Genomic DNA, 86469 nt, shown 5'->3' with positions numbered 1-86469 from the left:
GCCACAACCAATACCGCGTGAAAAAACCCCACGACACACCCAGCATCCGCCACGACAAACCAGCCACGATCCGGCTACGCACCTTCACCCAGGCCACAACAAGATCAACTTAAGCTACGCGGCATTGGGGCTCGGGGTGTCAAACGGTGGGGCTGTTCGACACCCCGAGCCCGGCCCGGCCGAGCGAAGCTTGCGCGACGGGATACCGCAACAGCCACCCGCACACCCCGCCGCGTAAAGGTCAAGATCAAGGACGCCAACCACGCGACAATCGGACTGAGAAAACACCAGAAGACAACGAACGTAAACAAACAGTGTTGACGCAGGTCAGACCGCCTGCCCCGACCGCAGTACGAGGTCGGGCCGCATCCATGATTGATTCGAGATGTACTACAACGTCTGACCCAGACCAGCGGTACGACTCGCTGAGCTGTTTCAGGGCGCAACGCACGAGACGGCGGTCATGGTCGGTTCACAGCCGACGTGGCCGCCGTTTCGCGTACGCCCAGCGCCCCGTCGGCGAGTGACCACGTCCGGTCGAGCCCGTCGGGCCACTCATATGCGTACTCATCGCCGTCTGCGCCACGAAACAGCGCCGCTGGACGCCGGGCCGGACGACGAGGATCGGTGTCGGCGGAAAAGACAACATGTCGCTACCGTTCAGCGCCACCAGGTGCAACCCCGCCATGGTCGGATGTGACTCATGAACGAGCCCGTTCCGCGCCGGCCGAGCACACGACGCGGTTGTCTGGCTTTCTGGGTGTTCGTCGCCCTGCTGGCCGTGGGGATCGTGGCGGTGGTCAAGCTGTGGCCCGAGTCGCTCAAGGAACGACAGGACGCGGCTGTTGACCTCTGCAAGACCGAGGTCGAGGCGGTAGAACCGACACCGTGGCGGAAGCAGTGGCAGGAGTCGTCGTTCCAGGTCGACGGCGACAAGGTGATTGCGGTGTCGGGCAAGTTCGCCACGAAGGACGCCGGTTTCCGCCAGTTCAGCTGCGAAGTGGAGGATGGCAAGGTCACCGGCTCACAGATCGAGCCGGGCAGATAGGGCGATTCACTCTCAGCTGAGCCGAGGCTCCGGATCAACCTCTCGGCCGCCCTGGGTTCGACCACCGAGGCCTGGGCGTGAGCCGTCTGGCAACGCGCCGGTCAGTGCAACCGACCCACCAGCAACGGTCTACGACAGCTCAGCCGAGGTCGCTACTGTCGGGCGGTGATCAAGGCACTGCTCATCACCGGGACGGTGGGCGCCGGCAAGACCTCAGCCGCTGAGGCCGTCGGGGATCTGCTGACCGCGCGCGAAATTCCGAACGCCGTGATCGACGTCGACTGGCTGCGACGATGCTGGCCGTCACCGCCCGGCGATCCATTCCACGGTGCCCTCACGCTGCGCAACCTGCGCGCGGTCACTCGGAACTTCGTCGAGGCGGGCGCCGAGCGGATCGTCCTGGCCGGCGTGATCGAGAGCAGGGCCGAGAGGCACGCGTACGAGGACGCGCTGGGCCGGCCGCTGTCGGTCTGCCGCCTGCGGGTGGCCCTGCCCGCTGTCCACGACCGCCTGCGCCGCCGCCACGCCGGCGAACCCGCGGCGCTGGCCTGGCACCTCGGCCGGTCCGGCGAGCTGGAGCGGATCCTGGCCGCGGCCGCCGTCGAGGACACCGTCGTCGACGTGACGACCGAGACAGTTCCGCAGGTGGCGGCGCTGGTAGTCCGTGGTTGGATGGGGCCGTGACGATTGCGGTTACCGACGTGCCGGAGAAGGATCGCTTCGAGGCTCGCGACGACGACGGGACACTGGCCGGCGTGATCACCTATCAGGTGACCGGCAATGTCATCGCCTACACGCACACCAAGGTCGAGCCCGACCACGAGGGCCACGGCGTGGGCGATCTGCTGGCCCGCACGGCCATGGACGACGCGCAGGCCAAGGGGCGGGTGGTCGTGCCGATCTGCCCGTTCCTCAGCTCGTGGCTCGAGAAGCACAAGGAGTACGACAAGATCGTGGCCCGCTCCCACCGGCGCGTGAAGTGACCGCGTCACCTCAGGAGAACGGGGTGACCGGCCGGTCCTGAGGCACGCCGTCGAGCACGATGTCGACCCGCTCGTCGTAGAAGCAGACCAGGTCGCGGATCTTGGGGATCTCGGGGATCGGGTCGGGATAGCTCCACGCCGCGTCGGCCAGCCCCGGATGCGACCAATAACGGGCCACCCCCTTGTACGGGCATCGCGTCACCGTCTCGCTCGCGGTCAGCCGGTCGCTGCGCACGTCGGCGAACGGCAGGTAGTAGCGTGTCGGCAGGTGGGTCTCGAACAGCAGCACCGGGCGGATGCTGTCGGCCACCTCCTCGCCGTCGATGAGCACCTGGACGCGGCGCGAGCTGTGCAGGGTGTCGACCCGGTGACGCGGCGAGCGGGCATGGACGAAGATCTGCTCGTCCTCCTCGTACCAGTCGAGCGTCTCCCAGGAGAACGTGACGTGCCCCTGCAGCCGCTCGAACCGGTCGTCGGCCCAGGCCGCGTCCTCGGCCCGGCGGCCGCCGGCGACCACCGACCAGCGGCCCCCGGTGGCGTCGGCGAGGACTCCGGGGCGGACATCCTCGTACGGGAAGAAGTAGGTCGGGAAGCCGTGCTCGCTGATCTCGTCGAGAAGCACGGCGCGCTCGCTGTCGGCGACGACGGCCGGGCCCAGCCGCACCCGGATGCGGCGCGGTGTCGGCTCGACGGTGGTCTCGGGAGGCCGGAACTCATACATGACTCCGGGATACACCCGCGGGCCGCTCGGCCCAAGATGGCGTACGACTACGGCCGCAGCGGCGGAAGGAGTGCTGCTATCGCCGCCTGCCCGGCCGCGTCGGGGTGGTCGCCGTCCGGGGCCAGCAGCCCGGTCGGGTCGTGCGCGCCGTCGTCACCGTGGAAGGCCGCCTCGGTCGGCACGAAAGTCGCGCCCGTCCGGGTGGCGGCGGCCTGGAGAGCACGGTTGACGAGGCCGGGCGCCCGGGCCGCGTCGCGCACGCCGTCGGATCCGTATCGCGCGGCGCCGACCTGCCCGTCCTGGACGACGTTCCAGTAGCCGAGCACGACCACCGGGACCTTGTGCAGTTGCTCGATCCGCGTCACCGTGGCGGCCACGTCGTCCCCGACCCCGTCGGCCACCCCGGCGTATCGGCCGGGCTCGCCGAAGACGGCGGCCACGTCGTTGGCGCCGATCATGATGACCACTTCGGCCGCCGCGGACAGTTCGGCGCGCTCGCCGGGCACAGCGTCGCGGACGTCGGCGGCGGTGGCGCCGGACTCGGCCAGGTCGACGTCGGTGGCGTGCTGAGCCCGGGCGTAGAGGGCCGGGAACGGGGCGCACCCGCAGGCCGCGCCGGCCGCCACCGAATCGCCGAGAGTGACCACTGTGGGCTGCGCCGACGGGGGTGTGGCGGCACAGCCGCTCAGCAGTAGCGCCACGAGCAGGGCGGCCGGGCGTTTCATGGGAGAGGCCGGGCGAGATGGGCCGACAGCCAGTCGAAGGCCGGTGCCTCCATCTGCCGCCACACCGCGCTGCTGTGGCCGCCGTGCGCCACCAGCGCCGTGGTCAGCGCGAGGGGACGGTGGACGGCGGCGGCCAGCCGGCGCGAATCCCGGGCCGACTCGATGTCGTCGCCGGCCCAGCCCAGCCAGAGCGCGATTGCCGGCTGCGGCAGATGACGCAGGCGCCAGCCGGGGTTGTTCGTCGTGTTCTGGGAGCCGTCGCCGACGTCGATGCCGGGCTCGGCATAGCCGGACAGGCTCGCGGCGGCCGCGTACTGACGGGGGTGGCGCAGTGCGAGGTTGATCGCGCAGAACGCACCGGCCGAATACCCGGTCAGACCCCAGCCGGCCCGGTCGGTGCGCACGCGATAGTGGGTGCGGGCGAAGGCCGGCACGTCGGCCGTGAGGAAGGTTTCGGCCTGTGGGCCGTCGTGCAGGTTGGTGCACTCGGTGTCGAGCAGGCGTTCCGGCGTCTGATAGGGCAGGAGCACGATCGCCGGCGCCATCCGGCCGGCCGCGATCTCACGGTCCAGGGTGGACTGGACGTTCAGCTTGCGCAGCCAGGTCAGGGGTGTGCCCGGATAACCGTGCAGCGCTTCGATCACCGGGAAGCGGCCGGTGCCGGTGCGGTAGGCGGCCGGCAGATAGACGTACATCGGCAGGGTGAGCCGGCTCGCCGGGCCGGCGACCGTGACGGTGAGCAGGCGGCTGCCCGTCGGGCCGGCGGCCGCGGTCACGGCGACGGCACCGGTGGGATAGGCCTCGGTCAGCCGGTTGACCTGAACCGCCACGGCAGCGACGACGCTGAGGAGCGACAGGACGACCAGCGCGGAGCGGCCGAGGGCGCGCGCTCTGCTCCAGCCGAGAGCGAGCACCGCCGCGGTCACCAGCACGGCGGCGAGCGACAGGACGGTGCTCATGACGCCACCACTCTCGACGGCAGGCGGAGCGGCGCCGCGAGAGCCGGCGGCAGGGCCGTGACCGGCTGGTCGAGCACGGCGAGCCCGGCCGGCGCCGCGGCCACGAAGGCGGCCGCGAGCGGCTCGTCACCCACGACGTCCCAGCCCGCAGTGGTGGTGACGCGCAGGTCATGGCCGAGGGCGGCGGGCAGGTCTCGCAATGCGGAAGCGGTGGTGGTCGCGGTGGGCGCGATGGTCACGGTCACCGCGTCCGGCGTACGGCGGGAACCGGCACCGCGGTCGCCGGGGCCGGCATCGCGGTCGCCGGGGCCGGCATCGCGGTCGCCGGGGCCGGTGAGGTCGAGCACCACCGGAAAGGCGTCGCCGGGCCGTTCGCGGTAGTCGTGCGGCAGCCACACCGTGGGCGGCCCGGCGAGATGCCACGCCGCGAGGGCCGGCGGCCGCCAGATCAGCGGCCCGGCGTGCACCCGGTCGTCGAGCCGGCCCGCGGGCCGGCGCTCGGCGATCGCGATCGTGCCGGTGTCGCCCCGCAGTGCCTGCCACGACGGATAGAACTGCTCGTGCCGATTGACGCCGAGCGCCGCGGTGAGCACGGTGAGGACCTCGACCAGCAGCACCGCGACCGTGCGGACGGCCGGGCGCAACCGGCCGCCGCGCCGCCACACCCAGCCGGTGGCCACGCCGGCGGCGCCGGTCGCGGTCGCCATCAGCAGGATCAGCGGTATGCCGGTGAGGGCCATGGCGTCATCGTCTATGCGGCGGCTGTGAGCTCTCTGGGGAATCAGCTGTGTACTAGCTCCATGCCGCCTGACCTGCGGTGCGGCCAATGTGTCGCTCGTCGCGTGTCATTCCCGTCTCACCCGACGAGCCGGTCGACGAAGGCGGTGAGGGCCTGGTCGGGGGTCACGCCGGCGTCGATCGACGTGGTCAGCATGTCGAGGAGCAGGCCGTCCATCGCGTAGTGGAGCAGGGCGATCTCTAGGGCACCGCCGGGCAGGCCGGTGGTCCGGTGGAAGGCGACGTCGTCGCGGTAGCCGGTGCGCAGCGTCGCGCCGAGGATCTCCGCCAGACCGGGGCGGCGGGCCGCCTCCAGCCGCAACTCGATGAGCGCCCGGGTCAGCTCGGGGTGGGCCGTGGTGCGCTCGAGGATGTAACGCAGATAGTCGACGAACAACTCGCGGCTCGGCGGACGGCCGGACAGTCGCTCGACGACGGCCGGGTCGGGCGCGAAGCGTTCGATGATCCGCTCGCCGAGCGCGCCGAGCAGGGCGTCGCGGGAGCGGAAGTAGTTGGACGCCGTGCCGATCGGCAGGCCGGCCTCGGTGTCGACCGCGCGGTGGGTGAGCCCGCGGGCGCCCGACTCGGCCAGGACGCGCAGGCCGGCGTCGGCCAGCAGGCGGCGGCGCTCCAGGTTTTTGACCACATCGGAAAGGCTAGCACCAACCACTACAGCTGTTGTAGTTTGGGCGCCATGCGAAAGCTCATCTACTACGTGGCCACCACCGTCGACGGGTTCATCGCCGCGCCGGACGGCGACTTCGCGTTCTTCGGCCCGTTCCAGGAGGAACTGAACGCGTACATCACCGCGCGCTATCCCGAGACGCTGCCGACGGCGCTGCGCGAGCAGTTCGGCATCACCGCGCCCAACCAGGTCTTCGACACCGTCGTGATGGGTCGCGGCACCTACGAGCCGGCGCTGAAGGCCGGGATCACCAGTCCTTACGGGCACCTGAAGCAGTTCGTCTTCTCCCGTACGGTCGACCCGGCCACCGACCCGGCGGTGACGATCGTGACCGAGGAGCCCATCGGCTACCTGCGCGAGCTCAAGCAGCAGGCGGGCCAGGACATCTGGCTCTGTGGCGGCGGGGCGTTCGCGGGCGCCGTGCGTTCCGAGATCGACGAGTACGTCATCAAGCTCAACCCGGTTGTGGCCGGCGACGGCATCCCGCTGACCGCCGGCCCGTTCGACCCCCGGCGCCTGACCCTGATCGACACCACGCCGGTCGGCTCAACCGGCGTGGTCGTGCTGCGCTATCAGGCTGCTTGAGGGGCGTGGCGCTCACCCTTGACGAAGACCAGGCCGTCGAGGGCGGCGACGTGGGCCGGATCGAGTGGGGCGTAGCCGTACCAGGGTGACACTCGCGGAACGGGTTTCGCGTCGCCGATGAGGGTGGCCACCTGGTCCGGATCCATCACGAGGTGGTCCTCCGGAAGGGCGTACAGGAGGCCTTCGAGAGTGTCCGGTGGGGGCACGTCGACGCCGTGCTGAGGGATGGTGCCGAGGGCTGTGGCCAGGAAGGCGTACTGGTCGTGGAGCCGGGCGCTGACCACGGCGCCGGCGCTCCACCACTGCAGGTCGTGGTCGCCCAGCCGCATGCTGCTCCGGTCGCGCTGCAGGTGTCCATTGTGGGCGTTGACCAGAGTCGGGCCGCGGTCGGCCAGGGCCAGCAGGTTGGCGGCCATCATCGCGTCGCGGACGCCGAGGAGCCAGGACAGGCGGCCGGGGGACGTGTCGGCCATCCAGTAGTGGTAGCGCAGCAGGCCGGTGGCGGTCCGGCCGTACAGCCGGGCCTGCTCCCGGTCGTCGCGCGGATCCTGCATCTCGAGCAGGGCCACCAGGTCGTCGGCCAGCAGCCGGAGCTCCCGGGCCTCGGGGGTGCGCCCGATCGACTGCGACGGGTCCATCGCGGCGGCCGGGTTGGTCCAGCGGTCATCGGAGCCGAGGAGACGGTCGAGTGTCTCCGCGGTGCAGGGCAACAGGTCGCCGGGGACTCGGGCGCTCAGGTCGGCGTGCAGGGCCATGAGGGCCTGGCGGGGACTGGCGGCGCTGGTGATCTCGAGCGGGCCGTCGAAACCGGCGAAGCGCACTTGCTCGGACGGAGGCCGGCCGTCGTTGTGGGCGCGCATCCACCGTACGAGATCGCGGTTGCCGGTGAAAGCGCCCCACTCATGGCTGAAGCCGCGCGTCATCACCTCGTCAAGAGTGCCGGCGCCGCCCGTGACGTAGTCGTCCACGATGAGGCCCATCAGGCAGTCGCTCTCGATCGCGATCGTCCGGTAGCCCCCGTGCTCGGCGAGGTGGCGGAACAGCTGGTTGCGCACCTGGAGCAGAGAGTCCTCGCCGTGGGTGGGCTCACCGAGAGCCAGCAGCCGCGGCCGCACCGGGAACAGCCGCATCACGTCTTCGACAGCAGTATTCATGCCTCTGAACTGTATCGTTGAACCAACGGTTGAGACTTTTTGGCGATGATGGCGTTCAGTGAGCGAAAAGCTTCAAAGCATGAGACCGGTCGACCTGGCGCGCAGGCACGGTCTGTCGACGCAGGCGGTCAGAAACTACGAGGCGGGCGGGATCCTTCCGCCCGCGGAACGCACCGAGTACGGCTACCGCACCTACACGCCACGGCACGCGCTGGCCCTGCACACGTTCCTGGCCCTCACGCCCGGGCACGGCCACCGGACGGCGGCGCAGATCATGCAGGCGGTCAACCGGGACGCGACCGACGAGGCGCTCCGGCTGATCGACGAGAGCCACGCCCAGCTCCTCGACGACCGCCGCACCCTGCGGGCCGTGGAGGCCGCGCTGCGAGGTTTGAGCCCGCTCCCACCGGAGCGCGGTGACACGTTCGTCGGCCCGCTGGCCCGGCGCCTCGGCCTCGGCCCGGCCACGCTGCGCAAATGGGAACGGGCCGGCCTGGTCCACCCGCGCCGCGACCCGCAGACGGGCTATCGCGTCTACGCCCCGGCCGACGTGCGCGACGCCCAGCTGGTGCACCAGCTCCGTCGAGGCGGCTACCGCCTGAACCAGATCGCCCCGCTGCTCACCCAGGTCCGCACGGCCGGCGGAGTCGCCCCCGTCGAGTCGATGCTCCACGACTGGCACACCCGCCTGTCGTCCCGAGCCCGAGCCATGCTCGCCGGCGCCGCCGCCCTGGACGCGTACACCTAGCCCGTCATCCCCGGCCGGAAGGCGAAGCCCGCCCACCGGCTGCTGTCGGTCAGACCACTGCGATATATCACGGGCGGCGGGCCGTCCATCGCCGCACTTTGCCGGCGGTCCACCTGCGGAGCGTCCCAGTTCGAGTACGCCGAGCTCGAACGCTGGGCAGCCGGCTCATCGCGCTAGCCTCGAATGCGCAGGGTGGCCGGAGAAGAGGTCGGCCGTCTATCCCCTGGCCTCCAGCAGGGAGCACGACATGCCTGTCTCGATCGGTGAGCGTCTCCGTCAGCTACGGAGTGAACGCGGCCTGACGCAGGAAGAACTAGCCGGCCGCGCCTCGGTGAGCGTGGATCTCGTGAAGAAGCTCGAACAGGGCCGGCGTGAATCCGCTCGGCTCAGCTCACTCGCCGCCCTGGCCGACTCCCTCGACGTACCGCTGTCCGAGCTCACCGGCAAAAGGCCACGCTTGGACGGCGGCGGCGACCGCCTCGTTCTCGGCCTGCGCGACGCCCTCCTCACCCCCGACCTCCTGCCCGGGATGGAGGCCGCGCCCGACCAGGAGCCGGCCCCGGCACCGCGGCTGCGGACGTTGCTGCGCGAAGGCTGGCGGGACTATTGGTCCGGCCGGTTCGGAGAACTGGCGCGGCGCACGCCGGGCCTGGTTGCCGAGGCACGGCAGACACAGCGAGCCGGTGTGGACGGCGGCGACATCGTCCTCTCTCAGGCCTACCAGCTCTCGGCCTGCCTGCTGGTGCACCTGGGTCAAGACGATCTGGCCTTGATCGGCGCCGAGCGGGCGGTGACCGCGGCGACGGCCGGCGTCGACGAGCTCCAATGGGGAGCGGCCCACGGCACCTATTCGTGGGTGCTGATGAATCAGGCCCGCAACGAGGACGCTGAGCGGGTCGCCCAACGGGTAGCCGAACGGATCGAGCCACGGCTGAGCGCTGCGACGCCGCAGCAGCTGACTGTGTGGGGCGGCATGGTGCTGTGGGCGATGGCCGCAGCGGCGGCGGCCGGGCGGACTGACGCCACCGACGATTACCTGACCTTGGCCCGCGCCGGCGCCGCCCGAATGGACGGCGACCGTCTCGACTACGCCCTGAACTTCGGGCCTACTCAGGTGGCTATGCAGGACACGTACGCCCAGGTGATGCTGGACCGTCCGGACCGGGCACTGAGCGCTGCGCAGAGAGTGCAGCCCGAGCGGCTGAGACCGATCTCCTACGGCCGGCACCTGCTCGACGTGGCGCAGGCACAGGCAGCCATGCGCCGGGATGGCGACGCGGTCGACACGCTCGTGCGGGCCAAGACCATGGCGCCGGTGTGGTTCCGTCACCAGATCGCGGCGAGGAGCCTGATCGCCGAGGTGGTCGAGCGACGTACCCGGCTGACCGGGCCGATGCGGGATCTGGTCCGGTCACTGGACGAGCACTGACCAGGTAGGACACGGCGTCCCCCTTCACCACCGCCTGACCGGCCAACGGGGTCACCACGTCCCTGTCGACCCGGTAGCGATCGCCGCGGTGCAACGAATCCTCGACCAGGCGAAGAGCGCTTCTTCAGAGCGCCGGCAGGCATCGTGAGCGTCGACGAGGACCGCCCGTTCGTGTCGGGATCACGTCATGTACGGGCGGGCCCTTCCGTCCGGCGTGGACACGGGTGGACGATGATGCCCCGATCCCGCTTGGGGGGCACCCGTGGCTGATTCGTACACGAGCTATCGCACAGCGATGAACGACGCCTGGCGTGGATGGTGGGTCAACTGGCCGCTGTCGCGCCACATCCGTGTCGGTGACGTGTTCGGCACCTCCGACGACACGCTGAGCACGGCCGGCGATCTGGCCGACCGCGGGGTCACGTTCGAGCTGGCCACCGCCGTGCCGCAGGCCGATTTCACGTACGACGCCCAGGGCACCGCCAAGGTCGAGTTCAAGCTCGCGGGCGCCGCCGGGCCGCCCGTCTTCAAGGCCCTGGCCGACGTCGACGCCGGGGCACTGGTCAGCTTCTCCCGCTCCACGTCGGCCCTGGTGCTCTACACCGGGCTCACCCAGCAGGGCATGCGCGACACCCGATCGGTGGCCACCGGTCTCGTCCGTCGCTACTGGAGTGACGACTGGGCCGACGACCTGATCGTGGTCCACGACGTGATCACCGCGACCGGCGCCACCGTCCTCGCCTCGGCCACGACCGACGCCTCGGCCGAGTTGCGGGCGGCGGCCAAGGTGGGCGCCGGCCCGATCACGCTGGCCGACCTGAGCGGCACCGCGGCGCTCGCCCGATCCGACGGGCTGGGGCTGCAGTGGGTGGGCACGCAGGCCACGCCGTTCTTCCGGGTCTTCCGGCTGCACCGCACATGGCTGAGCAACATCAAGGTGAAATATCCGAAACAGGACGTCAAGGGTGCGGCGCCCGAGCCGATTCCGCCGCTGCTGCTCGAGGAGGCGGCCGACGCCCCGGATCAGGTGCTCGAAGAGGTGCCGCCGGGTGAGCAGCCCACCGCCGCGCGGGACGAGGAGGAGGCCGCCCGCTGATGCCGGAGGACATGCCCCTCGACGTGCGGCTGCGCATCGCCGACGACCACCTGGTGACGCTCGTCGTCGCGGGTGCCGGCGAGGCCCGGGCTCCGCTGGGTGACGCCCTGGCGGCGATGGCCGATGACCCGTCGTGGCGGGCGGTGCTCGACCGGCAGGTGCCCAAAGACGTGCGGGAGTCGACCGGCACGGCACTTTTCGAGGGCGCCGTCCGCGGTCCCGTCGCGACCCTGTGGGCCGGTGTCGAGCAGGCCGCCGCGGCCAATCGCCCGGTCCGAGTCCGGCTCGAGATCGAGCCGGCCCCACTGCGGGCGCTGCCCTGGGAGCTGATGCGCAACGGCCGGTGGACGTTCCTGCGACCGCGGTTCACGGCGTGGCGGTCCGACCCGCGGTCGCTGCCCGGCGAGCCCATCGACGGGCCGTTGCGGGTGCTGATCGTCGTCTGCAACCCGGCCGACCGGCAGACCCTGGGCGACGACGAGGTGTCCCGGGTGACCCGGGCGGTCTCCGTCCGGCTGGCCTGCACCCACGTCGAGACGCTGGACGGGCCGGACCGCGACCTGCTGGTCAAGACCATCGGGAGCCTGCGCCCGCACGTCCTGCACTTCATCGGCCACGGCATGCCGCGCATCGCCGGCCACGCCCCGTTCCTCGCCTTCAACTGGGCGACCGACGCGCCGGCCGCGGGCGCGACGCCGTGGGAGCTGGCCAGCGACGAGATCGAGATGCTGCTGCTGCCGTGGACTCCCCGCCTCGTCGTGGTCAACGCGTGCCGCACCGCCACCGATCCCCTCGACCAGGTCGGCGGTCTCGGCGAGGCGTTCCTCTCGGCCGGGGTCGGTGCCGTCGTGTCGATGCAGGCCGATGTCGAGTCACCGGCGGCGGTCCGGTTCTCCTCGGCCCTCTACGGCGGGATCGTCCGGGGGCAGCCGCTCGACCAGGTGATGGTGGAGGCCCGGAGCGAGGTCGCGATGCCGGGCGGCGAGACCGGTGAGTGGGCCACTCCCGTGCTGACCTGCCGCACCGACCCGGCCGAGGTGCTCCGCTTCGAGTTCCAGCGCCCGATGGCGTCGATCGAGGCCCAGTACGCGCATCATCAGTACCTCTGCGGCTTCCTCGATCACGCCGACGTGCGCCGCGACGCCTGGTGGGCCCTCGACCCGCCCTGGGGTGACGCCCGCTCCCTGGTCGTCGTCGGCGGCCGGTCCGAGAACGAGAGCGCCCAGACCGGCAAGACCTGGTTCACCAAGTGGTGCCTGCTGACCTACTACCTGCGCGGCCGCCGGGTCACCTATGTCGACCTCAAGGCCCAGTTGCGCCCGCACCGCTCGGGGCAGACCAAGGACTGGCTGGACACCCTGCGCGCGATCCGGGAGGCCGTCGTCGCCGACAGCCAGCCCGAACCGCTGCCGCCGGCCACCTTCGCCGACTTCAACACCACCCTCAACCGCCTGGTCAACAACGCTCCGGAGGACGAGGGCCCGGACGACCTGTGGCGGCGGTTCGACGACGACCGGCCGCACGCCGAGGACTACCGCGACCAGATCCTGGACGCCTTCCGCACCGCGCTCGGCGAGGCCTGCGCCGACCGGACCCACATCATCGCCCTGGACAACGCGGACAGCATCCTGCCCGAGGCGTTCGACGACGCCATCTATCCCGGCCTGATCCGCCCGATCGCTGCCTCGCCCGGCTCGGCGACCCGGCTCATGGTGGTCGCCTCCTCGGAATGGCTGACCGGGCATCTGCCGCGCGGGGACGACGACAAGGCCCGGTGGTCACCCGTCGTGCAGATCGGCGACTTCGACCGCCGGCAGGCGATGCGCCTGTTCCGCGACTACTGCGGCCGGATCGGGCAGGACTTCGCCGACCTCAACGGCTACTTCGAGATGGGGCTCCGCAAGGACCCGAACGTCTGGGTCACCCGGTTCCAGACGGTGATGATGTCGCTCGGCATCGACGCGGGACAGCGCCGATGACCGACTTCGCCGAGATCCGCCGCCTGCTGGAGGCCGGTCGCTCCCTGGAGGAGATCGCGCGTCTGCGACTGCCCGAGCCCTGGCGGCGCGCCATGCGGGTCTGCGCGGCCGCCGGTGTCTTCGGCCCCGAGCTGTACGAGCAGGTGCTCTCCCGGCACAGCGGCCCCGGCGCGCCCGCACTGGGCGACCTGATCGCCCGCGGCCTGGTGCAGTCGGCCGGCGCGGGCCCGGAGCAGTGGCGGGTGCCCGGCGCCGAGGCCACCGAGTGGATGCTGGACTGGCAGGAGGGCTGGCAGGAGCCGGGGGCCCCGCCGGCCCTGGTCACCCTCGAACGCGACCTGGTCACCTGGCACAGCGAGGCCGGCGATCCCTACGAGCACCTGCGGCACCTGCTGGTGGCCGACTCCGGCGCGGCGCTCGCCCTCTTCGAGGAATTGTTCCGAGCCGCCGACCGGGTCCGTGACTTCGCCGGCGGCCAGGACCTGCTCAACGTGCTGGACGATCCGCATCGGGTCACCTACGCCGGTCCGGCCGTCTCCGCCCGCCGCCTCGACGCCGCCGGATACCTGCGGGCCCGCCTGTTCTGGGCGGTGAGCTACAGCCGCTCCGCCCAGTTCCTGGTGCCCGACGGCCTGCGCGAGCGGGCCGACCGGCTGCTCTCGGCCGAGGGCCCGCGGGTGTGGCAGGTGTTCGCGCCCACCGGCACCGGCAAGACGGTGCAGCTGCAGTGGCTGGTGGCCCGCCGATGCGTACCGGCCGAGTTCGACGTGCCGTGCGCGCGCGTCGACTTCGACCTGATCGACGCGGGCACCGCCGCCCGCCACCCGTGGCTGCTCCTGCTCGAGATCGCCGACCAGTTGGAACGCCGGTGGGCCCGCCGGGTGTTCGAGCGGCTGGACCGGTTCTCGTCGTACCGGAACCTGTTGCAGCAACCCACCTCGGAGCTGGCCCGGACCGCGGCCGAGAGCGTGGAGTCGCAGGGCGTCGACCGGCTCGAGCGGGCCGTGACCGAGGTGTTCGTCCGGCGCTTCAACGCGGCCGCCGGGGACGGCCCGGTGCTGCTGGTGGTCGACACTCTCGAAGAGGTGCTGCTGGGCCACGGCGCCGACGCCCTGCTGCGGAAACTGGCCGAGCTGGTGACCGCGTGCCGCGGGCTGCGGCTCGTCCTGGCCGGCCGGTACGACCTGCGGGAGCGGGCGGGGCCGGCCCTGGCCACCTTCGAGTCGGTCGAGTCGGTCGAGCTGGGCGACTTCACCGCGGAGCAGACCCTGCGCTATCTGCGCGAGATCCGGCGGGTGCCCGACCCCGAGCGGTACGCCGGACCGGTGCAGCGCCGCACCGGCGGGCACCCGTTCATGGTCGCGATGTTCGCCGACATCCTCGAGGAGGAGCCGCGGACCGAGCCGGACGAGTTGCTGCGCTTCCACGACCCGGCCCTGCGCCTGCTCATCGACCGGGTCATCCGGCGGATCCGGGACGGGGACGTGCGGTGGCTCGTGCGGTACGGCGTGGTGCCCCGCCGGTTGCACTACAACGACGTCATCGAGGTGATGTGGCCCTACCTGGTCAGCGGCCGGGAGGGGCCCAGCGACCAGGACGACCCCCGCACCGACGAGCATCACCGGATCGGCGAGGACGACATCTTCCCGTTCGGCACACCGCGCGACAAGGAGCGCCTCAACGAGGCCTGGGACCATCTGCTCACCTACGCGGCGCACCGGTCGTGGGTGTCCGAGCCGGCCCGCGACGGCCGCACGGTCGTGTTCCATCAGAAGGTGCGGGTGCCGATGCGCGAGCTCATCGCGCCGCGGAAGGTGGCCCGGCAGCTGCACCTGGCGTTCCGGGATCGCTTCGACGAGCTGGCCGCGGCGCACCCGGAGGCGCCGGCCCCCTATCTGCGGGAGTCCTTCTACCACCGGGTCCAGCTGGGCGATCCGAACGCGACCGAGTTCTGGCGACGGCATCTCCTGCGGCTGCGGGAGAACGGCGATCTGGACAGCCTGGCCGACCTGGCCGGCGAGGTGCTCGGCGACGACTACCGCGACGAGGACGGTGTGCCGCGCAAGCCTGGAAACGGCCCTCAGCCCGTCCGCTGGGTGACCGTCCTGCAGGCGCTGGTCTGGCTGGCCTACGTGGCGGTGGAGCGGGCCCGGGCCGGCGGCCAGCGGACCTCCGATCCACACTGGAGTGAGGCCGAGGCGCTGCTGGCCCGGGCGCGGGCCGTCCGCGATGCCGGCCAGGTGCCCGGGCCGCGCGGGGGCCTGGAGGTCGCGATGGTGGCGGCGGTGCAGTGCGCGTACGGCGATCCGGCGGGCGCGGCCGAGCTGGTCCGCCGGGCGCTGCCCACCGCCTCAGCCGACTCCCACATCGACCTGCTGCGGGTCTACGGCGACGTGCTCGCCAACCACCGGCCGGGTGACGACTGGGTCCGGGCGGTGCGCGCCTATCAGGACGCGCTCGACCTGGTGGTGCCGAGCCACCGGCCCGATCAGGCCGAGCCGCTGGCCCTGTCGCTGTCCCGGCTCGCCGAGACGACCGGTGACCTCACGACGGCCCTGCGGTGGGCGCGGCACACCCGCAGTGAGACCGCCAAGCTTCGCGAGGCGGAGCTGCTGATCACGATGTTCCGCCCCAGCGCCGCGCTCGACGTGCTGGCCGGCCTGCGGTCCTCCGACGCCGCCGGGACCGTACGCCGGGCCCTGGTCGAAGCCCGGGCTTGCTCGCTGCTCGGCCGGAGCCGGCGAGCCTTGTCCGTCCTCGACACCGCGGCCGAGGTCGCGGCCGGGCTCGAGACCTCCGTCGGCCTGGGCCATCTGGCCCAGCTGCACCAGGCGCGCGGGGTGATCCTCGGAGAGCTTCTCGAGCTCGACGAGGCCGAGAAGCACCTGCTGCGCGCGGCCAGCCTGTGGTCCGAGGTCGGGTTCACCGAGGGGCATCCCGAGTGTGCGTACATCTACTTCCGCTTCCTCGTGCGCGACGTCGGTGACCTCCAGGCCGCGGCCCGGCTGCGCCGGCCCCCGATGGCCGCCGGCGACCGTGTCGCCGCACTGTGGGACGACCTGACGGTCGAGCTCGACCTGGCCGAAACGCCGCCCGCGGTGAGCCTGGACGGCCCACCGCACCAGGTCGCCGCCTCGATCGCGGCCCGGCTCGCCTGGTCCTGGCACGACGCCCGGCACCTCGTCCCCGCTCTGGCCGGCGCGCTGGAGCGGATCGAACCGCCCCGGGCCCGGCTCGGCGTCCTGTCCGAACTGGCTCGCGCGCGGCACGTCTGGCCACCCGATCAGGACGTGACCCGCCTCGACCCCCTGCTGTCCGGGATCGACGAGCGCCTCCAGCCCGACGACGACGCCCTGGCCGATCAGCTTCGAGCCGAGTGGCAGCGGCTGTCCGGACGCCTCGGACCGGCACGGCGCCTCGGGGTCCCGGCGTGGCGCCGGCTGACCAGGGTCGACGATCCCCTCGCGCACTGGCGTGGGTTGCAGGCGATGGACCGGCTCGGGACGATCGGCCAGGTGCCGGTGCCGCTTCCCGGCGGCGACCAGGTGCTGCTGCGAGCGGCGAGCCTGATGCTGCTGGCCACGGAGCGGGATCCGGCCGAGCGCCCCAGCCTGCTCGAGGAGGCCCACCGGCTGTGCGGCGGGATCACCCGGCCGTCCCGGTGGGTCGCCGAGGTCAACCGGTCGGCCGGCCAGCTGACCGGCAACCCCTCGCTGGTGGCGGTGGCCGACGATCTGAGCCTGCGGCTGGGGCTGACCCGGGCCCCCGGGTCGTACGCCGAGATCAGCCTGGCCGAGGGCAGCCCGGCCCTCGGGCTGCACCGGCCCGGCGGCGTACCAGAAAATCTCATCGACCTGCAGTATCAGCTGGTTCAGGACTGGGCCGGCCTGGCCCGCGCGCTGGGCCGGGTGATCGCGGACGGGTGGGCCGGCCCGGGTCCCGTCCGGCTGGAGAGCGACGACCCAGGCCTGCACGCCCTGCCGTGGGAACTGGCCCTGCTGCCGCCGGACCAGCACCACGACCGGCAACCGCACTGGCGTGCGGACGCGTTCCGCGGCATGCCGGGGCCCGAGCACCGGCTCGATCTGAAGTGGCTGCAACGCGGTCTGGTCGCGCACGGCGCCGACATCGAGATCGACGGGGTGATGGGGCCGCACACCGCGGCCGCGCTGGCCGCCATCGGGGCCGGCGCCCGCGTGGACGACCAGCACCTCCACCTCCTCAGCGCCGCCCTGGACCGGCGGACCGCGCCGCGCCCCAAGCCCGTCGTCGTCATCCTGCGACCGGACGGCGCCTCCCGGCACGAGATCAGCTCGCACGACGACTTCGGCTACGACGTGATGGACCACTACGCCCGGTGCGGCCTGCGCTGCCGCGTGGTGCAGGACCTGCGCCAGCTCACGCCGGGCTCCGAGCTGACTCTGCTGCACGTGAGCGCCCGGCTCGACTACCGCGATATCCGGCCGTTCTTCGACTTCTCGGCCACCGCCGACAACGAGCGCCGCTGGGCGGCCAAGGAGCGAGGATCCGATCTGGACCCGCACGACCTGGTGCGGTGGCTGCGCGACTTCCGGCCGGGCACCGAGCCGGTCGTGGTGCTGGATCCGCCGTACCCGGGCTCGCCCTATGACGTGCCGTGGCAACTGACCCTGCGGAACCTTTTCGCGGCCACGGTCTTCGCCGAGGGGGTGGCGCCGGTGGTGATCGCGACCGGGGCGATGCGGGCCGGCGGCGAGTACGTCCAGGCGATCGCCCGCGGCCTCGCCGAGGGGCAGCCGCTGAGCGAGGTGGCGCGCAGCCTCCGCCGCCCGCCGGAGGAGTGGGGTCCGGAGACCGCAAGCCCGGACTGGGGACGGGACGCCGACTCGCTGGCCGGCCGGGCCACCGCGATCTTCGCCGCCCCCTCCGCGGTCCGCAACACCTGGTTCCCGGTCCCATGACCGACGCCCGGCGGGCGGCCGAGATCCAGCACGCCACCGGTAGCCTGCGCGCCGAGTGGGCGTACTGGCGGTCGCAGACGAGCACCAAGGCTTTGGAGAAGCACACCACGCAGATCAGGGCGGTCGCGGGCCTGCTCGACGCGGGCCTCGACGGTGTCGCCGGGCTGTCCGACCCGTACGAACGGGTGCTCGACCTGTTCCACGTCGGTGACTTCTTCCGCGCCAAGATCCTGCTGCGTCTGGTCGAACCGGTGCGGCCGTTCCTCGACGCCGCCGACGAGCTGGCCTGGGCCCTCTACCGCCCGGCTGTGCAGGCCGCGGGCCGGCGCGGTGAGCAGCTCAAGGAACCGCCACTGGTCTTCCTGGACCGCGGGATCGTCCCGTTCGCGGCGGCCCGCGGCAGCAGCTATCGCACCCTGCTGCCGCGCGACATCCGCACCGGTTCGGGGGCGAAAGCGGCGGCGGCGCTGCCGTTCCCGGTGATCGGTGTGCCCTGGTATCTCGCCGGGCACCTGCCCGGCGTGCTGCTGGTGGCGCACGAGGTCGGCCATCACCTCGAGGACGACTGCGAGCTCACCGGTGAGCTGGAGCAGCGGCTCGCCGGCGCCGGCCTCGACGCGGCGCGGGTGCCGGTCTGGGCGCCGTGGCTGGGCGAGGTGTTCGCCGACGTGGCCGGGAGCCTGGCCTGCGGATCGGCGTACGCCCGGGTGCTGGCCGACGCGCTGGCCACCACGCCGGCCGACGGCGCGGGCGGGGAGAGGTATCCGCCGCCGTCGACCCGGGTCGCAGTGTGCCGGGCGGCCGTGCGCGCGGCCGGGCTTCCGGACGACGACCTACCGGCCGGGTTCCCGGACGACCTGCCCGCCAGCGACCCGGCCGGGCTTCCGGGCGACGACGTGCGCGCCGGCGAGGAGGCCGCGGCGGTGGCGACCGCGCTGGTCACCGGCGGATACCGCGGGTTGGGCGGCAAGACGCTGACCGGGCTGCTGACCCACGCCGACACCGCGCGGGTGGCGACCGGCGCCGACCGGCTGACGGCCGGGATGAGCAGCGACCTGCACGACGCCCGGCCGATCCTGGCCGCGGCCGCGCTGTCGTTCCTGCGGGATCCCCGGTCCTTCGACACCCGCCAGGTGCAGTCGCGGGCGGTGGCCGAGGTGCTGGCCATGCGACCCCAGGGGCCCCGCGGGCTCGACCTGGCCGATCAGGGGGCCCGGGCGGCCCGGGACGCCGCGGCCGGGGGCGCCCTGCTTCAGCTCTTCGGGTGACGGGCGAGGCGGGGACAGTACCGTCGGGGTGGTGCAGACGTTTCTTCCCTACCCGGACTTCCTGGCCTCGGCCAAGGTGCTCGACCAGAAGCGGCTCGGCAAGCAGCGGGTCGAGACGGTGCAGGTGCTGCGGGGGCTGATCACGCCGGGCTACGGGTGGCGGCACCACCCGGCGGTGAAGATGTGGCGCGGTTACGAGGAGGGGCTGATCCGCTACGGCCTCGACGTCGCGGCTGTGTGGACCGCGACCGGCCGGGCCGACACGACCGTGGCGACGTTGCTGGCCGACTGGGGGCGGGGGCCGGAGATCCGTACGCAGGAAGTGCTCGCCCAAGCCGGCGAGCTGCCGCCCTGGCTGGGCGACGAGGACGTGCACCGCAGTCACCAGTCGGCCCTGCTGCGCAAGGATCCCGAGCTCTACCGACCGCTGTTCGGGCCGGAGGTGCCGGACGATCTCCCGTACGTGTGGCCGGTCTCGGACCGGCCGGGTCGCGGCCTCTGAGCGACAATCGCCTGGTGCGGCAGCAGCTCGATCGGGTGGAACTGGCCGACGGCACTGTGGTGGCGTACGCCGTCGCCGGTGCCGGGCGGCCGCTCGTCTACGTCATGGGCTGGCTCACCCACCTGGAGCTGGGGTGGGAGCTGCCGGCCGAGCGGGCGCTCTACGAGGCACTGGCCCAGGGCATCCGGCTCGTGCGCTACGACCGCGCGGGCTGCGGGTTGTCACCGGCCACCGATCGCCCGGCGTCGCTGGCCTTCGAGCTCGAGCAACTCGAAGCGGTGGCGGCGACCGTGGGCGAGCCGTTCGACCTGATGGGCACGTCGATGGGGGCGCCGGTGGCGGTGGCCTGGGCCGCGACCCATCCCGAGACGGTACGGCGGCTGGTGCTCTGCGGCGGCTGGGTGCGCGGCCGCGAGCTGTCGCCACCGGCCGTCCGCGAGAGTGTCCTCGGGCTGATCGAGTCGCACTGGGGCCTGGGCTCCGACGTGCTGACCGACATCTTCGCGCCCGACGCCGGCCGCTCGACGCGGGCCGTGCTCGCCCGTTACCAGCGGGCCTGCTCCAGTGCCGCGACCGCGCGGGCGTTGCTGGCGCTGAGCTACGAGCTCGACGTCGGCGACCGCCTCGGCGACGTGCGGGCGCCGACGCTGGTGGTGCACCGCACCGGCGACCGCGCGGCACCGGTGGCGCAGGCCCGGGCCCTGGCCGACGGCATCGGCGAGGCGAGTCTGGCGCTGCTGCCCGGTCGCTCCCATCTCCCGTACGCGGGTGATCGGGACGAGCTGGTGCGGGTGATCCGTCGCTTCCTCGGCCTGCCGGTCCCGCGCCGACGCGCCGACGCGCTGACGCCCCGGCAGCGCGAGGTGGCCGCCCTGGTGAGCCAGGGGTGCACAAATCGCGAGATCGCGGCCCGTCTGAACATCGACGAGCGCTCGGCCGAGGGCCACGTCGAACGGATCCGGCTGCGTCTCGGGTTCCGATCCCGGGCCCAGATCGCCGCCTGGTTCAGCGCCCAAGTGGGGTAGTTCCACGCCTGACCGGCCCGCCGCACCGGCGAACACTGAGGTCATGTCATCCGCGACCGCCTTCGAGGTGCACCGGGGCCGTGGCCCCTTCAACGCCGCCTTCTTCAGCCTGCTGGGCCCATACATCGAGTGGAACGTGCGCCACCACAAGCGACGCGTGTTCGCCGGACTCCCCGGGACGGTCGTCGAGCTCGGCTCGGGCGTGGGGGCGAACCTCCGTTACCTGCAGCCCGGGTCGACGCTCGTCGCCATCGAACCCAACCACCCCATGCACCACCGCCTGCGCACCGCCGCCGAACGCCGCGGCGTCGACCTGGATCTGCGCGACAGCATCGCCGAGCACACCGGGCTCCCCGACCGGAGCGCCGACACGGTGATCTCGTCGCTGGTGCTCTGCACGGTGACCGACCCGGTCGCGGTCCTGGCCGAGGTCCGCCGCATCCTGCGCCCCGGCGGCACGTTCCGCTTCGTCGAACACGTCGCCGCCCCACCCGGCACCGTCACCCGCTCACTCCAGCGAGCCCTGCGCCGCCCCTGGGCCTGGACCTTCGAGGGCTGCTCGTGCGAACGCGACCTGTCCACATTGCTGCACACCGCCGGCTTCGCCCGCGTCGACCTCGAGCCCTACCGCCTGCACAGCCCATTCATCACGTTCAACACCCAGATAGCCGGCGTAGCCCATCGCTGACCGGTGGAGCCGCTGCGTAGGTCTCCACGCGCGGCATGGGCGATGTTGTCGAAACCGGTGACAGTCCTTCGTATAGGGGGTGACAGGGGAAGCGATTGGTCCGAGGAGGACGTGTGCGTTCGATCAGTTCGACGATGTTTGTCAGTCTCGACGGGGTCGTGCAGGGGCTGGGGCGGCCGGACGAGGACACGCGCGGTGGGTTCACGCACGGGGGCTGGGGGCCGCGGTACAACGACGAGGTCATGGGGCGGGTGCTCGGTGAGGGCATGGCGCAGGCCGGTGACCTGCTCTTCGGGCGACGGACCTGGCAGGACTTCGCGAAGGTGTGGGGGCGCGCCACCGACGGCAACCCGTTCTCCGAGCTTATGAACGGGGCCACCAAGTACGTCGCCTCGCGGACCCTGGACGACGCCGGCGACTGGGAGAACTCGATCCTGCTGCGGGGCGACGCCGTCGAGACGGTGACCGCACTACGGGCTCAACCCGGCGGCGACCTGGCCGTCAACGGCAGCCCGTCCCTGGTCCGCAGCCTGCACGCGGCCGGCCTGATCGACCACTACACGCTGCTCATCCACCCGCTCACCCTCGGCTCGGGGCTGCGGCTGTTCGAGGGGCCGGCCCCGATGGTCGAGCTGGAGCTGACCGATAGCGTCGCCACCACCACGGGTGTCATCATCGCCTCCTACACTCGCCGGAGGTGACGCTGATGCCGCTGCGGTTCTCGAACCGCGGGTCCGACTCGCCCTGGGTCGACACCGTGTGGACCTGTACGAGCGAGCGGGTCACCGAGATGACCTCGGTCGCGGGCGTCAACTGGGGCCTGGTCTTCTGGCGGCTCGACGGCCGGGCGTACGCCGCGGTGACCGGCCCCGGAACGGGCAGCGGGGTGGCTCCGGTGCCCGAGGGTGCCGGCTTCGTCGGCATCGAGTTCGCCGTGGGCACCTCGCTGCGCGTCCTGCCTCCGCCGGCCCTGGTCAACGGTGGGCTGGAGCTTCCGGCGACCACCCACCGGTCGTTCGAGCTGGACGGCACGAGCTGGGAGACGCCCGGCCCGGACGATGCCGAGGCCCTGGTCGCCCGTCTGGTCCGGTCCGGCGCCGTGCTCCGGGATCCACTGGTGACCGAGGTGCACCGCGGCGGCCGGCCCGAGGTCAGCGCCCGCACCGTCGAACGCCGGTTCCGGGCGGCGACCGGGCTGGCCCGGGGCACCGTCCGCCAGATCGAACGCGCCCGCACGGCTGCGACCCTGCTGGCCGCCGGCACCGAGGTCACCGACGTGGTCACCAAGCTCGACTACTTCGACGAACCGCATCTGGCCCGGGCGCTGCGCCGGTTCGTCGGGCGCACCGCCCGCCAGTTGCGCGCGGGCACCGGCGGGGCGATCGCCCTCGACCTGGCTCAGCGGACGTCGTAGATCAGCTTGAGCACGCCGTTCCCGTACGCCTCGGAGTCGCGCAGCGTCAGTCTCCGCTTGTCGTTGTCAGCCCGGCTGAACAGGCTCTTCCCGGCGCCGAGGAGCACCGGGAAGACCAGCAGGTGATAGCGGTCGATCAGGTTGGCCTCGGACAGCCGGCGGGCGAGTTCCGCACTCCCGTGGACAAAAATGGCGCCACCCTCGGTCTTCTTGAGCGCGGCGATGTCGTCGGTGCCGCGCAGGATCGTCGTCTCTCCCCAGCCGTCGACGAGGGCGTCCTCGGACAGGGTCGAGGAGACCACGTATTTCGGGAGGTCGCGATAGGCGGCATGGTCGTCCGACTCCCGCCAGACCGGGGCGAAGGCCTCGTAGCTGGTACGGCCGAACATCAGGGCGGAGGTCTCCGCCAGCTCCTCCTCCTTGATCGCATACACCTCCGGCCGGAACTCGATGTCCTGGAAGACCCAGCCGCCGCTGCGGTGGCCTTCGACAGCCCCACCGGGTGAATCGACAACGCCGTCGAGCGACGAGAATCCGGTATAGACAAGCTCACGCATGCCCCGAGGCTAGACGGCAGCAGGGGAGCCGTCTTGGACGAAAACGACAGCGGGTCGCCTCCACGCGGGTGCGACGGGCAGAATCGGATGAGTGGAAATCGCCGTGCTCGGGCCGTTGGAGCTGCGCGGCCGGGACGGTGAGGTCGTTCCGGTCGCCGGTGCGCGCCTGCGCACCCTGCTCATCCTGCTCGCGCTCGAACCGGGGCGGGTCGTTTCGTCCGACCGGCTGATCGACGGAGTCTGGGGTGATGAGCCCCCGGCCGCCGCCGGCAACGCGCTGCAGGCCCTGGTCTCCCGGCTGCGCCGGGCGGGGCTGGTCATCGAGGCCGCCTCGTACGGATATCGCCTGGTCATCGAGGCCGACCAGGTCGACGCCCACGTCTTCACCCGGCTCGCCGCGAGCGCTCCGGCCGAGGCGCTCGGCCACTGGCGGGGCGATCTCGACTTCCCCGACGTCGCCCGGGCCGAGGCCGCGCGGCTGCACGAGCTCCGGCTCGACGCCCTCAAGCGCAGCCTGGCCGGCTCGGCGGCCGTTCCCGCCCTCGAGGGCCTGGTCACCCAGCATCCGTTGGACGAGCAACTGGCCGCCCTGCTGATGCGGGCCCTGCAGGCCAACGGCAATCCGGGCCGCGCACTGGAGGTCTTCGAGCAGACCCGGCGCCGGCTGGCCGACCAGCTGGGCGCCGACCCGTCGGCCGAGCTGCGGGCCCTGCACCTCGAGTTGCTGCAGACCCGGCGCAGCGGCAACCTGCCGACCGAGCTGAGCAGTTTTGTCGGCCGCGACCAGGACGTCAGCATCGTCCGTCAGCTCCTGGCGAGCCACCGCCTGGTCACCCTGATCGGGCCGGGTGGCAGCGGCAAGACCCGTCTCTCGATCGAGGTCGGCACCGGTCGGCCCGAGGACGTCTGGCGGGTCGAGCTGGCCCCGGTCACCGACCCGGCCGAGGTGCCGCAGGCGATCCTGACCGCGCTCCACCTGCGGGGCCAGGCGGTGCTCGACCGTCCGAAGAGGAGCGAGCTGACCCGGCTGCGCGAGGTGCTGGCGGGCCGCACGATGCTGCTCATCCTCGACAACTGCGAGCATCTGATCACCGCGGCCGCCCAGGTGACCGACGATCTGCTGCGGGCCGCGCCGGGGCTGCGGGTGCTGACCACCAGCCGTGAGCCGCTGGGCATCCCGGGTGAGCAGCTCCATCCGGTCGAGCCGCTGGCTCTCCCGCCGGTGGGTGCGGGCGCGTCGACCGCTTCCGGTTTCCCTTCCGTACGTCTTCTGCTCGATCGCGCCGCGGGCTTCGCGCTGACCGCGGAGAACACCGAGGCCGTCGTCCGGGTCTGCCGCGCGCTCGACGGCATGCCGCTGGCCATCGAGCTGGCCGCCGCCCGTCTGCGCACCCTGCCGGTGGCCGTGCTGGCCGACCGTCTGGCCGACCGGTTCCGCCTGCTCACCGGGGGCAGCCGGACGGCTCTCCCCCGCCACCAGACCCTGCGCGCCGTGGTCGACTGGAGCTGGGAGCTGCTCGGCGAGCCCGAGCGCCGGCTGTGGCGGCGGTTCGCGCTGTTCAAGGGCGGCGCCGAGGTCACCGCGGCCGAGCAGGTCTGCGGCACCGATCTCGACGTGCTGGCCGCCCTGGTCGACAAGTCCCTGCTCAGGCTCGGCGGCGACGGCCGTTACCGGATGCTGGAGACCATCCGCGAGTACGGGCTGGAGCGCCTGGCCGAGGCCGGTGAGTCCGACACCCAGCGACTCGCGCTGGCCCGCTGGCTGCTCGAGCTGACCGGCCGGGCCGATCCGCAGCTGCGCGGCCGCGATCAGCTGGTGTGGCTGCGACGCCTCGGCGCGGAACACGACAATCTGCACGCCTCGGTGCGGGCCGCGATCGAGGCGGGCGACCGGGCGACCGGGGCCGCCTTCGTGGCCCGGCTGGGCTGGTACTGGTGGCTGAGCGGCCACCGGTCGGAGGGCGCCGTCCTGGCCGCCGAGGTGTCGTCGATGACCGGCGAGGTCGACCCGGAGGATCGGGCTCTGACCCACACGTACGCGGCGATCAACGGGCTGGAGGGCGGGCTGCCGATCGACCGGGTGCAGAACGAGTTCCTCCTGGCCCAGCAGCACAGCGCCGGCCTCGAGCCCCGGCATCCGGCGCTGCGGCTGATCCCGCCGCTGGCCGCGATGTTCGAGGATCCGAGCGGGCCGGAGGCCGGGTTCCGCCTGGTCGAGCCGCTGTTCGACGATCCCGAGCCGTGGCTGCGGGCGGTCGCCAAGATGTTCGTGTCGCAGCTGCGGCTCAACTTCGGGCAGAGCGCCGAGGTGGCCGAGGCCGAGATGCGCGACGCCCTGGCCGGCTTCCGCGGGATCGGCGAGCGGTGGGGCATCGGTTTCGCGCTCAGCCTGCTCGGCGATCTGGCCGCGGCCCGGGGCGATTTCGCGACCGCGGTGGGCTGGCAGCGGGAGGCCATCGCCCTGGTCCGTGAGGTGGGCATCCGCGAGGACCTGCCGCAGATGGAGGTGAAGCTGGCCCACCAGCTGTGGATGGGCGGTGATGTGGCCGAGGCGCGCACGGTGCTCAAGCAGGCCCGGGAGGCGGCCGAGGAGGTCGCGCTGCCCGAGGTGCTGGCCTCGGTGGCGTACGGCCACGCCACGTTCGCCCGGATCGAGGGCGACCTGGAGGAGGCCCGCCGCAGCATGGACACGGCCATGGCCCGGATGCGCCACCCGGCGGTGGTCCCGCAGTTCCGCGCGATGGCCCTGCACACCCAGGGCCTGATCAGCGCCGCGGCCGGCGACCTGGCCACGGCGCGCGGGAAGCACATGGAAGCCATCCGGACGGCCGTCGATTCCCGGGACTCGCCGGTGGTCGCGCTGACCCTGGTCGGCGCGGCCGATCTGGTGATGCGCGAGGGCGCCGCCGAGCGGGCCGCCTTCCTGCTGGGCGCGGCCGACGCGGTCCGCGGCTATCGCGACCGCTCGGTGCCCGACGCCGACCGGATCGCGGTCGAAGCCCGCGCCGCCCTGGGCGACGCGGGCTTCGAGCAGGCCTATCACCGGGCCGCCGCGACGACCGTGGCCGGCGCGGCGGAACTGCTCTAGAGCAGACGGCCGAGCCGCAGGAAGACGGTCTCGCCGGTGGCGTCGTCGAGGGCGTCGTTGTCGGTCACGGCGTACGTCTGGCCGTCACCGCCGACCGCGAGGCCCTCGACCTTGTCCTGCACCCAGCCGTGGTCGGCTTTCAGCGCCGGCAGCAGATCCTTGACCAGTTGCTTGCGCACGGTCGGGGTGCCGGTCCAGGTGGCCGGCACGTCGAACCGGTAGATCTTCTTGATCGAGGCCTGCGGGCCGCGCTGGTTGTCGCGCTCGATGACCGCGAAGGTGTTGCCGTCCACCGCGACCAGCTCGGACAGGCCGGTCCAGCCGACCGGGGCGGTGTCGAGCGGGTAGAGCAGCCACGACCAGGTGCCGGTCCCGAGGTCGTACTTCCCGATCCGGACGACGGTGGTGGGGTCGGTCTTGAGCGGGCGCTGCAGGGCGACCCACACGGCGTTGCCACTCTCGGCCACGCCCTCGAAACCGTTGGCGGTGACAGCGGCGGCGATGTCGGCCGGCAGCGTGATCTCCTGCTGCACCGCGCCGCGCGCGTCCAGCCGTACGAGAAGGTTGGGGGTCTGGGCGGAGCCCTCACTGGCGAGCCAGTAGCCACCGCCCTTGCGCGCCACGATGCCCTCGGCGTCGTAACCGATCGGCTGGGCGGCCTTCGTCACGGTCAGCTGCCGCTCGATCGTGGCCGGACGCCCAGTGGTGTCGATCGTCAGGATCCGGGTCGGGGTGTACGCCGAGTCGGTCACCGAGACGAGCTCGGACCGCCGGCCCGGCACCGCGGAGAGCGCCGACAGCGTGCCGAACGGGATCAGGTCGTCCGAGACGATCGACGGGAACTGGCCGTGCCCGAGGCCGTAGATCTGCACCGAGCCACGGATGGTGGAATCCGGGATCTCCTCCTCGCTGGACACCACGAGCAGCCCCCGCGACGGCACCGCGACGACGCCCTCGGGGCCGTTGGTGGTCGGCAGCAGCTGCTGGAACTTCGGCTTCCGCGGGTTGGACACGTCGTACACGGCGGTGAAGTTGCCCCGCTCGGAGTTGACGAAGACGTACGGCGTACGGCCGATCTTGGCGAAGGCCACGTTCTCGGGCTCGATGCCCTTGGCGTCCGACCGCTTGTCCGGGTAGAGGCCGTGCTCGACGGCGATGTGCTCGAGCGAGTTGCCCGCGTCCCAGACGACCCGGCCGTCGCGCGCGAAGATGGTCCAGCCGCGCGAGCCGCCCTCGTAGTCGCCCTCGTTGGCCGTGGCGAAGAAGTCGTCGCTGATCCAGGCGACGCCGTCCGGCTCCCGCTTGGCGGTGATGGTGCCGTCCAGCGTGATGGTGTCGTCGTCCTTGGTGTCCACACCGGACACGGTGACCGCGCCCGCCGGGAAGTGCCGCACCACCTTGCCGGTCTTCAGCGACACGACGGCGAGGTGGTTGTTCTCCTGCAGGGAGACGACCGCCTCGTCGCGCGAGTTGACGCTCACGTACTCCGGCTCGGGGTCGGTCGGCGCGACCGCGGCCAGCCCGGTCAGGTCGACCTTGGACGCCTTCCAGGTCCTGGTGTCGATCACCGACAGGTAGCCCGCCGGGAGCTGCGGGATCGCACCGTCGTCGACGTCCTCGTCGCGCTCGTTCTCGATCGCCACCGCGATGTAGCGGCCGCTCGGCGCCACGGCCACCGAGTCGGGCTGACCGCCGAGGTCGATCTGGCGCACGACCTTACGGCTGCGGTCGTCGATCACGACCAGCTTGCCCGACGGGTCGGCGAAGCTCTTGCGGGTGTTGACGCCGGCCAGTAGAAGGTGGCCGAGGTGGGCGACCGAGGTGGGCTCGCCGTCGAGGGCGAGGGTGCCGCCCGGCTTCGGCGTGCCCGGGTCGGTGATGTCGACGAAGCCGAGGCGCCGGCCGGGGCTGTCGGTGTAGACGACCGTGCGGCCGTCCTCGGTGACCGTGGAGATCTCGGCGGCGGCCGGGTCACCGATCGACGCGTTCAGATACGCCGGGAAGGTGGCGAGCCGGCGGAACTCGTCACGGTGCGAGGGGTGGGCCGACGCGGGCGCCGCGATCAGGGTCGCGGCCAGGCCGGTCAAGGCGAGTGCCGAGCGTTTACGCATGCGCTCTGACTACGTGAGGATCTTGTCCTCCGGATGGACCTCCGCTGAACGACGGGTGCCGATGGGTGTCCAGATCAGCAGGGCCAGGCTGAACCAGACATAGAGATTGGCGCCGATCAGCTCGAGCGGTGGCCGCGGGGGCTTCTCCCAGGCCCAGGTGAGCCGGCTCGTCATGACCAGGTAGGCGGCGGCGCCGAGGATCCTGGGCCGGCGTGTTCCCGCGTCGAGGCAGACGATGACGGCCGGAAGCAGCCAGACACAGTGGTGGATCCAGGTGACCGGGCTGACCAGGCATCCGACGACGCCGGTGAGGGCCAGACCACCCACGATGTCGCCGGGGGCCTGAGCCACCCGCCAGGCCCAGAGACCCAGCGTCAGCAGCACGCAGACGATCCAGACCGTCGCCTCGGCCTCCGGAAGGGGCAGGCGGGCGAGTAGACCGCGTTCGGACTGGTTGGCCAGGATCGAGAGCACCCCGACCCGGTTGGTGTCCCACAACGCCGATGTCCAGAACTCGCGGGACTCGTCGGGGAAGACGGCGGCGGCGAGCAGGGTGGCGCCGGCCGCCGTGCCGGACGCGGTGGCGGCGGCCCGCCAGCGCCGGGTCACCAGCAGATAGACGATGAAGATGCCCGGGGTGAGCTTGATCGCGGTGGCCAGGCCGATGCCGACGCCCGCCCATCGCCGGCCTTTGGACAAGCCGAACAGCAGATCCGCGGCCACGAGGGCGAGCAGCAGCGTGTTGACCTGACCGTACGAGATGGTCTCGCGGACCGGCTCGAACGAGATGGCCAGGCACACCGCCAGCGCGTACGCGAACCAGACCGTCCACCCCGGCCGCCGGATCAGCGGACCGGCCAGCCACCACACGAGCGCCGCGGTGGTGAGCACCGAGGCGATGATCGTGAGGACCACGACCGCCCCGAAGGGCAGGATCGCCATCGGGGCCATGACCAGCCCGGCGAAGGGCGGATAGGTGAAGCCGTACGGGGTTCCGGGGCGCAGCCAGTCGTAGACCAGGCCGCCGTCCCCACGGAACCAGTACTGGATGGCACCGTAGTAGACCGTCGAGTCGAAGAACTGGTTACGTGTCTGGGCGAGAAAGACGACCAGCACGGTGATCATCGCCGCCGCGGCGACCAGACCGACTTTGAGCTTCATGAAGTGTTTTCCCCGCGAGGTAGAGAAGTCCGGCCACCAGCAGCACGGTCAGCGTCACGGCCCCCGGGGTCCGGGTGTAGAGCGCCCAGTTGTATCCGGCCGGCGTGGTCAGGGTGGCCGCGAAGGCGCACAGGCCGAGCAACCACCGGCCGAGCCGGGTGCCGCCGGGCACCGCCGCGGCCAGCACGGCCAGCGGCCAGGTGGCATACCAAGGGTGGAAGACCGGCGCGCACAGCACGGTCGCGGCCAGGGCCAGCCCGGCTCCGAGCAGGGCGTCGCCGCGCCGGGCCCGCCACCACAGCGCGATCAGCAGGACCACGAGCACGGCCACGCCCACCGCCCGGGTGGCGCCGATGGCCGCGACGTCACCGCCGAACCACCGGCCGGCCGTCTCGACGGTGATCCCGACCGCGGTCGACGGCGACGTCCAGGCCACCGTGTCGCCGCTGCGCACCAGGCCGTTGATCCACCCGATCCCCCGCCCGGAGAGCACCGAGAGCACGCCGGCCGCGGCGATCAGGCCGCCACCGAGCAGCGCGGCGGGCCGCACCAGGGCCCGCAGAGGCGTCCCCGGGGCCACGGCGGCGAGCACGGCGAACGGTGCCACCACGACGGCCGTGGCCTTGACCGACACGGCCAGTCCGAGCAGCACCCCGGCCAGCAGCAGCGGGATCGGACGATGACCCCGGACGACGGCCAGGCCCGCGACGATCAGACCGATGAGCAAGGCGTCGTTGTGGGCGCCGGAGACCAGATGCACGAGCACCAGCGGGCAGGCGAGCACCACCCACGAAGCCCGGACCGGGTCGACGCCGGACCGGCGGGCCAGCGGGGGTATCCCGGCCGCGACCAGCACCAGCCCGGCCACCGCGATCACCCGCAGGCCGGCGATCACGGCGTCCAGTGACGTCCCGGCGACGAGCACGGCGCCCGCCGAGAGCAGGAGGAAGAGCGGGCCGTAGGGCGCGGGCGAGTCCACCCAGGACGACGCGACCGAGGACAGCCAGGGGCAGCCCGAACCGGCCACCCCGGCCGCGTACGGATCCCCGCCCACCCGCTGCACCCAGCCCTGGCACGCGTACGAGTAGACGTCCGCGCTGCCCAGCGGCAGGAACGGCAGGACCGGAACGAACCACAGCGCCGCCGTCACCCACACCCAGCGCAGCCCGGGCGCGACCCCCCGGCCGAACCACCAGGCGGCGATCAGCAACGCCGTGCCGAGCACCCAGCAGACCGGCAGCGCCACGCCCTTGGCCCCGCTGAGCAGGGTCCCCGGGTTGACGCTGGGCAGCCGCTCCGGGCCCGCCCCGCCCAGGTAGGCGGTCGCCGCGGTGGCCAGGCTGCCGGCGAACCCGGCCCAGCGCACCGAGCCCGGCGTGATCACCGTCATGCCGGCGTCCCGGGCGCCGGCTCAGAGCCCGGCGCGCCAGGCGCCGGCGCCCCGGGTACCGGCTCGGGCGCGCGTCCCGGCACCGGCTCGCGCAGCCAGCGCACCGAGCGCCAGGCGACCCAGCCGACCAGCCCGACGGCCAGGAACGCGAGCGGGATCTGCAGCGGTTTCCAGGCGCCGTCGCCGTTGGGCAGGATCAGGAACATCGAGACGATCACCGCGATCTCGAGCCACCGGGTGGCGACCACGGTGACGGCCAGGACGGCCAGCGGCCACAGCAGATACCAGGGCTGGGTGATCGGGGCCAGGAAGATGACGGCCAGCAGCGCCAGGCCCGCCCCGGCGAGCTGGTCACCGCGCCGGAACCGCCACCAGATCACCACCAGGGCCACCGCCAGCAGGACAAAGGCCACCGTACGCGCGGCCGGCACCGCGTCGACGGTCGCGCCGAAGCCGCGCGCCGCCGCGTTGACGGCGAGACCCACCGCGGTGGCGGGCGAGGTCCAGCTGCGGGACTCCCCCGCCCCGGACAACGCGAACAGCCAGCCGAAACCCAGACCCGAGCCGAGTGACAGGGCGACCAGGGCGGCGACCGCGCCACCGACGACCGCGCCGCCGCGGCGCAGCGCCCGGGTCAGACCGGCCCGGTCGAGCTCCAGCCCCCCGGCGGCCAGCAGCGCCGCGAACGGCAGCACCACCCCCATAGTGATCTTGACGGCGATCGCGGCCCCGATCAGGGCACCCCCACCGGCCAGCAGGGCGACCGAGCTGCGCCGGCTCACGACCGAGGGACGCCGGCTCAAGATCGAGCCGCGCCGGCTCAAGGCCGAGGGACGCCTGCTCACGGCAGACGGGTGCCGGCTCACGACCGGGATGCGCCGGCTCACGACCATGGCCAGCCCGGCAAACAGCAGCGCCAGCGCCAGAGCGTCGTTGTGCCCGCCGCCGATCATGTGCACCGGAACGATCGGGCAGCACACGACCAGCCACAGCGCCCGGTTCTCGGCCACGCCCAGGCGCCGGGCCAGCACCGGCGTGACGACCGCGAGCGCCACTACCGCCAGCACGGCGTAAACACGGAAGACCGCGAGCGCGACCACCTGCGAGCCGAAGACGGCGGCCAGCCCGGCCAACATGATCCACAGCGGCCCGTACGGCGTGGGGGTGTCCCGCCACACGACCGAGACCGATTCCAGCCACGGACAGGGCTGAGCCGATACGCCGGCCACGGACGGGTTGAACCCGGCGTCGAACAGGGCGCCCTGACACGCGTAGGCGTACATGTCGCGGCTGGCCAGCGGCGGGACGGCCACCAGGGGCAGGCTCCACAGGGCGGCGGTGACCCCGATCCAGGTGCGGCTCACGGTCAGCCGCCGGCCGTGCCACCAGGCCAGGCAGAGTGCGGTCAGGCCGGCGATCCAGAGCAGCATGATCAGCACGCCGTCCGGGCCACGCAGGATGCTCATCACCGAGACGCCCCGGCGGATCCAGGACGGCGCCCCGAAGAGCACGGCGTCGGCGGCACAGCACAACGCGCCGAACAGTCCGAGGTATCGCACGACGGCGGGCCGGGACAGCAACGACATCACCTCGCCCGCAGGATCGGGACGCCCTCGACGACGGTGTCGGGGCGGTAGTGGGCGGCCAGGGCGGCCGCCACCGCGCCGGTGGGGTCGACCGCGGCCGGCGGGGTGTCGAGAACGACCAGCGTGGGACGCTGCTCGCTGTTGAGCATCTCGCGCAGCCGCGGCAGCGCGTCCGGGATCTTGTCGATCGGCTTGCCCCACAGGTACGGGTAGGGCGACCGGCGCTGCGCCGCGAAGTAGAGGTACGCCTCGGACTCGAGCACGTAGATCTCGTCGGCCGGCGTCGTGGTCGCCCGGATCACGGCGGCGATCCGGTCGTCCCGGGCGGCCAGCGCGTCGTACGGGATGGTCCGGGCCCGCCCGGCGGGTGACATCGGCACCAGCGCGGCCAGCCAGATCAGCGTCGGCAGCACCACGACGGCGGCCACCGCGAGCCGGCGCCACCGCGTCCGCAGTCCGGTGACCGCGGCCGCCGCCAGGACCACGAGCGGCGGCAGCACCTGGACGAAATAGTGCGGCCAGTACGAGCCACCCAGATTGACCCCGACGAAGCCGGCCGCGAGCCAGGCGGCGAGGAGCCAGCGGGCCGGCCGGTCGAGCACCCGCCAGCCCAGCAGTGACACCAGCAGCGGCACGGTCAGGTCGAGGGCGATGTCCCCGGCCTGCCGGCCGAGGTCGGTCCACCGGGTGCTCGCGTTGGAGCCGTCCGAGCCGATCGCCGACAGTTGATAGCCGACCAACGCGTCCCAGTACGCCGGCCAACCGGTCACCAGGCCGTGCAGGGCCGACGCCAGCAGCGGCACCGCCACCCCGGCCGCGAACACCGCCGCCGCCCGCGGGCGCCGGGCGATGACCAGCAGCGTGGCGCCGACCAGGACGCCCTCGAAGCCGGACTGCTTCATGGTCAGCGCCAGCCCGGCGAACAGACCGGCCGCTGCCAGCCAGCCCACCGGCCGCGACCTGCGCCACCACCACAGCGCCAGCGCGATCGACACCGCCGCCGGGGCCGCGGCCAGCAGCTCACCGTTGAGCGTCATGCCCTCCAGGTGCGGCGCGACCCCCACGACGGCGTAGAGGAAGGCGGCGGTGATGCCAGTCGCCCGGTTAACCAGCAGCCACCCGATCGCGCCCAGCGCCACCGTGATGATCGCCCCGGCCAGCACCATGCCGAGCCGCACGGCCCAGCCGGCGTCGTCGAGGGCCAGCAGAGCCCGATAGGTGAGCAGCAGCCCCTGCGGCCGGTCGAGCCACGTCTGCGAGTACAACAACGCGCCCCGCGACCACTGCTGCGCGACGTAGGCGTAACCGCCCTCGTCGGTGGACAGGCCAGTGGCCAGGAACGGCACCCGGAGCAGCACGGCGAGCACCGCCGCGACCAGGATCGGCCGGGCGGCGGCGGCACGCGTCAAGCGTCCACTCCGTCTGTCATGTCTCCCCACCCGCGCCGGCCTGGCCCGGCCGGCTTCCGTTCAACGATCGGACCGTACGAAGGTACGCCATGCCGCCGGGGCCGCCGCCGGTCGACGCCGGGCCGGGCCATGTGGACGAGGAGGTCGCGCCGACGGCCCGGGCCAGGTCGCGGTTCGGGCTGCCGGGCAGGCGACGGCAACTCCGCACGTTCGCCGAACCAACGTCGTCCACCAAGCCACCTTCGGGTGTCGCGCCCGAACTTCGTTCGGCTGAGCAATCTGAGGACCGGGCGGACGTCTAGCTTCAACCCATGTTCTCGCATGAACGGGTCATCATCCGGCGCGGGCCCGATTCGGGGCTGCCCATCATCGTGGCGGTGCATTCGACTGCCCTGGGACCGGCCCTCGGTGGGTGCCGGCTGAAGGCGTACCCGGGCTGGCGGGACGGCCTGGCGGACGCCCTGCGACTCTCGGCCGCCATGACCGACAAGTGCGCCCTCGCGGGGCTGCCGAACGGCGGCGGCAAGACCGTGATCGCGCTGCCGGCCGGCACGATCCCGGAGCCTGAGCTCAGGACGGCGGCTCTGCACGACGCCGGCACCGTGATCGAGGAGCTGGGCGGCCGCTACGCGACCGGCCCGGACGTCGGCACGGGGCCGGACGACATGGTCACGATCGGCGAGCGTACGCGGCACGTCTTCTGCCGTCCGGTCGCCGCCGGGGGCAGCGGGGACTCCTCGCCGGGCACCGCCGCCGGGACGGTCGCCGCGCTGCGGGCAGTGTGCGCCGACCGCTTCGGGTCGCCTTCACCGGCGGGGCGCTCGTTCGCCGTCCTGGGTCTGGGCCGGGTCGGCGCCCGGGTGGCGCGGCTGCTGGCCGAGGCCGGCGCGCAGCTCATCGTGGCCGACGTCGACCCGGCCCGGCGCACGCTGGCGGACGAACTCGGCGCCACCTGGACGACGCCCGGCGAGGCACTCACCGCGGCGGTCGACGTGCTGGTGCCGGCCGCGCTGGGCGGGGTGCTGACTCCCTCGACCGTGGCCGGGCTGCGCTGCGCGGCGGTCGCCGGCCCGGCCAACAACCAGCTCGACGACCCGGCGACCGCCGACCTGCTGCACCGCCGCGGCATCCGGTGGGCACCGGACTTCGTGGTCAGTGCGGGCGGCGTCATCAGCGCCACCGCCGTCGAACTCCAGCACGAGACGCCGGACCAGGTCGCGGCCCGGCTCGACGGCATCGCCGGCACGCTGACCGGCCTGTTCGCGGCGGCGGACCGCGACGGGATCACGCCCGCGGCCGCCGCCACGGCCGAGGCCCGCCGCCGGCTCAGTCGCCGGAACGGGCCGGCGGACTGACCGGCTCGGCGCGATCGTAGGGAGCGTTCAGGGGCGCGTCCCCCGGCAGGTTCGCGAAGTGGGCGTTGAGGTGCGCGTACGGATTACGCAGCGGATCCTGAGCCGTTTGGGCGTGCTCGATCTCCTGCCGCCGCAGGGTCACCGCGAGCTTGAGCGCCGACCACATCCGCAGCCGGCGGGACGAGTCGAGGGCGGCCAGCACGCGGGCGAGCCCGTCCCGCTCCGCGGCGGGGACACAGGTCAGAACGATGACGAGCGGGATGACGGCCGCGAGGATCTCGCTGAGGACGATCAGCACCACGACGAGTGCGACGACCCCGGCCAGCACAGATGTGATCATCGAGGTTCTCCGGTCCGGGAGATGAGGGCGGGGTCCGCCCGGCGCGCGACCGGACGGCTCGGATGTGATGACCACTCAGCGGACGGTCCGGACAGCGGACGCGGATGCCTGACGCGCGGGCCGATCAGTAGGGGTGGCGGGACGAGAGCCAGATACCTGACCGGGAGGTCGTTGCCGACCGATGGGAGGGAGCGGAACGAGGGCATGTCATCGACCTCCGACTCAGGCCGTAGGTGCGCCGTCGAGGGCCTGACCCCGTCGTCGGCCGGTGGGACGACCCGACCGGCACCCGGGGTGCCGCCCGTGTTCCCCTCCGTGACCCTCACTCTGAATATCCATGGCTATGCAGCAACGCGCAAGCCGGATGCGGTTACGTGAATACCGTTCCCTCACCTGTTCACGGCGGGAAACTCGGGGTTTTCGTCTATAGCACCGTGTGGTTGCATGAGAACTATGCGCAACGCCTGCATAGACTTTGACATTGCTGTATCGTGCGCGTGTGACAAATCTACCCTTAACGGGCGTTCAGGAGTCGGCACCGCAGCTGACCTTTGTTACCAAGATCTGCGGCGCCGGCAGTTGCCCGACCGTATACCGCACTGACCGTGACACCTACGTGGTGCAGGGATATACCGTGACCGCCGAGGCCACCGGCCTCGACATCCCCGCGGGCGAGCAGCTCGTGGAGATTCCCGCCGCACTTCTGGCTGAGGCGTTGAAGGCGGCAGGCTGACCGAGACCGACAGGGAAAGGGGGTGGTTGGCGTGAGCGAGCCACCCCTCGACCTCCCGGACGCCACCGACGAATCCGTGGGGGCCGCCCTGGCCCGCTGGCGCAAGCAGCGCAAGATGTCGGGGCAGACGCTGGGCAGGCTCGTCGGCCTCAGTCAGGCGACCGTGTCTCGCCTGGAGAACGGCGTCTCCACCCCGGATCCGCAGGACGTCCGCCGCATCGCCGAGGCTCTGGAGCTGCCGGCCGCCGAGATCGACCGTCTGGTCGCCGGCGCCGAGCATCCGAGCGACCAGCTGGTCGACTGGCAGGCCACCGAGCCCGACCTTCCCGCCCGGCAGCAGTTCGTCCGCCAGCTCGAGACACTCGGCCGCGAGGTTCGCACCTTCCAGCCGGCCGTGGTCGTGGGCCTCTTGCAGACGAGTGAATATGCGCGGGCCCTCCTGACTCCGGTCGAGACCGAGCTGGCCGAAGACCAACTGGCCGCGTCGGCCCTGGCGGTGTCGGAGGCCGTGTCGGCGCGGATGCAGCGCAGTCAGGCTCTCTACGACCGGAGCCGGCGGTTCATGTTCGTCATGGCCGAGACGGTGCTGCGCAACCGGGTCTGCGCACCGGTCGACATGATCGGTCAGATCGCCCGGCTGCGTGAGGTCGCCGAATTACCCAACGTCAGCGTGCGTATCGTTCCGGAAGACGCCCAGTGGCCGACAGCGCCCTACCACGGCTTCGAGATCATGGGTGACAAGTCGGTGCTGGTCGATCTCTTCAACACCAGCTTGTTCTCCCGGGGCCGCCGCACGGTTCGTAATTACCGGCGCGTTTTCGATGCCTTCGAGGCCATCGGAGCAGCCGAGATCGAGCCCATCCTGGATCGCCACCAGAAGCGCTACATCCGGATGCTGCCGGGCACCGCCGCCTGACTGGTTGTGACGGACTTGCTCCCGTCCGTACCTTGGATGGCATGACGACCTCAAAACATGCCGTCACCAGAACCCTCGCCAGCCTGTGCGGTGTGGGCTCCTGCCCGACCGTCTACGGCACCGACAACGACACCGTGGTCGTGCAGGGTTACGAGACGACCGGCGAGAAGGCCGGTGTCGAGGTGCCCGACGGCGAGCGCCTCGTCGAGATTCCCGTCGAGGTCTTGCTCGCCGCCGCCGACAAGATCCGCAGCCAGGCCTGAGACAGAGTCGTCACCAGGCGAAACGGCGCTTCTTCTTCTGCTGGCCGCGGAGGCCGCCGAGGAAGTCGGCGCCCTGCCGGAGCGCGCGGGAGCCGCGGCTCGGGCCACTCTTGGCCTCCAGCCTCTCGCTCAGCTTGCGGGCGCCCGCCGCCGCGAGCGGGACGGCGACAGCCATGATCACGAAGCGCTTCATCACGTTGAACAGCATGAAAGGGTAATACCCACCCAGCCGCTTCTTAAGACTCGAGGACCCGCTCCATCGCGGCTCGGGAGCGGCGGGTCAGTCGCAGATAACGGTCGACGAACTCCCCCGGGTCACCACCGCCGAGCAGCTGCACCGTGCCCGCCAGCTCGACGCCGTGCCGGGGCAACTGGTCGGTGGGCCGGCCGCGGACCAGCGTCAGCGCGTTGCGCACCTGGGCGGCCAGGGTCCAGCCGGCGGTCATGGCGGCGGCGTCCACCTTGTCGATCAGCTTGGCCTCGCGGGCCGCGTCGAGGGCTTCCAGCGTGCGGGTGCGGCGCAGACCGGATACGGCGTACGCGTGCCGCAGCTGGAGCAGCTGGACCGCCCACTCCACGTCGGAGAGCCCGCCTCGGCCCAGCTTGGTGTGCGTCTGCGGGTCGGCGTTGCGCGGAAGGCGCTCGACCTCGACCCGGGCCTTGATGCGGCGGATCTCGACGACCTGCTCCCGGGTCAGGCCGCCCTCGGGATAGCGGATCTTGTCGGCCAGCTCCTCGAACCGGGCGCCCAGCTCGGTGTCGCCGCAGACGAACCGGGCCCGCAGCAGTGCCTGGGCCTCCCACACCCGTGACCAGCGGGCGTAATAGGCGTGGTAGGCGGCCAGGCTCCGGACCAGCGGACCCTGCCGGCCCTCGGGGCGCAGGTCGGCGTCGATGCCCAGCTCGGGGTCGGGGGCGGGCGCGGTCAGCGCGCGGCGCAGCTCCTCGGCGATCACGCGGGCGGCCGCGCTCGACTCGTTCTCCGGGGCGCCGGGCGCCGGCTCGTAGACGAAGAGCACGTCGGCGTCCGACGGGTAACTCATCTCGTAACCGCCGAGACGGCCCATGCCGATGATGGCGAAGCGCAGGCCGTCCGGGCCGGGGTGCGCGCGGCGGGCCACGCTGAGGGCGGCGTTCAGCGTGGCGTCGGTGACATCGGAGAGGGCGATGCCGATCGCGTTGACGTCGAGCGGCTGGGCCGGTGCCAGCTCGCCGGCCCGGCTGAGGATGTCGGCGCAGGCCAGCCGGAACAGCTCGCGGCGACGGCGGGCGCGCACGGCGGCGATCGCCTTGGCCGGGTCCCCGGCGTAGCGGTCGGCGGCGGCCACGAACCCGTCGAGCAGCGACTCACGCGGTCGGGGCTGCAGCTCGGCGTCGTCGGCCAGCAAGCGCAGGGCCTCCGGGTCGCGGGTGAGCAGATCGGTCGCGTAGCGGGAGAGGCTGAGCACCCGGGCCAGCCGGCGGGCGACCGGGCCGCCGTCCCGGAGCAGGCGCAGATACCACGGCGTGCTGCCCAGCTTGTCGGAGACGTGGCGGTAGTTGAGCAGGCCGCGGTCGGGCTCGGGGGCGTCGGCGAACTCCTGCAGCAGCATCGGCAGCAGCGTCCGCTGGATCGCCGAGGTGCGGGTGACGCCGCCGGTGAGCGCCTGCAGGTGCCGCAGCGCCCCGGCCGGGTCGGCGAAACCGAGCACCTCGAGGCGGCGGCCGGCCGACTCGGTGGTCATCCGCAGGGCCTCGGCCGGCACCCGGGCCACGGCCTCGAGCAGCGGTTGGTAGAGCAGCTTGATGTGCAGGCGGCGGACCTGCGCGGCGTGGCCCACCCAGTCGGAACGGAACGCCTCGACGGCGTCGCGCCCGGGCATGGCCGTGTAGCCAAGGGCGGCGGCCAGCCAGCGCAAGGCGGCCGGATCGTCGGGCACGGTGTGCGTACGCCGCAATTGCTGAAGCTGAAGGCGGTGCTCGACGCCACGCAGGAAGCGGTAGCCGCGCAGCAACGTCTCCCCGTCGTCGCGGCCCACGTAGCCCCCCGCGACAAGCGCGCGCAGCGCCGGGATCGTGCCCGGCTCCCGCAGCGTCTCGTCGATCCGGCCGTGCACGAGCTGGAGCAGCTGGACGGCGAACTCGATGTCCCGCAGCCCGCCCGGCCCCCGCTTGATCTCGCGGTCGACCAGCCCGGCCGGCGTGTTCTCGATGATCTTGCGACGCATGTCGCGGACGTCGGGGACCGCCTCGGGCCGCTCGGCGGCGTGCCACACCAGCGGGGCCAGGTCGTCGATCCAGCGCCGGCCGAGGTCGAGGTCGCCCGCGGCCGGACGGGCCTTGAGCAGTGCCTGGAACTCCCAGGTGCGGGCCCAGCGGCGGTAGTAGGCCTGATGGCTGGCCAGCGTGCGGACGAGCGGGCCGCGGCTGCCCTCGGGCCGCAGCGCCGCGTCGACCGGCCAGGCCACCATGCCGCAGATCTCGATGAGCCGGGCGGCGACGATGGTGCCCGCGCTCAGGTCGTCGTCGGTGTCGGCGACGAAGATGACGTCGACGTCGGACACGTAGTTGAGCTCATTGCCCCCGCACTTACCCATCGCCACCACGGCCAGGCTCGGCTCGGCGGTGCCCGCGGTCAGACCGGCGACGGCGATGGCGTACGCGGCGGCCAGTGTCTCGTCGGCCAGGCGGGAGAGCGCGGCCATGGTCGGTTCGAGCCCGCGCCCGCCGGTCAGGTCGGCCGCGGCGATGCGCAGCAGCGAGACCCGGTAGGCCCGGCGCAGGGCGGGCACGGTGGGCTCGTCCCCCTCGACCTCGAGATGCCCCTCGGCGTTGGGCGGCAGGCCGGTCTTGCCGGTGGCGAGCACGCTCCAGTCGTCCGGGTTGGCCACCAGGTGATCGCCGAGCGCCGACGAGGCGCCCAGCACCGCGATCAGCCGGCGGCGCAGGCCCGCGTCCTGGGCCAGCGCGCGGAACAGCTGCTCGGTCGCCTCGTTGGTGGTGATCTCACCACCCGGGCCGGTGACCGGACCGCCGTTGCCCCGGGCGGCCGCCCGGGCCGCCGCCTCGACCAGCCGGTGCAGCTGGCGCAGGGCCAGGTTGGGGTCGGCCGCGCGGGACAGCGAGCTGAGCAGCTCGGCGGCGTCGCCGCCGCGCGGGGCCTGCGATTCCGCGTCCCACAAGCGCAAGCCGGTCGGCCCCAGCAGGTCGGCCGCGCGCACCCCGTTGTCGGCGAACCCGTAACGGGCCAGCCGGCTGGGCCGGGTCACAGCTCAGTTCCCCAGCAGCGGAAGGGTGCGACCGGTGATGGCAGCGGGTATGTCGGCGTCGGGCAGGGTACCGAGGGCGAGCGCGGCGAAGCGGGCCGCGAACGGCTGCCACACCTCCTCGACGTCGGGCAGGATCTCGGTCGTCGCATAGACGACGGCCTCGGCGTCGTAGCCCAGCTCGTCGATGGTGGCCCGGTCGCTGACCGCCCACTCCTCGATCATCGCGGCGTCGCACTCGAGGTGGAACTGAACGCCCCAGGCCCGGTCGCCGATGCGGAACGCCTGGTTGGGGTAGCGGCTGGAGGCGGCCAGCAGCACGGCCGGGAGCGGCAGCTCGGTGATCTCGTCGCGGTGCCACTGGATGACGTCGGGCAGCAGCGGAACCCGCTTGAACAGCGGGTCGGTGTCGGCCGCGTCCCGCTTGCCGACCAGGCCCGGGCCGATCTCGGGACCGCTGGTGCTGCGCTCGACCAGACCGCCGTGGGCCGTGGCGAGCAGCTGGCCGCCGAGGCAGACGCCGAGCGTCGGCACCCGATGGCGGACCGCCTTGCGCAGCAGCCCCTCCAGCGCCGGGAACCACGGCGCGCCGGGCCGGCCCTCGGCGTCGGAAAACGCGTTCTGGTCGCCGCCCAGGACGATGAGCGCGAGGTAGCCGTCCAGCGTCTCGGGCAGCTCGTCACCGGCGTGCGGCCGCAGCACAGTGAGCTCGAGCCCCGCCTCGGTGAGCCACTCGCCCAGCCGTCGCAGGTCGTCGGACGGATCGTTCTCGATGACAAGTGCAGTCGCCACGCCCACGAGGCTATCCCGTCACCGACTTCCCGCACGCCACCGAGCCCGGGTGGGTTGACCCCGGCGACCGGCTCGATACCGTCCACGACATGTCGGCCGCGCCCCTGCTGGTGTTGATGTCCGTGATCTCGATCCAGTTCGGCCAGGCGGTGGGTCGCACGCTCTTCGACGATCTGGGCGCGACCGGGGTGGTGCTGCTGCGGGTGACGATCTCGGCACTGGTGCTGGCCGTGGCGACCCGCCCCCGGGTGCGCAGCTGGCCGCGGGCGGCGTGGCGGGCGGCGGCCCTGCTCGGGGTCGCGGTGGCCGGCCTCAACCTGCTGTCGGCGCTGGCGCTGCGCACGGTTCCGCTGGGCGTGGTCGTCACCGTGTCGTTCCTGGGCCCGCTGACCGTCTCGCTGGTGCAGACGCGGCGGCTGCTCGACCTGGTGTGGGCGCTGCTGGCCGGGGCCGGGGTGGCTCTGCTGTGGTGGCATCCGGGCGCCGCGGTGCCGCTGAGCGGGCTGGTGGTGGCCGCTTTGGCCGGGGTCTGCGGGGCGGGCTACATCATGCTCACCGCGCGGCTGGGCGGCCTGGTGCCGGGCGTGGGCGGACTGCCCGTCTCACTGACCGTCGCGGCGCTGGTCGCCCTGCCCTTCGGCGCGGGCGGCGCGAGCGCGGTCACCGAGCGGCCCACCCTGCTGCTCGGCGCCGGCGCGGTGGCTCTGCTGCAGACCATTTTCCCGTACGTGCTGGAGCTGACCGCCCTGCGCACCCTGCCGACCCGCGTCTTCGGCATCCTGGCCAGCCTCAACCCCGCCGCCGCGGCGATCGCCGGCCGGCTCGTCCTGAATCAGCACCTGGGCCCGGTCGAACTGGCCGCGCTGGCCCTGGTGACCTCAGCCAGCGCCGGCGTAACCCTGATCCGCCGACCCCCCACCACCACAGCCCCGAATCCCACCGTGAAGTCGCACCCACCACGGCCCTGAACACCACCACGGACTCGAACACCACCGCAGACCCGGACAGCGGCCGGTAGATGGGTCCAGCTTGTCGCGGCGCCCCCGCTCGGGCTCGGACACCGGACGTCAGGCCGGGGACGGACTCCAGCGGGCGACCAGTTCCGTCCCCTCGGTCTCGCCGGTCTCGTGGAAGCCGAGCGTCCGATAGAGATGCCTGGCGGCCGTGTTGTCGGCCTCGTAGCTGAGCGCGACGTTCGGCGTGCCGGGCTCGGCGATGAGCCGCTCCCGCAACTGCCGCACGATCGCGTGCCCGATGCCCTGCCGCTGATGCCGCCCGTCCACCACGAGCCCGCCGATCCAGGCGCTCCGGTCGTCGTCGATCCCCCACATGACAAAGCCGACAACTACCCCGTCTTTGACTGCGGCCAGCGGATGCCACGTGTCGCCGTAGTTGCACAGACAGAGGTAATAACTGACCGCACTGACAAACCGCTCCTGTTCACCGTGCACGCTGAGCCCGGCACAGTCCCGCCAGTTCTCAGCACCAACCGGCACCAGCTCGATCTTCGGGTCACGCACCATCGCGCCATTCTGCCCCAGCCCCCCGCTCCCGGCCGCCCGCCATCCACGCCATCACGGCGACCTCAGCGAGCACGGCAATCCCAGCACGGCGACCCCAGCCAGCACGGCAGTCCCAGCAGCACGGCAATCCCCATCATCCGGCGATCCCGGCCAGCACGACGATGCCGGCCAGGTTGGCCACCGACTTGTAGAGCGGCCGGCGCTGGTCAAGCCGTAGACCCCGTCGCCGGCCGTCCGGGGAACCAGCCGCACCGATGGCGCCGATGGCCAGTTCGCGAGTGGCCAGCAGCACGACGATCCCGGCCGATGTGGCGACCCGGCTGGTGCGGCGATCCGGCTGGTGCGGCGACCCCGGCGTCGCAGAAGTTCAGGCAGTGCGGCCGGGGATCGACGGCACAGCCCGGCGGGCGCGGGATGGACGACGGTGCGAATACGTGGTTTTCGGGCGCGACCACTCACGCACGTCGCCGTGGTGGGGTGAGCGCTCTGGGCGCGCCAGCGCCCTGCTCACCCCGCCGCGGCCCTCGGCGTGAGCAGCGGTCCGAACCCACCACCCCGCCACGACATCCCGCTCTTGACTTGGATCCGCTCTTGACTTGGATCATCCGTTCTTGACGTAGATCATCCCGCCATTGATGCGGACCGCCCCCTCAGGAGATGCTGGCGCAGACGATCAGGGCTGCGCCGAAGTGCGAAGCCGCGCTGACCAGGGCACCACCATGACGCTCAGGGGTGCAGATGACCTCGCCCAGCTTGCCCGGCGTCATCCAGTCGAGCACCAGGAACGCCAGCCCCATGATGGCGATGCCGATCAGGCCGAAGAGCACCGTCGACGCCAGCCCCTGGCCGAACGAGTCGTAGGTGGTGAAGATCGCGGTGAAGACGATCGCGGCGATGCCCAGCTGGTTGGCCGCGAGCAGCAGCGACGCGTTGGGGTTGCGCTCCACGAAGATCAGGTCGCGCAGCTTGCCGGGCGTGAGCACGTCGACCAGCACGTAGCCGACGGCCATCAGGCCGATGCCGACGATTCCGAATACGATGCTGCGCCCAGCACCCTCTAGCAGATCTTCAAGCACGGCCTCTCCCTTGTCACGCGACGTCAGGAAAGACCGTACAAGACAGTAGCTATGTCTTTACAGCGCGCCCAGGTAACGCTGCCGCTCATAGGGCGTCACCTCGCGCCGGTACTGCTCCCACTCGGCCGTCTTGTTACGCAGGAAGAAGTCGAAGACGTGCTCGCCGAGGACCTCGGCGACCAGCTCGGACTTGCTCATCACGTCGATCGCCTCGGACAGGTTTTCCGGCAGCGCCTCGTAGCCGGCGGCCTTGCGCTCGGCCGGGGAGAGCGACCAGACGTCGTCCTCGGCACCCGGGGGCAGCTCGTAGCCCTCCTCGATGCCCTTGAGACCGGCACCGAGCATGACGGCGAAGGCCAGGTAGGGGTTGGTGGCCGAGTCGATCGAGCGGACCTCGACGCGGGCCGAGTTGGGCTTGCCGAAGGCGGGCACCCGCACGAGCGCCGAGCGGTTGAGGTGACCCCAGCTGACGAAGGCCGGCGACTCGGTCACCACGTTGGGCAGCTGGAGCGGAAAGAGCCGCTTGTACGAGTTGACGTACTGGTTGGTCACCGCGGTGTATTCGCGGGCGTGCACCAGCAGGCCGGCGATGAACGCCCGGGCCGTCTTGGACAGCTTCTGCGGGTCGTCGCCGTCGAAGAACGCGTTGCGCTCGCCCTCGAACAGCGACAGATGCGTGTGCATGCCGCTGCCGGGCTGGTCGGTGTAGGGCTTGGGCATGAAGGTGGCCCGCACGTTCTGCGAGAGCGCCACTTCCTTGACCACGTGGCGGAAGGTCATGATGTTGTCGGCCGTGGTCAGCGCGTCGGCGTAGCGCAGGTCGATCTCCTGCTGGCCGGGCGCGACCTCGTGGTGGCTGAACTCGACCGAGATGCCGATCCGCTCGAGCGCGAGCACGGCCTGCCGCCGGAAGTCGCGGGCCACCGAGTGGGTGGTGTGGTCGAAGTAGCCGCCGGTGTCGACCGGGATCGGGATCGAGCCGTCGAGGGGGCCGTCCTGCACCAGGAAGAACTCGACCTCGGGGTGGGTGTAGAAGGTGAAGCCCTTCTCGGCCGCCTTGGCCAGCGCGCGGCGCAGCACGTGGCGGGGGTCGGCCCAGGCGGCGTTGCCGTCGGGCAGCAGGATGTCGCAGAACATCCGCGCACTCTCGCCGCTGGCCCCGCCCTCGAACGGGAAGACCTGGAAGGTCGTCGGGTCGGGCATGGCCACCATGTCGGACTCGTAGACCCGGGCGAAGCCCTCGATGGCCGAGCCGTCGATGCCGATGCCCTCCTCGAAGGCGGACTCCAGCTCGGCCGGAGCGACCGACACGCTCTTGAGCGTACCGAGCACGTCGGTGAACCAGAGCCGGACAAAACGGATGTCGCGCTCCTCGAGAGTCCGGAGCACGAACTCCTGCTGTCGGTCCACGTTCACCCCTCGTAGTCATGCCCTGACGAGCCAGTAGACCCCGGCTCGATTACGCCGAGATTACGCTGGCCCAGCCCTCGCGCGGCGCCCCGGGTCACGATATGCGAGGTTGTGACAACCTCCACTCACCCCTGACCGCGACGCCGCCCCGGGTGCGACGATTCGTCCATACCCGGGGACTGCATTCCGTGGCCTCGAGGGAAGGAGAAGCACTATGTCGGAGATCCCGGCCCTGTATGGTGGCCCGCCCACCCGACGGGTACGCACGCGTGACCTCATCGCCGCCAAGAGCCGCGGCGACCGCTGGCCGATGCTGACCTCCTACGACCAGTACACCGCCTCGATCTTCGATCAGAACGGCGTGCCCGTGCTGCTGGTCGGCGACTCGGCGGCCAACAACGTGTTCGGCCACGAGACCACCCTGCCGATCACCGTCGACGAGCTGCTGCCGCTGGTCCGCGCGGTCGTCCGGGCCACCCGGACCGCGCTGATCGTGGCCGACCTGCCGTTCGGCAGCTACGAGGAGGGCCCGACCCAGGCCCTGCGCACCGCCGTCCGGTTCATGAAGGAGAGCGGCGCGCACGCCGTCAAGCTCGAGGGCGGCCGCCGCGTCGCCGCCCAGATCGAGGCGCTCACCGGGGCCGGCATCCCGGTCATGGGCCACGTCGGCTTCACCCCGCAGAGCGAGCACACGCTGGGCGGATACCGCGTGCAGGGCCGCGAGCAGGAGGGCGCCGAGGTGCTGGCCGACGCCCGCGCGGTGGCCGAGGCGGGCGCCTTCGCCGTGGTGCTCGAGATGGTGCCGGGCGAGGTCGCCAAGACGATCACCAAGGAGCTGGCGATCCCGACGGTGGGCATCGGCGCCGGTCCCGACACGGACGCCCAGGTGCTCGTCTGGCAGGACATGGCCGGTCTGCGCACGGGCCGCATGCCGCGCTTCGTGAAGCAGTACGCCGACCTGGCCGGTGCGCTGGCGTCGGCGACCCAGCAGTTCGCGGCCGAGGTGCGGGGCGGCGAGTTCCCGGCCGCCGAGCACACTTTCTGAAAATCCGACCGATGTCGTGGCGGGGTGGTGGGTGCGGACCGCTGCTCTCGCCGAGGGCCGCGGCGGGGTGAGCAGGGCGCTGGCGCGCCCGGAGCGCTCACCCCACCACGGCGACGTGCGGGAGTGGTCACGCTCGAAACCCCGCCGCGACGAGCACCGTGCGCACTCCGGCACCCTCGCCGCATGTGTTTGCAACGGTTCACCGCCCGGCGGGCGGGTATCCGGCGATCATGACTGATCCGAACGACGACCTCGACAGCGTCGCCGACCCCGGCTCGCTCTCCCCCGAAGCCATGACCGAACCCGGCCACCACGATCCGCAGGACCAGGAGCGCGACGGCGCCGGCGTGCCCGGTGCGGCGGCCGACAGCCCAGCCGCCCAGGGCAGCCCGGTCGGGCCGCCCGACTGACCTCAGGCCTGCTCGAAGTGAACCTTGCGGGTCGCCGGATCCGCTTCGACGAGCCGCGCCTGGATGCGTGCGCCCAAGGGCAGCGCACCCAGGCAGCGGGCCCGCACGGCGGGTTCGTCGATCGCGACCGTGCCACCCGCCGGCCGGTTCTTGGAGGGCTCGTCGAGGTCGAGCACGCCCGCCTCGAACAGCTCCCCCACCCGGTCGTGCAGCAGCACCGCCTCGGCCAGGTCGATCGCACCGCGGTTGGCCGCGCCGGCCAGCCGATCGGACTCGGACATCGCCTTGGGCAGCCGGGGCAGAGCGGCCCGCGCCCACTCCGGGATCGGGACGCCGGCCGCGACGGCCAGGCAGACCTCGGTCGCGTAGCGGTCGGCCAGCCGCCGCAGCGGCGCCGTGACGTGGGCGTAGGGCGCACCGACCCCGCCGTGCCCGGTCTGCTCGGGCGGTGTCCCGTCGAACGCCGTGTACGCCGCACCGCGCAACAGGTCGGCCGCCTGGTCGAGGAACGCCGCCCCGCGCGGGGCGGCCGGGTCGACCGTGGCCACCACCGTGCCGACCGCTGCGCCCGCGGGCCACAGCACGCCCAGCGATTTCGCGGCGGCCTGGAGCTTCCCGATCGCCTCCGGTTTCGGCGCGGGCATCGTGCGCAGCAGACCCACGCCGCCGGTCAGCATCAGATCGGCCGCGGCCATGCCGGTGAGCAGCGAGATCTGCGCGTTGTGCTCCTCGATGGCCAGCGGCGCCCGCAGCACGAGACGCCAGCCGCCCTCGTGCTCCTCGACCTCCTGCTCGGGCAGTGGCAGGTTCACCGCGCCGCGATCGGTGGCGCGGGCGGCGAGCAGCGTGCCCAGCTCGGGCAGCAGGGCGAGCGGCTCGGGTGTCGTGCCCGCGTCCACCTGCTGCTGCACACCCTCGTAGCTCAGTTTGGCCCGGCTGCGCACCCGGGCCCGCTCGAGCCCGGCCGAGACGATCGCCCCGTCGGCGTCCAGGTCGATCGTCCACACCACGGCCGCGCGCTCGACGTCCGGGAACAGGCTGACGGCGTCCTCGCTCAGCACCTGCGGATGCAGCGGGATCCGGCCGTCGGGCAGATAGATGGTCTGGCCGCGCACCCACGTCTCGGCCTCGAGCGCACCACCCGGGCGCACGTAGGAGGCGACGTCGGCGATCGCGTAGAGCACCCGGTAACCGCCGCCGGGACGCCGGCTCAGGTGCATGGCCTGGTCGAGATCCCGGGACGTGGCCGGGTCGATCGTCACGAACGGCACGTCGGTGCGGTCGGCCGCCTCGGGCAGCGGCCCGGCGGCGGCGGCCTCGGCCTCCGCGAGAGCCTCGGGCGGGAACTCCTCGGGCAGGTGCAACTCGCGCCTCAGCGCGGCGAAATCGATATGCAGCGCCCACACGCGTCTGATCGGCACGGCTTATTCCTACCAGTTCCGGCCGCATCGGGCCCGGCAAGCACGAAGGGCCGCGCCCGGCGGCGCGGCCCTTCGACTTCGTGAACTACCGGCTGCGGCGAGCCGCCGTCTTGCGGGCCTTGGCCGGCACGACGTCCATCATGTCCGCGGCCGGGGTGTTGCCCAGCGCGGCCTGACGGGCGGCGGCGGCCGTGGTGGCCTTGGACACCCGCGACGCGTTGGTCGACGAGTTCTTGGTGGTGGCGCCGGCCCGCGGGGCGTTGGCCGACCGGGCGGCCCGGCCGCGGGTCGCCGCCGACTCGTTGGCGCTGCTCCGCTTGGCCGCCGGGGTGGCCGCGGGCTTGTTGCCGCCGCGCGCCGCGACCGGGCTCAGACCGGCCACCTTGGCCACCGCCGACCGGGAACCGGCGGACGGACGGGTGGGAGTGCCGGCGCTCTCGACCGACGTCCGCCCGAGCGACTTGGGCGCCGTGGTCTTGCGCGGCGCGGCCTTCGTCGCCTTGGTGGCGGCCTTGACCGGTGTCGCCTTGGCCGGCTTGGCCGGCGCGGACTTGGTGGCGGTGGCCTTGGTGGCGGTGGCCTTGGTGGCCGGTGCCTTCTTGGCCGGGGCGGTCCTGGTGGCCGGCGTCGACTTCGTGGCCCGGGTCGCCGATCCGGTGGCGCCGGCGGGCGCCTTCTTGGCCGCCGTCCGGGCCGGAGCCTTGGTGGCGGCCGCCTTGGCCGCCGCGGTGGCCTTCGAGGCGGTGGCCTTGGCCGGTGCCTTCTTCGCGGCCTGCTTGGCGGCGGTCGCCGTGGCCTTCTTGGCCGCCGCGGTCGACTTGGCGCCCGCCTTGGCCGACTTGGCCGCGGCCTGGTTGGCCAGCGCGGCAGTGCTGCGGTCGGCCCTGGTCTGGGCGCCCGCGGACCCCGCCTTGGTGCTGGTGGCCGCCGCCTTGTTGGCGGAAGCCGTGGCACTGCGGTTGTACCCGGCCTTGGACGTCGTGGCCGCCGCCTTGTTGGCCGCCGCCGTCGCGTTGCGCGCGGCAGCGGTGCCCGCCGCAGCGGCCTTCGACGCCGTGGCCGCCTTCTTGGCCGCCGTCGACTTGGCCGCCGTCGACTTGGTTGCCGTCGACTTGGTTGCCGCCGCCGTCTTCGCCGCTGCCGACTTGGCCGCGGCCGTTGTGGTCGCCGCCGCCTTCGCCGCTACCGACTTGGCAGCGGCCGTCGTGGTCGCTGCCGCCTTAGCCACCGTCGACTTGGCCGCGGCCGTCTTGGCCACTGCCGTCTTGGTGGCCGCCGTCGTCGTGGCCTTCGGGGCTGCGGTCTTGCTCGCTGCCGCCGTCTTCTTCGCGGCCTTGGCCGCGGTCGTCGTCTTGCTCGCCGTCGTCATCGCACCAGCCTTGGTCGCCGCTGTCCGGGCGGCGCCGGCACGCGCCGGGGCCGCGGTCTTCGCCGTCTTCCGGGCCGGGGCCCGCTTGGTGGCCGGCTCGGCTGCCTCGATGGTCGCCGTGGTCATGGCCGGGCCCGGCTCGGCCGCCGCGGCTGTCCGTCGTGGAGTCACCGGCCTGCGGGCCGCCGGCTTGGCCGCGGCCCGCTGGGCGGCGCCCGGCTTGGTGACGGCCGGCCTGGCGACGGCGGGCTTGGCGGTGACCGGCTTGGCCGGGGCAGCCTTCGCCATGGTCCGCTTGGCCGGAGCCGGCTCGGCCACGGTCCGCTTGGCGGAGGCCGGCTTCGCGGTGGCCGGCTTGGCGGAGGCTGCCTTGGCCACGGTCCGCTTGGCGGAGGCCGCTCCGGCCACGGTCCGCTTGGCGGTGACCGGCTTCGCGGCGGCACCGCGCGCGGCGGTCTTGGTCACCGGCTTCGCCGGCTCGCGAACAGGCGTACGCGAAATGCGGTTTTTGTCCGCCCCGGTGGCAGAGCGGGGCGCCTTTTTGGCAGCGGCCATCTGGGTGTTCCTCCTTGCGAATGACTGCGCGAATGGCTGCGGGCTGTCTCCGCACGGAGACTGCGACGTTCAGTGATTGCGAAGTTCAGGGCTTGCGAAGTTCAGGGCTTGCGAAGTTCAGGGCTTGCGAAGTTCAGGGCTTGCGAAGTTCAGGGCTTGCGAAGTTCAGGGCTTGCGAAGTTCGGTGCTTGGGACGTTCGGTGCTGGCGACGTTGAGTCCTTACGACGTTCGATGATTGCAACGTTCGGTGAGCGAGATCTGGTGAATGCGACGTTCAGTGAGCGAGGTTCAGTGATTGCGACGTTCAGTACAAGAACGATCGATAGCGAAGCTGGAGGCGGCGTGGACTCAGAGGGCCGGCGCCAGCTCTCAGCCGACCTCCCCGTTCCAGCGGGCATCCTCGGCGTCCCAGTCCGCGTTGCGCCGCTCGACGGTCTCGAGGGCATGCGCGGCTTCGTCGGCCGTGGCGTAGGGGCCAAGACGATATTGGGCAGGACAGACGTCGTCGCCACTCTCGACTCGATGGTGGCGGAGGCACCAGAAGTAGCCGCCGCCGGACCCACTGTCGCTCATGCAATCACTCTGCACCTCAAACCGACCATCCGCCACCGATTCGGGCAAAAAGTCCTAGATTTCCACATTGGAGCATGAGGGCAAGAGCACAAAAACCGCCCCGGCCGGGTGGCCGGGGCGGTCGTGAACTATGGAGATCTAAAACTCGGTGGCGACGAGCTCCGCGACCTGAACGGCGTTGAGGGCGGCGCCCTTGCGCAGGTTGTCGTTCGAGATGAAGAGCGCGAGACCGTTGTCGACCGTCTCGTCGGCCCGGATGCGTCCCACGAAGGAGGGATCGCGGCCGGCCGCCTCGAGCGGGGTCGGCACGTCGGACAACTCGACACCGGGAGCGGAGGCGAGCAGCTCGCGGGCCCGGGCCGGGCTGATCGGCCGGGCGAAGCGGGCGTTGATCTGCAGTGAGTGGCCGGTGAAGACCGGGACGCGGACGCAGGTGCCCGAGACGAGCAGCGACGGCAGATCGAGGATTTTACGGCTCTCGTTGCGGAGCTTCTGCTCCTCGTCGGTCTCGTTGCGGCCGTCGTCGACGATCGAGCCGGCCAGCGGCAGCACGTTGAACGCGATCGGCTTGGCGAACGCGCGCGGGGCCGGGAACTCCACGGCGGACCCGTCGAAGGTCAGCTCGGTGGCGCGGTCGGCCACCTTCTTGATCTGCTCGTCGAGCTCGCTGACGCCGGCCAGTCCGGCGCCGCCGACGGCCTGATAGGTGGTGGCGATCAGCGCGACCAGCCCGGCCTCGTCGTGCAGCGGGCGCAGCACCGGCATGGCGGCCATGGTGGTGCAGTTGGGGTTGGCGATGATGCCCTTGGGCCGGTGGCGCGCGGCATCCGGGTTGACCTCGCTGACCACCAGCGGCACGTCGGGGTCCATCCGCCAGGCCGACGAGTTGTCGATGACCACGGCGCCGGCCTCGGCCACGCGCGGGGCCAGCTCCTTGGAGCTGCCCTTGCCCGCCGAGAACAGGACGATGTCGAGGCCGCTGTAGTCGGCGGCCGACGCGTCCTCGACTGTCACCTCGCCGTCGCCCCACGGCAGGGTGCGGCCCGCGCTGCGGGCGGACGCGAAAAGACGAAGCTGCTCAACGGGAAGGGCACGCTCGGCCAGGATGCGCCGCATGACGCCGCCCACCTGTCCCGTCGCGCCCACAATGCCGATCCTCATGCCGACAAAAGTACGGCTTGATCTGCGCCGGGAGAAATCAGTTACCGGTCACTGTTTCACATCATGGGAAGATGCTCCCACATTGAGAGACGGCGGGCTTACCGTCGAGGGCATGGCGACGTACACGCACGGTCATCACGAATCGGTCTTGCGCTCACACCGGTGGCGCACCGCAGAGAATTCGGCGGAGTACCTGCTGCCGCATCTTTCCTCCGGCGTGACGGTGCTCGACATCGGTTGCGGTCCCGGCACGATCACCGGCGACTTCGCGAGCCTCGTCACCCCGGCGCGGGTCACCGCCCTGGAGGTGACCGAGGACGCACTCGACCTGGCCCGGGCCGAGATCGCCGGGCGCGGACTGACCAACGTCGACTTCACCGTCGGCGATGTGCATCGGCTCGACTTCCCGGACGACACCTTCGACGTCGTGCATGCCCACCAGGTGCTGCAACATCTGGGCGACCCGGTGGCCGCCTTGCGCGAGATGCGCCGGGTGACCCGGCCCGGCGGCCTGATCGCGGTGCGCGACAGCGACTACGCGGCCTTCGCGTGGTATCCGCGACTGCCCGAGCTCGACGAGTGGCTGGCTCTCTACGAGCGGGTGGCCCGGGGCAACGGCGGCGAGCCGGACGCCGGACGGCACCTGCTCGCCTGGGCCCGCGCGGCCGGCCTGACCGACGTGTCGGCGTCATCGAGCACGTGGTGCTTCGCCACCGCGGCCGATCGCGAGTGGTGGGGCGGCATGTGGGCCGACCGCATCCTGAAGTCCGACATGGCCGCGACCGCCGAGCGCACCGGCGCCGCGACCCGCGACGACCTGATGCGCCTCTCGCAGGCCTGGCGGCGCTGGTCGGCCGACCCGGACGGCTGGATGTCCCTGCTCCACGGCGAGCTGATCGCCCGGGTCTGACCGGGCTACAGAGACTTCGGCTTGTACGCCCAGTGCCAGCTCTCCCGCGGCACGTTCATCTCGAAGCCGTACTTCTCGCCGTTCTGCTTCATCCAGGACAGCGCCTTGGAGTTGAGGTCGAGGTCGGTGGCCATGCCCCAGCCGTGCTCGCTGGTGCCGGGCTTGGCCGCCAGCCCGCCCTGCGAGTAGAGGCCCTTGCGCCGGGCCAGGTCGACCTGCTCGGCGTACGGGCGGTAGGAGTCGGTGATCCCGATGGTCACGCCGTCCTTCTTGGCGTCGTTGATCATCTGGTTGAGCGACTGGGCGGCCGGCGCCCACAGTTTGTGCCGGGTGCTGCCGACCTGCTCCAGCGCACTGGCCGGGATCCGCCCGTTGCCGTAGGCGGCCAGGTCGGTCGGGATGCCCTTGCTGTTCAGCGAGTACGACTTGTTCCCGGTGGAGGTCTGCGCGACCGCTTCCTCCAACGCGTTGGCAAAGGTGCCGCCCTGGGCGCCGGACGTCGACGTGGTCGACGGCGGCTGCACGTTGCGGCCGGTCTGTTGCGTCTGCAGCGCGATCATGCGGCTCTGAATGTCCGCGATCCGCGAGCCCACTCTTTCGATCCCCACGCCACTCCCATTCGGCACCCGCGCGGAAACCTGAGGCCCTACGGCAGGTTCACCGGCTCGCGACGTTCGGCGCCCTCGAGGCGGTGGGCCAGGTCGAGCTCGACCTCGGAGGTCCGGTTGCGGCGGTTCGGCAGCATGTTGGTGACGAGCACGACCGCCGCGCCGATGCCGGCGTACAGGGACAGCACGATGAGGTGGTGGCTGATCTCGGCGGCCGGGAAGTAGAGGTTGTCGCGCACCGCCTGCACGCCGGCGCCGGTCGGCAGGTTGGCGCCGAGGATCCGGCCGAAGTCGGGCAGGAACTCGGGCAGGATGCTCGCGCCCGAGATCACCGTGCCCAGCGTGAAGTACAGCGCGCCGATCACCGCGCCGGGCGGGCCGAAGAGGGCCACCGCACCCGCGGTGGAGGCGGTGATCGCCAGCGAGATCAACGAGAAGATGGCCAGCATCTCGCCGCGGTCGGCGGTGATGCCCACGCTGAACCAGCCCATCGACCACAGGACGACCGAGGCCGAGGCGACGGCATAGACGGCCAGCGTGCTGACGTGCGCGATGCCCCGGCGCCAGGAGCGGCGGGTGCGCGGGATGAGACGGCCGAGGCCCATCGAGGCGACCGTGCCGCCGAGCGCCAGCGCCTGGGTGATGAAGCCGAGCGAGACGCCGTTGACGTCGTCGTCGGGCAGCGGCACCACGTCGGTGATCGGCGGGGGCGCGTTCAGCTGCTGGGCCTGGGCCACCGGCATCCGTTTGCCGGTCCCGGCCAGTTCGGCCAGCGTCGCGGCGGTCTGCTGCTGCACAACCGTGGTGAACGTGGTGCGCAGCAGGTTTGCGGCGGCCGGGCCGGCGGCCGAGGCGACGTAGAGGTGCGGCTGGGTGCCGGTGATGTCGACCCCGCCGTACACGTCCCGGCGTTTGATGGCGATCTCGAGATCGTCGGACGTGGCGTAGTCGGTGACCTTGAAATAGCCCTGCCCGGTGAACAGGCCCACGACCTCGGCTCGTTCCGCGGCCGGCGCGACCAGCCCGACCGGGACGTCGTGCGGCTGCGCCTTGTGTCCCATGCCCAGGTAGTACGCGGTCAGGCCGAGCTGGACGAGGACGCCGATCACACAGACGGCCAGCGCGAACCGCCGGAACCGCAGCACCGACTCGGCTGGTTGTTGCTCCGCCACTGTTCCTCCTCTCGACCCGTTAGAGGAAAGCTTTACGGACGAAAGGCATTCATGGGACCGTTTCGGTCTAACCGACCTTCTCGTCGATGAGGGCGAGAAGGGCCCGGGCCGCGGCGCTGGGCCTGCGCAGGGCGGAGACCGCGAGGCCGAGGGGCCACTCCAGGTCGGCGTCGGCCACGCTCTTGAGGACCAGACCCGTACGGTCGTCGGGCACCACGAACGGCGGCAGGATCGCGACGCCGAGGCCCTCCCGGACGAAGCCGGCACCGTTCGCGATGTCGGTGACCTCGATCGCCACGTGCCGCTGCACGCCGGCGTCGGCGAACGCCTTGTCGACGACGGTCCGGTTGCCGTATCCGGCCGGGAAGTCGACGAACGACTCCCCGGCCAGGTCGGCGATGCGCACCGTGGCCGCCCCGGCCAGCCGATGACCCGCGGGCAGCACCAGCTCGAGGCGGCGCGAACCGACCGGCCGCACCCGGAGGCCGGCCGGCGGGCGGCCCGGCGCCGACACGATCGCCAGGTCGAGCAGGCCGTCGGCCAGCCAGGTGAGCAGGCCGTCGGAGCCCCGCGGCGAGACGTGCAGGCGCAGGCCGACGTCCGGGTGGAGCCGGTGGAAGGCGCCGAGCAGGGCCGGCACGTCGATGAGCCCGACCGAGGTCAGCGTGCCGATCCGGACCGTCCCGCGCAGGCCACCGCGCACCTCGTCGACGGCGTCGCGCGCCTCCCGGACGGCCTCGAGGGCAGCCCGCGCGCGGGGCAGCAGCGCCTCCCCGGCGTCGGTCAGCTCGACCCGCTTGGAGGTGCGGTCGAGCAGCCGGGCGCCGAGCTCGCGTTCCATCGCCTTGATCACCGCCGAGACGCCGGACTGCACAACGTGCAGGCGGGCCGCGGCCCGGGTGAAGTTGCGCTCCTCGGCGACGGCGACGAAATACTCGAAATGGCGGAGTTCCAGCACAGCTCGTGATTGTACCGAGCATCAATCATCGTTGGTGGTGATGCTGAGCCGACGCACTCTCCAGGTATGACCGTCTTGACCGACCACCGCCCCGCTCCCGTCGAGAGGGGTTCGTCGCGGCACGGCCGCGGCTTCTGGCTCATCGCCGCCGTCTATCTCGTCGCCCTCGCCTTCTCGACCGTGCCCACCCCGCTGTACCCGCTCTACCAGCGCGTGGACGGGTTCTCGGCGCTCACGGTGACCGTCGTCTTCGCCGTATACGCGATCGGCGTGATCACCAGCCTGCTGCTCGCCGGCCACGTCTCGGACTGGACCGGACGGCGCCGCGTGCTCCAGGCCTCGCTCGCTCTGGAGATCCTCGCGGGCGTGGTCTTCCTCACCTGGCCGGCGCTGCCCGGCCTGATCGCGGCCCGGTTCCTGACCGGGCTGGGCGTCGGCCTGCTGACTGCCACCGCCACGGCGTACCTGCTCGAACTGCACAAGGCGCACCGTCCGCAGGCCTCCGGGACGCGCTTCGAGGTCGTGTCGTCGGCCGCCAACCTGGGCGGGCTCGGCGCCGGCACGCTGGTCGCGGGTGCGCTCGCGCAGTTCGTGGCGGCTCCCCTGCGTACGCCGTACGCGGTCTTCCTGGTCCTGCTGGGCCTCAGCATGATCGCCGTCGCCGCCGCGCCCGAGACGGTGACCGCGCCGGCCGTGAGGCCGGAGTACCGGCCGCAGGGTGTGCGGATCGCCGGCCCCCGCCCGGCCGTCCTGGTCGCCACCACGTCGGCCTTCGCCGCGTTCGCCGTGTTCGGGCTGTTCACCTCGCTGGCGCCCAGCTTCGTGGCCGGGGCACTGCACCACCCGAGCCGCCTGCTGGCCGGCGTGACCGTGTTCGTCGTCTTCGGCGCGGGCGCGGCCAGTCAGGCCCTCAGCGGACGCCTCACCCCGCGCGCCCGGTTCCTCAGCGGCCTGATCGCGCAGGCCGTGGGTCTGGTCACACTGGCCGCGGGCATGTGGACGGCGTCGCTCCCGCTCTTCCTGATCGGCGGCGCGGTCGCCGGCGCCGGTGCGGGCAGCCTGTTCAAGTCGGCCGTCGGCACGATCGCCGCGAACGCCCCCGCCCAGCAGCGCGGCGAGAGCCTGGCCGGGCTGTTCCTGATCGCCTACCTCGGCCTGGTCGGTCCCGTGCTCGGCCTGGGCCTGGCCGGCCGCTACCTGGCCGCGACGACGTCGATGCTGTGGTTCACCGGACTGCTGCTGGCACTGCTCGGGGCCGTCTACGCCAAGGATCGTTGGGGCACCAACTAATCGCTAAGCTGGCAAGGTGGCCGATGACCCTCTCGAACTGGAACGCCAGGTGTGCTTCGCGCTGTCGGTGGCCGCGCGCGGTGTGGTCGGTCTCTACCGCCCGCTGCTCGAGCCGATGGGCCTGACTCATCCGCAGTATCTGGTGATGCTGGCCCTCTGGCAGCACTCTCCGCTGTCCGTACGGGATCTCAGCCGGCTGCTCCAGCTCGACCCGGGCACCCTCTCCCCGCTGCTGAAAAGGCTGGAGACCACCGGGTACGTCGACCGGCAGCGCGACCCGGCCGACGAGCGCAGCCTCGCCGTCACCCTGACCGCCGAGGGCCGCGCGCTGCGGGCGGAGGCCGAGAAGATCCCGCCCGCGATCGTGGCCCGATTGGACATGCCAATCGAGGAACTGGAGTCCTTGCACGCCGCCCTCACGCGCGTGATTGCCGCCGCCCACCGATCGATTCCCGAATGACGTTTCCCGGCAGATGAATTGTTTCACAGGAACCGGCTCTGGCCGAAATACGCATCCCTCATCCGGAAGGCGCAGATCCTGGACGGACCATTCGAGAGGAACGGCAGGTCGATGGGCACGAAGACGACCATGGATGCCGTCGACCCGGCGTGAATCACTCACCCCGTGTGATGCGCCGTGCGTTGACGTGCAAGTTGCACGACTCATAGTGTCGACGATGTGACGCCGAGTACCCGTACGACCCCGTCACACGCGACACCACCGACAAATCGGCCGAGGAGAGCCTTCCCATGAGCGTCACGATCGGTATCAACGGATTCGGGCGAATCGGCCGCAGTCTTGCGCGGATCGTCGCCGCGACACCCGATCTCGGCATATCCATTTCCGCTATAAACGACCTTGCATCGACCGAGAAAATGGCCTATGGGCTGCGCCGGGACAGTATTCGAGGCGCATTCCCGGGCACCGTCACGGCTCGGGCCGATCACCTGGTCGTCAATGACCACGCGATCCGCGCGTTCCACCATGAACGACCCGAGCGCATTCCCTGGGCCGACGCCGGAGTCGACGTCGTCATCGAGGCCACCGGGCGTTTCCGGGCCGGCACGCTGGCCCGCACCCACATCACCCACGGCGGCGCCCGCAAGGTCGTGATCAGCGCGTCGGCCGACGAGCCGGACGCGTTCCTGATGTTCGGGGCCAATCAGGGCACGTACGACCCGGCGCAGCACGACGTCGTCTCCCCCGGCTCCTGCGGTGTCAACGCTCTCACCGTGATGGCCAAGGTGCTGCTCGACCGGTTCGGGCTGCGCGGCGTGAACACGTCGGTCGTGCTGGCCACCCAGGGCTGGCAGAAGGCGCAGGACTCGGTGACCAGCACCTCGCGGGAGGACCCCCGGCTGGGGCGGGCCACCGGCGAGAGCATCATCCCGCACAACTACGTGGTCGGTGACCTGGTGCGGGTGGCGCTGCCCGAGATCGGCGAGATGCGGTACAGCTACTACTGCGTGCCCACCCCGATCGGCTCGCTGGCCGAGCTCTCCGGGCAGACCGACCACCCGGTCAGTGTCGAGGAGGTCAACCGGGCCATGGCCGAGGCCGCCGCCGGGCCACTGCGGCGCGTGCTGGCGTACGACCCCGACCCCACCGTGTCGATCGACGTCAAGAACAACCCGGCGTCCTGCCTGTTCGACCCCTCCGGCACCCAGACCACGGCCGACGGCGGGGTCAAGGTACGCGGCTGGTTCGACAACGAGTGGGGCTTCTCCAACCGATTGATCGACCTCGCGCGCCTCGTCGGTGAACGCACCCCGGCGGCGTCGCGACCCATGAGCTGGAGCATCGCCTAGAGTTTCGCCTGATGATTATCACGACCGATGACGTACGGGCGGCAGCCGCGCGCCTCGGCAGCCGGGTGCGACGCACGCCCGTGATGCCGGCCGGCGAGGGGCTCTGGTTCAAGCTGGAGCAGACGCAGCACGCCGGCTCGTTCAAGACGCGGGGCATGTTCAACCAGATCCTCGCCGCCGGACCGGTGCCGGCCGCGGGCATCGTGGCCGCCTCGGGCGGTAATGCCGGACTGGCCGCCGCCTATGCGGCCCGTGAGCTGGGAATCCCGGCCGAGGTGTTCGTGCCGGTGACGGCGCCGGCGGTCAAGGTGGCCAAGCTGGGCAAGCTCGGCGCCCGGGTCGTTCAGGTGGGCGACGAGTACGCCGAGGCCTACGCGGCGGCGGTGGTCACCGCCCAGAGCTCGGGCGCGCTCTTCTGCCACGCCTACGACGACCCGCACATGGTGGCGGGCAACGGGACGCTCGGCCTCGAACTGGCCGACCAACTCCCCGGCGGCTTCGACACCGTGCTGGTGGCAGTCGGCGGGGGCGGGTTGATCGCCGGGGTGATCGCGGCTCTGCACCCGGGCGTCCGCGTGGTCGCGGTGGAGCCGGTCACGGCGGCGGCGCTGCATGCGGCACTCGCGGCGGGGTCACCGGTCGACGTGCCGGTGTCCGGGGTGGCGGCGGACTCGCTCGGGGCGCGGCGGGCCGGGCAGATCGCGTACGAGATGGCCGCTCTGACCGGGACACCGTCGGTGCTGGTCGACGATCAGGCCATCGTGGACGCTCGCCGTGGCCTGTGGGACGACTACCGCCTGGTGGTCGAGCACGGGACCGCGGCGGCCTACGCGGCGCTGACGTCAGGGGCCTACGTACCGTCCGACGGCGAGCGCGTGGTCGTCCTGCTCTGCGGCGCCAACACCAACCCGGCCGACCTGGCCTGAGCGCGCACTCGTTCTCACCCGCCGCCCTGCCTCGCTCACGCGGTGTTCCTCGGCGCTTCTGCTCTCCCACTCGGGTCGACCCCCGTTCCTCTCACCCGACGCCTCCACGGCTTCTCGGGTAGAACAGGGGGATGGAACTCGGGCCAGGAGAGCCGTCGTTCGGACCATGGAGCGTCGAGTCGGCGGACGCCTTCGCGCGGGCGGTGGCCGAGGCAGCCGGGACGCCGGACGGACGCCCCCGCGTCATTGCCGTCGACGGGCGGGGCGGCGGCGGCAAGACCGTGCTGGCCGGCCTGCTCGGCCGGACGCTGGGCAACGCGGCCGTCGTGCACTCGGACGACGTGGCCTGGAACCACGCCCGCTTCGGGTGGGACGACCTGATGATCGACGGCATTCTGAAGCCGCTGCACGCCGGTGAGCCGGTGCACTACCGCCTGCCGGCCTGGGAACGACTCGGTCGCGCGGGACACATCGACGTGCCGGCCGAGGCGTCGACCGTGATCCTCGAAGGCGTCGGCGTCTCGCGCCGATCGCTGGTGCCCTACCTCGACGTCGCGATCTGGGCGCAATCCGATTTCGCCGAGGCCGAACGGCGCGCGCTCCTCCGCGACATCGCCACCGAGGGCCGGACCGGGCCCGAGGCGAAGCTCAACTGGGACGAGTGGATGGCCGAGGAGATCCCGTTCCTGCTCGACGACCGGCCCTGGGAACGGGCGCGCTTCATCGTCGGCACCACCTCGCCGCTGCCCCACGATCCGGAGACCTCGGTCGTCGTGTCGAGCTGATCAGCTCCGCACAGCGAGGCTGTCGAGCAGGATGGCGACCATGCGTTCCGCGTACGGGAGGCCTTTGCTCTCGATCGACTGGCAGAGCAAGGCCACGGCGTTGAGCAGGTCGTCGGGGCGGACGGCGGCCGCCCGGAGCAGGTCGTCGAGCGCGGGGCCGAGCCGCTCGGCGAAGGAGCCCGGCAGCGCCTCGAACGCCGGGACGCCGTCCGTGCCTCGCCGCTTTGCTCCCGGCGCGGCCCGGCGCAGACCAGGGCGCCACCGCTGGACATGCCGAAGCCCCGGTTCCTCCGGTGAAGGGAGGCAGCCGGGGCTTCGCGCGGATCGGTCAGCTGGGTGATGCGGCCGGGGCTTGGCCAGGGGTCTTGGCCGCGGCGGTCTCGTAGCGGTCGCGCAGGATGCGGACCTCGAGCTTGTCCTGGTCGGCCCGCGGGCCCGGGCCGGTCTGGCCATACTGCATGACCAGATGCAGCTGCTTGCGTTGAAGCTCGTGGTAAATCCTGCCGGCCTTGCGGCCGTGCTGTTTACGGGCCTGACGGCGTAGCTTCCGGCGGCTGCGCAGTGAGCCCAGCGCGTGCCGTTCCTCCGGGGTGATCAGGTCGTCGCCGTCGATGTAGGCATCCGCGATGGCGATGAGGTTGGTCGCCTCGTCACGTCCGGCGAGCCACCACAACAGGGCGCCCAGGACGAACAGCGGCAGCCCGCGCAGGAAGATCTGGACAAGATTGCTGGGCTCCAACAGCGGGGAGTTCCAGAGGAAATGCATGGACCAGGCGATCAGGAAGAATCCCACGGCCACCGCGAGCCGGACGCCGAACGGCTTGTGCCGGCGGGTCAGGAAGTACCCGATGCCGATCGCGGCGATCGAGGTGAACAGCGCGTGGCTCCACAGCCCGGACAGGATGCCGCGCACGAGCACGATCTGCACGACCGGAGTGATCTCGTTGGGACTGGGATAGGACAGCCCTTGGCTGAGGGTATAGCTCAGGTCCTCGGAAATCTGAAAACCCAGACCCACGAGCGCGCCGATGCTGGCCGCAGCCAGCAGAGTGCGGAACTGTGTGCGGGCGATCAGCACCAGCAGGATCACGCCGAGGATCTTGAGGGTTTCCTCGGTCGTCGGCCCGACGATCGCCGCGCCCCAGTCCTCGGAGAACTCCGGGCTCGTCGTCTTGGACAACACCGACAGGAATTCCGTGTTCACCGGCCCGGCCAGGTAGATGGCACCGAGGCTGCCCCAGGCGAAGGCCAGGACGAATCCTAGCGGTGGGTGCTGGGCGAACAGGTCAAGTTGCTGGTGGAAGAACCACAGCGGGATCGCCGTGTACAGGGTCCAGACCAGCAGGCCCAGCAACACCGTCACCGGTACGACCTGCGAACCCTGGTAGAGCTCTCGTGACACGGAGAACAGGCCGTTGGCCAGCAGGAAGATCAGCAGCCAGAACGCGAACCGCCGTGGCTGGAAGAAGCTGTCCACGCCCACGGGCCCGCGAACAGCGGCCGGAGGATTGTCCAGTGTCGTCATGACTGCTCCGTCCGGATGCTGTCGATCATGGCTTGGTAGTCGGGCAGGCTCTGCTCGAACGCCGAGTCCGGGCTCCGCCCGACCATCACGATCGCCCGGTCCGCGGCCTCGTCGACAGACACCCAGATCCGGCCCTGATCCTCCTGATCGAAGAAGCTGAACGTCGTACCGCTCACGCCGCCCGCCGTCGCGAAGGTGGCGTCATTGTCGATCACCCGGGCCTTACCGATCGCCTCGTCGATGCCCTTCTGCCGCTCGACCTCCTCGGCCAGCGTGCCCTCCCAAGGCAGCACCTGAACGTTGAACTGCCCGGCCTGACCGACCAGCACCACCGAGGACGTCGAGTCGCTCTGCGACGAGTCGGTCGCATCGAGATACCAGCCGGCCACGGGCACGAAGCTCACCGCCGGCCCGACCTGCTGCACCGAGCCCGCAGTGATGGGCTGCAGGTCCGGCTTCGTGTGGTCGTCCAGGACGACCCAGAGGCTGACGTACGCGACGATGACCGCCAGCACAGCCAGCCCGCCGGGCCAGGTCCGGTACGGCTCCCGGCGTGGGAGCTCCGGCACCTCACCCTTTGACCTTTCATGTAGTCCTACCGCCACGATCTCCCCAAATGTTTGTGCACGACCCCCGCCGCGCGGACCATCCTTCCGCCGCCCATACGCAGGGACAACAAGCTCGTACAGGAAGTGATCAAGAATTCACAAGGCAACTCAGCCCAGCGCATTTCAGACCGGTACTTAACGCCTCCGGCGGGCAGGGCCTCCGGCCCTACGACCCGGATCGAGCCTCCGGCGGCCGGGCTACCCGCCCTGGACCCGGCGGCTCTGGGATGCCGAAGCCCGGCGGGTACCCATCGCACACCGGGAGGCAGCCAGACCGCGCCTGCCCGGGCGTAGCCTGCGCGACGGGATGCCCGCTCAGGTAGGCGACCCCCTCGCTTTGAAGATCTCTCCTGGGCCGTGTCTGGGCCGTCTGGGCCGTGGCTGGGCCGTCAAACGTCGACCAACATTGACCAACGTCAACTAGAACTGACGTTCGAATTGCCACGTGAATGAGGGTGCAAGGCACCCTGACCAGGTAGGCGACGGACGAGTCAGCCTGTACGCCGGATTTTGTCCTGGCAGCCCTGAGGCCGCCATGGGCGGTCATCCATCTCGGCCGGCCGTTGCCGGCTCGGCTCTTGCGGCCTACCCGCAGGCTCGGGCGAGCAGCCCTCGAACGCCTGCGCCGGCCACCGCCTCGCGGCCGTGGCCTTGCTTGGCCTTGCTCCGGGTGGGGTTTACCTAGCCACCCCGGTCACCCGGGGTGCTGGTGAGCTCTTACCTCACCGTTTCACCCTTACCGGCCTTTGCGGACCGGCGGTCTGTTTTCTGTGGCACTGTCCCGCGGGTCGCCCCGGGTTGCCGTTAACAACCACCCTGCTCTACGGAGTCCGGACGTTCCTCGGCGGCACCCCGGAGGGTGCCGACGCGACCGCCTGGCCGACTCGTCCATCGCCCCGTCAGTCTACGGGCCGCCTCGCCGGCTGCCGCGCCGACCGCCCGGGCCGTAGATTCGACCTCACCATGGATGTCGCACATGTCCTTCTGCTGGTGGTCGCCGGCCTCGCCGCCGGGGCGATGAACGCCATCGCCGGCGGCGGGTCGCTGATCACCTTTCCCAGCCTGATCGCGACGGGGCTGCCGTCGGTGGCGGCCAACGTGACGAACTCGATCTCGGTCTTTCCGGGCTACGTGTCGAGCGTGGTGGGCAGCCGGGCCGACCTCGCGGGGCAGCGCGGCCGGCTCACCCGGATCGTGCCCACCAGCGTGCTCGGCTCGGTGGGCGGGTGTGCGCTGCTGTTGCTGACTCCGGCGCGGGCGTTCGAGCTGATCGTGCCGTTCCTGGTGCTCGCGGCGGCGGCGACGCTGGCGTTCCAGGAGCGGCTGCGCGGGCTGGTCGGGCATCCGCGGCACATGTCGGCGCGCCGGGCCGCGGTCTCGTTGCAGGTCGTCGTTTTCGTCGGGGCGATCTACGGCGGATACTTCGGTGCGGCGCTCGGTGTCATGTATGTGGCCGCGCTCGCGCTGATCCTCGACGAGCCGCTCAACCGCATCAACGCGCTCAAGAACGTGCTCTCGGCCGCCGTCGGGCTGGTCACGCTGCTGATTTTCGCGGTCTTCGCGCCGGTCAACTGGGCCGCGGTCCTCATCCTCGCCCCGGCCACGGTGATCGGCGGATACGCGGGGGCCAAGCTGGCCCGCCGCATGCCGTCGCATGTGCTGCGCGCGGTGATCGTCGCCTTCGGCACAGTCATCGGTCTGCTGCTGCTCTACCGCGCGCTCCGCTGACGACTCGCACACCGCCGATGAGTCCGGCACGCTGATGAATCGCGTGCACCGCTGGTTCCGCCGTTGTCCACAGGCCGGATGCTCGGCTTGGCGGGCTGTGGAAACCCGAAGCACCGCCCTTTCGATCCCGGCTACGCTGCCGCGCATGACCGACCTCCTCTTCGTCATCGGCCCACCCGCCGTGGGCAAGATGACGGTGGGCGAGGCGATCGCCGCCCGCACCGGCTATCGCGTGTTCCACAATCACCTGACGATCGAGCCGGTCCTGCGCTTCTTCGACTTCGGTACGCCGCCGTTCCACCGGCTGGTCGAGGGCTTCCGCACGAGCGTCCTCGAGGAAGTGGCGGCCGGCGACCTTCCGGGGCTCGTTTTCACGTACGTCTGGGCTTTCGACCATCCCGGCGATGCCGAGGCCGTGGCCGGCTACGCGGAGCCGTTCATCCGGCGCGGTGCCCAGGTCCGCTATCTCGAGCTGGAGGCGACGCAGGCGGCACGGTTGGATCGCAACGGCGGCGCCGACCGCCTGGCTGCCAAGCCGTCGAAACGCGATCTCGACCGCTCCCGAGATCTGCTGCTCCAGGCGGATTCCGACTACAAGCTCAACTCGACGACCGAGTTCGACGGCCGCGAAGACTACTTGCGCGTCGACAACACCACGCTGTCCCCCAGGGAGGTGGCCGACATTACGATCAAGCACTTCGGCCTGCCTGTTTGTTCCTGACAGCCGGCGCCCGTCACCTGCTCGCCGCGCCGTAGAAAGCAGTGTAAAGCCAGGCGCCGCCAGGGGAACGCGGCCCGTTGAAGCGGTGCGGATCCGGCGCTGTCGAGCGGCTTGGCGCGGATTGAAGCGCAGTCGAGTGGGGGCAGGGCGGACCCGAGCGCAGTCGAGCGGGGGCAGGCCGGATCCGAGCGCAGATACGCGATTTGGTGCGGGTGAGGGCAGCGGGGATCAGTCGGAGATCTTGTTGAGGAACCGGGAGAAGTGGGGGTCGAATCGGGCGGGGTCGGCCTCGGCGAGTTCGGAGCGGGACCACCATCGCACCCGGTGGAACTCGCCCTCGTCGACCGTCAGCGGCTGAGTCCGATCGCAGGGCAGGACATACCAGAGGCTCACGTCGGTGTGTCCTGAGTCGATTCCCACGGTGCGCGTGACTGTGAGGAACACCGGCTCGCGCGACACCAGTGAGCCGTCGAGTCCCAGTTCCTCGCCGATCTCGCGCTGGGCGCTGACCAGCGGGTCCTCGTCCGGCTCGACGTGCCCGCCCGGCGGCAGCCAGAGACCGGCGTTCACGTGATCAACCAGCAGGATCGCCCCGTCACGGGGGTCGACCGGCACGACGTACGACACCAGGTGCCGGTCGGGCGTGGCCGGCTTGACCCGCCGATACACGTCGTCGGTCTGTTCCAGCCAGGTCAGCACCTCGTCCTGCTGCGACGCCTCGACGTCGTCCCCCGCTCGCAAGCCGGTCACCACCGCGTGCACACCACTCACCGACGTCCGCATCGCAGCATGATGCCACCGCCGCCGGCGATCACTCAGCAGGCTGGAACCAGCGCGCCGCGGCCTCGAACCCGTCCGACGGCTATCACTCCGCCGGCTGGAACCAGCAAGCCGCGGCGTCCGACGGCTATCACTCCGCGGGCTGGAACCAGCAAGCCGCGGCGTCCGACGGCTATCACTCCGCGGGCTGGAACCAGCGCGCCGCGGCCTCGAAGGTGTCTGACGGCGTGCTGTTGAAGGCGATCGCCGCCCCCGCCGCGTGCCGGTGTACGAGGTTCATCACCTGCTCGAACAGGTCGAGCCGTTCCTCGTTCTTGCGGATGCCGCCACCGATGACGACGACCTCCCACGATCGCTGCGCGAGCGCGGCCGTCACCACCGCCCCGATGTCGTCGCTCCCGTCGAGCCCCACGAGGCAGCTCTCCGCTCCCACCCCGGCCTCCGCGAATTTCGCCATCCCGGCCGCGATACCTTCGGCGGCCGGTGCCGGATCCCAGGGTCCCGGCACGCGGTAGGGATCCAGCCCGATCACCAGCACACGCGGCTTGTCCATCTCCTGACGCTACCAACCCGACGGGGGCAGAACGGGCCGCGGACCGAGTGCACGGCCCAGCCCACCGGCAGCGCAGTGGGCCGCGGGAAGCAACCACCAGGGCAGCGGGACGGGCGGTCAGCCCTTGAGGCCGGTGTGGGCCAGGCCTTCGATGAACTGACGCTGAGCCAGCACAAAGACGATCAGGACCGGGATGGCGGTCATCGAAGCCGCTGACAGTTGGACGTTCCAGAGCTGGCCCTGGTAGGCGTCGGTGAACTGGGTCAGGGCCTGGGGCAGTGTGTATTTCGTCCGGGTCGAGAGGTAGACGACCGGCTCCAGGTAGAGATTCCAGCTGTGCAGGAACGTGAAGATGGCCACCGCACCCAGCGCCGGCCGGGCCAGCGGCAGGGCGATCCGGCGGAAGATGGCGGGGCGGCCCAGTCCGTCCATGCGGGCGGCCTCCTCCAGCTCGCCGGGCAGCGTGATGAAGAACTGCCGCATGATGAACGTGGCCAGCACGCTGGACGGGCCCAGCATCGGCACCAGGATCAGCGGCCAGTGGGTGTCGACCAGGCCCAGGCTGTTGAAGATGCGGAACAGCGGGACGATCGTCACCTCACTCGGGATCAGCAGGCCGGTCAGCACGACCAGGAAGAGCACGTTCTGACCGCGGAACCGGATGCGGGCGAAGGCGTAGCCGGCCATCGCCGCCACGACCAGGGTGCCGAGGGTGACCACCACGGCGATGTACGCGCTGTTGAAGTACTGCTGGGCGAACGGCTGCATCGTGAAGACCTGCCGCCAGGGCTCGAAGCTCCACGACGACGGCCACAGCGACGGGGAGAAGATCTCGGCGTTCGGCTTGAACGAGCTGGTGATCATCCACCACGTGGGGAAGACGAACGGCACGCACAGGACGAGCAGGATCCCGTACAGGAAGACCTTGACTTTAACGCTCATGGAAGACCCACCTCTTGCGCATCTGCCATTGCAGAACGGTCAGGGCCAGGACGATCAGGAAGAGCACCACGGACAGCGTGGCGCCGTAGCCGAAGGCGTGGAATTGGAACGCCTGCTGATACAGGTAATAGACCAGGACCGTTGTCGAGGTGCCGGGGCCGCCCTGTGTCAGGACGCTGATCTGGGCGAATACCTGCAAGGACCCGACGACCGTGATGATCGACGTGAGCAGGATGGTCGGGCTGATCAGCGGCAGCGTGATGCGGCGGAAAATGGTCCAGGGTCCGGCGCCGTCGGTGCGGGCGGCCTCGTAGAGCTCCGGCGGCACACCCTGCAACGCGGCCAGGAAAAGCACCATGTTGAGGCCGACGTTCTTGAAGACCTGCACGACCACGACCGAGGCCATCGCCGTGCCGCCCGACCGCAGCCAGTTGGGGCCGTCGATGCCGGCCGCGTCGAGCAGGCCGTTGATGCCGCCGTTGTCCTGCAGCAGGAAACCCCAGACAATCGTCCAGGCGAGCAGCGACACGACGACCGGCGAGAAGAACAGCACGCGGAAGAAAGTGGTGCCGCGCAGTTTCTGATTCAGCAGCACGGCCAGAAGCAGCGCCAGGGCCAGATTCAGCACCACCAGCCCGATCGAAAAGAATGCGGTGGCGCGCAGCACGGACGGGAAGTTCCGATCCTCGGCGAGCTTGCGGTAATTGTCGGCGCCCACGAAATTGAACGTATCGGCCAGCACGTTCCATTCGTGCAGGCTGTACCAGACGACCAGCACCAGCGGCAGGAAGACGAAGGCGGCGGCGCCGAGCAGAGCCGGCGTGATGAAAAGGTATCCGGTGAGTTGATCACGGCGGCGGGTGGTCCAGAACGGACGCGGGCCGGTGGACCGGGCCGCCGGAGCAGTCCGGTCCAGCACGACGGTCATTTGGCGAGCAGCGGGTTGATGGCCGTGCACACGCCCTTCAGGACACCCGCGACGTCGGCGCCGGGCTTCCACAGCGGGTCGAGACCGGAGCGTACGGCTTGGTTGATCTCGGCGCTGCCGGTGTGACTCGGCTTCACCACGCCGCTTTCGATTCCGTCGATCACGACGCTCTGCAACTGCTCGGGCTTGAGCAACGGATTCGCCTTGGCCAAGGTCGCCGCGTTGAGCTGTGACTGCCGCGGCGGCGGGAAGAACTGGGCGAGCTTCTCGGAATTGGCCGGACTGGTGAAGAACTTGACGAAGTCCTGCGCCGCGGCCGCGTGCTTGCCCTTCTTGAGTACGCCGAGACCACCCTGACCGATCACCGAGTAGTCACCCGCCGGCCCGGCCGGCAGCGGCACCAATGTCCAGCCGAAGCCGTCCTTTTCGAGCAGTGACGCCCGCGAGATCTGCGCGATGGTCATGGCCGACTCGCCCGCGAAGAAGTCGGCGGCCACCCCCGGAGCGGGCAGTGCCTTGTCGGTGAAGATCGCCTTGTGCAGGAACGTCATCGCGTCGACCATCGGCTGCTGGTCGAAGCCGCAGGTCTTGCCGTCGGCGCTCCAGGCCTCGGCGTCCCACCCGCGGAAGACGGTGGCCAGGTTGGTCCAGTCCTTGTAGTCGAAGTCGCGCACGACCAGGCCCTGCTTGCCGGTCTTGGTGGCAGTCGCGGCGGCCACCTTGGCCGCGTTCTCCCACGTCCACTTGTCACCGGTGGGCAACGTCTGCCCGGCCTTCTTCAGCAGGTCGGTGTTGACGAAGACCCCGAACGGCGACGTCGAGAACGGGTACGCCATCAGCTTGCCGTCCTGTTTCCAGAGCGCCGTGGCGGTGGGCACCAGGCCGGCCGCGTCCTCGATGCTGTCGTCGAGCGCGGTCAGCGCACCGGAGGCCACGAAGTCGGGCGCCGCGCCTTCGAGGATCCAGGCGATGTCGGGCGCGTTCCCACCGGCGATCTGGGTGGTGACCGTGGTCGTGTAGTTCTCGAAGGGCAGGGCGTCGAACTTGACGGTGACGTCCGGGTGGGTCGTCTTGTATTCGGCGGCGATCGTGTCGAACAGCTTGACGTGGTCCGGGTTGGCCGACCAGGTGGTCATCCGCAGGGTGACCGGGCCGTCCGACCCGGCATCGCCCCCGCCACCGCAGGCCGTGAGGGCGCCGATCAGCGCGAAGGTGGCGGCTATCGAAACGGTCTTTCTCATTTTGGCTTCCTCTCTCAATAACCGCTGATGTCGGGCCAGCGCAGCTCGACGCCGTCGGTGCTCAGGTGGTGGCGGAACTCGGTGAGCAGATCGGGGGTGTTGCGGACGGCCCGGGGCGACACCGAGCGGTCGAGGCAGAAGGCGGCCAGCGCGCCGGCCACCTCGCCGGTGTTCCACTCGACGGGGTGCAGGCGGTACGAGCCGTTGGTGATGTGCGTGGTGCCGAGGTTCTTGCCGGCCGGCAGCAGGTTGTCGACGCGCTGCGGGATGAGCGCGCCGAGCGGGATCTCGAACGGGCACGAGGCCACATCGATGTAGTTGTCGCCACCGGTGGAGGGGTGCAGATCGATGCGGTACATGCCGACGCCGACCGAGTCCGGGTAGGACACCGCGCCCCGGTCGCCGCGGATGACCAGCGACAGGTCCTGCTCGACGACGGTGTACTCGGCGCGGATGCGTCGCGCTTCCCGCACGTACGGGGCCATCGCGAGCCCGTCCGGGCCGCCGGTGACGTCGCCGCGCAACCGCAGGCCGGGCCACCCGGTGCCACCGTCGGGGCGGGGCGCCTCGGTCTGCAGCCAGTAGAGCACCGAGTGCGACAGCCCCCGGGCCGCGCGCTCGACCGCGGCCGGGTCGGGCACGTCGACGTACGGCTCCTCGAAGTAGTCGATCATCGGCCAGTTCACCAGGCAGATGTCGCTCGGGTAGAAGCCGTCGGCGAAGTTGCGCCGGGCCGCGATGCGCCGGAACGTCCACAGGTTGCCGTCGCCGGGGTTGACCCGCTGATCGGCGTCGACCAGCCACGGGTCGTCGTCCGGGTTGGGGGTGAACGAGCGGGTCGAGGTCTCGAGCGTGCGCGGGTTGGGAGTCTGCCAGGAGAGCATCCTGGCGCCCCAGAACGGCGGCTGGTAATCGCGCCAGAACCCGTACGCGTCGGGCTTGTCGATCGTGTGATTGCCGTCGAGATGGTCGATCGCGAAGCACACCGACAACGCCTGCATGTTGGCCGGGCCGGCCGTCGCAGGCGCGCTCGGCTCGCCGGTCTCCGCGCTCGACTCGGCGCCGGTCACATACTCCGTGCCGGTCATCGGCAGCAGCGCGCCGGTCTCGGTGGCGTCCAGGACGTACGGGGCGGTGAGCACGATGTCCTCGCCGAGATGACGGACGGTCACGGAGCTGACCCGGTCACCGTCGGTCTCGGCCGACACCGGTACGGCCGGTTGCAGCACCGTGAGCCGGCCGGACCCCCGATGGGGGGCGAGCATCTGCTCGATCACCGCCACGGCGACCCTCGGTTCGTGGCAGAGCCGGCTGACGTGCCCGGCCCCGGGATTGAGGTCGCGGGTGCGCCGCGCACGCTCGGTGAGCGGGAAGTGCGACCGGTAGTAGTCACGGATGCCCTCGCGCAACGCCCGGTAGCTTCGCGTGACGCCGAACTGCTCGACCCAGCTGTGCTCGTCGGGTGGGACGGCCTGGCTGGTCAACTGGCCGCCGAGCCAGGCGTACTCCTCGGTCAGCAGCACCGACCGCCCGGCCCGCAGCGCGGCCAAAGCTGCCGCCACCCCACCGAGACCGCCGCCGATCACCACGACATCGGCATGAAGCTCACGCACCGGCCACCGCCAGGGTCGCGCCGGCCACGGGTTCGCACGGCAGCAGTCGCTGCGTCTCGCCGCCCGTGCCGTCCAGGATCGACGACAGCACCTCGACCGCCTGCCAGCCCATCTCGCGGCGCGGGATCCGATAGCCGGTGAAGTCGAGATCCGTGCTGGCCGGCCGGGTCGGGTCACCGAGGGCGACGAACGACAGATCCTCCGGCACGCGCACCCCCCGCCGCCCGGCCTCGGCCGCGAGCAGGGCGCCATCGGCGAACTCCTCCACGAAGACCGCCGTGCAGCCCTGGGCGCGGAGCTCGTCGAGCACGTTCGGAGTGAACCGCAGCCGCACGCCGGTGATCCCGGCCTCGGCGGCGGCCGTGGTGAAGCCCCGGAAACGGTCGGCGTGCGACTCGGGACCGGTGCCCTCCCCGACGTACGCGATCTTGCGATGCCCGAGCTCGGCCGCCCGGCGCACCTGGGCCGCGGTCGCCGACGGATAGTCGGCGCCGACATAGGGAACCGGACCGCCCGCGTCGTCGCGCCGGCCGACGCTGACGAAGGCCTGCCCCTCGGCCAGCAGCCGGGACAGCTCCTGCGGATCGAGCCAGCGGCCGAGCAGTATGCAACCGTCGGCCAGCCGGAGCCGGTTGTCCTGGGCGAAGATGCGCCGCCGCCCGTCGATCACCGGCGCGCTGGTGAACAGCAGCAGGTCGCAGCCGATGCTCTCGGCGCACTCCTCGATGCCGACCAGGAACGGGTGGTAGAAGTCGCCCAGCCCGGCCGGGAACACCGGCTCGTAGGTGAAGACGCCGAGGAAGCGGTTGCGCTGGTCGGCCAGGCGACGGGCGATCGGGTCGGCCACGTAGCCGGTGCGGCGGATCGCCTGCAGGACCCGTTCCCGGGTCTCCGGCGCGATGCGGACGGCGGCGTCGTCGCGCTCGTTGAGCACGATCGACACGGTCGTCTGGCTGACGCCGGTCATCCGGGCGATGTCCTGCTGCGTCACCCGCCTGTTGCTGGATGGCACGTCGGAGTCTCCTCTGTTACGCCGCTAATACGCATTAACAAACGTGAACCGATCGTCGGGCACCAGATCGGTGATCGTCAAGGAATCTCCAGCACTAATAGGTATTAGCACCTTGACCACGGTTGTTAACGGTGGCGAAACTTCGATGCGTCGGCGCTACCCGTCCCGAGCGCCGCTCCCCCGCTTCGGAGGTCGTCTCATGGATCGACGTTCCCTGCTTCGCGGCGCCGCCGTCGTCGGCGCGGCCGGCGTGTCCGGTCTCGCCATCCCCGGCACAGCCCGGGCCGCCGGGCCGGCCGGCATGCCCACCTACCGGTATCTGCGCGACGCGCTCACGCTGCCGCTGCGCTACAACCCGACCGGGGAGTTCATCTTCCCCTGCATCCGCGGCGTCTACGACAAGATCAGCGGAGCCCGCGGCCGCTACTACCTCTACTACGCACCCCACGAGAAGCCCGGTGGCATCTGCGTGGCCTGGGCCAACTCGCTCGACGGCCCGTTCACCGAGCATCCCGGCAACCCGATCATCGACAACGTGCTCCCCGGCGGCGGCACCGTCTCGCACGTGTCGTCACCGCACGTCACCTGGGAGCCGGCCACCCGCCAGTTCCTGCTCTACTGGCACGGCGAGAACACCACGACCCGCGTCGCCCGCTCGTCCGACGGCCTCACCTTCCGCGACGAGACCCCGATCCTGAGCACCCGCCTGGTACCCGGCCTGACCGAGACCTCGTACGCCCGGGTCTTCGCGCACAGCGGCCGGTACGTCATGGTCTACATGGGCGTGCTGTCCGGGAAGCGGCGCATTTATCACGGCTGGTCGCCGAACGGCTGGGACCAGTGGCAGTTCGCGCAGGTGCCGCTGGTCAACCCGGAGCCCGACGGCCTGACCGACATCTCCGGCCCGTCGCTGGTGGTCCGCAACAACACCACGTACGTCGCCTATCACGGCAACGACGGCAAGATGCGGATCACCGAGGTCGGCAACGCCTTCGACCGCGAGAACCACCTGGGCGTCTTCCACTCCCCCGCCGCCCCGGACAACGGCCGCACCGCCGCCCCGTCCTTCGGCACCGACGGCGGCGTGGAATACATGTTTTACGAAGCCGGCCCGCGGTTGAACGCCCGGATCTGCATCGCCCGGGCGGTCTGACCACCGGTCCCGTTGCCCGTGCGGACTACCGTCAGTCCATGGCTTCTCGATCCTATGCGCACGCCGTCGGCCGGGCCGCCTCCCAGGCGGCGCTCACCAGTGCCTGGCTGGCGGCCCGCGATCTGCCGCCGGCGAAGCGCTATCTGGCCCGTTCGGGCGCGGTGGTGGCGAGCGGGCTCGGCTATCTGGCCACGCCCGACGGGCGGCAGAGTTACCGCGAGATCCGCAAGGACCTGATGTCCCGGCACGAGCAACCGGACACCCAACCCGCCAAGGATGGCCCGCCCGACTTCACGATGGACAAAGGGCGGGCCCTCGCCATCGCCGGCTCCCTCGCCCTCACCATCGGGGTGACGCTCGGCCGCCGCCGGCTGCAGAAGCACTGGCTGGCCCGCCTCACCCGCGACGGCCACCCCCACCCCAACCGGGCGATGGCCGTCCGCGCGGCGCCGGTGATCTTCGCGGCCGAACTGGCCGTGCAGATCATCAACATGCACATCCCGTCTAGCAAGCAGGACTGACCGCGCCGTCTCCAGCCGGCGGCTGCCGTAACCTCGCGCCATGGAACTCGATCAGCGTCTCGTCGACGCGGCCATCGATCAGATGAACCGCCGATGGCCGGGCGACGAGTACGGCGGGGCGGCCGCCCTCTATCTGGCCGACGGGCAGATCCTCACCAGCGTGTGCCTCGACAACATCAACATGGGCGTCACTCTGTGCCATGAGACCGGGGCCATCTGCCAGGCCTACACATGGGACAAGCGGGTGACCGCGTCGGTCTGCGTGAGCCGGAAGGCGGGCAGCACGGAGGTCTTCGTCCTGGCGCCGTGCGGCATCTGCCAGGAGCGCCTGGCCCTGTGGGGGCCCGAGGTCCAGGTGGCTGTGGACGACCGGCGAAGCCCGTCCGGCTGGGCGGCACGCACGCTGCTCGAGGTCAACCCGTTCTATTGGGCCACCCGCTTCGCCGACGGCGGCATCTGGCCGTCGACCGCCGCGCACACCGCCTAGCGACGGAGGACCGACGCTGCCAGCGTCATGATCACCATCAGGCCGACGATCACGCCGAACGAGACCGTCAGCGACGACAGGTGGGCGATGCCACCGATGATGCCCGGGGCGATCAGACCACTTCCGTACGCGATGCCGGCCACCCCGGCGATGCTGCGCCCCGGGTGTTCGCTGCTGCGCCCGGCCGCCGCGAAGACCAGCGGCACCACCACCGCGATGCCGATGCCGAGCAGTCCGAAGCCCGCGATCACCAGCCCCACCGGTTCGAGCAGCACGATCATGAGGGCGCCGGCGGTCGCACACACTCCGCTGATCCGGACCGTCGTGACCGGCCCGAGTCTGCGCACCACCCAGTCACCGCCGAAGCGGGCCACGGCCATGCAGACGGAGAAGATGGACACCGTGGCGGCGGCGGTCGCGGCCGGGCTGTCCAACAGATCCCGTACGTAAACCGCGGCCCAGTCGAGGCTGGCGCCCTCGGCGAAGACCGCGCACAACCCGATCAGCCCGATCGGCAGCACCGCCTTCGACGGCAGCGCGAACGCGGGCGGCTCGGCCAGCGACGGCTCGGGCCGGTGCGGCACGATCCCGAGCGACGCCACCAGCACCACGACGGCCAGCACAGCCACGGCGATGGCGAAGTGCGCGGGCGCCCCGAGTCCTTCCCGAGCCGCGACCACGGCGATCGCCGACCCAGCCAGCCCGCCGACACTCCACCACCCGTGGAAGCTGGACATGACCGACCGGCCGTACCGCTCCTCGACCAGCACGGCGTGCGCGTTCATGGCCACGTCGGCCAGCCCGGCCGCCGCCCCGTAGGCGACGAGCGTCAGGCAGAGCAGCCACAACGTGCTGGGCAGGGCCGGGAGCAGCAACGCCCCGACCCAGCACAGCATGAGCACCCGGACCAGCGACCGCAGATCGAAGCGATACACGAGCCGCCCCGACAACGGCATCGCCACGAGCGCCCCGACCCCCGGCATCAACAGCGCGATCCCCAGCCCACCCGGCCCGACCCCCACCTGGTCCGCGATCCACGGCACCCGAGCCGCGAACGTCCCGGTCACCGCCCCATGAGCGGCAAAGATCGCCGACGTGGCCACCCGGGCCCGCCGCAGATCCAGAACATCGCTACTGATCACATTCCTGACAGTAAGCGAAACGGCCGCCGGATGAGATCCACCCTCTTGAGCCCCGAAATCAGGCCGGGGCGGGCTCAGCGTCGCCTTTCGTCTCCTGCGGCCCGTCCTGCGACGAGATCGCCGTCGAGACCAGAGAGGCTGACACCGGTTCGACAACCACCTCCTCCGGGGCCCGGAGCCTCGGCGGAGCCTGCATCCAGGGCTTGAGGTTCTGGATAACCTGCTCATAGAAGTCGTCGACCGCGGAGAGAACCGACTCGATGAACGATCCTCGTCCTGTGCCGCGCTTGGTCCCGGCCGCCGAGTTGGCGGCTACTCGGAACATTCGCAGTTCTTTGGTCGGGTCGCCCACGAGGAGTCCTGGATTTTCCCGCACGGCCCGCAGAAGCTCAGTATTCCCGGGCCCTCGGGAGTATGCCGCAAACGACTCCAACCGTACGGTTTCCGGAGCTTGCTTGAGCTGTCGCACCAACCAGTTGACACGTGTGGTCGGCTTACCCTCGCGCGGAGCGTCGACATCGACGTAGCAAGTGATCTTGCCTGCACGGATATCAGCGCTGACAAAAAGCGCTCCGACGGCGCCCGAAATGCGTAACCCACCGGTCATCAGACCTGTGGTCGTCACCTGAGTCACCAGGGCTTGAGTTCGTGTCGCCGGCTCGGCCAGTTCCCGCCTGGTCAAGGCAGGCACGATCTCGGTCCCCAATCGACGCCCGAGTTTGAGCCCGGCGAATCTGATCAGCGCATCGAATCGACCGGCGACATCGGCTACGGCGGCGTCGGTGGCGCGAAGGGTGCCCGCGCCGATCGACTCACGGAACGAGACCCAGTTAGGCCCCATATCGCTGAACTCGAGAGCGCCGGATTTCGGATGCTCCAGGTATCGGATCAGCTCACCCAGGACCCACGCCTGGTCCGGATCGGCGACGCCGCGGTACTCCTTCTGCATGACCGCAGCGGTGAGCACCTCCGACCAGGGCAGATGGTGCAGGGCCACCTTCTTCAGTTTCCGCTTGTCAACTGCCGTGGGGTGCTGCCCCGGCACGGGCGGGATCTGGTTGGAGATTGTGAGAAGAGCGTCGAACCCCTGGTCCCGCGCGATGTCCAGATACCGTTCGAGCTGTTCGACCTGAAGCTCGTTACTTCCGGTCTTGACCTCGACCAGTGCCGTCCACTCACGCTGGCCCCGTGAGACGCGGATCAGCCCGTCCGGAAAGAACTTCCCGTCGCCCAGCTTGAAGGGCACTTCGATGTAGGTCTGCACCGCGCCGGCCGGAGCGCCCAGCGGCTGCGTCAACGCCCGGCCGAACTCTCGAACGGCGCTCATCACCGCCAAGAGAGCCGACGTGGCCCGCCGCTCCTGCTCGTCAGCGCCATTGATCCCCGATGTGGGAATGAGGCGGGCAGCAAGCCAAGTATCCTCACTCATAAGTCACCCCTCGTAACGCAATGTTCACGCAGGCTACGCCCGGGCGAGCGTTGTATTCGGATAGACCGAAGCGCCGATCAGTCATGAGAACTGGCCGACTGACCCATTACCGTGGATTGCCACTGTGGACTTTCACGTTCGATGTGACGGTTGGTTCCGTGGTGGATCGGGCCGAGAAAGGAGCGGCGATGCCGCTACGGAGGCGTAAGCAGTGGTGGGGCGTGACGTTGGACGCGCCGGACGGAGTGGCTCTGGGGCGGTTCTATGCGCGGCTGCTGGACTGGCAGTTCTTTCCGGATGAGAGTGGGCTGGGCGGGTCCGTCGCGCCGTCCGAGAACGCCGGCTACAACCTCGGGTTCCAGACCGAGAAGAACTACGTGCGGCCGGTGTGGCCGGCTGAGCCGGGCCGCCCGCAGATGTCTATGCACCTGGAGATCGAAGTGGACGATCTCGATGAGGCGGTGGCGCACGCGGTCGAGATGGGGGCGACGCCGGCCGAGTTTCAACCCCAGGCCACCGTACGGGTCATGATCGATCCGGCCGGGCACCCGTTCTGCCTCTATCTCGGTGAGTCAGACGAAGGTGAAGAGGCGGACGTCCGGTAGGAACGGGTCGGGGTCGCGGGCCAGGCGGTGCACGCCGACCCGGAACCGGGCGTCGGGCGGGGCGGTGAAGCTGAGCTCGGTGAACCCGGTGGCGGCGAAGAGGTCGCGCACCACGCCCGCCTCGGAGCCGGCTCGCGTCCAGATCACGGTGCCGCCGGGCGCCAGCAGGCTGGGCAACGCCGCGATCGTGCGGGCCGTGTCTTCGTACGGGATGTTGCCGAAGACGCCGCACGCGAGCAGGACCTCGGCCGGCGCGACCGAAGCGTACGGCGTCGTGGTGCCGGCGTCGGCGGTGAGCACCGTGACCCCGTCGGGCGCGGCCTCGCGAGCCCGGGCCGCGAGCACCGGATCCCACTCGACCAGCACGGCCTGGGAACCCGCCGGCAGCAACGGCAGCACGTCACGGCCGTCGCCGGCGCACATGCTGATCACCCGGCGCGGGCGGTCGAGCAGCGGTCGCAGCTGCTCCCGGACCACCTCGAGGCGCCGGGACAGCGAGGAGCCCGGATCCTCGTAATCGTCATGCCAGCCGACCCAGTCGCGCGTCACGATGCCATTGAACAACAGAGAACGCCGCGCCCTTGGCGGAGGGCGCGGCGTCTCCTTGACCCGGGAGCGGGCCAGGCTTTACGTCGAGGACTGGTGGTCGACCGTGGCCGCCACGTCCTTGTCGATGCGCGGGTCGCCCTCGTCGGCGTAGTAGTCGTCCCGCGTCGTGCCGTCCACACCCTCCGGGCTCTTCATGGCCCGCAGGATGACCGTGGCGATGATCGCCACCAGCAGGTTGACCAGCACGGTGACGAAGCCGACGTAGATGGTGCGCTTGGTGTCGAAGCCGAAGTCCGCCAGCGGGAAGGCCGAGCCACCGAAGTGGGCCTTCCCGTTCGCCGGGTTCGGGATCTGCCACAGCATCCACATCGACAGGGCCATGCCGACCACCCAACCGGCGATCAGCCCGCCGCGGTGCAGCCAGCGGGTGAACAGGCCGAGCGCCACCGCCGGCGCGGTCTGCAGGATGATGATGCCGCCGATGAGCTGCAGGTCGATGGAGAACTGCGGGTCGAGGAAGACGATGCAGGCGACCGCCCCGACCTTCACCACCAGGGACGTGATCTTCGAGACGCGCGCCTCCTGGGCGTGGGTCGCGTCCTTGCGCAGGTATTCCTTGTAGATGTTGCGGGTGAACAGGTTGGCCGCGGCGATCGACATGATGGCCGCGGGCACCAGCGCGCCGATGCCGATCGCGGCGAACGCGACCCCGGCGAACCACGCCGGGAACTGCATGTCGAACAGCAGCGGCACGACCGTGTTGCTGTCGACCGTGCCCTCCGTGGCCCCGGGCAGCGGCTTCACCCCGGACGCGATGGCCGCGTACCCGAGAAGGGCGAGCAACCCGAGCAGGAAGCTGTAGGCGGGCAGCGCCGACATGTTCCGCTTGATGACGTTGCGGTTCTTGCCGGCCAGCACGCCGGTGATGCTGTGCGGATAGAGGAACAGCGCGAGCGCCGAGCCGAGGGCCAGCGTGACGTATTGGAGCTGGTTGTTGGCGTTCAGGGTGATGCCGTCGTTCGGGTTGGGCGAGGCGTTGAACTTGGCCTCGGCCGCGTCGAAGATGGTGCCCCAGCCGCCCAGCTTGTAGGGCAGGTAGATGACCGCCACCAGGATCACGATGTAGATCAGCGTGTCCTTGACGAAGGCGATGAGCGCGGGCGCCCGCAACCCCGACTGATAGGTGTACGCGGCGAGGATCGCGAACGCGATGATGATCGGCGCATGCCGGGCGAGCAAGCTGTCACCGGTCACGCCCATCGTTTTGAGCACGGCTTCGATGCCGATCAACTGCAGAGCGATGTACGGCATGGTGGCGACGATGCCGGTGATGGCGACCAGCAGCGCCAGCGTCGGCGAGTCGAACCGGGTACGCACGAAGTCGGCCGGCGTGACGAAGCCGTGCCGGTGCGAGACCGACCAGAGCCGGATCAGGATCAGGAAGAACAGCGGATAGATGATGATCGTGTACGGCACGGCGAAGAACCCGGCCGCCCCGGCACCGAAGATCAGAGCGGGTACGGCGACGAACGTGTACGCCGTATAGAGGTCCCCGCCGATCAGGAACCAGGTGATCCACCCGCCGAAGCTGCGGCCGCCCAGCCCCCACTCGTCGAGGTGCTCCATGTCCTTCGGCGCCCGCCACCGCGCGGCGACGAAACCCATGCCGCTGACCAGCAGGAAGAGCAGCGTGAAGACAACGATCTCCGTGATGTGATCGCCCATGGGTCACTTCCTCGTCGAGCGGTAGACGATCGTCGTGGTGGCCACGCCGACGAGGATGAACAGGAACTGGATCCAGTAGAAGGCCGGGAAGCCCCACAGCCGGGGGTCGTCGCGGTTGAACAGTGGTGTCAGCACCGGCAGCACAATGGGGATCAGGAGCAGCCAGTTCCACGGGCTGCGATCGCTGCGGGGTGCGGGCACCGCTTTCGGCGTTTCGGGGTCCGCCATCAGCCGTACCTCCTCGTAACTGTGGAGACGGTCACAGTCACGCTAACGACGCACCCCGGTCACAGGCGATCATCGTGCGCCGAGCGGCACGGGAACTGCGCCGAGCGGCGGTGCGCCGGATCGCGCACCGCCGCCGAGCCTGCGTCAGGGGGTCCAGAGGCCGGTCGAGACCGCCTTGGTCAGCGACGCGTTGGCGTCGTCGCCGTCGAGGGACCACATCATGGCTCCACCCAGGCCCTTGGTGCGGATCCACAGGGTCTTCTGCAGGAGCGCGGCCGGGTCGTCGTAGGTCCAGAACGTGGTGCCGTCGAAGAGCCACGCGTGACCCGACTTGAGGTCGCGGTAGGTCTTGAAGCCGGGCAGCGTCTTGACCGTCTTGTAGTCCTCCGTGCCGGCGGCGAACTTGCCGGGGGCGGCCCCCGCGGCCGGCTGGAAGAGGCCGTTGCCGCCGCCCGTCACGCCGGTCCAGCCCTGGCTGTAGTAGGGCAGGCCGAGCACCAGCTTCTTGCGCGGGGCGCCGAGCGAGAGCCACTTGTTGATCGCGACCTCGGACGAGAAGTCGGGGTTGTCCGGCGCGCCGGCCGGGACGCGCAGGGCCGACTGCTGGTTGGTCCGGGCCTCCCACGAGCCGTGGAAGTCGTAGCCCTGAACGGTGGCGAAGTCGAGGTACTTGAAGATCTTGCCCTCGAACCCGGCGTCGACCTTGACCGGCGCGGCCGGGAGGAAGGCGGTCAGGTCGTAGTGCTTCTTCGTCGTCCGGGACAGGGCGTCGAGCTGCTTGCGGAACTCCGCGGTCAGCAGGGTGAAGTTCTGCTTGTCCTCGGGCCGGATGATGTTGCCGACCTCGCCGGCCGAGCCGGGCCACTCCCAGTCGAGGTCGATGCCGTCGAGGATCCCGGCGGCCACCCCGGCGGGCAGGCCGGGCAGGTTGCCCTTGATCCACAGGTCCACGCAGGACGTGACCAGCTTCGAGCGCGAGGCGTCGGTGAGCGCGGCGTCCGAGAAGTACTTCGAGCCCGACCAGCCGCCGAGCGAGATCAGCACCCGCAGCTTCGGGTTCTTCTTCTTGAGCTCGGCGATCTGGTTGAGGTTGCCGGAGAGGGGCTGACCGGCGACGTCGGCGACACCGTCGACGCTGTTCTCGGCCGAGAACGGGGTCTGCCAGTCGGCCCAGGCGTCGGCCGAGGCGCAGAGCCCGTCGGCGGTGACCGGGCCGAACGCGTAGTTGATGTGGGTCAGCCGGGCCGCGGCACCGGAGTTCTGCACCTTGGCCAGCTGGAAGTCGCGGCCGTAGATGCCCCACTGCGTGAAGTATCCGACCTTGACGAACGGTTTGACGCTCGCTTGAGCGGGTGTCACGGCGGCGGTCGAGGCCACCGCGGCGACGGCCGCCACGGCTATGAGACGGCGGGTCAGAACGCGCATGAGCCCTCCAGGGGGCAATAACGTTGAAGAAAGTTTCCTAATTGAGGAAGCTAAACGTCTCGAACCCTGGAGGCAAGAAGGTCAGCGCAAGTGAGCCGTCTCGTTGACCGATCGCACGGCGATGTTGCCGTCCGGCCAGGCATCCATCGTGGACACCCCGGCCGTGTCGAGGTAGAGCCGATGCAGGAACGCGTCGGAGGCGGCCAGGGCGTCGCGCAGGATCAGCTTGATCGGCGAGACATGCGAAACCACGACGACAACCCCACCCGCGTACGTCTGCAGGACCGTCGCCATCGCCCCGCGCACCCGCTTGGCCACCGCCTGGAACGACTCGCCACCCGGGGGCGCGACGCTCGTCGAGCCCAGCCACGCCTCCATCTCGCGCGGGAACCGCTCCTGCGCCTCGGCGAAGGTCAGCCCCTCCCACGACCCGAAGTCCACCTCGATCAGGTCGTCGACCACCGTCACCGGCACGCCACCCACCTCGGCCGAGATCAATTCGGCCGTACGCACGCAGCGGCTCAGCGGCGAGCTGACGATCGCCGTGACGTCGCGCGCGATGCCCGCCACCCGGCCGCCGGCCGCCATCGCCTGCGCCTCACCCTCATCGGAGAGCGGCACGTCGCCCCGACCCGAGTAACGGCCCTGCTTGGTCAGCGTGCTCTCGCCGTGGCGGACGAGGATGAACCGAGTCGCGTCGTCGAGCGACGGCGGTGCCCACGATTTCGGGGCGGCCGGTGCGGCCGGAATGATCTCCCGGACGACGCGGTCGGTCACCGGCTTGCCCGCGGCCTCGTCCATCGCGCGGTTGGCCAGGGCGTCGGCCGCCTTGTTGCGCTCGCGCGGGATCCACTCGAAGGTCACCCGGCCGAGCCGGGCGACCAGCTGGGCCGCCTCGGCCGCCAGCGGGCGCAGCCCGGCGTTCTTGATCTGCCAGCGGCCGGACATCTGCTCGACCACAAGCTTGGAGTCCATCCGGACGTCGACCTCGGTGGCGCCCAGCTCGATCGCCGCCTTGAGCCCCTCGATGAGACCGGTGTACTCGGCGACGTTGTTCGTGGTGACGCCGAGCGAGCCCTGCCGTTCGAGCAGCACCTCGCCGGCGCTGTCGAGCACCACCGAGCCGTACCCGGCCGGGCCCGGATTTCCCCGGGACCCGCCGTCGGCCTCGACCGTGACCCTCATAGGCCGGACTCGGCGGTGCGGACCATGATGCGGCGGCACTCCTCGCAGCGGACCACGTCGTCGGGCGCGGCCGACTTGACCCGGTTGAGGTCGGCGCCGTAGAGCTCGATGCGGCACCCGCCGCAGCGGCCCGACCGGAACAGCGCGGCCCCCAGTCCGGACTCGGCCCGGATCTTGTCGTAGAGCCCGACCAGGTCACCCGGCAGGTCGGCGGCCAGCGGGGCCCGCGACGAGGTCTTGAACTCCTGCTCCTTGGTGATGTCGGCGACCGCCTCGTCCCGGCGGCGCTCGGCCGCCGTACGGCGCTCATTGGCCGCGTTGATCCGCCCCTGGACCTCGGACAGCGCGGCCTCGGCCGACTCGCGCTGCTCCATCAGCTCGAGCTCGGCGTCCTCGAGCTCGGACTGCCGCCGGTTGAGCGTGGCCATCTCGTGCTGCAGGCCCTCGATCTCGCGCAGCGCGCCGCCGGCGTTGAGCCGTTGCTGGTCGCGGTCCTTGCGGGTGCGGACCTGTTCGATGTCCTTCTCGAACCGGCTGATGTCGCGGTCGAGGTCGTCCACCGCGACCTGGGCGCGGACCCGCTCGTCCTCCAGGGCGGACAGCTCCCGCGCCACGGCTTCGATCTCGGCGAGCTCGGGCAGCGACTTGCGCCGGTGCGCGAGCTGGGCCAGGGCGGTGTCGACGGCTTGCAGGTCGAGCAATCGGCGCTGGGCTTCCGGCGAGGCCTTCACAGCAGGGGCTCCTTCTTTTCGGGTACGTCCCGGGCGTGCACTGTCCAGGGGTCGGTGTCCAGATCAGACACGGTGACGGCGGCGCCGAACTCCTCGCCGAGCCAGGCACCGACGTCGTCCAGCCACGGGCGCTCGGTCGCCCAGTGCGCGACGTCGATCAGCGCGGGTCCGTCCTCGGCGAGATGCTCGCTGGCGGGATGGTGGCGAAGATCGGCACAAAGGTACGCGTCGACGCCCGCCCGCGTCGCGTCGGCCAGGAACGAGTCGCCCGCGCCACCGCAGACGGCGACCGTGCGCAGCATGTGGGCCGGGTCGCCGGCGGCCCGGATGCCGGCCGCCGTGGTGGGCAGCCGGGTGGACGCGAAGCCGGTGAACTCGGCCAGATCCATCGGCTCGGCCAGCTCACCGATGCGGCCGATGCCCCGGCCCTCACCGGCGGCGGCGCCCGTGGCCGGGACGAGCGGGCGCAGGTCGCGCAGGCCGAGCCGGGCGGCGAGCGCGTCGGACACGCCCGGAGCGGCCACGTCGGCATTGGTGTGCGCGCTGTAGAGCGCGACGTCGTTGCGGATCAGCCGGTGGATGATCCGGCCCTTGTACGTGTCGGGCGCGATCGAGGAGACCGGCTTGAGCAGCAACGGGTGGTGAGCCACGATCAGGTCGGCCCGCACGGCGAGCGCCTGGTCGACCGTCTCGGGCACGCAGTCGACGACGCACATGATGTGGCGGACCGGGCGCTCGAAGTCGCCCAGCACCAGCCCCACCCGGTCCCACGACTCCGCCCAGTCGCGCGGATAGCGCCGGTCGAGGGCGTTCACCACGTCGAGGACGGTGGGTGCTGCGGCGGCATCGGTCACGGCCGACAACTCTATCGGGCCGCGGTCCCCGGACGGGCAGGACAGGCCTACGCCGGTTCCACCTGGCTGCCGCTGCTCATCGACACCGGGCTGCTGACCGCCTGCAAAGCACGCCGCCAGGGGAATTGGCCCCGAAACCGGTCGGTCTGTCCGGGCCCGCCCAGCCGGCAGACGTCCTCGCCGTAGAGCACGTGCACGCCCCAGTCGCGCAGCTTGGCGAGACTCTCGTGCAGTGCGGGGTGCAGGGCCATGACCTTGTTCGTGTACGGGACCACGGCCGTGGGCACGCCGTAGCCGTAGCCCTCGACCAGCAGGCCGAGCACGAGGGTGTCGGTGATACCGGCGGCCCATTTGTTGACGGTGTTGACCGTGGCGGGCGCGACGATCATCGCGTCGGCCTGCGGCAGCACGTCGGGGTCGCCGGGAGTCTTGTAATAGGTGCGTACGGGATGCCCGGTCTGCGCCTGGAGCGCGGCCACGTCGACGAACTTGCGGCCGTCGGGTGTCGTGATCACGCAGACGTCCCAGCCCTCCTGCTGGGCCAGACCGACCAGGATCCCGACGTCGCGGGCCATGGGCGAGCCACAGACCAGGACATACAGCACACCGCGCGGGTTACCGATCGTCACGTCCGGATCCCACTCATACCCCGACTCCCATCTGCTCGGCCAGCTCCGCGATCGGAGCCGGCGGAGTGCCCCGCGTCCGGCGGAGCACGTCGGAAAGAACCTCGTGTGCGAGCGGGCGGCAGCGGATCTCGGACGGGGCGAGCCGGTCGCCCTCGAGCAGCATCTCGCTGGCCTTCTCGATGTTGCCGATCTGCGTGTAACCGCGGGCGATGTCCAGGAAGTGGTGCGCCCGGCGCTCCGGCAACAAGGCGTTGAAGCCGACCACGTCGATCCTCTCGTGGGTGTCGACCGCGGCGCGGCCGTCACCCAGCTCGACCGCCGCGGCGCAGCGGTGCAGCTGCACGTTGGTCGGGCCGAAGCTCGTCCAGTAGTGGTTGAAGTCCCCACCGAGCTCGAGGGACGCCTGTTCGGCGCCGCAGAGCAGATCGCGGACGGTCGCGCTGTCGCCGATGCGGGCGGCCGCCATCGCCCCGTTGAGCAACAACATCCCGTACACCGAAAGCCGTTGACCTTTGTGCTCGGGCTCGAACGTGTGCGCGGGCGCCAACCGGTTCGCGATGTTGACATTGACCTCGAGCGAGGGCCGCACCCGGCCCAGGGCCAGCAGCGCGCTGCCCACCCGGAAGCTGGCCAGCCCGGCCAGCAGCTGGTCACCGGCCCGCTGGGACACGGCGATCGAGCGGTCGGCGGCCAGCCAGGAGAGCTCGTGCTCGCCGACCTTGCGCAGCGCCGACGAAGCGATCTGATAGACCTGGCCCAGCAGGTGGGCCGCGTCCTTGGCCTCGGCCCCGGTCGCATAGGCGCTGTCGGCCGCCTGGGCGTCCCGCAGCAGCTTGGGCAGCATGCGGGCCAGCACGCCGTATTTCGCGTGCTGATAGGTCAGCCAGGCGTGGCTCACCGCCTTGCGCATCTCGGCCAGCGGCGGCGAGTGTGGCACCGCCTGGAAGAACGCGCTCATCTGGTCATAACGCTCCAGAGCGGCGCGAATCTCCTCGACCTCGACCTGGTCGATGCAGTTCTGCGTTTCCGGCCGGCGCTCCACGTCCTTACCCAGCAGCAGCTGAACATCGACCTGGAGAACGTCGGCGATCTCGTAGACGACGGAGAACTTGTCGAGCCGGCGGACTCCCCGCTCCACCTTGTCGACCCAGCTCTTGGACTTTCCCAGCCGGTCAGCGAAAACCTGCTGTGACATCTTGCGTCGGCCGCGCCAATAGGCGACGCGGCGGCCGATCGGCAGCTCGTCCACGGTGCCTCCCCCGACTCACCGACGACCCCCGCCGGCAAGCCCTTGTGTCATCTGCAGTCTGACCCCTCCACGTCCGCGCATGTCGCACAGAGTGTGTGATCGCCTGCTTACCGATGCTCGTAGTTTTTGATGCAACTTGCAAAGGGTGGATCTGCCGGAACCAACGAAGCGTGTCGCACTTGGATACGGCGTCTCCGGTTGATATAGCACCGGACCACCTAGATCGGGGGTT

83 protein-coding genes and 1 other RNA gene are annotated in these 86469 nt (G+C 71.1%); 35 read left to right on the top strand and 49 right to left on the bottom strand.

Annotated elements, in window-relative coordinates:
* The first annotated feature begins 760 nt into the window (after nucleotides 1-760).
* The 3 genes from NAG42_RS34910 (at nucleotide 761) to NAG42_RS34900 (ending at nucleotide 2031) form a co-directional block, all read left to right on the top strand.
* Nucleotides 761-1048 carry a hypothetical protein gene (locus NAG42_RS34910; RefSeq protein WP_250036303.1) on the top strand — a complete coding sequence of 96 codons (288 nt, stop codon included), beginning with the start codon at nucleotides 761-763 and terminating at the stop codon, nucleotides 1046-1048.
* 165 nt (nucleotides 1049-1213) lie between these two features.
* Nucleotides 1214-1732 carry a nucleoside/nucleotide kinase family protein gene (locus NAG42_RS34905; protein ID WP_250036302.1) on the top strand — a complete coding sequence of 173 codons (519 nt, stop codon included), beginning with the start codon at nucleotides 1214-1216 and terminating at the stop codon, nucleotides 1730-1732.
* Nucleotides 1729-2031 carry a GNAT family N-acetyltransferase gene (locus NAG42_RS34900; RefSeq protein WP_250036301.1) on the top strand — a complete coding sequence of 101 codons (303 nt, stop codon included), beginning with the start codon at nucleotides 1729-1731 and terminating at the stop codon, nucleotides 2029-2031. Before NAG42_RS34905 ends, NAG42_RS34900 begins: the two co-directional genes overlap by 4 nt.
* 10 nt (nucleotides 2032-2041) lie before the next feature.
* Here NAG42_RS34900 and NAG42_RS34895 read toward each other — a convergent pair whose 3' ends face one another.
* The 5 genes from NAG42_RS34895 to NAG42_RS34875 form a co-directional block, all read right to left on the bottom strand.
* Nucleotides 2042-2752 carry a DUF427 domain-containing protein gene (locus tag NAG42_RS34895; RefSeq protein WP_250036300.1) on the bottom strand — a complete coding sequence of 237 codons (711 nt, stop codon included), beginning with the start codon at nucleotides 2750-2752 and terminating at the stop codon, nucleotides 2042-2044.
* 47 nt (nucleotides 2753-2799) lie between these two features.
* The gene (locus NAG42_RS34890; protein ID WP_250036299.1) at nucleotides 2800-3477 is read right to left on the bottom strand and encodes an SGNH/GDSL hydrolase family protein; all 678 of its coding nucleotides are present in this window, start codon (nucleotides 3475-3477) and stop codon (nucleotides 2800-2802) included.
* Nucleotides 3474-4436, bottom strand: coding sequence for an alpha/beta hydrolase (locus NAG42_RS34885; protein ID WP_250036298.1), 963 nt, complete (start codon nucleotides 4434-4436; stop codon nucleotides 3474-3476). The genes NAG42_RS34890 and NAG42_RS34885 overlap by 4 nt, the downstream gene beginning before the upstream one ends.
* The gene (locus NAG42_RS34880) at nucleotides 4433-5176 is read right to left on the bottom strand and encodes a hypothetical protein (RefSeq protein WP_250036297.1); all 744 of its coding nucleotides are present in this window, start codon (nucleotides 5174-5176) and stop codon (nucleotides 4433-4435) included. The genes NAG42_RS34885 and NAG42_RS34880 overlap by 4 nt, the downstream gene beginning before the upstream one ends.
* Nucleotides 5177-5292: 116 nt before the next feature.
* A complete protein-coding gene (locus NAG42_RS34875; RefSeq protein WP_250036296.1) occupies nucleotides 5293-5859 on the bottom strand; it encodes a TetR/AcrR family transcriptional regulator in 567 nt (188 codons plus the stop codon).
* A 48-nt stretch (nucleotides 5860-5907) separates the two neighbouring features.
* On the opposite strand from NAG42_RS34875, the gene NAG42_RS34870 reads away from it, so the two are divergent.
* The gene (locus tag NAG42_RS34870) at nucleotides 5908-6483 is read left to right on the top strand and encodes a dihydrofolate reductase family protein (RefSeq protein WP_250036295.1); all 576 of its coding nucleotides are present in this window, start codon (nucleotides 5908-5910) and stop codon (nucleotides 6481-6483) included.
* Here the strand turns inward: NAG42_RS34870 and NAG42_RS34865 are convergent.
* Complete coding sequence (locus NAG42_RS34865; RefSeq protein ID WP_250036294.1) at nucleotides 6471-7637, bottom strand: erythromycin esterase family protein; 1167 nt, start codon at nucleotides 7635-7637, stop codon at nucleotides 6471-6473. The two genes, NAG42_RS34870 and NAG42_RS34865, sit on opposite strands and share 13 nt — an antisense overlap.
* 79 nt (nucleotides 7638-7716) lie before the next feature.
* Here NAG42_RS34865 and NAG42_RS34860 point away from each other — a divergent pair, with 79 nt between their 5' ends.
* The 11 genes from NAG42_RS34860 to NAG42_RS34810 all read left to right on the top strand — a co-directional run bounded on the left by NAG42_RS34860 (nucleotide 7717) and on the right by NAG42_RS34810 (nucleotide 22726).
* Entirely contained in the window at nucleotides 7717-8385 is a 669-nt protein-coding gene (locus tag NAG42_RS34860; RefSeq protein ID WP_250036293.1) for a MerR family transcriptional regulator, read from the top strand.
* A gap of 247 nt (nucleotides 8386-8632) precedes the next feature.
* Nucleotides 8633-9814: a helix-turn-helix domain-containing protein gene (locus NAG42_RS34855; protein WP_250036292.1), complete on the top strand. Its 1182-nt coding sequence runs from the start codon at nucleotides 8633-8635 to the stop codon at nucleotides 9812-9814.
* A 262-nt stretch (nucleotides 9815-10076) separates the two neighbouring features.
* The gene (locus tag NAG42_RS34850) at nucleotides 10077-10910 is read left to right on the top strand and encodes a hypothetical protein (protein WP_250036291.1); all 834 of its coding nucleotides are present in this window, start codon (nucleotides 10077-10079) and stop codon (nucleotides 10908-10910) included.
* Nucleotides 10910-12889: a CHAT domain-containing protein gene (locus NAG42_RS34845; RefSeq protein WP_250036290.1), complete on the top strand. Its 1980-nt coding sequence runs from the start codon at nucleotides 10910-10912 to the stop codon at nucleotides 12887-12889. Before NAG42_RS34850 ends, NAG42_RS34845 begins: the two co-directional genes overlap by 1 nt.
* Nucleotides 12886-17829, top strand: coding sequence for a hypothetical protein (locus tag NAG42_RS34840; protein WP_250036289.1), 4944 nt, complete (start codon nucleotides 12886-12888; stop codon nucleotides 17827-17829). Before NAG42_RS34845 ends, NAG42_RS34840 begins: the two co-directional genes overlap by 4 nt.
* Entirely contained in the window at nucleotides 17826-19097 is a 1272-nt protein-coding gene (locus NAG42_RS34835; protein WP_250036288.1) for a hypothetical protein, read from the top strand. Before NAG42_RS34840 ends, NAG42_RS34835 begins: the two co-directional genes overlap by 4 nt.
* Before the next feature lie 31 nt (nucleotides 19098-19128).
* Nucleotides 19129-19599 (top strand): MSMEG_6728 family protein, encoded by a 471-nt coding sequence (locus tag NAG42_RS34830; protein ID WP_250036287.1) that lies wholly within the window; start codon nucleotides 19129-19131, stop codon nucleotides 19597-19599.
* Between the two features lie 14 nt (nucleotides 19600-19613).
* A complete protein-coding gene (locus NAG42_RS34825; protein WP_250036286.1) occupies nucleotides 19614-20624 on the top strand; it encodes an alpha/beta fold hydrolase in 1011 nt (336 codons plus the stop codon).
* A gap of 43 nt (nucleotides 20625-20667) precedes the next feature.
* A complete protein-coding gene (locus NAG42_RS34820; protein WP_250036285.1) occupies nucleotides 20668-21312 on the top strand; it encodes a class I SAM-dependent methyltransferase in 645 nt (214 codons plus the stop codon).
* Nucleotides 21313-21425: 113 nt separating this feature from the next.
* Entirely contained in the window at nucleotides 21426-22013 is a 588-nt protein-coding gene (locus NAG42_RS34815; RefSeq protein WP_250036284.1) for a dihydrofolate reductase family protein, read from the top strand.
* A 5-nt stretch (nucleotides 22014-22018) separates the two neighbouring features.
* Nucleotides 22019-22726: a helix-turn-helix domain-containing protein gene (locus NAG42_RS34810; protein ID WP_250036317.1), complete on the top strand. Its 708-nt coding sequence runs from the start codon at nucleotides 22019-22021 to the stop codon at nucleotides 22724-22726.
* Here the strand turns inward: NAG42_RS34810 and NAG42_RS34805 are convergent.
* Nucleotides 22711-23283 (bottom strand): dihydrofolate reductase family protein, encoded by a 573-nt coding sequence (locus NAG42_RS34805; protein WP_250036283.1) that lies wholly within the window; start codon nucleotides 23281-23283, stop codon nucleotides 22711-22713. The genes NAG42_RS34810 and NAG42_RS34805 overlap by 16 nt on opposite strands.
* A gap of 91 nt (nucleotides 23284-23374) precedes the next feature.
* Here NAG42_RS34805 and NAG42_RS34800 point away from each other — a divergent pair, with 91 nt between their 5' ends.
* Nucleotides 23375-26371, top strand: a complete 2997-nt coding sequence (locus tag NAG42_RS34800) for an AfsR/SARP family transcriptional regulator (protein ID WP_250036282.1) — start codon at nucleotides 23375-23377, stop codon at nucleotides 26369-26371.
* Here the strand turns inward: NAG42_RS34800 and NAG42_RS34795 are convergent.
* The 6 genes from NAG42_RS34795 to NAG42_RS34770 are packed head-to-tail and all read right to left on the bottom strand — an operon-like array spanning nucleotide 26368 to nucleotide 34260.
* Nucleotides 26368-28482: an esterase-like activity of phytase family protein gene (locus tag NAG42_RS34795; RefSeq protein WP_250036281.1), complete on the bottom strand. Its 2115-nt coding sequence runs from the start codon at nucleotides 28480-28482 to the stop codon at nucleotides 26368-26370. The genes NAG42_RS34800 and NAG42_RS34795 overlap by 4 nt on opposite strands.
* A gap of 9 nt (nucleotides 28483-28491) precedes the next feature.
* Nucleotides 28492-29643, bottom strand: a complete 1152-nt coding sequence (locus NAG42_RS34790) for a glycosyltransferase 87 family protein (RefSeq protein ID WP_250036280.1) — start codon at nucleotides 29641-29643, stop codon at nucleotides 28492-28494.
* Nucleotides 29567-31033 (bottom strand): polyprenol phosphomannose-dependent alpha 1,6 mannosyltransferase MptB, encoded by a 1467-nt coding sequence (mptB, locus tag NAG42_RS34785; protein WP_250036279.1) that lies wholly within the window; start codon nucleotides 31031-31033, stop codon nucleotides 29567-29569. Before mptB (NAG42_RS34785) ends, NAG42_RS34790 begins: the two co-directional genes overlap by 77 nt.
* Nucleotides 31030-32613, bottom strand: a complete 1584-nt coding sequence (gene mptB / locus NAG42_RS34780; protein ID WP_250036278.1) for a polyprenol phosphomannose-dependent alpha 1,6 mannosyltransferase MptB — start codon at nucleotides 32611-32613, stop codon at nucleotides 31030-31032. The genes mptB (NAG42_RS34785) and mptB (NAG42_RS34780) overlap by 4 nt, the downstream gene beginning before the upstream one ends.
* A gap of 5 nt (nucleotides 32614-32618) precedes the next feature.
* The gene (locus NAG42_RS34775; RefSeq protein WP_250036277.1) at nucleotides 32619-34028 is read right to left on the bottom strand and encodes a hypothetical protein; all 1410 of its coding nucleotides are present in this window, start codon (nucleotides 34026-34028) and stop codon (nucleotides 32619-32621) included.
* 16 nt (nucleotides 34029-34044) lie between these two features.
* The gene (locus tag NAG42_RS34770) at nucleotides 34045-34260 is read right to left on the bottom strand and encodes a hypothetical protein (RefSeq protein ID WP_250036276.1); all 216 of its coding nucleotides are present in this window, start codon (nucleotides 34258-34260) and stop codon (nucleotides 34045-34047) included.
* Nucleotides 34261-34339: 79 nt separating this feature from the next.
* On the opposite strand from NAG42_RS34770, the gene NAG42_RS34765 reads away from it, so the two are divergent.
* Nucleotides 34340-35383, top strand: coding sequence for a Glu/Leu/Phe/Val dehydrogenase dimerization domain-containing protein (locus NAG42_RS34765; RefSeq protein WP_250036275.1), 1044 nt, complete (start codon nucleotides 34340-34342; stop codon nucleotides 35381-35383).
* Here the strand turns inward: NAG42_RS34765 and NAG42_RS34760 are convergent.
* The gene (locus NAG42_RS34760) at nucleotides 35355-35723 is read right to left on the bottom strand and encodes a hypothetical protein (protein WP_250036274.1); all 369 of its coding nucleotides are present in this window, start codon (nucleotides 35721-35723) and stop codon (nucleotides 35355-35357) included. The genes NAG42_RS34765 and NAG42_RS34760 overlap by 29 nt on opposite strands.
* Before the next feature lie 499 nt (nucleotides 35724-36222).
* On the opposite strand from NAG42_RS34760, the gene NAG42_RS34755 reads away from it, so the two are divergent.
* From NAG42_RS34755 to NAG42_RS34745, 3 genes are read left to right on the top strand one after another with little or no spacing between them, the layout of a single operon-like run.
* Entirely contained in the window at nucleotides 36223-36456 is a 234-nt protein-coding gene (locus NAG42_RS34755) for a hypothetical protein (protein WP_250036273.1), read from the top strand.
* 31 nt (nucleotides 36457-36487) lie between these two features.
* Nucleotides 36488-37372: a helix-turn-helix domain-containing protein gene (locus NAG42_RS34750; protein ID WP_250036272.1), complete on the top strand. Its 885-nt coding sequence runs from the start codon at nucleotides 36488-36490 to the stop codon at nucleotides 37370-37372.
* A gap of 41 nt (nucleotides 37373-37413) precedes the next feature.
* Entirely contained in the window at nucleotides 37414-37635 is a 222-nt protein-coding gene (locus NAG42_RS34745; protein ID WP_250036271.1) for a hypothetical protein, read from the top strand.
* 10 nt (nucleotides 37636-37645) lie between these two features.
* Here NAG42_RS34745 and NAG42_RS34740 read toward each other — a convergent pair whose 3' ends face one another.
* The 3 genes from NAG42_RS34740 to NAG42_RS34730 are packed head-to-tail and all read right to left on the bottom strand — an operon-like array spanning nucleotide 37646 to nucleotide 41672.
* Entirely contained in the window at nucleotides 37646-37843 is a 198-nt protein-coding gene (locus NAG42_RS34740; RefSeq protein ID WP_250036270.1) for a hypothetical protein, read from the bottom strand.
* Between the two features lie 28 nt (nucleotides 37844-37871).
* On the bottom strand, nucleotides 37872-40883 hold the full coding sequence (locus NAG42_RS34735) for a bifunctional [glutamine synthetase] adenylyltransferase/[glutamine synthetase]-adenylyl-L-tyrosine phosphorylase (protein ID WP_250036269.1): 3012 nt from the start codon (nucleotides 40881-40883) through the stop codon (nucleotides 37872-37874).
* 3 nt (nucleotides 40884-40886) lie between these two features.
* Entirely contained in the window at nucleotides 40887-41672 is a 786-nt protein-coding gene (locus NAG42_RS34730; RefSeq protein ID WP_250036268.1) for a type 1 glutamine amidotransferase, read from the bottom strand.
* 89 nt (nucleotides 41673-41761) lie between these two features.
* Here NAG42_RS34730 and NAG42_RS34725 point away from each other — a divergent pair, with 89 nt between their 5' ends.
* Nucleotides 41762-42640 (top strand): EamA family transporter, encoded by an 879-nt coding sequence (locus tag NAG42_RS34725; protein WP_250036267.1) that lies wholly within the window; start codon nucleotides 41762-41764, stop codon nucleotides 42638-42640.
* Nucleotides 42641-42739: 99 nt separating this feature from the next.
* On the opposite strand, the gene NAG42_RS34720 is transcribed toward NAG42_RS34725, so the two are convergent.
* From NAG42_RS34720 to NAG42_RS34705, 4 genes are all read right to left on the bottom strand, one after another.
* Nucleotides 42740-43195, bottom strand: coding sequence for a GNAT family N-acetyltransferase (locus NAG42_RS34720; RefSeq protein ID WP_250036266.1), 456 nt, complete (start codon nucleotides 43193-43195; stop codon nucleotides 42740-42742).
* A 133-nt stretch (nucleotides 43196-43328) separates the two neighbouring features.
* Nucleotides 43329-43487, bottom strand: a complete 159-nt coding sequence (locus NAG42_RS34715) for a hypothetical protein (RefSeq protein ID WP_250036265.1) — start codon at nucleotides 43485-43487, stop codon at nucleotides 43329-43331.
* A gap of 358 nt (nucleotides 43488-43845) precedes the next feature.
* Entirely contained in the window at nucleotides 43846-44271 is a 426-nt protein-coding gene (locus NAG42_RS34710) for a DUF350 domain-containing protein (protein ID WP_250036264.1), read from the bottom strand.
* 57 nt (nucleotides 44272-44328) lie between these two features.
* Nucleotides 44329-45681, bottom strand: coding sequence for a glutamine synthetase family protein (locus tag NAG42_RS34705; RefSeq protein WP_250036263.1), 1353 nt, complete (start codon nucleotides 45679-45681; stop codon nucleotides 44329-44331).
* Nucleotides 45682-45895: 214 nt separating this feature from the next.
* Here NAG42_RS34705 and panB point away from each other — a divergent pair, with 214 nt between their 5' ends.
* The gene (panB, locus tag NAG42_RS34700; RefSeq protein WP_250036262.1) at nucleotides 45896-46726 is read left to right on the top strand and encodes a 3-methyl-2-oxobutanoate hydroxymethyltransferase; all 831 of its coding nucleotides are present in this window, start codon (nucleotides 45896-45898) and stop codon (nucleotides 46724-46726) included.
* 230 nt (nucleotides 46727-46956) lie between these two features.
* Complete coding sequence (locus NAG42_RS34695; protein WP_250036261.1) at nucleotides 46957-47136, top strand: hypothetical protein; 180 nt, start codon at nucleotides 46957-46959, stop codon at nucleotides 47134-47136.
* 2 nt (nucleotides 47137-47138) lie between these two features.
* On the opposite strand, the gene NAG42_RS34690 is transcribed toward NAG42_RS34695, so the two are convergent.
* The 4 genes from NAG42_RS34690 to NAG42_RS34675 all read right to left on the bottom strand — a co-directional run bounded on the left by NAG42_RS34690 (nucleotide 47139) and on the right by NAG42_RS34675 (nucleotide 52216).
* Nucleotides 47139-48557: an RNB domain-containing ribonuclease gene (locus tag NAG42_RS34690; protein WP_250036260.1), complete on the bottom strand. Its 1419-nt coding sequence runs from the start codon at nucleotides 48555-48557 to the stop codon at nucleotides 47139-47141.
* An 85-nt stretch (nucleotides 48558-48642) separates the two neighbouring features.
* Complete coding sequence (locus tag NAG42_RS34685) at nucleotides 48643-50481, bottom strand: hypothetical protein (RefSeq protein ID WP_250036259.1); 1839 nt, start codon at nucleotides 50479-50481, stop codon at nucleotides 48643-48645.
* Between the two features lie 370 nt (nucleotides 50482-50851).
* A complete protein-coding gene (locus tag NAG42_RS34680) occupies nucleotides 50852-51055 on the bottom strand; it encodes a hypothetical protein (protein ID WP_250036258.1) in 204 nt (67 codons plus the stop codon).
* 138 nt (nucleotides 51056-51193) lie between these two features.
* Entirely contained in the window at nucleotides 51194-52216 is a 1023-nt protein-coding gene (locus NAG42_RS34675) for an aspartate-semialdehyde dehydrogenase (protein WP_250036257.1), read from the bottom strand.
* 112 nt (nucleotides 52217-52328) lie between these two features.
* Between NAG42_RS34675 and NAG42_RS34670 the strand changes: the two genes are divergently transcribed.
* Nucleotides 52329-53126, top strand: a complete 798-nt coding sequence (locus tag NAG42_RS34670; RefSeq protein WP_250036256.1) for a class I SAM-dependent methyltransferase — start codon at nucleotides 52329-52331, stop codon at nucleotides 53124-53126.
* A gap of 5 nt (nucleotides 53127-53131) precedes the next feature.
* On the opposite strand, the gene NAG42_RS34665 is transcribed toward NAG42_RS34670, so the two are convergent.
* The 3 genes from NAG42_RS34665 to NAG42_RS34655 form a co-directional block, all read right to left on the bottom strand.
* Nucleotides 53132-53734, bottom strand: a complete 603-nt coding sequence (locus NAG42_RS34665; protein WP_250036255.1) for a M15 family metallopeptidase — start codon at nucleotides 53732-53734, stop codon at nucleotides 53132-53134.
* A gap of 38 nt (nucleotides 53735-53772) precedes the next feature.
* On the bottom strand, nucleotides 53773-54906 hold the full coding sequence (locus NAG42_RS34660; protein WP_250036254.1) for an ABC transporter permease: 1134 nt from the start codon (nucleotides 54904-54906) through the stop codon (nucleotides 53773-53775).
* 67 nt (nucleotides 54907-54973) lie between these two features.
* The gene (locus NAG42_RS34655) at nucleotides 54974-55864 is read right to left on the bottom strand and encodes a LysR family transcriptional regulator (RefSeq protein ID WP_250036253.1); all 891 of its coding nucleotides are present in this window, start codon (nucleotides 55862-55864) and stop codon (nucleotides 54974-54976) included.
* A gap of 66 nt (nucleotides 55865-55930) precedes the next feature.
* On the opposite strand from NAG42_RS34655, the gene NAG42_RS34650 reads away from it, so the two are divergent.
* The 5 genes from NAG42_RS34650 (at nucleotide 55931) to NAG42_RS34630 (ending at nucleotide 60674) form a co-directional block, all read left to right on the top strand.
* A complete protein-coding gene (locus tag NAG42_RS34650) occupies nucleotides 55931-57154 on the top strand; it encodes an MFS transporter (protein WP_250036252.1) in 1224 nt (407 codons plus the stop codon).
* 16 nt (nucleotides 57155-57170) lie between these two features.
* Entirely contained in the window at nucleotides 57171-57614 is a 444-nt protein-coding gene (locus tag NAG42_RS34645; RefSeq protein WP_250036251.1) for a MarR family winged helix-turn-helix transcriptional regulator, read from the top strand.
* Nucleotides 57615-57904: 290 nt separating this feature from the next.
* A complete protein-coding gene (locus NAG42_RS34640; RefSeq protein ID WP_250036250.1) occupies nucleotides 57905-58963 on the top strand; it encodes a type I glyceraldehyde-3-phosphate dehydrogenase in 1059 nt (352 codons plus the stop codon).
* A 14-nt stretch (nucleotides 58964-58977) separates the two neighbouring features.
* Nucleotides 58978-59889, top strand: a complete 912-nt coding sequence (locus NAG42_RS34635) for a threonine/serine dehydratase (RefSeq protein WP_250036316.1) — start codon at nucleotides 58978-58980, stop codon at nucleotides 59887-59889.
* 131 nt (nucleotides 59890-60020) lie between these two features.
* A complete protein-coding gene (locus NAG42_RS34630; protein WP_250036249.1) occupies nucleotides 60021-60674 on the top strand; it encodes a uridine kinase family protein in 654 nt (217 codons plus the stop codon).
* Nucleotides 60675-61002: 328 nt separating this feature from the next.
* On the opposite strand, the gene NAG42_RS34625 is transcribed toward NAG42_RS34630, so the two are convergent.
* The 3 genes from NAG42_RS34625 to rnpB all read right to left on the bottom strand — a co-directional run bounded on the left by NAG42_RS34625 (nucleotide 61003) and on the right by rnpB (nucleotide 63694).
* Nucleotides 61003-62199, bottom strand: a complete 1197-nt coding sequence (locus NAG42_RS34625) for a PrsW family intramembrane metalloprotease (RefSeq protein WP_250036248.1) — start codon at nucleotides 62197-62199, stop codon at nucleotides 61003-61005.
* Nucleotides 62196-62768 (bottom strand): hypothetical protein, encoded by a 573-nt coding sequence (locus NAG42_RS34620; protein ID WP_250036247.1) that lies wholly within the window; start codon nucleotides 62766-62768, stop codon nucleotides 62196-62198. The genes NAG42_RS34625 and NAG42_RS34620 overlap by 4 nt, the downstream gene beginning before the upstream one ends.
* Nucleotides 62769-63290: 522 nt before the next feature.
* An RNA gene (rnpB, locus tag NAG42_RS34615) (RNase P RNA component class A) lies at nucleotides 63291-63694 on the bottom strand.
* A 76-nt stretch (nucleotides 63695-63770) separates the two neighbouring features.
* On the opposite strand from rnpB, the gene NAG42_RS34610 reads away from it, so the two are divergent.
* Both NAG42_RS34610 and NAG42_RS34605 read left to right on the top strand, forming a co-directional pair.
* The gene (locus NAG42_RS34610) at nucleotides 63771-64535 is read left to right on the top strand and encodes a sulfite exporter TauE/SafE family protein (RefSeq protein ID WP_250036246.1); all 765 of its coding nucleotides are present in this window, start codon (nucleotides 63771-63773) and stop codon (nucleotides 64533-64535) included.
* Between the two features lie 34 nt (nucleotides 64536-64569).
* A complete protein-coding gene (locus NAG42_RS34605; protein ID WP_250036245.1) occupies nucleotides 64570-65256 on the top strand; it encodes a DEAD/DEAH box helicase family protein in 687 nt (228 codons plus the stop codon).
* A gap of 228 nt (nucleotides 65257-65484) precedes the next feature.
* Here NAG42_RS34605 and NAG42_RS34600 read toward each other — a convergent pair whose 3' ends face one another.
* From NAG42_RS34600 to NAG42_RS45170, 7 genes are all read right to left on the bottom strand, one after another.
* Nucleotides 65485-66039 (bottom strand): NUDIX hydrolase, encoded by a 555-nt coding sequence (locus NAG42_RS34600; protein WP_250036244.1) that lies wholly within the window; start codon nucleotides 66037-66039, stop codon nucleotides 65485-65487.
* A gap of 172 nt (nucleotides 66040-66211) precedes the next feature.
* A complete protein-coding gene (locus NAG42_RS34595) occupies nucleotides 66212-66589 on the bottom strand; it encodes a hypothetical protein (protein WP_250036243.1) in 378 nt (125 codons plus the stop codon).
* A 117-nt stretch (nucleotides 66590-66706) separates the two neighbouring features.
* The gene (locus NAG42_RS34590; RefSeq protein WP_250036242.1) at nucleotides 66707-67531 is read right to left on the bottom strand and encodes a carbohydrate ABC transporter permease; all 825 of its coding nucleotides are present in this window, start codon (nucleotides 67529-67531) and stop codon (nucleotides 66707-66709) included.
* Nucleotides 67521-68459 (bottom strand): carbohydrate ABC transporter permease, encoded by a 939-nt coding sequence (locus NAG42_RS34585; RefSeq protein WP_250036241.1) that lies wholly within the window; start codon nucleotides 68457-68459, stop codon nucleotides 67521-67523. The genes NAG42_RS34590 and NAG42_RS34585 overlap by 11 nt, the downstream gene beginning before the upstream one ends.
* Nucleotides 68456-69700, bottom strand: coding sequence for an ABC transporter substrate-binding protein (locus NAG42_RS34580; RefSeq protein WP_250036240.1), 1245 nt, complete (start codon nucleotides 69698-69700; stop codon nucleotides 68456-68458). The genes NAG42_RS34585 and NAG42_RS34580 overlap by 4 nt, the downstream gene beginning before the upstream one ends.
* A gap of 14 nt (nucleotides 69701-69714) precedes the next feature.
* Nucleotides 69715-71313 carry an FAD-dependent oxidoreductase gene (locus NAG42_RS34575; protein ID WP_250036239.1) on the bottom strand — a complete coding sequence of 533 codons (1599 nt, stop codon included), beginning with the start codon at nucleotides 71311-71313 and terminating at the stop codon, nucleotides 69715-69717.
* Nucleotides 71306-72304: a LacI family DNA-binding transcriptional regulator gene (locus NAG42_RS45170; RefSeq protein WP_250036238.1), complete on the bottom strand. Its 999-nt coding sequence runs from the start codon at nucleotides 72302-72304 to the stop codon at nucleotides 71306-71308. Before NAG42_RS45170 ends, NAG42_RS34575 begins: the two co-directional genes overlap by 8 nt.
* A 220-nt stretch (nucleotides 72305-72524) precedes the next feature.
* Here NAG42_RS45170 and NAG42_RS34565 point away from each other — a divergent pair, with 220 nt between their 5' ends.
* From NAG42_RS34565 to NAG42_RS34555, 3 genes are read left to right on the top strand one after another with little or no spacing between them, the layout of a single operon-like run.
* Entirely contained in the window at nucleotides 72525-73478 is a 954-nt protein-coding gene (locus tag NAG42_RS34565; RefSeq protein WP_250036237.1) for a glycoside hydrolase family protein, read from the top strand.
* A gap of 38 nt (nucleotides 73479-73516) precedes the next feature.
* A complete protein-coding gene (locus NAG42_RS34560) occupies nucleotides 73517-73999 on the top strand; it encodes a hypothetical protein (protein WP_250036236.1) in 483 nt (160 codons plus the stop codon).
* 40 nt (nucleotides 74000-74039) lie between these two features.
* Nucleotides 74040-74486 carry a cytidine deaminase gene (locus tag NAG42_RS34555; RefSeq protein WP_250036235.1) on the top strand — a complete coding sequence of 149 codons (447 nt, stop codon included), beginning with the start codon at nucleotides 74040-74042 and terminating at the stop codon, nucleotides 74484-74486.
* Here the strand turns inward: NAG42_RS34555 and NAG42_RS34550 are convergent.
* Nucleotides 74483-75628, bottom strand: coding sequence for an MFS transporter (locus tag NAG42_RS34550; protein WP_250036234.1), 1146 nt, complete (start codon nucleotides 75626-75628; stop codon nucleotides 74483-74485). The genes NAG42_RS34555 and NAG42_RS34550 overlap by 4 nt on opposite strands.
* Nucleotides 75629-75686: 58 nt before the next feature.
* Nucleotides 75687-77057 (bottom strand): stress response protein, encoded by a 1371-nt coding sequence (locus NAG42_RS34545; protein ID WP_250036233.1) that lies wholly within the window; start codon nucleotides 77055-77057, stop codon nucleotides 75687-75689.
* Nucleotides 77058-77245: 188 nt separating this feature from the next.
* On the opposite strand from NAG42_RS34545, the gene NAG42_RS34540 reads away from it, so the two are divergent.
* Nucleotides 77246-77662, top strand: coding sequence for a VOC family protein (locus NAG42_RS34540; RefSeq protein ID WP_250036232.1), 417 nt, complete (start codon nucleotides 77246-77248; stop codon nucleotides 77660-77662).
* Here NAG42_RS34540 and NAG42_RS34535 read toward each other — a convergent pair.
* The 9 genes from NAG42_RS34535 to NAG42_RS34495 all read right to left on the bottom strand — a co-directional run bounded on the left by NAG42_RS34535 (nucleotide 77630) and on the right by NAG42_RS34495 (nucleotide 86237).
* Complete coding sequence (locus tag NAG42_RS34535) at nucleotides 77630-78211, bottom strand: class I SAM-dependent methyltransferase (RefSeq protein WP_250036231.1); 582 nt, start codon at nucleotides 78209-78211, stop codon at nucleotides 77630-77632. The genes NAG42_RS34540 and NAG42_RS34535 overlap by 33 nt on opposite strands.
* Before the next feature lie 78 nt (nucleotides 78212-78289).
* The gene (gene mctP / locus NAG42_RS34530) at nucleotides 78290-79936 is read right to left on the bottom strand and encodes a monocarboxylate uptake permease MctP (protein WP_250036230.1); all 1647 of its coding nucleotides are present in this window, start codon (nucleotides 79934-79936) and stop codon (nucleotides 78290-78292) included.
* 3 nt (nucleotides 79937-79939) lie between these two features.
* Complete coding sequence (locus NAG42_RS34525; protein ID WP_250036229.1) at nucleotides 79940-80164, bottom strand: DUF3311 domain-containing protein; 225 nt, start codon at nucleotides 80162-80164, stop codon at nucleotides 79940-79942.
* 144 nt (nucleotides 80165-80308) lie between these two features.
* A complete protein-coding gene (locus NAG42_RS34520) occupies nucleotides 80309-81589 on the bottom strand; it encodes a glycoside hydrolase family 18 protein (protein ID WP_250036228.1) in 1281 nt (426 codons plus the stop codon).
* Between the two features lie 81 nt (nucleotides 81590-81670).
* A complete protein-coding gene (locus tag NAG42_RS34515; protein ID WP_250036227.1) occupies nucleotides 81671-82774 on the bottom strand; it encodes a bifunctional RNase H/acid phosphatase in 1104 nt (367 codons plus the stop codon).
* Nucleotides 82771-83505, bottom strand: coding sequence for a zinc ribbon domain-containing protein (locus NAG42_RS34510; RefSeq protein WP_250036226.1), 735 nt, complete (start codon nucleotides 83503-83505; stop codon nucleotides 82771-82773). The genes NAG42_RS34515 and NAG42_RS34510 overlap by 4 nt, the downstream gene beginning before the upstream one ends.
* Nucleotides 83502-84359, bottom strand: a complete 858-nt coding sequence (locus tag NAG42_RS34505) for a Nif3-like dinuclear metal center hexameric protein (RefSeq protein WP_250036225.1) — start codon at nucleotides 84357-84359, stop codon at nucleotides 83502-83504. Before NAG42_RS34505 ends, NAG42_RS34510 begins: the two co-directional genes overlap by 4 nt.
* Nucleotides 84360-84406: 47 nt before the next feature.
* On the bottom strand, nucleotides 84407-84934 hold the full coding sequence (locus NAG42_RS34500) for a flavoprotein (RefSeq protein ID WP_250036315.1): 528 nt from the start codon (nucleotides 84932-84934) through the stop codon (nucleotides 84407-84409).
* Nucleotides 84935-85001: 67 nt separating this feature from the next.
* On the bottom strand, nucleotides 85002-86237 hold the full coding sequence (locus tag NAG42_RS34495) for a helix-turn-helix domain-containing protein (protein ID WP_250036224.1): 1236 nt from the start codon (nucleotides 86235-86237) through the stop codon (nucleotides 85002-85004).
* Between the last annotated feature and the right edge of the window lie 232 nt (nucleotides 86238-86469).

Source organism: Paractinoplanes maris (genome assembly GCF_023544465.1).
Classification (GTDB): Bacteria; Actinomycetota; Actinomycetes; order Mycobacteriales; family Micromonosporaceae; genus Actinoplanes; species Actinoplanes maris.
The sequence above is the reverse complement of the archived record's forward strand: the minus strand, read 5'-3'. Positions and strand labels throughout refer to the sequence as shown.

Coding starts and splice junctions, on each gene's coding strand:
- NAG42_RS34845 (WP_250036290.1), top strand. CDS start 10,910: ATGCCGGAGGACATGCCCCTCGACGTGCGGCTGCGCATCGCCGACGAC.
- NAG42_RS34565 (WP_250036237.1), top strand. CDS start 72,525: ATGGATCGACGTTCCCTGCTTCGCGGCGCCGCCGTCGTCGGCGCGGCC.
- NAG42_RS34740 (WP_250036270.1), bottom strand. CDS start 37,843: ATGCTGTTCAACGTGATGAAGCGCTTCGTGATCATGGCTGTCGCCGTC.
- NAG42_RS34895 (WP_250036300.1), bottom strand. CDS start 2,752: ATGTATGAGTTCCGGCCTCCCGAGACCACCGTCGAGCCGACACCGCGC.
- NAG42_RS34585 (WP_250036241.1), bottom strand. CDS start 68,459: ATGACCGTCGTGCTGGACCGGACTGCTCCGGCGGCCCGGTCCACCGGC.
- NAG42_RS34805 (WP_250036283.1), bottom strand. CDS start 23,283: ATGCGTGAGCTTGTCTATACCGGATTCTCGTCGCTCGACGGCGTTGTC.
- NAG42_RS34890 (WP_250036299.1), bottom strand. CDS start 3,477: ATGAAACGCCCGGCCGCCCTGCTCGTGGCGCTACTGCTGAGCGGCTGT.
- NAG42_RS34675 (WP_250036257.1), bottom strand. CDS start 52,216: ATGAGGATCGGCATTGTGGGCGCGACGGGACAGGTGGGCGGCGTCATG.
- NAG42_RS34650 (WP_250036252.1), top strand. CDS start 55,931: ATGACCGTCTTGACCGACCACCGCCCCGCTCCCGTCGAGAGGGGTTCG.
- NAG42_RS34520 (WP_250036228.1), bottom strand. CDS start 81,589: ATGCGCGTTCTGACCCGCCGTCTCATAGCCGTGGCGGCCGTCGCCGCG.
- NAG42_RS34605 (WP_250036245.1), top strand. CDS start 64,570: ATGAATCGCGTGCACCGCTGGTTCCGCCGTTGTCCACAGGCCGGATGC.
- NAG42_RS34630 (WP_250036249.1), top strand. CDS start 60,021: ATGGAACTCGGGCCAGGAGAGCCGTCGTTCGGACCATGGAGCGTCGAG.
- NAG42_RS34680 (WP_250036258.1), bottom strand. CDS start 51,055: ATGAGCGACAGTGGGTCCGGCGGCGGCTACTTCTGGTGCCTCCGCCAC.
- NAG42_RS34525 (WP_250036229.1), bottom strand. CDS start 80,164: ATGGCGGACCCCGAAACGCCGAAAGCGGTGCCCGCACCCCGCAGCGAT.
- NAG42_RS34555 (WP_250036235.1), top strand. CDS start 74,040: ATGGAACTCGATCAGCGTCTCGTCGACGCGGCCATCGATCAGATGAAC.
- mctP (WP_250036230.1), bottom strand. CDS start 79,936: ATGGGCGATCACATCACGGAGATCGTTGTCTTCACGCTGCTCTTCCTG.
- NAG42_RS34840 (WP_250036289.1), top strand. CDS start 12,886: ATGACCGACTTCGCCGAGATCCGCCGCCTGCTGGAGGCCGGTCGCTCC.
- NAG42_RS34885 (WP_250036298.1), bottom strand. CDS start 4,436: ATGAGCACCGTCCTGTCGCTCGCCGCCGTGCTGGTGACCGCGGCGGTG.
- NAG42_RS34725 (WP_250036267.1), top strand. CDS start 41,762: ATGTCGGCCGCGCCCCTGCTGGTGTTGATGTCCGTGATCTCGATCCAG.
- NAG42_RS34540 (WP_250036232.1), top strand. CDS start 77,246: ATGCCGCTACGGAGGCGTAAGCAGTGGTGGGGCGTGACGTTGGACGCG.
- NAG42_RS34500 (WP_250036315.1), bottom strand. CDS start 84,934: ATGGCCCGCGACGTCGGGATCCTGGTCGGTCTGGCCCAGCAGGAGGGC.
- NAG42_RS34590 (WP_250036242.1), bottom strand. CDS start 67,531: ATGAGCGTTAAAGTCAAGGTCTTCCTGTACGGGATCCTGCTCGTCCTG.
- NAG42_RS34580 (WP_250036240.1), bottom strand. CDS start 69,700: ATGAGAAAGACCGTTTCGATAGCCGCCACCTTCGCGCTGATCGGCGCC.
- NAG42_RS34795 (WP_250036281.1), bottom strand. CDS start 28,482: ATGCGTAAACGCTCGGCACTCGCCTTGACCGGCCTGGCCGCGACCCTG.
- NAG42_RS34515 (WP_250036227.1), bottom strand. CDS start 82,774: ATGAGGGTCACGGTCGAGGCCGACGGCGGGTCCCGGGGAAATCCGGGC.
- NAG42_RS34870 (WP_250036295.1), top strand. CDS start 5,908: ATGCGAAAGCTCATCTACTACGTGGCCACCACCGTCGACGGGTTCATC.
- NAG42_RS34820 (WP_250036285.1), top strand. CDS start 20,668: ATGTCATCCGCGACCGCCTTCGAGGTGCACCGGGGCCGTGGCCCCTTC.
- NAG42_RS34595 (WP_250036243.1), bottom strand. CDS start 66,589: ATGGACAAGCCGCGTGTGCTGGTGATCGGGCTGGATCCCTACCGCGTG.
- NAG42_RS34625 (WP_250036248.1), bottom strand. CDS start 62,199: ATGACGACACTGGACAATCCTCCGGCCGCTGTTCGCGGGCCCGTGGGC.
- NAG42_RS34720 (WP_250036266.1), bottom strand. CDS start 43,195: ATGGTGCGTGACCCGAAGATCGAGCTGGTGCCGGTTGGTGCTGAGAAC.
- NAG42_RS34545 (WP_250036233.1), bottom strand. CDS start 77,057: ATGAGTGAGGATACTTGGCTTGCTGCCCGCCTCATTCCCACATCGGGG.
- mptB (WP_250036279.1), bottom strand. CDS start 31,033: ATGACGGTGATCACGCCGGGCTCGGTGCGCTGGGCCGGGTTCGCCGGC.
- NAG42_RS34810 (WP_250036317.1), top strand. CDS start 22,019: ATGCCGCTGCGGTTCTCGAACCGCGGGTCCGACTCGCCCTGGGTCGAC.
- NAG42_RS34855 (WP_250036292.1), top strand. CDS start 8,633: ATGCCTGTCTCGATCGGTGAGCGTCTCCGTCAGCTACGGAGTGAACGC.
- NAG42_RS34670 (WP_250036256.1), top strand. CDS start 52,329: ATGGCGACGTACACGCACGGTCATCACGAATCGGTCTTGCGCTCACAC.
- NAG42_RS34880 (WP_250036297.1), bottom strand. CDS start 5,176: ATGGCCCTCACCGGCATACCGCTGATCCTGCTGATGGCGACCGCGACC.
- NAG42_RS34695 (WP_250036261.1), top strand. CDS start 46,957: ATGACTGATCCGAACGACGACCTCGACAGCGTCGCCGACCCCGGCTCG.
- NAG42_RS34760 (WP_250036274.1), bottom strand. CDS start 35,723: ATGATCACATCTGTGCTGGCCGGGGTCGTCGCACTCGTCGTGGTGCTG.
- panB (WP_250036262.1), top strand. CDS start 45,896: ATGTCGGAGATCCCGGCCCTGTATGGTGGCCCGCCCACCCGACGGGTA.
- NAG42_RS34560 (WP_250036236.1), top strand. CDS start 73,517: ATGGCTTCTCGATCCTATGCGCACGCCGTCGGCCGGGCCGCCTCCCAG.
- NAG42_RS34745 (WP_250036271.1), top strand. CDS start 37,414: ATGACGACCTCAAAACATGCCGTCACCAGAACCCTCGCCAGCCTGTGC.
- NAG42_RS34790 (WP_250036280.1), bottom strand. CDS start 29,643: ATGAAGCTCAAAGTCGGTCTGGTCGCCGCGGCGGCGATGATCACCGTG.
- NAG42_RS34600 (WP_250036244.1), bottom strand. CDS start 66,039: ATGCGGACGTCGGTGAGTGGTGTGCACGCGGTGGTGACCGGCTTGCGA.
- NAG42_RS34685 (WP_250036259.1), bottom strand. CDS start 50,481: ATGGCCGCTGCCAAAAAGGCGCCCCGCTCTGCCACCGGGGCGGACAAA.
- NAG42_RS34610 (WP_250036246.1), top strand. CDS start 63,771: ATGGATGTCGCACATGTCCTTCTGCTGGTGGTCGCCGGCCTCGCCGCC.
- NAG42_RS34765 (WP_250036275.1), top strand. CDS start 34,340: ATGTTCTCGCATGAACGGGTCATCATCCGGCGCGGGCCCGATTCGGGG.
- NAG42_RS34865 (WP_250036294.1), bottom strand. CDS start 7,637: ATGAATACTGCTGTCGAAGACGTGATGCGGCTGTTCCCGGTGCGGCCG.
- NAG42_RS34640 (WP_250036250.1), top strand. CDS start 57,905: ATGAGCGTCACGATCGGTATCAACGGATTCGGGCGAATCGGCCGCAGT.
- NAG42_RS34860 (WP_250036293.1), top strand. CDS start 7,717: ATGAGACCGGTCGACCTGGCGCGCAGGCACGGTCTGTCGACGCAGGCG.
- NAG42_RS34835 (WP_250036288.1), top strand. CDS start 17,826: ATGACCGACGCCCGGCGGGCGGCCGAGATCCAGCACGCCACCGGTAGC.